This is a genomic window from Shewanella oncorhynchi (genome assembly GCF_030848765.1).
Lineage (GTDB): Bacteria > Pseudomonadota > Gammaproteobacteria > Enterobacterales > Shewanellaceae > Shewanella > Shewanella oncorhynchi.
This window is the reverse complement of the sequence record NZ_CP132914.1, coordinates 3,344,942-3,460,284: the sequence shown is the minus strand read 5'-3', so window position 1 is coordinate 3,460,284 and position 115,343 is coordinate 3,344,942. Positions and strand designations below refer to the sequence as shown.

The 115,343-nt window shown below is 46.1% G+C and carries 93 protein-coding genes (2 of these 93 running past the window's edge); 56 read left to right on the top strand and 37 right to left on the bottom strand.

The window, feature by feature from the left end; all coding sequences use genetic code 11:
* Together RA178_RS15535 and RA178_RS15530 are read left to right on the top strand one after the other, a co-directional pair.
* A protein-coding gene (locus RA178_RS15535) for a PstS family phosphate ABC transporter substrate-binding protein (RefSeq protein WP_113941039.1) crosses the window boundary here: on the top strand, positions 1-291 show its final stretch. The gene continues 681 nt to the left of window position 1, outside the view; 291 of the gene's 972 nt are visible here — the last part of the coding sequence; the start codon falls outside the window, past its left edge; it ends in the stop codon at positions 289-291.
* Positions 292-904: 613 nt separating this feature from the next.
* Positions 905-2,758, top strand: a complete 1,854-nt coding sequence (locus RA178_RS15530; protein WP_306682655.1) for a M1 family metallopeptidase — start codon at positions 905-907, stop codon at positions 2,756-2,758.
* A gap of 1,016 nt (positions 2,759-3,774) precedes the next feature.
* Here the strand turns inward: RA178_RS15530 and RA178_RS15525 are convergent.
* Positions 3,775-4,260 carry a glutathione peroxidase gene (locus RA178_RS15525; protein ID WP_012588182.1) on the bottom strand — a complete coding sequence of 162 codons (486 nt, stop codon included), beginning with the start codon at positions 4,258-4,260 and terminating at the stop codon, positions 3,775-3,777.
* A gap of 151 nt (positions 4,261-4,411) precedes the next feature.
* Here RA178_RS15525 and RA178_RS15520 point away from each other — a divergent pair, with 151 nt between their 5' ends.
* From RA178_RS15520 to RA178_RS15510, 3 genes are all read left to right on the top strand, one after another.
* A complete protein-coding gene (locus RA178_RS15520; protein ID WP_028760672.1) occupies positions 4,412-5,782 on the top strand; it encodes a magnesium transporter in 1,371 nt (456 codons plus the stop codon).
* Positions 5,783-5,873: 91 nt separating this feature from the next.
* On the top strand, positions 5,874-6,407 hold the full coding sequence (locus RA178_RS15515; RefSeq protein WP_306682652.1) for a GNAT family N-acetyltransferase: 534 nt from the start codon (positions 5,874-5,876) through the stop codon (positions 6,405-6,407).
* 166 nt (positions 6,408-6,573) lie between these two features.
* Positions 6,574-7,113: a YfaZ family outer membrane protein gene (locus RA178_RS15510; RefSeq protein ID WP_028760670.1), complete on the top strand. Its 540-nt coding sequence runs from the start codon at positions 6,574-6,576 to the stop codon at positions 7,111-7,113.
* A gap of 62 nt (positions 7,114-7,175) precedes the next feature.
* On the opposite strand, the gene RA178_RS15505 is transcribed toward RA178_RS15510, so the two are convergent.
* Complete coding sequence (locus tag RA178_RS15505) at positions 7,176-8,027, bottom strand: DMT family transporter (protein WP_263145046.1); 852 nt, start codon at positions 8,025-8,027, stop codon at positions 7,176-7,178.
* A gap of 245 nt (positions 8,028-8,272) precedes the next feature.
* Here RA178_RS15505 and RA178_RS15500 point away from each other — a divergent pair, with 245 nt between their 5' ends.
* Both RA178_RS15500 and RA178_RS15495 read left to right on the top strand, forming a co-directional pair.
* Complete coding sequence (locus RA178_RS15500) at positions 8,273-9,946, top strand: diguanylate cyclase (protein WP_131525348.1); 1,674 nt, start codon at positions 8,273-8,275, stop codon at positions 9,944-9,946.
* A gap of 182 nt (positions 9,947-10,128) precedes the next feature.
* A complete protein-coding gene (locus tag RA178_RS15495) occupies positions 10,129-10,347 on the top strand; it encodes a hypothetical protein (protein ID WP_251068800.1) in 219 nt (72 codons plus the stop codon).
* 42 nt (positions 10,348-10,389) lie between these two features.
* On the opposite strand, the gene RA178_RS15490 is transcribed toward RA178_RS15495, so the two are convergent.
* The 5 genes from RA178_RS15490 to RA178_RS15470 form a co-directional block, all read right to left on the bottom strand.
* Positions 10,390-13,512: an NAD(P)-binding protein gene (locus RA178_RS15490; RefSeq protein ID WP_306682648.1), complete on the bottom strand. Its 3,123-nt coding sequence runs from the start codon at positions 13,510-13,512 to the stop codon at positions 10,390-10,392.
* Between the two features lie 238 nt (positions 13,513-13,750).
* Entirely contained in the window at positions 13,751-13,912 is a 162-nt protein-coding gene (locus RA178_RS15485) for a hypothetical protein (protein WP_006080915.1), read from the bottom strand.
* A gap of 288 nt (positions 13,913-14,200) precedes the next feature.
* On the bottom strand, positions 14,201-15,592 hold the full coding sequence (locus RA178_RS15480) for an RsmB/NOP family class I SAM-dependent RNA methyltransferase (RefSeq protein ID WP_306682646.1): 1,392 nt from the start codon (positions 15,590-15,592) through the stop codon (positions 14,201-14,203).
* A gap of 239 nt (positions 15,593-15,831) precedes the next feature.
* A complete protein-coding gene (locus RA178_RS15475) occupies positions 15,832-16,500 on the bottom strand; it encodes a glutathione S-transferase family protein (protein ID WP_306682644.1) in 669 nt (222 codons plus the stop codon).
* 78 nt (positions 16,501-16,578) lie between these two features.
* A complete protein-coding gene (locus RA178_RS15470) occupies positions 16,579-17,205 on the bottom strand; it encodes a glutathione S-transferase (protein WP_306682643.1) in 627 nt (208 codons plus the stop codon).
* 196 nt (positions 17,206-17,401) lie between these two features.
* Between RA178_RS15470 and RA178_RS15465 the strand changes: the two genes are divergently transcribed.
* The gene (locus RA178_RS15465; protein ID WP_306682642.1) at positions 17,402-17,998 is read left to right on the top strand and encodes a TetR/AcrR family transcriptional regulator; all 597 of its coding nucleotides are present in this window, start codon (positions 17,402-17,404) and stop codon (positions 17,996-17,998) included.
* A gap of 78 nt (positions 17,999-18,076) precedes the next feature.
* Here the strand turns inward: RA178_RS15465 and RA178_RS15460 are convergent, their stop codons facing one another.
* The gene (locus RA178_RS15460; protein ID WP_306682641.1) at positions 18,077-18,790 is read right to left on the bottom strand and encodes a DUF2461 domain-containing protein; all 714 of its coding nucleotides are present in this window, start codon (positions 18,788-18,790) and stop codon (positions 18,077-18,079) included.
* Positions 18,791-19,126: 336 nt separating this feature from the next.
* On the opposite strand from RA178_RS15460, the gene RA178_RS15455 reads away from it, so the two are divergent.
* Positions 19,127-21,346, top strand: coding sequence for a TonB-dependent receptor domain-containing protein (locus tag RA178_RS15455; RefSeq protein ID WP_306682640.1), 2,220 nt, complete (start codon positions 19,127-19,129; stop codon positions 21,344-21,346).
* Between the two features lie 134 nt (positions 21,347-21,480).
* Positions 21,481-22,044: a PhnA domain-containing protein gene (locus tag RA178_RS15450; RefSeq protein WP_006080922.1), complete on the top strand. Its 564-nt coding sequence runs from the start codon at positions 21,481-21,483 to the stop codon at positions 22,042-22,044.
* A 99-nt stretch (positions 22,045-22,143) separates the two neighbouring features.
* Here the strand turns inward: RA178_RS15450 and RA178_RS15445 are convergent, their stop codons facing one another.
* Positions 22,144-23,349, bottom strand: a complete 1,206-nt coding sequence (locus RA178_RS15445) for an MFS transporter (protein ID WP_306682639.1) — start codon at positions 23,347-23,349, stop codon at positions 22,144-22,146.
* Positions 23,350-23,579: 230 nt separating this feature from the next.
* On the opposite strand from RA178_RS15445, the gene RA178_RS15440 reads away from it, so the two are divergent.
* Both RA178_RS15440 and RA178_RS15435 read left to right on the top strand, forming a co-directional pair.
* Positions 23,580-24,158 carry a MarR family winged helix-turn-helix transcriptional regulator gene (locus RA178_RS15440; protein WP_306682638.1) on the top strand — a complete coding sequence of 193 codons (579 nt, stop codon included), beginning with the start codon at positions 23,580-23,582 and terminating at the stop codon, positions 24,156-24,158.
* A 127-nt stretch (positions 24,159-24,285) separates the two neighbouring features.
* Positions 24,286-25,299: a succinylglutamate desuccinylase/aspartoacylase family protein gene (locus tag RA178_RS15435; protein ID WP_006080925.1), complete on the top strand. Its 1,014-nt coding sequence runs from the start codon at positions 24,286-24,288 to the stop codon at positions 25,297-25,299.
* A 156-nt stretch (positions 25,300-25,455) separates the two neighbouring features.
* Here RA178_RS15435 and RA178_RS15430 read toward each other — a convergent pair whose 3' ends face one another.
* The gene (locus RA178_RS15430) at positions 25,456-27,483 is read right to left on the bottom strand and encodes a methyl-accepting chemotaxis protein (protein WP_261272190.1); all 2,028 of its coding nucleotides are present in this window, start codon (positions 27,481-27,483) and stop codon (positions 25,456-25,458) included.
* Between the two features lie 207 nt (positions 27,484-27,690).
* Between RA178_RS15430 and RA178_RS15425 the strand changes: the two genes are divergently transcribed.
* The 3 genes from RA178_RS15425 (at position 27,691) to RA178_RS15415 (ending at position 29,601) form a co-directional block, all read left to right on the top strand.
* The gene (locus RA178_RS15425; RefSeq protein WP_261272189.1) at positions 27,691-28,317 is read left to right on the top strand and encodes a fumarylacetoacetate hydrolase family protein; all 627 of its coding nucleotides are present in this window, start codon (positions 27,691-27,693) and stop codon (positions 28,315-28,317) included.
* A gap of 23 nt (positions 28,318-28,340) precedes the next feature.
* A complete protein-coding gene (locus tag RA178_RS15420) occupies positions 28,341-28,952 on the top strand; it encodes a Crp/Fnr family transcriptional regulator (RefSeq protein ID WP_259563934.1) in 612 nt (203 codons plus the stop codon).
* A 139-nt stretch (positions 28,953-29,091) separates the two neighbouring features.
* Entirely contained in the window at positions 29,092-29,601 is a 510-nt protein-coding gene (locus RA178_RS15415; RefSeq protein WP_220592436.1) for a YgjV family protein, read from the top strand.
* 110 nt (positions 29,602-29,711) lie between these two features.
* On the opposite strand, the gene RA178_RS15410 is transcribed toward RA178_RS15415, so the two are convergent.
* Entirely contained in the window at positions 29,712-29,954 is a 243-nt protein-coding gene (locus RA178_RS15410; RefSeq protein ID WP_261272188.1) for a hypothetical protein, read from the bottom strand.
* A gap of 255 nt (positions 29,955-30,209) precedes the next feature.
* On the opposite strand from RA178_RS15410, the gene RA178_RS15405 reads away from it, so the two are divergent.
* From RA178_RS15405 to RA178_RS15390, 4 genes are all read left to right on the top strand, one after another.
* The gene (locus RA178_RS15405; protein ID WP_006085187.1) at positions 30,210-30,491 is read left to right on the top strand and encodes a DUF134 domain-containing protein; all 282 of its coding nucleotides are present in this window, start codon (positions 30,210-30,212) and stop codon (positions 30,489-30,491) included.
* Positions 30,492-30,536: 45 nt separating this feature from the next.
* On the top strand, positions 30,537-30,968 hold the full coding sequence (locus RA178_RS15400) for a transcriptional repressor (protein ID WP_306682630.1): 432 nt from the start codon (positions 30,537-30,539) through the stop codon (positions 30,966-30,968).
* A gap of 36 nt (positions 30,969-31,004) precedes the next feature.
* Complete coding sequence (locus RA178_RS15395) at positions 31,005-32,714, top strand: FAD-dependent oxidoreductase (RefSeq protein WP_006085189.1); 1,710 nt, start codon at positions 31,005-31,007, stop codon at positions 32,712-32,714.
* A gap of 62 nt (positions 32,715-32,776) precedes the next feature.
* Entirely contained in the window at positions 32,777-33,205 is a 429-nt protein-coding gene (locus RA178_RS15390; RefSeq protein ID WP_306682627.1) for a PaaI family thioesterase, read from the top strand.
* Between the two features lie 187 nt (positions 33,206-33,392).
* Here RA178_RS15390 and RA178_RS15385 read toward each other — a convergent pair whose 3' ends face one another.
* Genes RA178_RS15385 through RA178_RS15375 form a run of 3 tightly spaced genes read right to left on the bottom strand, consistent with a single transcriptional unit; the run spans position 33,393 to position 38,268 of the window.
* Positions 33,393-36,134 carry a family 20 glycosylhydrolase gene (locus RA178_RS15385; RefSeq protein WP_306682626.1) on the bottom strand — a complete coding sequence of 914 codons (2,742 nt, stop codon included), beginning with the start codon at positions 36,132-36,134 and terminating at the stop codon, positions 33,393-33,395.
* A complete protein-coding gene (locus RA178_RS15380) occupies positions 36,131-36,973 on the bottom strand; it encodes an ROK family protein (RefSeq protein ID WP_306682624.1) in 843 nt (280 codons plus the stop codon). Before RA178_RS15380 ends, RA178_RS15385 begins: the two co-directional genes overlap by 4 nt.
* Positions 36,970-38,268 carry an MFS transporter gene (locus RA178_RS15375; RefSeq protein ID WP_306682622.1) on the bottom strand — a complete coding sequence of 433 codons (1,299 nt, stop codon included), beginning with the start codon at positions 38,266-38,268 and terminating at the stop codon, positions 36,970-36,972. Before RA178_RS15375 ends, RA178_RS15380 begins: the two co-directional genes overlap by 4 nt.
* A gap of 526 nt (positions 38,269-38,794) precedes the next feature.
* Between RA178_RS15375 and RA178_RS15370 the strand changes: the two genes are divergently transcribed.
* Positions 38,795-39,769: an AraC family transcriptional regulator gene (locus RA178_RS15370; RefSeq protein ID WP_306682620.1), complete on the top strand. Its 975-nt coding sequence runs from the start codon at positions 38,795-38,797 to the stop codon at positions 39,767-39,769.
* A gap of 9 nt (positions 39,770-39,778) precedes the next feature.
* On the opposite strand, the gene RA178_RS15365 is transcribed toward RA178_RS15370, so the two are convergent.
* Together RA178_RS15365 and RA178_RS15360 are read right to left on the bottom strand one after the other, a co-directional pair.
* The gene (locus RA178_RS15365) at positions 39,779-41,341 is read right to left on the bottom strand and encodes a tryptophan halogenase family protein (RefSeq protein ID WP_306682619.1); all 1,563 of its coding nucleotides are present in this window, start codon (positions 41,339-41,341) and stop codon (positions 39,779-39,781) included.
* A gap of 66 nt (positions 41,342-41,407) precedes the next feature.
* A complete protein-coding gene (locus RA178_RS15360; protein ID WP_306682617.1) occupies positions 41,408-44,044 on the bottom strand; it encodes a TonB-dependent receptor in 2,637 nt (878 codons plus the stop codon).
* Positions 44,045-44,375: 331 nt separating this feature from the next.
* On the opposite strand from RA178_RS15360, the gene RA178_RS15355 reads away from it, so the two are divergent.
* From RA178_RS15355 to RA178_RS15340, 4 genes are all read left to right on the top strand, one after another.
* Positions 44,376-45,515 (top strand): polysaccharide deacetylase family protein, encoded by a 1,140-nt coding sequence (locus tag RA178_RS15355; protein ID WP_113941063.1) that lies wholly within the window; start codon positions 44,376-44,378, stop codon positions 45,513-45,515.
* A gap of 213 nt (positions 45,516-45,728) precedes the next feature.
* Entirely contained in the window at positions 45,729-46,505 is a 777-nt protein-coding gene (locus RA178_RS15350) for a hypothetical protein (protein WP_105249748.1), read from the top strand.
* 129 nt (positions 46,506-46,634) lie between these two features.
* On the top strand, positions 46,635-47,039 hold the full coding sequence (locus tag RA178_RS15345) for a DUF3224 domain-containing protein (RefSeq protein WP_131525327.1): 405 nt from the start codon (positions 46,635-46,637) through the stop codon (positions 47,037-47,039).
* Between the two features lie 263 nt (positions 47,040-47,302).
* On the top strand, positions 47,303-48,625 hold the full coding sequence (locus tag RA178_RS15340) for an IS4-like element ISSba6 family transposase (protein ID WP_306682614.1): 1,323 nt from the start codon (positions 47,303-47,305) through the stop codon (positions 48,623-48,625).
* Positions 48,626-48,754: 129 nt separating this feature from the next.
* On the opposite strand, the gene RA178_RS15335 is transcribed toward RA178_RS15340, so the two are convergent.
* Together RA178_RS15335 and RA178_RS15330 are read right to left on the bottom strand one after the other, a co-directional pair.
* On the bottom strand, positions 48,755-49,309 hold the full coding sequence (locus RA178_RS15335; RefSeq protein WP_306682613.1) for a BON domain-containing protein: 555 nt from the start codon (positions 49,307-49,309) through the stop codon (positions 48,755-48,757).
* Between the two features lie 274 nt (positions 49,310-49,583).
* Entirely contained in the window at positions 49,584-50,039 is a 456-nt protein-coding gene (locus RA178_RS15330; RefSeq protein WP_306682612.1) for a glutamyl-tRNA reductase, read from the bottom strand.
* 246 nt (positions 50,040-50,285) lie between these two features.
* On the opposite strand from RA178_RS15330, the gene RA178_RS15325 reads away from it, so the two are divergent.
* From RA178_RS15325 to RA178_RS15315, 3 genes are all read left to right on the top strand, one after another.
* Positions 50,286-51,656, top strand: coding sequence for a sigma-54 interaction domain-containing protein (locus RA178_RS15325; protein ID WP_219234235.1), 1,371 nt, complete (start codon positions 50,286-50,288; stop codon positions 51,654-51,656).
* 109 nt (positions 51,657-51,765) lie between these two features.
* Entirely contained in the window at positions 51,766-52,842 is a 1,077-nt protein-coding gene (locus RA178_RS15320) for an L-dopachrome tautomerase-related protein (RefSeq protein ID WP_173245901.1), read from the top strand.
* Between the two features lie 212 nt (positions 52,843-53,054).
* Positions 53,055-53,714 (top strand): hypothetical protein, encoded by a 660-nt coding sequence (locus RA178_RS15315; protein WP_306682610.1) that lies wholly within the window; start codon positions 53,055-53,057, stop codon positions 53,712-53,714.
* 50 nt (positions 53,715-53,764) lie between these two features.
* On the opposite strand, the gene RA178_RS15310 is transcribed toward RA178_RS15315, so the two are convergent.
* From RA178_RS15310 to RA178_RS15275, 8 genes are all read right to left on the bottom strand, one after another.
* Positions 53,765-55,444 (bottom strand): diacylglycerol kinase family protein, encoded by a 1,680-nt coding sequence (locus RA178_RS15310; RefSeq protein WP_306682608.1) that lies wholly within the window; start codon positions 55,442-55,444, stop codon positions 53,765-53,767.
* A gap of 144 nt (positions 55,445-55,588) precedes the next feature.
* The gene (locus tag RA178_RS15305; protein ID WP_028760637.1) at positions 55,589-55,783 is read right to left on the bottom strand and encodes a hypothetical protein; all 195 of its coding nucleotides are present in this window, start codon (positions 55,781-55,783) and stop codon (positions 55,589-55,591) included.
* A gap of 24 nt (positions 55,784-55,807) precedes the next feature.
* Entirely contained in the window at positions 55,808-55,984 is a 177-nt protein-coding gene (locus RA178_RS15300) for a DUF1328 family protein (protein WP_028760636.1), read from the bottom strand.
* Between the two features lie 355 nt (positions 55,985-56,339).
* Complete coding sequence (gene pfaD, locus RA178_RS15295) at positions 56,340-57,986, bottom strand: eicosapentaenoate synthase subunit PfaD (RefSeq protein WP_306682605.1); 1,647 nt, start codon at positions 57,984-57,986, stop codon at positions 56,340-56,342.
* Positions 57,987-58,104: 118 nt separating this feature from the next.
* Complete coding sequence (locus RA178_RS15290; RefSeq protein WP_306682604.1) at positions 58,105-64,080, bottom strand: hotdog fold thioesterase; 5,976 nt, start codon at positions 64,078-64,080, stop codon at positions 58,105-58,107.
* Positions 64,077-66,362 carry a PfaB family protein gene (locus tag RA178_RS15285; RefSeq protein WP_306682602.1) on the bottom strand — a complete coding sequence of 762 codons (2,286 nt, stop codon included), beginning with the start codon at positions 66,360-66,362 and terminating at the stop codon, positions 64,077-64,079. Before RA178_RS15285 ends, RA178_RS15290 begins: the two co-directional genes overlap by 4 nt.
* Complete coding sequence (locus RA178_RS15280; protein ID WP_306682601.1) at positions 66,359-74,506, bottom strand: beta-ketoacyl synthase N-terminal-like domain-containing protein; 8,148 nt, start codon at positions 74,504-74,506, stop codon at positions 66,359-66,361. Before RA178_RS15280 ends, RA178_RS15285 begins: the two co-directional genes overlap by 4 nt.
* Positions 74,503-75,372 carry a transcriptional regulator gene (locus tag RA178_RS15275; protein WP_306682600.1) on the bottom strand — a complete coding sequence of 290 codons (870 nt, stop codon included), beginning with the start codon at positions 75,370-75,372 and terminating at the stop codon, positions 74,503-74,505. Before RA178_RS15275 ends, RA178_RS15280 begins: the two co-directional genes overlap by 4 nt.
* 663 nt (positions 75,373-76,035) lie before the next feature.
* Between RA178_RS15275 and RA178_RS15270 the strand changes: the two genes are divergently transcribed.
* Together RA178_RS15270 and RA178_RS15265 are read left to right on the top strand one after the other, a co-directional pair.
* Complete coding sequence (locus RA178_RS15270) at positions 76,036-76,905, top strand: 4'-phosphopantetheinyl transferase family protein (protein ID WP_306682598.1); 870 nt, start codon at positions 76,036-76,038, stop codon at positions 76,903-76,905.
* An 88-nt stretch (positions 76,906-76,993) separates the two neighbouring features.
* Positions 76,994-77,539 (top strand): hypothetical protein, encoded by a 546-nt coding sequence (locus tag RA178_RS15265; protein WP_306682596.1) that lies wholly within the window; start codon positions 76,994-76,996, stop codon positions 77,537-77,539.
* 173 nt (positions 77,540-77,712) lie between these two features.
* Here the strand turns inward: RA178_RS15265 and RA178_RS15260 are convergent, their stop codons facing one another.
* Positions 77,713-79,701 (bottom strand): alkyl/aryl-sulfatase, encoded by a 1,989-nt coding sequence (locus tag RA178_RS15260; protein ID WP_306682594.1) that lies wholly within the window; start codon positions 79,699-79,701, stop codon positions 77,713-77,715.
* 123 nt (positions 79,702-79,824) lie between these two features.
* Here RA178_RS15260 and RA178_RS15255 point away from each other — a divergent pair, with 123 nt between their 5' ends.
* Positions 79,825-80,766: a LysR family transcriptional regulator gene (locus RA178_RS15255; RefSeq protein WP_306682593.1), complete on the top strand. Its 942-nt coding sequence runs from the start codon at positions 79,825-79,827 to the stop codon at positions 80,764-80,766.
* Between the two features lie 82 nt (positions 80,767-80,848).
* On the opposite strand, the gene queF is transcribed toward RA178_RS15255, so the two are convergent.
* A complete protein-coding gene (queF, locus tag RA178_RS15250) occupies positions 80,849-81,706 on the bottom strand; it encodes an NADPH-dependent 7-cyano-7-deazaguanine reductase QueF (protein WP_105249734.1) in 858 nt (285 codons plus the stop codon).
* Between the two features lie 59 nt (positions 81,707-81,765).
* On the opposite strand from queF, the gene syd reads away from it, so the two are divergent.
* A complete protein-coding gene (gene syd / locus RA178_RS15245; RefSeq protein WP_028760624.1) occupies positions 81,766-82,416 on the top strand; it encodes a SecY-interacting protein in 651 nt (216 codons plus the stop codon).
* Between the two features lie 95 nt (positions 82,417-82,511).
* On the opposite strand, the gene RA178_RS15240 is transcribed toward syd, so the two are convergent.
* Both RA178_RS15240 and RA178_RS15235 read right to left on the bottom strand, forming a co-directional pair.
* Positions 82,512-83,285, bottom strand: a complete 774-nt coding sequence (locus RA178_RS15240; RefSeq protein ID WP_131523815.1) for a Zn-ribbon-containing protein — start codon at positions 83,283-83,285, stop codon at positions 82,512-82,514.
* Positions 83,285-83,668 carry a hypothetical protein gene (locus RA178_RS15235; RefSeq protein ID WP_131523814.1) on the bottom strand — a complete coding sequence of 128 codons (384 nt, stop codon included), beginning with the start codon at positions 83,666-83,668 and terminating at the stop codon, positions 83,285-83,287. The genes RA178_RS15240 and RA178_RS15235 overlap by 1 nt, the downstream gene beginning before the upstream one ends.
* 164 nt (positions 83,669-83,832) lie before the next feature.
* Between RA178_RS15235 and RA178_RS15230 the strand changes: the two genes are divergently transcribed.
* Complete coding sequence (locus RA178_RS15230) at positions 83,833-84,240, top strand: DUF3192 domain-containing protein (RefSeq protein ID WP_028760621.1); 408 nt, start codon at positions 83,833-83,835, stop codon at positions 84,238-84,240.
* Between the two features lie 11 nt (positions 84,241-84,251).
* Here RA178_RS15230 and RA178_RS15225 read toward each other — a convergent pair whose 3' ends face one another.
* Positions 84,252-84,485 carry a DUF2789 domain-containing protein gene (locus RA178_RS15225; protein WP_028760620.1) on the bottom strand — a complete coding sequence of 78 codons (234 nt, stop codon included), beginning with the start codon at positions 84,483-84,485 and terminating at the stop codon, positions 84,252-84,254.
* A 150-nt stretch (positions 84,486-84,635) separates the two neighbouring features.
* On the opposite strand from RA178_RS15225, the gene RA178_RS15220 reads away from it, so the two are divergent.
* Both RA178_RS15220 and RA178_RS15215 read left to right on the top strand, forming a co-directional pair.
* Entirely contained in the window at positions 84,636-85,274 is a 639-nt protein-coding gene (locus RA178_RS15220) for a GNAT family N-acetyltransferase (protein ID WP_131523813.1), read from the top strand.
* The gene (locus RA178_RS15215; protein ID WP_263180964.1) at positions 85,267-85,572 is read left to right on the top strand and encodes an Mpo1-like protein; all 306 of its coding nucleotides are present in this window, start codon (positions 85,267-85,269) and stop codon (positions 85,570-85,572) included. Before RA178_RS15220 ends, RA178_RS15215 begins: the two co-directional genes overlap by 8 nt.
* Positions 85,573-87,314: 1,742 nt before the next feature.
* Here the strand turns inward: RA178_RS15215 and RA178_RS15210 are convergent.
* Both RA178_RS15210 and RA178_RS15205 read right to left on the bottom strand, forming a co-directional pair.
* On the bottom strand, positions 87,315-87,701 hold the full coding sequence (locus RA178_RS15210; RefSeq protein ID WP_263175358.1) for a DUF3301 domain-containing protein: 387 nt from the start codon (positions 87,699-87,701) through the stop codon (positions 87,315-87,317).
* Complete coding sequence (locus RA178_RS15205; RefSeq protein WP_306682587.1) at positions 87,698-88,711, bottom strand: DUF3549 family protein; 1,014 nt, start codon at positions 88,709-88,711, stop codon at positions 87,698-87,700. Before RA178_RS15205 ends, RA178_RS15210 begins: the two co-directional genes overlap by 4 nt.
* A gap of 163 nt (positions 88,712-88,874) precedes the next feature.
* Here RA178_RS15205 and RA178_RS15200 point away from each other — a divergent pair, with 163 nt between their 5' ends.
* Positions 88,875-89,195 (top strand): YqcC family protein, encoded by a 321-nt coding sequence (locus RA178_RS15200; RefSeq protein ID WP_198572040.1) that lies wholly within the window; start codon positions 88,875-88,877, stop codon positions 89,193-89,195.
* Positions 89,182-90,027 (top strand): tRNA pseudouridine(65) synthase TruC, encoded by an 846-nt coding sequence (gene truC / locus RA178_RS15195; RefSeq protein WP_306682585.1) that lies wholly within the window; start codon positions 89,182-89,184, stop codon positions 90,025-90,027. The genes RA178_RS15200 and truC overlap by 14 nt, the downstream gene beginning before the upstream one ends.
* A 121-nt stretch (positions 90,028-90,148) precedes the next feature.
* On the opposite strand, the gene RA178_RS15190 is transcribed toward truC, so the two are convergent.
* Positions 90,149-90,343, bottom strand: a complete 195-nt coding sequence (locus RA178_RS15190) for a hypothetical protein (RefSeq protein ID WP_105249725.1) — start codon at positions 90,341-90,343, stop codon at positions 90,149-90,151.
* Between the two features lie 121 nt (positions 90,344-90,464).
* Here RA178_RS15190 and RA178_RS15185 point away from each other — a divergent pair, with 121 nt between their 5' ends.
* The 4 genes from RA178_RS15185 to RA178_RS15170 all read left to right on the top strand — a co-directional run bounded on the left by RA178_RS15185 (position 90,465) and on the right by RA178_RS15170 (position 95,498).
* Entirely contained in the window at positions 90,465-90,929 is a 465-nt protein-coding gene (locus RA178_RS15185) for a flavodoxin (RefSeq protein ID WP_113938961.1), read from the top strand.
* The gene (locus RA178_RS15180) at positions 90,881-92,362 is read left to right on the top strand and encodes a PTS transporter subunit EIIC (protein WP_306682584.1); all 1,482 of its coding nucleotides are present in this window, start codon (positions 90,881-90,883) and stop codon (positions 92,360-92,362) included. The genes RA178_RS15185 and RA178_RS15180 overlap by 49 nt, the downstream gene beginning before the upstream one ends.
* A gap of 165 nt (positions 92,363-92,527) precedes the next feature.
* Complete coding sequence (purU, locus tag RA178_RS15175) at positions 92,528-93,394, top strand: formyltetrahydrofolate deformylase (protein WP_105252965.1); 867 nt, start codon at positions 92,528-92,530, stop codon at positions 93,392-93,394.
* A 172-nt stretch (positions 93,395-93,566) separates the two neighbouring features.
* A complete protein-coding gene (locus RA178_RS15170; protein WP_168823188.1) occupies positions 93,567-95,498 on the top strand; it encodes an HD domain-containing phosphohydrolase in 1,932 nt (643 codons plus the stop codon).
* Between the two features lie 133 nt (positions 95,499-95,631).
* Here the strand turns inward: RA178_RS15170 and dapD are convergent, their stop codons facing one another.
* From dapD to map, 3 genes are read right to left on the bottom strand one after another with little or no spacing between them, the layout of a single operon-like run.
* Positions 95,632-96,456 (bottom strand): 2,3,4,5-tetrahydropyridine-2,6-dicarboxylate N-succinyltransferase, encoded by an 825-nt coding sequence (dapD, locus tag RA178_RS15165; protein ID WP_028760609.1) that lies wholly within the window; start codon positions 96,454-96,456, stop codon positions 95,632-95,634.
* Between the two features lie 21 nt (positions 96,457-96,477).
* On the bottom strand, positions 96,478-99,063 hold the full coding sequence (glnD, locus tag RA178_RS15160; protein WP_306682582.1) for a bifunctional uridylyltransferase/uridylyl-removing protein GlnD: 2,586 nt from the start codon (positions 99,061-99,063) through the stop codon (positions 96,478-96,480).
* A gap of 33 nt (positions 99,064-99,096) precedes the next feature.
* Complete coding sequence (gene map, locus RA178_RS15155; RefSeq protein ID WP_226058787.1) at positions 99,097-99,927, bottom strand: type I methionyl aminopeptidase; 831 nt, start codon at positions 99,925-99,927, stop codon at positions 99,097-99,099.
* A gap of 283 nt (positions 99,928-100,210) precedes the next feature.
* Here map and rpsB point away from each other — a divergent pair, with 283 nt between their 5' ends.
* The 16 genes from rpsB to dnaE form a co-directional block, all read left to right on the top strand.
* Positions 100,211-100,939: a 30S ribosomal protein S2 gene (gene rpsB / locus RA178_RS15150; protein ID WP_028760607.1), complete on the top strand. Its 729-nt coding sequence runs from the start codon at positions 100,211-100,213 to the stop codon at positions 100,937-100,939.
* A gap of 120 nt (positions 100,940-101,059) precedes the next feature.
* Positions 101,060-101,911: a translation elongation factor Ts gene (tsf, locus tag RA178_RS15145; protein ID WP_028760606.1), complete on the top strand. Its 852-nt coding sequence runs from the start codon at positions 101,060-101,062 to the stop codon at positions 101,909-101,911.
* 68 nt (positions 101,912-101,979) lie between these two features.
* Entirely contained in the window at positions 101,980-102,717 is a 738-nt protein-coding gene (gene pyrH, locus RA178_RS15140; RefSeq protein WP_006080981.1) for a UMP kinase, read from the top strand.
* A 21-nt stretch (positions 102,718-102,738) separates the two neighbouring features.
* Positions 102,739-103,296, top strand: a complete 558-nt coding sequence (frr, locus tag RA178_RS15135) for a ribosome recycling factor (RefSeq protein ID WP_012088724.1) — start codon at positions 102,739-102,741, stop codon at positions 103,294-103,296.
* An 81-nt stretch (positions 103,297-103,377) separates the two neighbouring features.
* The gene (gene uppS, locus RA178_RS15130; protein ID WP_212600030.1) at positions 103,378-104,205 is read left to right on the top strand and encodes an undecaprenyl pyrophosphate synthase; all 828 of its coding nucleotides are present in this window, start codon (positions 103,378-103,380) and stop codon (positions 104,203-104,205) included.
* Positions 104,206-104,225: 20 nt separating this feature from the next.
* Positions 104,226-105,083 carry a phosphatidate cytidylyltransferase gene (locus RA178_RS15125; protein WP_131523803.1) on the top strand — a complete coding sequence of 286 codons (858 nt, stop codon included), beginning with the start codon at positions 104,226-104,228 and terminating at the stop codon, positions 105,081-105,083.
* Between the two features lie 4 nt (positions 105,084-105,087).
* The gene (ispC, locus tag RA178_RS15120; protein ID WP_131523802.1) at positions 105,088-106,278 is read left to right on the top strand and encodes a 1-deoxy-D-xylulose-5-phosphate reductoisomerase; all 1,191 of its coding nucleotides are present in this window, start codon (positions 105,088-105,090) and stop codon (positions 106,276-106,278) included.
* A gap of 39 nt (positions 106,279-106,317) precedes the next feature.
* The gene (gene rseP, locus RA178_RS15115; protein ID WP_168823182.1) at positions 106,318-107,688 is read left to right on the top strand and encodes a sigma E protease regulator RseP; all 1,371 of its coding nucleotides are present in this window, start codon (positions 106,318-106,320) and stop codon (positions 107,686-107,688) included.
* A 31-nt stretch (positions 107,689-107,719) separates the two neighbouring features.
* Positions 107,720-110,200 carry an outer membrane protein assembly factor BamA gene (bamA, locus tag RA178_RS15110; RefSeq protein WP_028760601.1) on the top strand — a complete coding sequence of 827 codons (2,481 nt, stop codon included), beginning with the start codon at positions 107,720-107,722 and terminating at the stop codon, positions 110,198-110,200.
* A gap of 64 nt (positions 110,201-110,264) precedes the next feature.
* A complete protein-coding gene (locus tag RA178_RS15105; protein ID WP_028760600.1) occupies positions 110,265-110,762 on the top strand; it encodes an OmpH/Skp family outer membrane protein in 498 nt (165 codons plus the stop codon).
* A gap of 3 nt (positions 110,763-110,765) precedes the next feature.
* Complete coding sequence (gene lpxD / locus RA178_RS15100; protein ID WP_105249717.1) at positions 110,766-111,791, top strand: UDP-3-O-(3-hydroxymyristoyl)glucosamine N-acyltransferase; 1,026 nt, start codon at positions 110,766-110,768, stop codon at positions 111,789-111,791.
* 31 nt (positions 111,792-111,822) lie between these two features.
* Positions 111,823-112,287 (top strand): 3-hydroxyacyl-ACP dehydratase FabZ, encoded by a 465-nt coding sequence (gene fabZ / locus RA178_RS15095; RefSeq protein WP_006080990.1) that lies wholly within the window; start codon positions 111,823-111,825, stop codon positions 112,285-112,287.
* A complete protein-coding gene (gene lpxA / locus RA178_RS15090) occupies positions 112,284-113,054 on the top strand; it encodes an acyl-ACP--UDP-N-acetylglucosamine O-acyltransferase (RefSeq protein ID WP_028760598.1) in 771 nt (256 codons plus the stop codon). Before fabZ ends, lpxA begins: the two co-directional genes overlap by 4 nt.
* 241 nt (positions 113,055-113,295) lie before the next feature.
* Positions 113,296-114,474, top strand: coding sequence for a lipid-A-disaccharide synthase (gene lpxB / locus RA178_RS15085; protein WP_113938987.1), 1,179 nt, complete (start codon positions 113,296-113,298; stop codon positions 114,472-114,474).
* A complete protein-coding gene (gene rnhB, locus RA178_RS15080; protein WP_306682575.1) occupies positions 114,474-115,106 on the top strand; it encodes a ribonuclease HII in 633 nt (210 codons plus the stop codon). The genes lpxB and rnhB overlap by 1 nt, the downstream gene beginning before the upstream one ends.
* A 150-nt stretch (positions 115,107-115,256) precedes the next feature.
* On the top strand, positions 115,257-115,343 hold the beginning of the coding sequence (dnaE, locus tag RA178_RS15075) for a DNA polymerase III subunit alpha (protein WP_263254753.1). It continues 3,387 nt past the right edge of the window; only the first 87 of its 3,474 coding nucleotides appear in the window; it begins with the start codon at positions 115,257-115,259; its stop codon lies beyond the right edge, outside the window.

Here is a 115,343-nt window from a genome sequence, read left to right as displayed (position 1 = left end):
GGTATCGGTTACAAAACTGCAGGTGTTAAAGCTGTTGCCATCGCTAAGAAAGGCAATGAGTTTATCGAAGCTACAGCTGAAAACGCGGCTAATGGTACTTACCCACTATCACGTTACTTATACGTTTACGTGAACAAGCAACCAAACAAAGACTTAGCACCAATGGAAAAAGAATTCCTGCGTTATGTGTTGTCTAAGCAAGGTCAGCAAGTGGTAGAGAAAGATGGCTATGTGCCAGTGCCTAATAGCGTAGTTGCTAAAGATTTAGAGCAAGTAGGTATTCGCTTGTAAGCCAAACGGCTTGTTAATCAAGGACCTCTTAGGAGGTCCTTTTTGTTTTTGTGGTTTTAAATGTGTGATGATGTCAGGTTTAGACCAAATTAAAGACATAAAAAAAGCAACCTAAGTAGGTTGCTGTAAATTCCAATTCGGAATCTTGGGACGGTCGCGCTAGAAACCATCTAAAGGAGAATGATGATGAACGAAGAAACTCATTACAAAGATTCGGTTCATAATATCTGACTCAGCATCATCAAATTAGTTCAGGGAAAGTGCGAAATATTTTAAATAATTTTGCATTTTGTTTCTATAAAAAGAGGCTGACTCGATTTTTGCCAAGTTTGCACGTCTCAATTTTAGCTGCTTCTACTGTGACTACCGATAAATCCAGCAAGCTAGAGATAGCTTATTGCAAACTCGGTACCTACACCCAAAGATGAACTGTTACAAAAAACTTGTTCCTAAGGAGCTCTAGAGCTCAGTTACGATTTGCCTCTGAGTAAATTTGCAGTCGATAATACCTTCTAATGATTAGTGATAAGTTATCAAGCCCGTCAACACAGCAAGGTAACTCATAACTCACTATTTAGAACATACCGCTCAAAACTTGAATATCGAGGCGACAGTGTTGCAACCAACTAAGAGTACATTAGCTGATGTAGCCCCTTGGGATTTAACCCGAGATTACCATTCTTTTGCGAATACCGAACAAGTGCAAGTGACCCATGTCTCTTTAGATGTCATGGTGGATTTTGACGCGCAGCGTCTTTTCGCTAAAGCGACGCTGTCCTTGGATTTTCTTGAGTGTGATGTAACAGAGCTTTGGCTTGATAGTCGAGATCTAACCATACTTGCTGTGACTTGCTTTAATGCTACAGAGGGGGTGAATGTATTAACAGAAATGGATGAAGAACCGCTCGACTTTGTGCTTAATGAAGCTGACCCCATACTCGGGCAAAAATTGTGTATCACTTTACCTGCATTTCTTTGCAAGCAGGTTTGTATTCACTATCAAACCTCTCCGTCCGCCCAAGGATTACAGTGGCTAGCGCCTGAGCAAACCGCGGGTAAACAGTTACCTTACCTCTTTAGTCAATCGCAACCGATCAATGCCCGCAGTTGGATCCCATTACAAGATACGCCTAAAGCGCGGATCACTTTTGATGCTAAGGTACAAGTGCCCAAAGGCATGCGCGCCGTAATGAGCGCGATGAATCATCCCGATACGCCACTTAATGGTGTGTTTCACTTTGAGATGGAACAGCCTATTCCGACTCATTTAATGGCGTTGGCTGTGGGTGATATTGCCTTTCAAGCGATAGGTCCAAGATGCGGCGTGTATACCGAGCCGAGCATGTTAGTGGCCGCCACAAAAGAGTTTGAAGATACTGAGCACATGCTCGACGTTGCCGAGTCATTGTTAGGTCCTTACGTATGGGGCCGCTATGACATGATTATCTTGCCGCCGAGTTTCCCATTCGGTGGAATGGAAAATCCGCGTTTAGCCTTTTTAACGCCCACGCTCATTGCTGGTGATAAAAGTTTAGTGTCAACCGTTGCCCATGAGTTAGCGCATTCTTGGACAGGCAATTTGGTCAGTAATGCGACTTGGCGTGATCTCTGGTTAAACGAAGGTTTCACGACCTATTTTACTAACCGTATTGTCGAGGTTGTCTACGGTAAAGAACAGGCAGAATTAGAATGGGTAATAGAGTTTGGTCGCTTAAAAGAAGAAATAGCGTCTTTGCCTACGGGTAAGCAAACTTTACCCGCTAATGTGCAGCAGGACGATCCTAATCTTGCCTTTAATCGTTTTACTTATGATAAGGCTTCGATGTTTGTCCATGATTTAGAGCGCAGGCTAGGGCGAGTAGAATTTGATAAATTTTTACTCACTTATGTGAATCATTTTGCGTTTAAAGCCATTACCACCGAAGTGTTTGTCGAGTACGCAAAACAAACTTTACTGCAATTACATGCAGATAAAATCACTGAAGCTGAACTATTAACGTGGATTTATGGTGAAGGCTTACCTGAGGGCTATTGCGGACCAACATCCATGAGTTTAGATAAAGTCGATGATGCGCTGGCGTGTTTTTTACAGGGAACAGCAGCGGGCCGATTAAGCGTTAAAGATTGGCGAGTGCACCATTGGCAATATTTTCTGACCCAATTACCTGAAGTCGTTAGTCAAGTTCAATTGATGGATCTGGATGAGACCTTCCAATTAACCCAATCGACTAATGCAGAAATTGCCTGTGATTGGTTTCGAGTCGCGATTCGTAATCATTATGATCCTGTGTTGCCGGCATTAAGTGCCTATTTAGTGCGTATTGGACGCGGTAAATTTGTACGGCCACTCTATGCTGAGTTACAAATTGCGGGATATCACTCTGAATTAAAAGACATCTATACAAAGGCGCGTGCAGGCTATCATCCTTCGATTCAAGTTCAATTGGACAAATCACTCAGCTTATAGAAATTTAGGTAAAAAAAATGGCAACCTATGGGTTGCCACAAAGAAATCAGTGTGAGATACAAATAGAATTCAATGCGCTAGCGTGTTTTCTATTGTGTCCCAAAAGGGAGATGATGATGAACGACCAACCAATTCGACTCAATGCGATAAAACAGAAACTGTGTCATTTGAGTGCATGAAACTGCGACTTCACATATTTCATTCTCAAGGTGCATTTAATCTTATCCGTTAATCCTTACCTATACTCAGAGTCGCCATTTTTAATTAAGTTCACTGATATCAGAAAAAATTCCAAAAAGTTTCAAAAAGATTTTCTAGGACATTTTTCTGGGGAATACTGAGTGCTTACACTTAAGTGTTACATTTGTTTTACATTAAAAGCATAGGGATAAAAATTAAACGCGTGCCAGATTTATTAATCTATAAGCTAGCGTTAGCGCTTGTTGAAATTTGAGTAAAAAAAATGGCAACCTAAGGTTGCCGCAAGGAAATCAGTGCGGGATACAAATAGAATTCAGTGCGCTAGCGTGTTTTCTATTGTGTCCCAAAAGGGAGATGATGATGAACGACCAACCAATTCGACTCAATGCGATAAAACAGAAACTGTGTCATTTGAGTGCATGAAACTGCGACTTCACATATTTCATTCTCAAGGTGCATTTAATCTTATCCGTTAATCCTTACCTATACTCAGAGTCGTCATTTTTAATTAAGTTCACCGATATCAGAAAAAAGACAAAAAAAGTTTTTGAGAGATATTGCGTGCCCATACTTAGTTGTTACATTTGTTTTACATATAAAATGATGGGATAAAAAAAGGCAACCTAATGGTTGCCTAATGACCTATTTCTAGGTCAAGGGGACTGCGCTAGAAGCCCCAGGGAGATGATGAACATGAAAAAGACATTCACTGTTCAATACATTTGAGGGGCCTTGTACGGTTAAAGTTCCATAAAAAAATTAAAATAAATCTAAATTTTTATAAACTGCAAGATTTCAAATAGATAGTGATTAAATTATTTTAGTAAAGCAGCAATTTTACTTTCTAATGCTTCGGGTTTGGTCGTTGATGCAAATCTTTCGATTGCTTCGCCTTGGCGATTAACTAAAAATTTAGTGAAATTCCATTTAATACCTTGAGTGCCTAATACGCCGGGAGCGGCTTTCTTAAGGTATTGATAAAGTGGATGGGTATGTTCGCCATTCACTTCTATTTTAGAAAATAGCGGAAACGTCACGCCAAAATTCAATTCACAAAAGGCTTGAATGCCTTGTTCATCGGCTTTTTCTTGGGCGCCAAATTGATTGCAAGGAAAGCCCAAAATCACTAAGCCTTGATCTTTGTATTCTTGATATAGCGCTTCTAATCCTTTGTATTGCGGTGTAAATCCACATTCACTGGCGGTGTTGACGATTAAGAGTACTTTGCCCCGATACTGCTCTAAGCTTACCGCGTTGCCTTGAATGTCTGTTGCTGATTGGCTGTATATATTCGTAGTCATGTTCACCTCCGTAGGATCTTAGCCAAACAGCATAAACTTTAAAATAATTTTCAGCAATATAATTGCGCGCAATTTATTTTGTGAGTTTGCTAATTTACTTAATTATCAATATAGTTACAGCAATTTTGTGGCTAAAGAAAAGGGCATCTGTGTGATAGAAAATGACGCAGAATACGAAACAAACATGCAAGCGGATGTGGGGCAAGTAGTTCAACAACTCACTGAAGTTGAAGGCGAAGAACAGGCTGAAGTGTTTAGTGAAATTCTGAATGACTCAGAACCTGGAACCATAGCCTTAGCGCTTGAATCCTTGCCCTTGGATGAGCGTTACGAGCGTTGGCAGCAAGTTGAATTTGCTGACCGAGTGACAGTGTTGAGCTTAATGCGTGCCGATCCGCGCATGGGGATCCTGAAGCGGATGCCTGACAATGAAGTGGATCTGTTATTTGCGCAATTAAGCCCTGAAGATTTAATTGAGTGGAGTGATTATCTTCCTGAAAGTTTTACCGATCGTGCCTTGGCTCAGATGGGGGAGCGTCAGCGACAACGATTCGAACTTTATGATCAATATTCTGAGAATGAAATCGGCCGTTATACCGATCATCAAATGTTGGTGCTCAGTGATAAGGCGACAGTTGCTCAAGCGCAGCGCTTCTTTCGCCGTATAGAGCTCGATTGTAACGACAATTTGTTTATCGTTGATGATCTGGATAAGTATCAAGGTACTGTTCGTCGTTATGATATTTTTAAACATAATCCCGATGAATTATTGATTTCACTTTTGTCTGAGGACTGCCGTGCGTTATCCGCCGATACGAGTCTTTTAGAAGCGGCCGAAGCGATAGAGCACAGCCGCGAAATTGAATTGCCTGTGATTGATGAGTCCGGAGAGTTAATCGGCCGAGTGACGCTACGAACCGCAACGGCATTAGTGCGTGAGCATTATGAGGCGCAGTTGATGGCAACAGCGGGTATGGATGAATCCGACGACTTGTTCGCCCCGATTATGAAAGGTGCTCAGCGCCGTGCTGTATGGCTTGGGATCAATTTACTGACGGCTTTCCTTGCCTCAGCGACTATTGGTTTATTTGAAAATGTCCTATCGCAAGTGGTTGCATTAGCTGTGTTGATGCCGATTGTCGCTTCTATGGGCGGTATCGCGGGGAGCCAATCTCTAACGCTAATGATCCGCGGTATGGCCATGGGACAGATTTCGGCGGGTAACTTGTTTTCGCTAATGAAAAACGAACTCGGCATTGGCATAGTTAACGGATTTTTGTGGGCGATAGTGATAGGTTTAGTCTCTGGCTGGTGGTTCGGTGAAGCGACGATAGGTATAGTGATTGGCTGTGCGATATTGATTAATATGGCCGTTGCCGCTATTGCTGGGGTGATAGTGCCTATGGTGTTGCAGAAGTTTAATCAAGATGCGGCGTTATCGGGTTCAGTGATCTTAACGACAGTGACCGATGTGGTGGGTTTCTTTACTTTCTTAGGTATGGCGACGTTGTTATATCTGTAGCGTGGGTTCTTGGGTGAGTTTGGAAGATGAATGCACGGCAATTTGGTGTGCATTCACCGTATGTTGGGAACATTAACGGTTTAATCTGGATATGAATAACATTCAGTTTGTTATAGGTAAAAAGCCGGAAGAATTAGCGCTGGCGGCACAATTAATTGATGGGCGTGATGATAATGCTCATCCGTTGGATCATCAGGTCTTTTTCCATTCCCGTGCGGTGATCTTAGCGAAAACTATCGAGGGTGAGATAGTCGGTTGCGCCGCGATAAAAGCTGGTAAAGGCACTGTCGGTAAAGGCACTGTCGATAAAGGCACTGTCGGTGAACTGGGTTATCTGGTGGTGTCGCCCCATTATCGGCGTCAAGGCATAGCACAAGGGTTAACTCATAAACGGATTGAGGTGGCAAAGGCCCTAGGTATGTCGATTTTGTATGCGACTATTCGCGCCGAGAATACGTCGAGTCAAGCTAATTTATTGAAGGCAGGTTTTCAGTTTTGGCGTAATTATTTGAGTATCCGTGGCACGGGAAATACTGTGGGTTGGTATTACTTAGCTTTAAGCGTTAATGTCGATGCTGAAGCGATAATGCAGTCTTTAGTTGGCGATCGTACCCCTGCGGTCTAATTGTGTTGTAAGTGAAAAGACTTAGATCTTAATGTGTTTTCATCTTGTTTTACATTTGTATATTCCTCGCAAATAATCCCTCTTTATACGCAAATAGGCTGATTTTCTTTATTTATTCGGTATGATCCGCGGCTATTACCCACAGTCATTATTGAGGTGTTTTTTTATGGCTAAGTTCAGAGTAGCAAGTGTCTTATTATTGAGTGCAGCAGCGCTGCAAGTGAATGCGTCAGAATTTAATCTTGGGTTGAACAACGATGTGGTTTCAACTGAGTTAGAACTGCAATTGAACAAAGATACTAACGCGGTTTTGGGTTATATCTATGCGGATGAAGGCGGCCATATCGCTCAAGGTGCAATGCACATGACCCATGATGCGGGTGTGCATCACTTTGAGGTCGGTGCTCAGTTAAGCCAGCTTTGGTCTGACTATTCACCCAATGGCAGTGCTGTTTCTGTTGGTGGTCGTTATGCACTATCAATGGGGCCCAATATTTCACTGCACGCCGCGGCTTACTATGCACCGTCTGTATTGTCATTTGGCAATGTTGATGGTCATTATGAATTAGACTCAAAAGTGCAATACCGTATAACGCCAAACATGGCACTTTATGTTGGTTACCGCAAGATTGCCTTCGAATACGATGATGCTCGCAATTTTACTTTCGAAGATGGTGTGTATATTGGCGGTAAATTCCGTTTCTAAGCACAAGGCTTATTGATTTAGCTATATTGCGATCGTGATGTCGAATTAAAGAGCCGGCGAGGTTAACTTCGCCGGCTTTTCCATTTCGCCTTTAGCTCACAGTAGCTTGGCAATATGGATGAGAAAATGACCAATCCAATACCGATTAAAATCACTAGGCTGAGTTCTTCATCGAGTATCCACCAGCCTAACAAGGCTGCAAAAATCAATCCTGTATATTCTACTGGTGCCATTTGGCTCGCATCGGCACGTCGATAGGCATGGATGATGAGATAGGTCATGGCAATGTAAAATAGTCCCAAAGTCAGCCCCACTTGCGCCACTGGTAAACTAAATTCGGCGCCTTCGTATAAGGTCGCAGGTATCAGAAATATCATCGCAAAGGCATTAGACCAAAAGAGCATGGAAAAAGGATGTTCATGGGTCGAATAGGCCTTTAAAATCAAACTATTCAATGCTGATGTCATGGCACCGAAAAAGGCTAAACCTATATACAGGTTAAATTCTGTTGGTTGGCTGATAAGCAAAATGCCGCTAAAGCCGATAAGACCTGCGACCGTGCGTCGATAACCAATACGTTCATTTAAAAAAATGGCCGATAGTACTAGCAGTAACAAGGGTGAGGTATAAATCACGGCTGTTACTGTTGCGAGCGGAAGATGCAAAATAGCGAGCATAAAAATGGCGTTGCCCAGTCCAATCAATAGCGCGCGGGCGAGATGCACTTTGTAAAAAGGACTGAGTTTAAGATTACCCTGTAAGTGCCACACAAAAGGCAGTACAAGCAGGGTGGCAAATAATTGCCTGTAGAGCACCAGTTGAAAAACAGGTGCATTGGTTTCAAGCAACTTAACCAATAGGTTACCGCTGGCAATCAGTAGTTGTGCGGCTAAAATCATCAATAGAGGCTGCATAGGATCCCAGCAAAAATAAGTCAGTATTAAGGTGTATCTTGAATTTCATGCCGCAGTTTGGACTTTGAGACTAAAATAGCATCATAAGGCATGGTATATCCGACTAATTTAGCCTAACTGATTGTAAAAAACTAAATGTAGCCATAAAGTTAACCTACAAATCCAACTATCGACTAAGATTGACAGCATTAGCATTTTCTTCATAGCTGTAAAAATGATCTATGGCCCTTTAACTAAATAAGCCGATGAACAAACTTAAACAAACTCTATTTGGGTGTTTTTTACTTTTCTTGTGGACATTAAGTCCCTCTGTATTAAGCGCTGAAATTGCGTTGGACTCCCCGTATTTGTTCCATGTTAAAGCGGATCAACAGCCTCCTGAGCGGTTTGAAACCGTGCCCCATTGGATGGGACAACTCGACGAAGCTAGTTCGGTCAGCTTAACCGGTGGCGATTATTGGATGATTACACCTGTGATGGTCAATCAACGTCAATCAAACTGGGTAGTGGATGCAAGTAATTCGATTATTGAATCCGTAGATTATTGGATACTCGGCAGTGACGGCAGCGTACAACATGCCCACAGTGGCTACAGTGCTCCATACCAGTTTTTATTCGATTATGGCCGTAAGGTCACCTTGAATATGGGCACGGATTATTGGCTGGTGGTGAAGCTGAGTAGCCGTTATTACTCCTCTCCCCCTGAGATAGCATTGCAAAGTGTGGCGGATCATCAGTTGATGTCTGACCGTCTCGCAATGGCAGTGCTGCTGTGTTTAGGCGGATTATTGTTTATCGCCTTATATAATATTTTGATTTATATCTCTATTCTTGATAAAGCCTTTCTCTACTATGGCCTTTATGTATTTGCTTATTTTGGTGGCTGGGCACTGACTTTCCATTTGCCCGCACACTTATTTAATTTTCATTACCTTGAGTTGCATCATCTGTTTTTCATCAGTTTGCCCATTTTTAATATCATGTTTTACAAGCACTTCCTGCAGTTGCCTAGTTACTCACCGCGGCTGTGGCGTCTTAGTCAGTATTTAATGTTTGCCTGTATTGTGGCTCTGCCGACCAGTATTTGGTTGTTGTCCTATACGGCAATTATTGCCTCTGTACTGATCATGCTATGGATTGCTTTAGCGATTACCTGCGGTAATGTGTGCTTGATGAAAGGCTTTGCTCCTGCGCGTTATTTTATTCTTGCCTTTACTTGCTTGCTGTTGCCTGCGGTGATTATTTTACCCGGAAATATGGGGCTCACTCCTGATTTCATTGAACATGCAGAGCTTGCGACTCTGATGGGCGGTACGGCTGATGCGTTATTACTGTCCTTAGCGTTAGCGAATAAGCTGAAATTACTTGCTGAGGAACGTAAGGCGCATATTGAAGAGTTAGCGATTGCATGGGAAAAGGCACGTTTAGATGGATTAACGCGAGTCGGTAATCGTTATGCCTTTGACGAATATATGAACTCACAGTTAGGATTTGCCGATAAAGTCGTGCAACCGATGGCGTTAGCACTATTGAATATCGATAGTCTGAAAAGTGTCAATGAAACACTTGGCCATCAAGAAGGCGATAGATTATTGCTGTTGATAGTGCAGTTATTGCAAGCAACAGACTTAGCGCACATGAAGGTTTATCGGATTAGTGGTGACGAGTTTGTGATTGTGACGCCTTCTGCTGGTATCCAGTTATTACAGAGTGCTTTGAGTGGCTTAGGTGAAGAATTAGCAAGCCATGGTTTTAAAGATTGCCAGTGTAGTTTTGGGATGTCGTTAAACACTGAGGTCGCAGATCCCCATGAGTGGTTGCGTTCCGCTGACACTCACTTATATCAATCGCGTATGGATAAGCGTCGTCAAGAGTATGCAGATACTCGCGGTGTCGATGTGAGGCTACATTTAAGCTAGTTATTGAAAAATTTAAAATAATCGTTTTATACCAATCACATTAAATAGCTAATCAGTTCAGAGCCTCACAGGTATTTCAATCCAAGGCGCATTGACGCAGAAATGGTTATTCCCTTTTAAGTCAATGCAACACGGGAGTGGGATGCCTGTGTGGCTCCCGAAGGGCGGCTGATGTTTACTACATGGCAACGCCCTTTATACTGCGTTTAAGGCTTTCGACAGAGCACCACTATGCCTTCAAGCCTTCGCCTTGTCTAAAGCGCGTTGAACTCCCGCTGAATGAACAGATATTTAATACGATTGGTATTATTAGAACATTAGAAAACATAAACGGCGCAGAATTTATCTGCGCCGTTTATGTTTTTATCTTAGATTTATTAGCTTCATCTTGCTTGGACTGAGCAGTGTCCAAGTTTGCGACTTAGCTAGATTTAAGGACGAGCTTAGAAGTCTTTTTCGCCCTTAATCACCGCAGGATGACCCGATATCGCTTTTGAAGTGTGCATTCCTGCCATCGTCGCCGCTTCGACGCAGCCCGCATTAAGGCCTGTCTTTATCCAATCGCCCGTTATATACAGGTTATCTATCCCTGTGCCATCTGTCGTGATGCGATACTGCGAGCTGTCTTTTACCGATAAGACATAACGCTCGGATGGGTCTACATTTGCGCGCCAATATTGGCTATCGAAGCGGGCAACTCCTTGACGGCCTTGTTCATCGTGTAACCATTTCCAAGGGAAGCTATCACCGACATTTTGCCAAAGTTTATGGATTTCGGTATTGAGTTGATGGATAGCGCCCGCTTTTGCTTCTAAGGTTTTCCGTTGTTGGAAATCTACATCCGAGCTTGGTGGATAGGCCTCGACAGGCAATGCCGAGCAAAAGTAACTGGCATTTTTAGGTTCTAAGCCGCGCCAATCTTCTTTGTCTAGCAGTTGGTTCATTGATGCCCAAGTATCGAAGGGTTCGGTGAAGCCCGATAATACGGGTTCCTCGCCATCTTCAGAGTAATTAGGCCAGCCTATCCCATTCAGATCTTGGTTCATCCACAGTTGATAGGCTTGAGTGGCGACAGTTTGCACCTTATCAACGCAAAGCTTGAGGGCTGGGCTTTGTGCCATGACTTCACTCGCCACGTGGGGCACAGAACCTATGGATAGACCGAAGATCACTTTGTCGAAATCTACGCCTTTGACTAAACGCTTTTTCGGCAGGGCTTTGCCAAAGTGAGTTTCATACACGCTGTCCCAATCGTTCCAGAAGTGTTCAAGATTGATATTATGGGCTTTAAGCAATGCCGCTTGTTCAGGCTCAAGTTGCTCATAATTGGGCGTACTCGGCCAGCAAGCGAGCCCTTTAACATCGACCAAGGGATCGTAGTTTGTGACAGTCGGCGCCAGAGCTACTTGCTCAGTGATCTCAATCGCTTGAACGCTTTGATTACGGCATTCGAGATTATCGATGCGATTGAAGTAGTGGAAGTTGACTCCGCGGTGTTTGAGCACTTCGTAAAAAGGTGTAAACACAACATCACCCATACCCGCCTGCATTTTCCACATCACGCCACCTTGATAGCACAGGGCAATACGCAGCATAGCGCGGATAATTGTGCCCGCTTCGACATTAGGTTTGTCGAAGTTCCCTTTCTCATAGGCAAACACTAAGTCGTAAAAACCGCGCACTGGGGCGCTGTCGACTGTGTACTTAAGGCTGGCGCCGTGTTTGGTTAACCATTCGCGATAATCATAGCCATTGATGGCATCAAAGCCTTTTTCAAATACATCGTCGGCAAACATGCCCTTGAGGATCGTGAGCCCCAGATCGGCGGCTATATATAAGTGGCGCAGTTCGTCATTATTATCTAAATGTCCGCTAAAACGTTTCACGAGTCTTTGATGCAGGGCATCGACGGCCGATTCTACAAAACCATCGTCACTTTCACTGTGTACATGCTCATCGCACTCGCGGCCAATCATTTGATTAAAATGGCATTCAAGCTTATCACCGAGCGCGTCGAGTGATTCTTTGGCATCTTCGACCGAATCCTCTAACTTATCTTTTAAGCGTTCAAACCAGCTGCTATCGAGCCAGTTTTTAGGTGTTCCCATGGCTTTTTCATCTGCATCGAGCAGGTCATCCATGTCTTTGAGCCATTCTTTGATCCACGCAAAGGCGACTTTAACGACTTTCCAGAAGGTGAGGGTTTCGGTGCCATCACCTGGGATGCCTGGTAACATTGGGAAAGTGATTGGCCAACTTACAGAACGGCCATCAACTTCTTCCTGTAAGACGATGAAGTTATGGGGTTTAAAGGCATCAAAAAAAGTCGCAAGCGGCGCGTTTGCTGGCCTATCCAATTCCTCATACGCTTTGCGCATTAAGGCAAACGCGTTTTGATAGAAACCAAACCAGATGTGTAAACCATGTTCTTCGATGCGTTGCCCCATAGCGGCATTGCGGCCACTTGCCCCTTTACCACCGATACGCCAGCCGAGTTGATAGACATCAATCTCATATTGATTCTGCCAGCCGGGTTTATCGGTTAGATAACAGGCTGCTGTCATTGCCGCGACACCGCCACCGAGAATGGCTATTTTCTGTTTTTTGATTTCGGAGTTATCGACTAATACCTCGCCGGGCGGCACTTCAAAATCGAAGTTCACATGGTAAGGGAGTAAAACGTGCTGCTCACCAATCTCGACCCCGAGCGTATCTTTTAACGGGAAGCTGGCATTATCAAAAATGGTCGCGACAAAATCATTTTTTAGCAGGGCAACACTGTGCACTTTATTCACTTGGGCTGGCGCGGCAACGATGGCTTGATAAATGGCTTTTTGCCCTGACGAGTCGGGGAACTGTTTTAGAAATACTTGATCGATAGCGGGTTTAAATAACAGATGAAATAGCTGTTCTTCGCCAAGCTGGTCAAGTTCTGGAATAAAATCGGTTTGTTCTTTAAAGAGTTGCCAAGTTTGAGCTATCGCTTCAAGGGTTGAAAGCTGTGCCTCGGGTTTGGCATCGCAATTCACTTCAATTAATGGATGCAGGGCAAGTTCGGTTTCGGGTGAGAAATGTAAAAAACTTTTGGTCTCAAGGGATAATCGCGTCAGAGGCTCGCCAACCGCTGGCATAGTGTATTCACATAAATACTTAGGATAACCAAAGAGTTCTCTGCCATTAATTAAGGCCATGGCATCGTTCACCCAAATGTGTAGCGGCTGAAAATACACTTGGCTGATTTGTTTACTGTCGCTGCTATCTTGGCGCCCGACCATGACCCAAGTGATGATGTCCGTTTCTTGGATCCAGCCCTTAGCTCTGTCCTCTGGATAAGCGGAGTAGGCTTTTTCAATTTGAGTGAAGGTTGTCAGTACGTAGGGAGACAGCACCTTAAAATACATTGCGCTACCGGCAACTTGATTCAGGGTTTTATCGATAGAGCATTGCAGGTTTTCCTGTTTCCCCTTAAGAAAAAAACCGTACATATTGGCTTTATTTAGCACTAAGGGCGAGTGCATCAACATACTGCCTTGGGGATAAATAAAGTCGGGGCGCTGTTTTTCCATGGCGTTCATCCTTAAATTTCAGTGTAAGTCCAATGATTTGGGAGTTATAGCCCAAAAAGCATAGGGCAAATAAGCAATTAAGCCCATTGATTTTACACTGGAATGATTAAGTATTTGAGAGGTGATAACGGGGGTTGAGTAGCAAGTTGGATATTATCCAACTTGCTCAGATTTGGCAGGTTTAGCACAGAACGAATTTGTAAAACAAACCCGTGAGAGCAAGGGTACTTAGATTTAGTTACTTCGATTTATTTTGGTAGAAATCCACCTCTGTATTATCGTCCGAGTAACGTCGCTTAGTATCTCTGCGGCGCTGTTTCACGCGTTTATTCTTTTGCTTACCTTTGACGTTATCGCCCCATGGCGCATCATCGTCGTCAAATTCATAGGAGTGTGACATGGTCAAAATTCCAAAAATACCTGTGCCATTCGCAGCACCCGATCTTTTTACCCAAAGGTGAGATGAAGCTAAAGCGAAATATTTCATCACTGATGGTGAAAAGTTTTGTCCAAAGGCTATATCTTGCCACTGAAATGGCCGTATCTGAGATTTTAATGGGGAGTGCGTTGGTTATCTTTATGATAATTAAAGGATAAGTGTAATTATCATCAGAAATTATATTATATGATTGAAACTGGCGCCCAGAATGAAAGGCGCCAAGTTTTGATACAAAATAATGAGTTAGTGTTACTTGACGCGCAGCATACGCGCGACAAACATACCATCACTATTAGCTTCAAAGGGCCAAACGGTCAACATTTCTGTTTGTTCACCCGTAAAAGGATGGCGTATCGGCGTGAGCGTGAACTCTGGATGTTGCTTTAAAAACGCCGTCACCACGTCTTGGTTCTCGAGCGGCGACAAGGAACACGTGGCGTAAACGAGTACGCCGCCCGCTTTAACTGCGCGGCTACTGCGGCTTAAAATATCGAGCTGTAACGCGGCTTTATCGGCCACGGCCTCAACACTATCCAACCAACGCATATCGGGATTACGTCGCCAAGTCCCAGTGCAACTGCACGGGGCATCGACTAACACACCGTCGAAATGATCCGCAGGTACCGGCAGGGCATCGCTCTTCCAACGGGCAACGCTAATACCGTTAAAGTGAGCTCTTTGGGCGCGTTTAGTGAGTTCTTCTAGGGCATTGGAGCGAATATCTGACGATATAATGCTGCCCGTAGAGGGTGTTTGAGTATCAGCAGCCTTGGTCAGCATCAAAGAGCGCAGTTGCAGGGTTTTTCCGCCAGCACCACTGCAAGCATCCCACCAATGGGCATCGGGTTCTGGCGCGCAAATTTGCCCTATGACCTGTGAAGCCAAATCTTGGATCTCAATGTTACCGTCTTTATACAGGGCGATTTCATTAAGATTCATACTCTTACTGCCAAGGTTAATCGCATCGTTAAAGTAATGACCATAACTAGCATCGATGCCAAGCGCTTGCAGTTGTGTCGCCGCATCTTGGCTAGTGATCCCCTGTGCGCGGCCCCAAATTGGTGGGCGACTAGACATAGCAGCAATTAATTGGGTTTGCTGCGCCGTATCTACAGGGCACACTTGCCAGAACCAGTCGGGTAATAAATCCTGTGATTTAAACTCAGTCGCGGGAAATAAATACTGTATCAGTGCCAATTTGTCGTCGAGACTTTCAACGGTAAGTGCTTGAGCTTGCTGATAATCGATGGGCGATTGTGATAACTCATGCCAAGCGCTAGCAATATCTTGCCATGCGTGAGCTTCCAATAGGGCACTGGCGCTTAGGCTGGCAAAATAAGTCGCTGATTCTTGTTGATCGCCTATTCGCTGAAACCAACCCCACCAACGAAATAGACTAAATAAGGATTCACGGATGACTTTACGATCCTTCGAGCCGTGTTTTTTATGTTCTCTAAAGTAGTTGGCCAGAATACGGTCGGCGGGCATTTTACTGCTTTGAATTTCATCGAATAATTGCTTAATTGTACTGGCGTAACTGAGCGCACGTTTTTGCGCTGGGGTGCTCGCCTCTGCATTTAATGCTGACGATGTGTTTGAGTTGGATGCTTTACCGGAAGAGAAGCTGCTTGGATTACCCATAAATTTAGCCTGAATTATGCTCTCTGTGGCTGCGCCTTATGTAGGAGGCATAACTGTAACAGAGGGGAAAAATAAGTGGCGCAGAGTGTAGCAGTTTTGCCCGATAACAGGCAGAAAAAAAGCCCCAAAGTAGCATCAACTTGCGGGGCTTTTTGTGGTTGAGTCACTGAGACTCATGGTGCATTCAGTACCAAAGGGTTATTTGCAGGCTATTCGCTCAATTACCGCTTGGAAGGTGACTATTTCGTCACCATTTTTTGGATTTGCTTAGCCCGTTCTTCATCGCTCATTTCCACCGGTGGCGGCGTAACTATGCCTTTTTGGCAAGCAGGTCTGAGTGCTAACTCATCTAACCAACGTTGCAAATGGGTCAAACCTTCCATATTGATGCCGCTCCACTCGTGGATCCGCACCCAAGGCCAAGTTGCGATGTCGGCAATCGTGTATTCGTCACCAGCAAGGTATTGATTTGTAGCTAGTTGAGTATTCATAACCTCGAATAAACGTCGACCTTCTTTTTGATACCTGTCAATTGCTGCGGGGATTTTTTCAGGGAAGTACCTAAAGAATACGTTGGCTTGTCCCATCATGGGACCGACGCCGCTCATTTGGAACATTAACCATTGGATCACCTGTGAGCGCTTTTTAGGATCGGCTGGCAGGAATTTACCTGTTTTTTCGGCGAGATACAGCAGAATAGCACCGGATTCGAATACCACAAAATCCTCGTTATCGCGGTCGATAACGGCGGGAATGCGACCATTGGGATTGATGGCGATAAACTCGGGCTGTTTTTGCTCACTGGTGCTGAAATCTAATTTATGGACGCGATATTCAAGTCCCATTTCTTCCAGTGCGATGGAAATTTTAAAACCGTTAGGGGTCGCGGCTGTGTATAAATCTATCATGATGATTCCTTTAGGTTATAACGCTTATAGCTACTCACTTTAGTGCCCATGAATATTCATTATCAGGCATTAGCGCCGCTATTTTTTAGGGGTTAACGATACTATGGCAGGACGCTGCGCCATAGTGATGAACCAAGCCTTGAGATGCGGCAAGCTGTCAGTGACTTCAATATCTAAATTCTTAATAAAGCTGATAAAAACGTAAGCCGAAATATCGGCAATGCTGAATTCATCGCTTGCCACAAAGGCTGACTTGCTCAATTGTTGGTCTAAGGTTGGTAGGAAGTCAATGACCCTTTGGCGTGATTCTACGCCCCAAGACTCGACACAATTTTCCCTGTCTTTATAGACACCGCTTAAATTACGAAAGGCTTGAAACCCGACCATTAATCCTTGTAACTCTATGATACGTTGCCACATTTCTACTTTGGCGCGCTCAAGCGGTGTATTACCAAACAGTGAACGCTCACTCGGGTGGATTTCGTCTAAATAGCGGCAAATGGCAACAGATTCACACAGGTAGCTGCCATCATCGAGTTCGAGCAGCGGAATGCGGCCATTTACACTTTTGGCTTTAAACTCGGCGCTTAAATTCTCGCCTCCACGGATATCGACGTTCACTCTTGGCACTTCTATGCCTTTTTCCGCAAGAAAAATACTGACGCGGCGTGCGCTGGGAGTCGGAGCTAATTCGTAGAGTTTCATCTAAAGTCCTGTAGTTTTTATCAGTGCTTTATGCTCGATTCGGGCACATAAGGCTTTTTCTGAACGTTCGGTTAGGTTAGAATTTACGCCATATCTAAACGAACAGTCAAGAATGATTTACCCCTCAACTTTCTGTAGTAAAGAGGAATGGTGAAGCTGATCGTGAACGCGTATTCAAGAGATTAGGTCGCAGGCTATGGCACGGAGTTGTAATTTTGATCGGCAAGAAAAACTCATATTGGCGATGGAGCTTTTTTGGCAAAAGGGCTTTGCCGAAACCTCGATTTCCGATCTCGTCGGCCATTTAGGCATTAATCGATTTAGTCTCTATAACAGTTTTGGCGACAAGCAGAATCTTTACCGCGAGTGCCTCCGTTTTTACCTTGATTATTACTCCTTTGGCGCTTCAGATACTTTGCTGCATGAAAAAGCGGGCTTGGCTGAAATAGAAGCTTATTTAGCGCGCTTTGTTGCTTTGCAGCGGGAGCAAAAGTATGGCTGTTTTATGCAAAATGCCGTGCTCGAAAAGAGCCTTAACGATGAAAGTGTGCTGCAGGAATGTCAGCGATTATTTTGTCGATTACAGACCTCATTCACCCAAGTGTTACAAGTTTGCCAAGCGCGTGGAGAGCTATTAGCCCATGTGCAACCACATCAAGTTGCTGCTTTTTTAGTGCTGCAATTACAAGGGATTAGAGTGTTAGGCAAGGCGGGCGAATATGAGTTGTTAGACAATGCGTTTGTTGTATTGCAAGACTATTTACGTAGTTTGAGTGCTAATCAGACTGCATAACTGCAAATGACATAGTTTGATTGGCCTAGGTTTTGCCTAGGCCATGTTTTTAGAAATCTATTTTTTAAAAGTCTATTTCTAAAAGTCCAAGTCCAGCGCAAAACACAGATAGGCCATCAGTTGAGTGCAGTGTGCAAACTGCTCGGCACAAAAACTGGCTGCATCTGGACGGCAGAGTTCCTCAAAGGCGATATTTTTAACTGCGATAAAATCTTTTCGTTTTAGCTCTATCAGCATAGGGTGGTTTTTATCAAATCCCTTTGGTGGTCTAGTTAAGCTGTCGCCATCCATATTAAATCCATGACCTTGTAAGGTCTGTAGCGCCTTTTTATAGCCGTTAGGATTCTCATCAATACAAGTGCGAATGGCATTTAAGGCTTTTGATTCTGGGTGCCAAATCCCTGCTGCAATAAAACAGCCATCTTCGGCAATATGTAGATACAGTCCCGGGGCATGTACGTCTTTACCTTGAAAATGGCGAAATTGAATGCCGACATTGGTTTTATAGGGCGTTTTATCTTTGCTAAAACGGCTGTCTCGCTGGGGACGCATCAAGCTGCCGCCGACTTTTTTTGGTACGACAGTGAGCCTAGGCGAGAGGGCGAGGATACTGGGCTGCATTTGCTCGATAAACTGCAGTGCAGGCGTTCGCACTGTTTCTTCGTATTCCGCCTGATGGGCTTTAAACCAGTCGCGGGAGTTGTTTTGTGCCAGTTGATTTAAAAATTGCAGGCTCGCAGCGCTGAACGTTACACCAGTCGCGATGGGGATTTTAGTTGTTAGAGTGGCCATTATCAGGGAACCTTATTAATGCAGATAAACCGAGCACAAGCAGTATTAATGTCGATTGAGGAGCAAGGTGAGTTGCTGACATATCCTTCCGTATCGCCTGCCCGTTCTTACTCACGATAGTTAAAACACGATAGTTAAGACTGCCAAATAGGGTGCCAATACTGCCATCCTTCGGCAAGATCTTCACTTAAATTTTTGCATTGTGCCGCTTCTACCTTGTTTTCAATAAGTCGGTTATTTACACGTAAAGCTAAGTGAGAACTATTCTTATCTTTCTCGTTAGTGCCTATAATGCCGCCCTATTTTTAGATTGGTTTGTTAATAGGATGACGTTGAATGGGTTGCCTGCCTAAGTGTGATAAGTGGAAAGCGAATAGAAATCTGTCGCTTATGGGATTATGTATATTGCCCTCAATGCCGTTGTACGCCGCTGAGGTATTGGGCGAGCCTAAGGTTGAGCCGATTGAGATCCTGCAGGTTCATGGGCAGCAATATCGCAGGGCTATCACAGTCGCTAAACCCGGTGAAGCGATTATTTCCATGGATCAAATCGAGGAGATGCAGGCGACAACTTTCGCCGAAGTGATCGATGATATGGCGGGGGCGCATATCGATGGTGGTACCCGCAGCGGCGGTGAGCGGATTAATATCTGGGGCTTTGGCGAGACTGAAGATTTTAACGTTTATGTGGATAATGCTCCGGTGGGATTTGAGCAGTATCGCTACGGCTCATTTTTCCTCGATCCTGACCTCATCAAACGAGTGGAAGTGATCAAAGGCGCCCATGACGTGCGCTCGGGCAATGGCGGTTTTGGTGGTGCCATGTATGTGGTCACTAAATCGGCTGATGATTTTCTTAAATATGATCAATCCCTTGGCGCGCGAGTCAAAACCAGCTACGCCAGCAATAATGACGCTATGGGTTATACGGGGACAGTTTATGGCCGCGTGAATTCACATCTATCTGGCTTGCTGCATCTTACGCGTCGCGATGCGGGGGATGTCACTTTAGCCAATGGTGAAGAGTTTGAATATTCGGGCTATGAGCAAGATAACTACCTAGGTAAGATGGATTATGCGCAGGGCGATCACCAATTAGCCTTGAGCGTGACCCATTATCTTGATGAGGGCCGCAAACCTTGGGCTAACCGCCGTGGCCCTATGCCTGCAATTTCGGACTACAACATCAAAAAGTACGGTTCCTACGAGCAGGCTCTGTATGCCACAACCGCCTACAACACCTATGAAGACAACACTTGGTCGGCAAATTATCGCTATTCGCCGAGTAATCCCCTGATCGATACCCAAGTGGTGATTTCCCATTCGGCGAATGCACGCCACTGGGTAAGACCCGATATCGCGTGGGAGAAAATGACGGTTTCCGTAGGCAACTTCGGTCACGAATCTTGGCTAGACTATAAACGTGACTACATTGATATTAACAACTTGAGCTTGATTGGTGACCATGAGATCACCACAGGATTGCAGTACCGCAGTCTCGACCGTACTTCGCTTGTGTTTAACAAGAGTTATGAGAAGAATCCTGAGAAAAACTTTGGCTGGTACACACCTTATTATCAACCCGAAGGTCGCCAAGACACATATGCCGTGTATGTTCGCGATGCGATTCATCTCACCAACGACTTAACCGTCACTCCCTCGCTGCGATATGATTTTATCTACAGCATAGGTCGGCCAAATATTGCGCCAGATTATAACGACATCAACGCGGGTCACGATTATAGCTCGACTCACCACTCGGGATTCTCACCAAGATTAGGCATAGATTACCAACTGACAAACTATGCTCGGTTAAACTTTGATTACGCCTATAGTCTGCAAGCCCCTGTGGTGGATGAGATTTATGCCGTGCAATACGCCAAAGCCAGCATTACCGGTACGAGTCGCGACATCGATGTCGAACGCTTACATGCCTTCAAATTAGGCCTAATGACGCAGCATCAGCATGTACTTGCCAATGAGGATGCCTTGTCGACGCAAATCACCCTGTTTGCCAATTTAGGTCGTGATGATATTGCCCAGCGCCGCGGAGCTAAGTCTGATAAAACCCAGTTAATTCAAAGTGGTTATACAAATCTTGATGGTTACCATATTTACGGTGCCGATTTTGAAGCCCAATATCGCTATCAAGATGTGTTCAGTGATCTTGCGGTTTCATGGCTGCAAGGACAGCACAATGGGTCACTCAGAGACAGCCAAGATGACGATGAATATTTAGCTAACATAGCCCCGCTCGATATTCGTTTGCGTTTAGGCATGTATATCACAGATGACATTTCTATCGCTTGGCAGGGCGCTTGGTATAATGCGCAAACCAATGTTCCCCACGGCGATATCTTTAATGCCGAATCGCCGAGCGAGAATTACTTCCTGCAGAATGTGTATCTCGCCTATGAACCTCAAGCCAGTTTAAAGGGCTTAAGCGTGCGTTTGATGGTGAAAAACCTCACCAATCTGCAAGTGGTGCCGTTTCTCTCCGATGGGATACCCGCTGCGGGGCGCGATGTTCGCTTGAGTTTAGCCTATGAATTTTAAAGATTAATCACCAAGTCAGTGTGGGCGCGGTTTATAAAACTTATAAAAAATAGGGTTATATTGCTTAAGCCCCCTGCCGAAAAAAGCCAGTTTATGGCATAATCCGCGTTTTACTAGGCATATAGAACAGAAAAATGACTGAAAATGAATTGCTAAGTCGCTGTGGCGGCAAGTGTGAACTGTGTGGCAGCGAGATCGAACTCTCTATTTATGATCTGCCAGCCTCCGATGGCCGTGACAATGAGATCATGATTTGTGAAACCTGCAGTGGCCAAATTGCGGCACCGGATACCATGGACATGAACCACTGGCGTTGTCTGAACGACAGCATGTGGAGCCCTGTACCGGCAGTTCAAGTGATGTCATATCGTATGCTTAAGCGCTTAAATGGCGAAAGCTGGGCGCAAGATTTACTGGATATGCTTTACCTTGAAGACGATGTAAAAGCGTGGGGCGATGCTGAAGTTGCCGCCGCAGGTGACGACACTACCCCAACGTTAGACAGTAATGGTGCCGTGATTAACGCTGGCGATACGGTCGTGATCATCAAAGATTTAAACGTGAAAGGCACTAGCTTTGTGGCTAAGCGCGGCACAGCTGTGCGTAACATTGCTTTGACCAACAACCCAGAGCACATTGAAGGCCGTGTTAACGGTACTCGCATTGTGATCCTGACGTGCTTCGTTAAAAAGTCTTAAGTTGAACCTAGTGTGGGCTCGATTTATCGAGCCGCACACCATAAAAAACCGCCATGCTCGTTAATCGACATGGCGGTTTTTTTATTTTGAATTAGAGAGTTAAGATACGCAGCGGGTGACTTGATATTGGCGTGCATAGCCCTGCGGATTAAATTGCCAAGATAGTATCCACGCCATCAGACTTATGCCACCGAGCAATAACCACGCACTGTTAAAGCTATTGAAATTATCGCGAATTAATCCAGCAATCCAAGGCGAAATGGCGGCAATGGTATAACCCACACCTTGTACAAAGGCGGTTAATTTACCCGCTAACATCGGATTTTGTTGATGATCCATAGTCACAATTAATCCGAGTGGAAAAATCCCGCCTATGCCTAATCCCGCAAGTCCTGCCCATAAAAATAGCGACACTTGAGGGGCGAGTGCAAGTCCCATAAAGCCGATGAGTTGCAGTAAGCACAGTAGGGCAATAATAGCGCGTCTGTCCGTTGACTTGCTGGCAAGCCAAGGAAACACTAAGCCCGCGATCACTTCCATGCTGGTTAAGAAACCTAACACTAATCCCGATTGAGTTTGGCTATAACCTAGCTCGACTGCGTAGGGGGCTAACCATGCAAGTACGCAGACATAACAACTTGTGCCTAATGCAAAAAATATCGCCAATAGCCAACTGCGACGAAAACGCCAAAAGTTAAGTTGCAAAGCTTGCTCTTTTGCTTGGCTCGGTAATGCGGCTTTATGTTTAATCAGGAGCCACAGCACGAGTGCGAATATGCCTAACCAAGTCCAATGACCTAGACCCGCGCGCCAACCTAAGTTCATCCCGATAAAAGGTGCGCTACTCGCCGCTAATGCCGCGCCACCCATAATGGCGGTGACGTAAAGCCCCATCATTAAGGGCACCCGTTCACCGAAATTAAGCTTAATCATGGCGGGCATTATGGTTTGAATGAGGGCGATTGCGACCCCTGCCAGTAATGCCGAGCAGATAAGCCAATTGGCATCTATCGCCCAGAAGCGCATTGCAGTGGCGCCGATCAGCAGTAGCAATGATCCTGTCATTACGGTATTGAATCCTAAACGTTTGGCGATACTAAAGCCTGCAAAACAACCCAGTCCCATGGCGAGCACGGGCAGCAATGTCAGCATAGATGCTAAGGTAAAGCTTAAGCTGATATCCTTTTGTATGCTGGGCAGTAAAGGCCCAACGGAGGCGAGAATGGGACGTAGATTTAGACCAATAAGGATGAACGCGAGTCCGAGCAGCAATAAATTCGCTTTCTCTGTCTGGGGGGATCGCATGGATTGTCTCCAAAAATAAGCTGAGTTTGATTTGCTGAAAAAGTGATTTGTAGCAGCATTTAGCATACTCATGATGATTTCCTTTCAACAACAGTAGGTTGAAACTGCATCACTACAATTCAAAAAGAATCTCTTTCAGATGTATCTTGATATAAAGATATTTTAATTCTGCGAGAAAATGACTAAGATGTAAAGAATGATGTAAAGAATCTTTATATTGAGATAAACCTATGACAGCTAAAATGACGCTAACTAATGCCAGTCCTGCGGATACTAACGCGAGTTCTACGGATAAAAAGAAAGTAGATTCGAATACTAAAGAAGATGGTCTCGATAGAATTGTTGAACAGTGGCAACAGCAAGGGGTGACTGAGGATTTGATCCCTATGGCTGTGCTCGGGCGAATCGCTCGTTTAACGAAATATATCGAAGTGGTACTGCTGCAATGCCACGCCGAATTTGGCTTAGGTCAGGGGGAATTCGATGTGCTCGCGACGTTAAGGCGCTCGGGAGAGCCGTTTACACTCTCGCCTTCGCAACTTTATCAGAGCATGATGCTAAGTTCAGGCGCTATGACGAGCCGTTTAGACAGACTCGAGAATAAGGGGCTGATAGCGCGAACGCACAGTAAGGAAGACCGCCGCGCCGTCCATGTTTCGTTAACTGCCGAGGGAAAGGCGCTCATTGATAAGGCATTGCCGCAGCATATTCAATGTCAGAGTGCCTTGTTAGCGGGCGTGAGCGCTGAAGATAGGCCTATGTTGTTGCAGGTTTTAAAATCTTGGCTGAACCAATTTGAGCCGCAATAAATCGTTTAAACTTCACGTGAGTTTTAGTTTCTAGTGTTAGACATCTGGCGATAAGCGATAGCCGAGCGCTATTAGCCAATATGAGTCAGCCGCGCGGGACAACATTCGATAGTACAAGGGAGTTGCCATGGTAAAAAGACGTGAAGCATTTGAATTAGCAGGTAAACGAGTCACAGCAGGGACTCAATTGGGGATCAAGCTGGCCGCCGCTAAGTTGTATACCGATACGCAACTCGATATTCATGTTGAAGTGTTTCACGGGGCCAAACCCGGCCCAACTTTACTGGTTTGCGCCGCCATTCATGGGGATGAACTCAATGGTATCGAGATTTGTCGGCGACTATTAGCCAGAGTCAATCCCAAGAATCTGACGGGCACCTTGATTGTGGTGCCGATTGTGAATGTGTTTGGTTTTATTCAGCAATCCCGTTATTTACCCGATAGGCGGGATCTCAACCGCTGCTTCCCAGGCTCCAGTAAAGGGGCACTAGCAAGCCGGTTAGCCAACCTCTTTGCCACTCAGTTATTAGTCCATGCAACCCATGTGATTGATTTACATACGGGCGCGATTCACAGAGACAACTTGCCGCAAATTCGCTGTGATACCAGCGATGAGACTATGCTGGCCATGGCGAATGCCTTTGGTGCACCGCTGATTATGCATTCAAAAGCGCGCAGTGTTTCGATGCGGGGTTATGCTAATCAGCAGGGCATTCCGTGCATTTTGTACGAGGCGGGCGAGGCGCTACGTTTCAGTGAATTGTCGATAAAATCCGGCCTCAAGGGCGTGCTCAATGTGATGCGCAGTTTAGGCATGTTGAAGGGACGGGTAAGCAATAAGGGCTCGAGTGTTAGCGCCATTCGCAGTTATTGGGTGCGCAGCGAATCCGACGGCTTAGTGAATATGAAGCTCAAGCTCGGCCAGCGGGTGACTAAGGGTTATATCATTGCCCATATCGTCAGCCCCCACGGCGGTGACAGTGTGGCGATTCGTGCACCAACCGACGGCATCATCATAGGGATCAGCAATATTCCCGTTACTAACGAAGGCGAGGGCATGTTCCATATCGCCCAGTTTGAAGGCGACGAAATTGAAATGGCCAATGAACAGCTCGATGAATTTTTGATGGAATATGCTTAACCGCAGACTTGTTGGCATTGGATATACAGCCACAGAAGTCGCTAAGATGGTTTTGCGACTTCTGTGATCCTTTTTAAGTGCTTATTTTTACTTCGCTAACTTCTGCCTAGTCATCCTACGAATGCCATTTTCGACATTCCCAAATATCTAAACTCACTAGAGTTTAAACCGTTCCACTGAGCTGGTGAGTGAGTGGGCAAGCGTGGTGACTTCGTTGCTACGTTTGGCCATGTCCATGGCTTCATTGGCATTTTGATCCGCTGCTTGCGCCGCCTCGCTCATGCTTGATTCAATACGTTGACTGTAATCTAGCTGCTCATGGGCGGCGTGGGTGATTTCTAGACTCATGTCATTGAGTGTATGCAAAGTGCTTTCTATGTGGGTGATAGCATCCTGCAGATTTTGGCTTTGTCCGACACACTCATTTGCTTGATTTTGCCCCGTAGTAATTGCATCGGCTGCCGTGGACGTTTCTTTTTGCAGGGCCGTGATCATGGTTTGAATTTCGGCGGTGGCGGCTTGGGTGCGTGAGGCAAGTGATCGCACTTCATCGGCCACGACGGCAAAACCACGACCATGTTCCCCCGCTCTGGCGGCTTCAATGGCGGCGTTCAGTGCCAGCAAATTGGTTTGTTCGGCAATGCTGCTAATGGTGGTTAAAATGCTGCCAATATTATCGCTTTGAATGCTCAAGCGAGACATGACTTCAACTGAGCTACTTAAACGGGCGCTCAGTTCGGCAATTTTATTGCGATTATCATCGGCAATTTGCTTCACTTGATTACCGTATTTCGAGGCTTGACTGATTTGTCTCGCCGACTCACTGGCCTGTTCTGTCACTAGATTTGAGCTAGTAAACATCTGTTCTGCCAAGGCTTTCGTTTCATCGACTCGACTGATTTGCGCCGTTGCGGCATTGGCGATGCGCTGGCCTTGCTCATTGGTTTGGGTGGCAGAGCTGTCCAATGAATGGGCATTTTGGCTGATATTGGTTAACAGCTTGGCAAGATCGTCACTCAAGGTATTCATGTTATCGATTAGGGCACCAAATTCATCGTTATGGCGTTTATGAATGCGTTTAGATAAATCCCCTCGGGCGATACTGGCGAGTGCGCCGTTCACTAAGGCCAAGGGATTGAGCATGGCCTTGGAGGTGAAGAAGGAGATAAAACTCACCATGATGATAAATACCAGCGCTAGTACAATCGCTAAGGTTTGACCCTGTTGAATATCATTACTGGCGATGGTTTGCAGGCTGGTAAATCGGCGGTCGGCTAAGTTGATTAACTTATCTAAGGCGAGATTATTCGCATTAAACTCTTTATCGGCATCGAGGTAATGTTGCTCAGCTTGTCGTTGTGCCTCAACTACGGCTTCCTGCACTTTATAAAGTTCGGCAGGCGCTGCGATTAAGGTATTGATAATCACATATTCTTGCTCGAATGTTTGCAGTAGGCCTAAGGTATCAAGCCCATCAGTTTGTTGTTTTAAAAAGGTAAAGTTAGTGGTGAGGTTCCCCAGTAAAATACCGACATCCTGTTGGTGCGATTGAATAACATCCAAACTTTGAGTGTGGATCAGTTCCCCCATAGTGTTGGCTAGCGTATAGAGCATGTCGTCAATGCGAGTACCTGTGCCGACAATTTCTTCGAGTAAAGTGGGATTATCGGGGATGGAAAGAGTTTCGAGATCAATCATCGCATTACTGGCGTTGGTCTTGGCATGGTTAAAGCGCTCAAAGAGTTGCAGGTACTGCCGTTTTGCTTGTTCATTGGCGAGTTTCGCGCTAAACATGGCTTGGCTTTGCTGCAAATAGGCTTGGTATCTTGCCTGTGCTTCATCTAGAGAAGTCTGCATTTTAGGTTGATCTGCAACTCGCTCAATTAACTCATTTTCGATACTTTGATATTTCTTCTGCAGCGCGGTAAATGCTTGCTGACTTTTGGTTAAGGCGGCAGTGTCTTGCTGACTATGGGCTAAGGTGGCAAGGCGTGACATTTTTAATAGCACTAGTTGTAAGCTATTACTCTGCTTTTGCACGGGTACGGCTAAGGTTTCAATATTTTGATAGGCGGTTTGTACTTGGGAGAGTGAATAGTAGAAAAAGCTACTACCAGCGATGAGCAGCGCGCCAATTGCACTAAAACTAAAGATGATTTTTTGTTTTATGGTAAGCGTTAACATAGTGCGAAAACCTCTTCTATGACTGTCCCTGTAAAATGGGTTTATTAATGGTTAGATCGCTGTTTTCGTTGAAATATTGATTTAAGTGTAGCAGAGTTCGTCATAAGTACAGTGATTAGTTCAATTGAATGTTTAGATTTAATTTAGGTTAACTAGTTGGTTTTATTATTTAAAATTATTTCAACCCTATCTTGAAAAGGATTAAAGATGAAATCAGTCGTGTTAGGTGAAAACCTTATCGTACCGACAAAAATTCTCTGCATTGGGCGTAACTATGTTGAGCATATCCATGAATTAGGTAACGAAATCCCCGAGGATATGGTGGTATTTTTAAAGCCCAACTCGGCCATTTCGACTGTGCTTCATTCTGAGCATCAAGGGGAAACCTTGCATTATGAAACCGAGCTGTGTTTTATGTTTCAAAATGGCCGTTTCAGTAGCGTCGCCGTCGGTTTAGATCTCACAAAACGTGATTTGCAAACTAAGTTAAAAGCTAAGGGATTGCCTTGGGAGCGAGCAAAAGCCTTTGATGGTGCAGCGTTATTCAGTCCGTTTGTGGCGATTGATTATGCAGAGGCGCCGCTGCATTTTACCTTGAGTATCAACGACAACTTGGTGCAAGAGGGGCATATCGATTTAATGATCTACAAACCTCAGACCATATTGTCCGAACTACAAGCGTTTATCAGTCTAGATGACGGCGATATTGTGATGACAGGCACCCCCAAGGGCGTGGGAAGTATTCCCGCTAAAAGTGTATTCAACGTGACGCTGAGCCGGGGTTTGCAAGCGAGTGCTGAGCCCTTACTCGAATGGCAATGGTTAAGTGTTTAGTGATAAATCGCTGAGTAGCTCGCATGATTGAACCTGATGACGTAAAAAAGACTGCTGTATTGCAGGTGTCAATTTGCCAGCCTCTGCAACAATTTTTGCTTGCGTTAGGGGCGAGTCAAGCTGCTGTTGAACGTTACTTACCACAGTTTAAAGCGTTGAACGTGCCGGCGGGAGAGGTGCTTCTTGGCCAAGGAAATGAGCAGTCACAGGCATATTTTGTTGTGGATGGTATCGTGCGCGCTTGCCATTATACTCAGGAGGGCACAGAGCGCTGTAAGGAGTTTTATTTCGAGGGTGAATTGTGTTTTTTGTATGTCAGTTGGCTTAAGCAAATTCCCGCTCGTTACCAATTAGAAGCTTTAAGCGCCTGTAAACTTATCCAAATGCCGTTATCCGTGTTGGATGATACTTCGCTGCAGCCCGTGCAACTAGGGTTACTTAAACAGCAATTATTGTATAAAGAACAAAAGGAAGCCTTTTTACTGCTGCACACACCTGAGCAACGTTATCTGTATTTACGCGAACATTCACCATTTTGGCTTGAGCGGTTAAGCCAAGGTCAGCTAGCTAATTATATTGGTATTACGGCAATCAGTTTGTCGCGTATGCGTCGACGACTTCAAGACTCTTTTTAACGTTTTTTGCCCCCAGTTAACTTAAGTTAATGCGCTAAAGCGCGATTTCCATGATGCTGAGCCTTAAGTTGCGCTCTCAAGTCTGTAAGGCTTGCAATCTGAGTGCGCATTATTGCTTAAAGCTAAGGGGCTTAATAAGTTGACTGCGTTTACTTTGTCTCAAATTTTGGTGGCGATAGCCATTATCTTCGATCTGATTTCGTTTCAATTTAAGGCGCGGGAGCGGATTGTCGCCTGCCTTTTTGTATCGGGTATTCTGATTTCTATTCATTTTTGTCTGTTGCAGCAATGGACTGCTGCAGGCTTAATGGGCATAGCCACAGTGCGTTATCTCACCAGCATGTTTACGACGTCAAAGGTGGCCATGTGGTGTTTTTCTAGCGCAGCAGTGGCAATGAGTATCGTGACCTTCAATGGCATAACGACAGTGATCAGTTGTATAGGTACCTTGTTTCAAACCCGCGCCGCATTCTGTCAAAGGGATAAAGATCTTAGATTACTGATGATAGTCGGAACCAGTTTTTGGCTTGTTCACAATGCCTTAGTGGGATCGCCCGTGGCGGTATTGATGGAGATATTATTTATTGGCAGTAATTTGCTGGGCTATTATCGGCATTATTTTCGCGGGCGGCTTAAGCAACTTCCGTGATCAGCCAAGGTCATCTCTAGCCTTAACTGAGAGGTTAAATTTTTAGCGCTTGCATAGTCGTTTTGGCGTTGATGTGAAGAGCATCTTTGTGCGTGATTAATCTAGGATAGCTAGAGTCCCGCGACGGCTTCCATATCCAGCTCGATATCAGTACAGCCTTTGGCACAGTAAATTCCTGCCGCTTGTTCGGCTTTTGCCTGCTCAGGCAATATCACTTTAAGTGTCAGTTTACAGCTGGGACATTGCACTGGCTTACCTTTAAATACCCGTTTAATCAGATTTTTCTGTTCATTAAACGAGGTTGCAGTGGTTTGATTTAACACGGCAAAGGGGCTAGTAGACGCTGTTGTCATCGGCAGTGAAATCCTTAAAAATTGAGTGAATGATATGGCTTAAAAATGAGCAACTCACGACGCTGTCAATCGGCATTTTCCTTAGTTGTGGCGATTATAGCCTGAGTTTAGGTGATATTGAAAAGCTCAAATGCAAACAGCGAACGGTGCTTTCATGGCTTAGGCCGCTTTTAGCATTTTCCTCGTCTACTGATATAGGTTGCATATGGGAACTATACCGAATATAAATAGCATATGCTATAAACGAGGTGTAACATGGTCAGACCAAAAATCCCCAGAACTATTTGTGGCCAAAGAGCCAATATCTGTTTTAAGCCTAATGGCATTCCTATGACACAGTTAGAGCAGGTGCCGCTGGCCGAGGACGAAATCGAGGCTATGCGCTTAGTTGATTTACTCGGCATGCAGCAACAGGAAGCGGCTAAATCAATGGGTGTATCACGTCAAACCTTGGCGAATTTAGTTAAAGGGGCAAGGTATAAGGTGGTTGATAGCTTAATCAACGGTAAAGCGCTGATGACAAACAATATCAACTGAGTATTGAACACTGGTAACGCGTATCGACGTGTCTAGGTAAGTGTAATGCAAGCAGTATTGAAAGACTCGGGCCTTAAAGTCACCACTCAAAGATGCAAGTTGCTTAAGTTTTTAACTCAAGTCGATAAGCAACATTTAACCATCGAAAATATCTATCAGGGGTTAAATGCGCAGGGCGAGACCATGGGCCTCAATACTGTGTACCGAATCATGGCGCATTTCGAACAAGCCGGCTTAGTGGTAAGGCGGCTTTTTGAGTCTGAAAATGCGATGTATGAGCTCAATGGGAAACCGCGTCATGAGCATTTAATCTGCTTAACTTGCGGCAAGTTAGTTGAGTTTGCCGATCCTTTGATTGACTTACGTTTATGGTTAGCAGCTGAACGTCACGGTATGAGTATCGATCATCACAGCCTTAATATTTATGGTCACTGTTTTGATTGTAAGCGAAAGCTTGAGAGCAAATCGGGTAGATAGACGAAATATTATTCGTTAATTTTATTGGAGAAGAACATGACTAAAATAGTGATTGTAGGCGGTGTTGCTGGTGGCGCATCTGCAGCAGCAAGAGCAAGACGTGTATCAGAAACTGCTGAAATTATCATGTTAGAGCGAGGCGAGTTTATTTCATTTGCGAACTGTGGCTTGCCTTATCATATTGGCGGTGAGATAGAGTCTAGAGAGGCCTTGTTGCTGCAAACGCCTGAAAGCTTTAAATCACGTTTTAATATTGAAGTGCGCGTGTTTAATGATGTGATTGCAATTAATCGACAAACCAAGCAGTTAAGCATACGTAATCTGCTCACAGATGAAGTCTATCAAGAGTCATATGATAAGTTGTTGCTAAGTCCAGGTGCCTCGCCAATCAAACCTCCAATTAGCGGCATTAATAGTCATTTTGTGCATAGCCTGCGAAATATTCCCGATATGGATAAGGTGTTAGCTAACCTTCTGCTGCATAAACCTAAGCATGCCACTGTCGTCGGTGGTGGCTTTATTGGTTTAGAGATGGCAGAAGCACTACGACATCGAGGATTAGAGGTGAGTTTACTAGAGCTTGCCGACCAAGTGATGGGGCCGGTCGATGTTGAAATGGCCAATATACTACATCAAAAATTAGTCGATAATGGCGTGGATTTACGTTTAAAAACAGGATTGACCGCAGTTCATGAGCGTCCTATTCAACCGGCTGAATCCGACATTACCGATGACTACGATACGCCAGTGTTTCCTCATTACCATCTACATTTAGATTTGAGTGATAACAGCAGCTTAGCTACAGATTTAGTGATCCTTGCCATAGGTGTTAAGCCTGAAACCCGCTTAGCATCTGAATGTGGTTTAACCTTAGGCAAGCTCGGTGGAATTTACGTTGACGCCAGTATGCGCACTTCTGACCCGGACATCTATGCCGTAGGCGATGCGATTGAAACTGATGATTTTGTTACAGGTAATCCAATACTTATTCCACTCGCAGGTCCCGCCAATCGTCAAGGTCGATTAGCCGCAGATAATATGCTTGGCGGCAATAAGCTGTATCGCGCCACCCAAGGTACTGCAATCTGTAAATTGTTTGATATGGCAATCGCCTCAACGGGGTTAAACGAGAAGAGTTTGCTAAGGCAAGTTATTCCGTTTGAAAAGATTTATGTGCACACCGCTAGCCATGCCAGCTATTACCCTAGAGCACATCCCATTACCCTAAAGCTGTTGTTTTGCCCTGATAACGGCCGTATTTTAGGGGCTCAAGCCGCTGGGATTGATGGCGTCGACAAACGCATTGATGTGTTAGCAGTAGCACAACGGGCAGGAATGACAGTTTATGATTTAGCCGATCTTGAACTCACTTATGCACCACCCTTTGGCTCGGCGCGTGATGTAGTGAATCAAGCCGGCATGGTGGCTGCAAACGTCTTATTAGGTGATGAATCCATTTGCCATTCTCAGGAACTAGATCATCTGACGGCTGAACAAGTCATTATCGATGTGCGCAACCCGAGCGAGCTAACGGCAGTGGGTGCCATTGTTGGTGCGATTAATATTCCGTTGCCAGTACTGAGAGACAGGCTCAATGAACTTCCTAAAGACAAAGAACTGCTCGTATTTTGCCAAGTGGGTCTGCGCGGGCATGTCGCTTATCGGATGTTAGTGCAACATGGTTTTAAGGTACGCAACCTCAGTGGTGGCTATAAAACTTATCAAATGGTTAATGCACGTTTTTAGTGAAGAACAGCATTAAAGATGGATTTTAAAACCATTTACATCCATCAATAAATAGGTGCAGCGTGAACAATTATCAAAACTGTAAACAAAGCCACAGCCAATGCCTTGTCTGTGGCGACGCGACTCAAAACCCTTTGTCGTTGCAGTGTAAGTTTTTTGCTGACGGTAAGGATCAGGTTGTGGGTTATCATAAGGTCAATCGCCAGCTTCAGGGCTATAACAACCTACTACATGGAGGCGTTGCCAGTTCCTTAGTGGATGCCGCTATGACCCATTGTTTGTTTATGCAGGGCATAAAAGCATTAACTGCTGAAATGACTGTGCGTTTTGTTGCGCCAATAAAGGTGGGAGATGCCATTAAAATTGTCGGCCGAATCGTGAGCCAGCGTATGGGAATGTACCAATTAGAAGCCTCACTTTATGTGGCTGATATCGCGTGTGTGACTGCTAAGGCAAAATTTATTCAACCTAAGAAAGGTGTAATAAATTAACCATGTTAGGTAGCTGTGTATCAATCTGATTTTAAATAATTAATTAACTTTTTAGAGAGCTTCGAGCATAAAATCGCAATCTCAGATTAATAACGTGAGCGTTTCCAAAAAACAAATATCAGCGGCATCAGTTGGGCGTTAACGCGTCGGTCATCACATGTGATGGCCGACATTGTGCGATGAACGATTAGAGGGAGCTTCGCCAAGTCGATGGGCGAGAATAACGCGTGCCATCTTTGACTCTGGCGCGGATGTGTTTGACATCATTAAGCTTGAAAGCATGGCGGTAGCTTAGCCAAGGTCCTGAGTCGAGTTGGTATTCCAGCTCGGCATTGGGATATAAGCTATTGAGCACTAACTGCTGATGTTCAACACGTATTCCAGGCGGTGCTATGCGATAGAAAACTCCCGCTTTTACTAACTTAGGCTGCACTTTATTGGCGTAAACCGCGGCGAAGGTTTGCCAATCCTGTTTGAGCACTTGCTCGGCTTGGCCATTGAGTTGACTGGCAAAATATTGAGTCTGTTGGCTATAGATTTTACCTTGATAATCATAGGCTAACTCCCATGGCGCCCTATGCCATGCCCGTTCTGCAAGGGCAATCATACGCGGGAATAACATGTACTCGGCTTGCTCATCCGATTGCACCATTTCGCTCCAAAGATGCCCCTGCAAGCCATAAAAACCGCGGCCAGCATGCAATTGGCTTTGAGTATCATCTGAGGTAAAGGGGTGATTAAGCGTGTTGCGCCAGCGCTCGGCGTGGGCGGGCAGGTTGTCGGGCATAAAGCTAAACACCTTAAAACTGTCAATCCCCCTCGAGGCCCAATGATTGCCGCGCTCATCTGGATGGCTAGCGTAGGGGAAATCAAAATAGGTGACTTCTGGCGTTGAAATCACCACCTTCCAGCCTAAATTGGCTTGCTTATGGGCGATTTGATGACCGTTATCCGAAATCAGCGACCAAGCATTAGATTGCACTTGGGCGGGCATGTTTTCGGGGCGAACTTCACCCATGCCATCATTCCAACCTGCGGCAATAATCCCTTTATCTGCCAGCATATTAGCGACGCGCTCGATAAAGTAACCATTGAGCGAATGCAGTCCGGCTAACTCATCGGTTTTTTGTTGCTTCATTGCGATACACGCTGGAGAGTCGACCCAAGCGCCCGCGGTTTCATCGGCACCTATGTGGTAATGCACTAAGGGAACGCCTACGGCTTGGTGCATCTTTTTAACTTCATCAATCACAGTATCGATAAAGTGGTAGGTGCTCGCCAAGCACACATTGAGTGTATTGTCGTGATAATACTGAATCGACGAATATTGGGTTTTATCTGCAAATTCAGTCAGTAAAAACTCCTCCGCCTTAGCTTTATCTCCTTTTGCTAGGTAATGGTGATAACGCGCCTCCATGGATTTTATTGCGGCGCGTGAATGCCCCGGCATGTCCAGTGAAGGGATCACTTCGATATGGTGAGCATCAGCCAGTTGTAATATTGCTTGGTATTGCGCCACGGTTAAGTAGCCATCGACGGGGTTTACGTCCGCTATGCCACTGCCCAGTTGTGGCAATAAACAGCTTTGCTCGGTTAAATCGAAACAACGTTTTGCACCCACATCGGTCAGTTCGGGTAAGCCGGGTATGGCTAAACGCCAGCCTTCATCGTCGGCTAAGTGCAAATGCAGCTTATTGATTTTATAGGCGGCGAGCTGTGGAATAATGCGTTTGATAAAATCGAGCGAGTGGAAGTTACGGGCTAAATCGATGTGCAGGCCGCGAAAGGCGTAGCGAGGCTGGTCTTGGATCTCGATGGCGACCAGTTGATCGTCACTTAAACTGATCAGCCCAGCTAGGCTTTGTAGGCCATAGAAGAGTCCCGCTTCACTGCTCGCTCGAATACTGATTTGCTCGGCCGTTATGGTTAACCGATAGGCTTCGCTGTTTTTAATTTCACTATCATGGGCTTCAGTGCTGGCGACTTTAGGAGCTTGAGTATCGAGTTGCAATAACAGCGGCGTGCCTTTGTCCTTGGCCGAAAAGCCTAAAGAATCGAGGTAATCCAACGCCGCCTGCCGGCCCTTAAAATCGACAGTTGCAGCCGCGAGTCGATAACCTTTAGCAAGGGATAAAGGCGCCGAGTTTAGGCTTTGGCTATGAAGTGGCGTGGGGATAAGTTTGCCGCTAATGTCAGGTGCTTTGTCTGCGGCTAAGGCTTGATATTGCTCGGCTAAATACTGGCCATCGGCAAAGGGGGTTGCATCGTTTTTTGCCAGTAAGAATTGTTTCTCGGCATTAAAAGGCGCCAGGTAGTCTTGCTCGGCTAAACCCGTTTCTGGATCGCGCCTTGTTTGAGTGCTCTTTATTACCTGCGCCTTATAGCCCATAGCGACAAAGAAGTTTGGCATAAACTCGGAACGGGTGATTTGGCTGCCTTTGCTATAAAACTCAATACGATAAACTTGATTGGCGACGAAACCCTTAAAACTGGCTTTAGGAGTGATTTTGTGTAAATCGCCATTGATATGTTCAATGTTAAAGTCACCCGCATCGACAAAATAAACGGGCGATAGTTGGCTGAAATAAATTTGCCAATCGCCATGATTTAGCTCTTCGTTGGATAACTTGTCGTTGGATAGCTGAGTGGGCAGGGTTAGCTCAATGGCAGAGCGATAGCATTGGGTTTCTTTAGCGGGACAGGTTTCAAGATAACTGGCGGTTAACTGATAACTTAGCTGAAGTTTATCGGCCAATTGATTAAGTGCGACATGATTTGCCTCCTGCACGGCGTTGGCGGCCTGTACCGATGGCATAATAAATATTGAAAGCACTGGCCCCAAGGGAAGCACTGCCATTATGCCGCTGACTAAGGCCGTCTTAATCCTCTGCCACTTTATTTTACCTTTCCCTTTCGTTAGTCCTTTCACTTAACTGAGTCCTTTTGTTGTAAAAACCACTGCGCCGCGCCTATGAGTGCTGCATTGTGATGTTGACTGGCTGAAATCGTCAAGTCCGCCAGTTGCGGGCCATAGACTAAGCTCTGCAATTTTTGTTTAAGCGCCTCAATAAAAAAGGGAAAGCTTTGACTGACTGAGCCGCCAAGGATGATATCTTTGGGATCGTATACCAGTAAGGTTTGGGCGATCATGTGCGCCAAGTGTTCACCAAAATGGACGAAGGCTTGCAGCGCTTGGCTGTCACCTTCACAGGCTTTTTGGTACAAATGCTCGCCACTCATCTGGTGATGAACGGTGAAGTATTGCCCCGAGCAGTAGTGCTCAATAATGCCATCGCGATAACTCAAACTGCCGATTTCACCTGCGGCGCAATGTTTACCCGAATACAGCTGACCATTAAAAATCACCCCAGCGCCCACGCCTGTGCCTAAGGTAATCCCGAGCATGTCTTGATTGTGATTGAGCACAGCTTCACCAAGGGCAAAGAGGTTCGCATCGTTATTTACAACCACATCCATCTCAAAGGTATTTTTAAGCTGCTGGGCTAACTGCGTTGCTGTCAGCGCAGGGATGTTGAGCACTTCGAGTAAAGTGCCGCTCTGCATATCCACCATGCCGGGTATCCCGATGGAAATACCACAGGTTTCAGGCGTGAGGTGGCTGTGGATACAGGTCACGAGGAAATCGAATAATTGTTCGAAATTGCCATCGGCGGGAACGGGATACCGCCAAGTGTCGAGTAAGGTTTTACCTTCCACCTGTGCCAACATCAGTTTAGTTCCCCCAAGATCTAAACATAGGACGCTCATAATAGCTTGTTGCCTCTCGTGTTGGTTGTTGCCATCTGCTTAGAACCGTCATCCTTTGATGCCGTTTTATCAGAAAATAGGGTGGTGTTTTTAATCAAGGGGCGAGCCGTTAGCGCGACATAACCTATGTAAGCCATAGGGATTAACAGCACTAACATCCCGAACCGTAACTCGCCGGATAGCTCGCTGATAACACCAATGATCGGCGAGATAAACGCGCCGCCGATAATGCCAGTGCAGAGAATGCCAGCGAATGATCCATGATCTTGGGCGCGAGAATTAAGCGCCAGCGAGAAGATCACCGACCACATGATAGAAATGAAAAAGCCAACCAATGGGAAACAAATTAATGTTAGTTGGCTCGGTCCCCAAATCGCCGCCAGAAAACAAACCAGTGAACTAAGGGAAAAACTGAGCAGCAAGATCTGACTGTCGATAAGTTTAAGTAGCAGCAAACCGAGTAGGCAGCCGAGCGTCATGTAAAACCAAAAATCGCTAACCACATTGGCGCCGACACTTAAGGTATCAAGACCATGATATTGCAGCAAAAAGACTGAGATACTGTTAGCAAGCCCTTGCTCAAGCGCAACATAGGCGGCGATAGCGAAGAAGAATTTCAAAACGGTTTTATCTTTGAAAAGGCGTAAATGGGTCTCGAGGGCACCCGCCGACTCATCTGCCAGTTTATTCACTTTGGGCATCTTCACTAAGCTGGCAAAGAGCACCATGGCGAGTGCGACCACGGCAAATAACCAGTACATGGCGAGCCAACTCATGTTCTCGGGCAATAGCTGTTGCACATAGTTGGCTGATGCAACACTGGCTTGATCTAAGGCGACAAAATGCTGATACACCAGCGGCGCTAAGGTCGCGGCGCCGCCAAAGGCAAGTTGGGCCAGTACGGAGAAAAAGGCAAAATGCTCAGGCCCCGCGGCTTGGCGCAGTAAGGGATTCACTGCTACCTGCAATAAACTCATGCCAGTGCCGATGCAAAACAGGCTAAACATGGCGATGCTAAAGGTAGGGAGACACACAAAAGTGACGGCGCCGATAAACGCGAGGCTAAAGGCTAAGATGATCACCCGTTTTTCACCGTACTTGTCCACCAAAATTCCCGCAGGAATCGATGTCACTCCGTAGGCGATAAAAAACGCAAAGGGAAATAACCCCGCCAACGTCAGGCCGATAGCATAACTGTCAATTAACGCAGGGAAAATCGGCCCCATACTGTTAGTCATCAAGGAAATAACAAAGAAAGTGCAGAGGACAAACAGAATGATGAGTTTGTGTTTCATGTGCTTAGCCAATTGAATTAAGTGAAATTCATTGTGGACTGACGCTCGCTATGGCGGTGATACGAATAGTGCCTCTGTCGATACTTTTCTCACATATGCAAATCGTGTTCGCGCTGATTTGGCTGATTTACATCAGGTGCAGTTAATACGGGCTGTAGATATTTGTAGATACTGGCGATAGATACGAGTTGCAGATAGCTGCTGCGGATAGGCATAGGTAAAACCGTGTTTTAGTATCTGCTGATAAAGTGTTTACTTGTAAAATAGTTACCTTTAATTAACATTGGATAGAATAGTATTGGAGTGGCGGAGTTTGGTATCACTTCAGGGCTGACTTGCTATAGACAATAGTGCGCGAGGCACAGCGATTTCGCCGAGCTGATAGGTTAAGGCTGGCATTAAAAATAAGGTCTAAGTAATTGAATAATTTAACAGGATGCAATAACGGCTAGCTTGAGTGAATGGCGTTGATCTGTAAGAGCTGATTGAAGCTAAGATAAAGGAATGAGTAACTGGAGTTTAATGGATGAAACCTCTGTGTGAAAAAGTGATCCCCGATGAAAACAGCTCTTGGCGTTACTTTCGCTATGAATGGGACCACATGGATCTCAACTGGCATTATCACCCCGAGTACGAAATCTGCTTAACCCTCAACAGTTATGGCATGCGTTATGTGGGCGACCATATTGCCCGCTATGGCGATTATGATTTAGTGATCATAGGCCCAGACATGCCCCACGGCTGGCAATCCGAGGCTAACCTTGATGTTTTAACTGACGAGGTTTCAAAGAACGATTGTTTGAAAGGCGGTACTTTAACTGCGGTTGGTTTGAAAGAGCCCGTTTTGATGGGCTCCGCTTCGAAAAATCGAGTGAAGGAAGTCGTCTATGTGGCACAAATCCCCGCAGCCTGGTTACATCAAATTGTGAATGAGCAGCGCGAGTTAGCATCCTTGCATTCTCTTTTGACCCATGCCAAACGAGGTGTGTTGTTTAGTGAGGAAACGGCGCGTAAGGCCCATAGTGTGTTTATCGAAATGGAGACGGCCAATCCTTTTAGACGCTATATTTTGTTATTGGAATTATTAGCGTTATTACAACAGGATAGTCAGCAAGAACTCTTGTCGAGCACCTTGTTTACCCACGGTAGTAAACTCGACTTTACCGTGAAAAAGCTCGATAAAGTGATTGAGCATATTTATGACAATTACACTCAGGCCTTGTCGGCACAGGATTTGGCAAAGTTAGCGCACATGAGCACCAATCATTTCCATCGATTCTTTAAAAAACGCACCGAGAAAACCTTAACTGAGTTTATCAATCAACTCAGGATAGCTAAGGCGTGCAAGTTACTGCTGTCAAATCAAAGCCCGATATCAACCATCAGCGATCAGTGTGGTTTCAACAACTTATCCAATTTTAATCGGCGTTTTATTCAATTTAAAGGTATCACGCCGAGTCGTTTTCGTCAGTGCTTTAGCAGTAAACAAAGGGCAATTTAACCATTCTTATCACGGATGCTTAGGCTGAAAATACTGCTCCACTAAGGTTTGGCTGTAGCGTATCGCTTGCGCCGTGATCTCCGCTGAAATCGGCTCAAATGGGCGCTTCAGTTTTGGGTCGCGGTAATCCATTCCCGCTAACAGCGCATACCAAGAAGGGCGAAAGTAGGCGAGTTGCTGATCGTATTGGTAAAGCAGTAAATCAAAGTCTTCCCCTTGATACCAAGCTTGCAATAGTTGTGTCAGCCTTTGGGAAATGGTGACTTTTCTCGCCGCCAACCAATAGGGTTCACTGCGCTGGCTGGTGACATAATGGGCCTGAATATAATCCTTTATGCCGAGTACTAACTGCATGACCGCCTGATTGAGTGTTTGTCGACTTAAGGTCTCTGCCTGCTTATTCAATTGATAGCGCTCGAATAACGACATAAATTTTTCAAGGGTGAATTGGGTCATCATGATCGACGTGGCTTCGAGCGGTTCGATAAAACTTTGCGCAAGTCCTATCGCCAGCACATTGTTGTGCCAAGCCTTGTCACTGACACCGACCCGCATTTTGAGAAACCGTACTTGGGTTGATTCAGGCAGATTAACACTGTGCAATAATTCTTTGGCCGCGGCATTGGCACTGAGGTGGCGACTGCTATAAACATAGCCATTGCCAAGCCTGTGGGTGAGGGGAATTTGCCATAGCCAGCCCGCACTGAGCGCCGTTGCGCGGGTATGGTACTTGGCTTGCTGTGCTTGTGCTTGTGTTTGCAATGCTTGGGCTTGCAGCATTTGGTTTTGCTGTGTTTGAGTGGAGTCCATTAATGCAGGTACAGGAACAGGTACAGTAACGGCGCTGTCGTTGAGCAGTTCATTGGCGAAGGATTGAAAGGGTACGCCTAGGGTTTTATGAATTAACTTAGCGCTAAAGCCACTGGCATCGATAAAAAAGTCGGCGTTAAGTCGTTCGCCATTGGCCAGGATCAGTGTCTCAATCTGCTGGTGTTGGGAGGTTGACACCTCGACCACATCAGCAATGATCTGCCGTACGCCGCGTTGGCAGGCATAATCTTTTAAGTAGTTGGCCAGCTCAGTCGCATCGAAGTGATAGCCGTATTCGTTAGCGTAGGGCAACGCTTTATTCGGCCTTGGGCTGAGATTGCGTTTCGCCAGTACGCCGCTGGAGAAAAACGCATCGGGTTTTACTGCACTGCCATGACCGCGGCGTCTTGCATTGGCGTTGATAAAGAAAACTTCAGCGGGTTTCACATCCATTTGGCAATAGAAGGGGTGAAAGTATTGCTGCCCGTCGCCATTCCAATTGATGAAATCGATGCCGGTTTTATAGCTGGCGTGGCATTGTTCCATCCAATCTTTTTCGCTAATGCCTAAGTTGTCCATAAAGCGTTTTAAGTGTGGCGTTGAACCTTCACCAACGCCTATGGTGCCTATGTTGTCCGATTCCACTAAACAGAGCTCAATGGCGGCAAATACGGGGTTATTCGCGAGGGCTGCCGCTGCCATCCAACCTGCGGTTCCACCCCCTAAGATAATGATTTTTCTGATTGCTTGCTTCACTTTCATGGTTTATACCTCTGCATTATCAACGCAAAAAGCCGACCCTAAGGTCGGCTATGCTGTGACTCAAGTTTAGAATTTGTAGCTGGCACCGACGAAATAACGTGAACCAAATTCGATGGTGTTTTGGGTTAATCCGTATTTAACATCATAGGATTGCACCACTTCATTGGTTAAGTTAACCCCTTCGAGTGAGATATCTAAGTTCTCCATTGCATGCCAAATAATCGAGGCATCCACTTGTTGATAGCTGTCGTTTAACACGTTTTGAATATTACCTACGCCTAAGTATTCTGAACGCCAGTTATAGGCGATACGGGCGCTGAACAGATCATCTTCGTAGAAGAGTGAACCGTTGAAAGAGTTCTCTGACACGCCTTCAATCATCTGCTCTGTGCCATCGGGGCGAGTGCTTTTACTGTCAACATAGGTGTAGTTGGTTAAGAAGCCAAAACCGCTTTCAAAGTTATGTTGTAGCTGGATTTCAAGCCCAGTCACTGAGCCGCTACCGCCGTTGGCTGGGGCTGTGACACGGCATTTATCCCACTCGGATTCTGACGCGCCACAACCTTCAATGTACTGAGTCGACTCAGTGACAAACACTACGTTATCAATATCTTTGTAGAACAATGCTGCCGACAGCATAGAAGATTCAGTGAAGTACCATTCGATGCCAAGGTCAGCTTGATTCGCCTTATAGGGTTTTAAATTGGGATTACCGCCGGTCGCAGTACCAAAGTTTTTCGCTATGGCTAAACCGGGTTTGAGGTCGCTGTAATTGTTACGCGCCATCACGGCAGAGGCCGAGGCACGTAGGATTAGATCTTCTTGTAGATCGAAGGCGACGTTGATACTCGGTAACCAATTATCGTAATTAACGGATTCATTGTAGGGCTTGCCATCGGCAAAACCGGTTGAGGTTTGGTTTGTGTTAACGTAACGCAAACCAAAGTTACCACGATAGAATTCGCCGCTGAAATCCGCTTGGGCGTACAGGGCCAACATATCCTCTTCGACAGTGAAGGTGTTACCGAGATCGGCGACTTCCACTAACTCGCCATTGGCGTATTTCTCGCTGATAAACGCCCACCATTTGTCTTCATCTAACTTGGCATAGGAGTCGAGTACATTGCCGCCACTCTGGGAATGCAGGCCAGACAGTACGCCATCGCTCCAGTTGGCTAGGTTGCCATTGGGCACAAAACCTAGGATTTCTGAGGGGTTACGGTTGAAGGCATTACGCTCGAAATCACTGGTGTTGTACTTAATCCCGACCGCAATTTTATTAATAAAATCATGATCGAGTTGATATTCGAAGTCAGACTGTGCGTAGGTGACTTTATGATCTTGCACTGTGGTTTCGTAGTTGGCTTCCTGCGCATGCTTGAACTGGCTAGCATCGTTGGCATCTAGGCTCGTGAGCACCACTTGATAGGGACCTGTGGCATCGTAACTAAAGCCACCATCGACACTGCCTTGACCATTAGGGAAGGCGGGATCGCCAATTTTGCCGCCTTGGTCCGTCGCAGGGATCCACCAAGAAGATGAGCCGCCTTGGGTGCCGCCATCTGAGGTCGATTGGCCAATGACGCCGCTAAGGGTGAAACTGTCCCCGACGTATTTTCCGGTTAAGTTGAGTACGTCAGATTTCATATTGACCGCGTGGCGTACCACAGGGTTATAAATAATCGACGCATACGCTGGCAGAATTGTTGCCGATGCTGTGCCGCCTTGGGCGTTATTTACTACGTTGGTTGAGCCCGAACCGCGGGCGCCAACGGTTAAGAAGTTATGGTTTACGTGGGGGATATCGAGTTCAAAATTAAAGTAATCTAAGGTGAACTCTGTTTTTTCAGTCGGTGCAAATTGCAGTGTGACTTGGGCACTGGTCCGTTCACGTTCGGCCCTAAATGCTTGTGAGCCAATCCCCCATGCTCCTACAGTTGATTCTTGGTTTTGTGCAGGATCAGCGGCAAAGTACTCATAGTAACCGCTGAGCGATTCTAATACATGCCGACCACTGGTGAGTTTTTCTACTGAGTAAGCGCCTAAAATACCAAATTTTTCATCATCATTTTTCCAGCTTCCGACGAAAGATCCACTCGGATCTGTTTCATCGTACAGGCTGCTTTGGCTCAACTCACCCGCCACTTGATAAGTGTGAGCATCGAGATCTAAGGGCTTACGGGTTTTGAGATCGACAGTGCCGCCCAGCGCACCTTCTTCAAGGCTAGCGGTTGGCGTTTTGTGGACTTCAACCGCACTGACTTGCTCGGCTGACAATAATTCCATGTTGAAGGTTCGAGTGGCAGGACCAAGATCATACCAAGAGGTGCTCGCAACGGTTTGACCGTTCAGCAAAATACGACTCTGTTCTGGCGCTGTACCACGAATGGTGACCCCACTCACTTCACCGTATTGCCTATCGACCGTCACCCCAGAAATGCGCTGCAGCGCATCACCGATATTTTTATCGGGAAACTTACCGATATCTTCCGAGGTGATAGCATCGACCGTGGAGTCGGCGAAGCGTTTGGTATTCATTGAGGCTTCAATCGAGCGACGTATGCCGCGTACTTGGATTACCTCAATATTTTCTGCTGTTGCCTCTTGTTGCTCCGCCGCGACTGCGGTTGAGCTCATCCCGAACAAGGCGTTAGCGATACATAATGCGAGCAAAGAGCTCTTAAATAGTTGACCTTCTGACATGTTATTGCATCCCTGTAGTGCTTTTATGTTGTTTTTTTCTCCAGTTAACTTACCTGTTATCGAATTGTTGATGCGGTACTTTTCACACTAGGATTGGTATTTTTCTATTGTCTTTGAAGGGGATGGTTAACTGGGTGCAAAGGCAGGATTTATCGACTTAGCGTAGAAAAGTATGGCTTGTTGCTAGGATGGTATAACTAATGCCGGCGGGATTACTCACTATAGATAAGCTAAACGGATGAGTGAACTCGCTGTCTACAGGTTATGAATTAACCAGTGCGTAAAGAGAACTAACTTATTCATCTTTAAACATTATTTATAGGATGAAATCATGAAACTGAAATCGATAGCCGTTGCAGTTGGGCTTTGTGTTGCGAGCTTGAGTACTGGCTTAAGTGCGGCCTACGCCAGCGATAAAACCATTTACCTTACCTTTGATGATGGTCCAATTGACGCGACCTTAGGGCTGTTAGATGCGTTAAAGGATGCCAATATCAAGGCGACGTTCTTTATTAATGCGTTTCATATGTATGGCGAAGGGGATGAAAACGAGGCGTTAGCGGCTGTCGCTCTACAACGCTTGCTAGATGATGGTCATATTCTGGCAAACCACAGTTACGATCATATGCTGCATAACTGCACTGATGGCGTGCAATCTGGCGCGGCATATTGTAATCAAGTTGGACTCTGGCCCGTAAAATCCTATCAAGATGCGGCCACCGATTTCACCTATTTTGTGACGAACACGGCCAAAGTGGTTGAGCTTATTCCTAATGCCGCCAGTTATCCCAATAACAAGATGACTAAGTTGGCACGTTTGCCTTACACCAATGGTTGGCGAGTGACCAGTAAACTCAAAGGCGATGGCTTGTGTGCGACATCCGATACTGTGCCGCCTTGGGACCCCGCTTTTGCTTGTACCGCAGAAACCTCGACCAACAGTTCGCAAGTTGCGGTGCAAATTCAAAACATGCTCGCCGAGAGTGACTATAAAATATTTGGCTGGGATCTAGACTGGGGACCAGAGGATTGGGGGGTTGCCTTTCCTGCTGAATCCATGGCTGATGGGGTTGAGCTGGTGGCAAAAGTCAATCAAGTGATCAACACCTGCGCTGGAACGACGATGAATCCGCTTAACAGTCGTACGCAGAACTTAGATTGTAGTGATGGTTTACATAACGGGAAAGTGGTTATCTTGACCCACGATTTCCTGTTTGAGAATGCTCACCGCGGACAAGGTGCAACCATCAACTTGCCTAAAATTAAGCGTTTTGTTGAAGAAGCTCAACGTCAAGGATATCGTTTTGATACGCTAGATAACTATGCCCCTGCTTGGCAGGATCAGCATAATTATCAACTACCTGAGTTTGTGTCCTATCAAGATAAAATCTATTCCTTAGTGCAAGCGCATTTCTCCCAAAGCAATTGGCAACCAAGCCAAACCCCAGCCTTGTGGAAAAACGAAAAGTAGTGATGTATTGGGCTGAGTATTTACTCAGCCCATCATATTGGTCGAGTAAAAGGCATGTTGCTGAACTTAGCCTGACAAAATTCAAAATAGCGGCATTTTTTACACTTTACCCACTTCGCTTTAACTCAGTATCTGTAATACTGCTCCGACATTGATTTGAAGTTTATCGGTGTTAGAAAAGTAGCGCATAACGAGCGCGATTGGGGAGAGAAGATGAGTACGTTTGTAAAATTAACCATAGCGGCAACCTTAGTGGTATTAGCCTTACTTGCTGCGGGTATTTACCGTTTCAACATGACCAATGATGATATTTATATGGTGATGGAAGATGGACAGGTGATGCAATACGATGAGGCCATGGCGCATGAAAAAACTCAGGCTCAGGCGAATGAGATCGAAACTGTGACACCTTTTGAGGTAAAGCCTGTGGCGAATGCATCGGAAGTGATGCTCAAACTCTTTAGCTTAAATACCGCCAATCCTGTTGAAATAACGCTGCCTGAGGGCGGCAAGTCCGTTGCATTGACTCATTTTATTAAGATCAAACAAACAGAGTTTGCTATGGGCGACTACCAAGATGGTGAGGTAAAAGGTCGAGCATTACTTGATTACTTACGCATTACACCGTTAAATTTCGATCCAGCTCTAGAGCCGGACACCCAAAGTGACGCACCGATTCAAGATGATCCTAAAATGCAAACTATGCCCTTTGTGGCGCCCTTTATTGTGACGACTCAAGGTTCAGGCGTATTTTGGTATCTTGGATTGTTTAATCTGGATTTTAAACACAATAGCTTGAAACACTTAGGCAGTGTCATGCTTGGCGATCGAATCGAAGTTGATAGTATTGAACCTGTTTATCCTTTTGAAGCCCCATTCAAAATTGCTGTGACTTATCGCGATAGAGCGTCTGACCAACCCATGTCTGAAAGCCCTGAAATAGTCAAAACCATAGAGATGGTAGTGAGTGAGACCAGCATACATAAGTAGCGTGTAAATGCCATTATGGATCTACGCAGGCTTATGCTAAGTTGTTTTTCGGTCAGTGGGTGATGTTTGCTTCAATAGCAAGCGTTAGCAGGTAATAGGTCAGCATAAGATTTCGACAAGGAGAGTGTCATGCAAGTTAGCAAAATCACTGGAAAATTTGATGTTAAGCTCACTCCTGATAGCCCCTATGCTACTGGCATTGGTGGTGTGACGTTAGGGCGTATGGGCTTAGATAAAACCTTTTATGGTGAGCTTGAGGGGCGCAGCAAAGGGGAAATGCTCAGTGCTATGACGTCAGTCAAGGGCTCAGCTGGTTATGTGGCCATTGAACAAGTGGTTGGTAACTTGTGCGGTAAGCAGGGCAGTTTTGTGTTACAACATTTTGGCATTATGACCGATGGACAAAATCGTCTGATCTTAGAAGTGGTACCCCATTCTGGGGCGGGGGAGTTGCAGGGGTTAACTGGCACTATGACCATCAATATTGAGAATGGCCAACATTTTTATGCATTCCAGTTTGGCTTTGAAGCTTAGTTTGACTTTGAAGCTTAGTTTGGCTTTGAAGCTTGAGTAACGCCTGCGTTTTAGCTCAGTTTTCTGTAATTATTCTCCTTTATGATCATTCGAGTCATCTGAATTCACCCTTCTTAATTTAAGCGAGTAAGTCTTTTCGATTGAGTCTGAAAATGGGCATAAAAAAACCAGCTGAGGCTTAATGCCGATCAGTTAAGACAGATCGCTTGACGATCTCGCTGAAAAGATCAAAATCCGATGACCTCATGTCATCGGATTTTTTTATGCAACTCTCAGAAGCACTCGCCCGTACTCATATTACCCGCCTAACCGAATTCACCTGCTTAGCAGATGTGTTAGAACCTGAGTTAATTCAATCTTGCCTAGACTCTCAGGGCGTTGCGACGTTAAGACGGCGTAAATTGCCGATGGACGCGATGATTTGGGCCGTTATCGGAATGGCTTTGTTCCGAGGGGAATCTGTTCGGTCACTCATCAACAAACTCGACATTGTTTTGCCGCAAGAGATTGATTATGTTGCACGCAGCGCCGTGACTCAGGCGCGTAAACGATTGGGCAGTGAGGTTATTAGAGAAGTATTTAGTCGCAGCGCCAATACCTGGCACGCGAGAGCTGAACATCCTCATTGGTGCGGCCTTAACTTGTATGGTGTTGACGGTGTAGTGTGGCGGACACCCGATAGTGTCCAAAATCAAGCCGCCTTTGCGCGTACCGCAAACGCTTCAGGCGAAGCTGCTTATCCGCAAATTCGCATGGTTTGCTTGATGGAATTAAGCAGCCATTTGTTGGTCAACAGCGCCTTTGATTCGGTTGCCGAAAATGAAATGAACTTAGCATCCCAGCTCATTCCTAGCATTCCCAATTACAGCCTAACCCTATTTGACCGAGGATTTTACTCGCTCGGCCTGTTACACGCTTGGCAGCAAGCGCAACCTGATAGCCACTGGTTGTTGCCATTGAAGAAAGGCACTCAATATGAGGTGGTGCGAACGCTAGGAAAGCATGATCAGTGGGTGAAACTCACCACTACACCTCAGGCCAGAAAGAAATGGCCGCAGCTGCCTGAAACTCTTGAAGCGCGTTTATTGACTAAGACAGTGAAAGGTAAGCCAGTCGCCATTTTGACCTCGTTGACAGACCCGATGCGTTACCCCAGCGAAGACATCGTCGACTTATATGCCCATCGATGGGAAATAGAACTGGGCTACAGAGAGATGAAGCAACATCTACTGGAGAGCCGTTTTACGCTCCGTAGTCAACTACCGGAGCTGGTGACTCAAGAGTTATGGGGCGTGCTACTGGCCTATAATCTCATTAGATATAAGATGTTGCTGATGGCTAAAAGCTTGCCATCGGTCCACCCCAATCAACTGAGTTTTCGAGATGCGGCGAGTTATATCATCTTCAAGTTGACACAACTGTCATCACAAACACCGGGGAATATCCCGAGAGACGTATTGGATATAGAACGAAATGCACGGCAATTTAAGCTGGATGGTAAACGGGAAAGGGCATATCCACGAGTTCTTAAAATGAGCAAAAACAAGTTCCCGGTTAGACCAAAGAAAAATGCCGTTCACTCTTAAGTGAACGGCATTAAGCTGAGGCTGGTTTTTTTGATTCTTTTTTCATAAAGCACTATCGAACCTTGAGTCTAGATCGGCGTGCTGTTACTTAAAATACGTTTAATTTAAAAAATGCCGTTGTCGCGAGAGTTAAGACACTTTTTTAACAACTTTAATTTTATCAACGACCTTTTTCACATCGTCGGTATTTTCGGCAATTTTCAGTGCTAACTGACGTTCTGCATCGCTGGTAACTTCACCTTTCAATGTGACTATGCCATTGGCAACATCCACATTAATTTGGGTGCCGGATACGTCAGTTGAAAACAGTAAACGCGTTTTGATGACTGTGGCAACTTTAGAGTCAGTTAAGGTGGCAACAACTTCACTGGTGCCTTCTTTTTCATTCATCACAGTGAGTTGGTTATCGACATCTTTCACCCCATCTAAGCTCTTGATGAGCTCTGTGGCGAGGGCTTTATCCACACTGCTTTCCACTTTACCTGTTAACGTCACTTTACCATCTTTGACATCTGTAATGATGTCGAAGGAATTGAGATTCGTGTTGAGCAGTAAAGTGGTTTCTGCTTTTCCATCGATCCACGCATCCTTGGTTCCGTCTTTCCAATCTTGGGCGGCGGCCACATTTAAACTGATTGAACCGACAAGTAAAGCCACTAGTACTGATGCTGTTGTAGTTTTCATAATCATATCCTCCGTTGTTTTCTCGAAGCTAGATAATGCGCCAATCGTGCCAATGTTTTTAAGGTAATGATTTTTAATGTTTTAATTGTTTTGTCTGGCGTTTTTATACCTTGGCATTTTCCTTTAGGTCGGTCTTTTTTACCGACAAAATGTAATTTTTTCTGGCATGCTGAGCCATCATTCGAACATAAAAAACCGCACTCATCAGTGCGGTATTATGTCTGTAGTAAAAGTGGGGGAGTCGGTTAAATATGGCTCACTTAGCGACAGGGAATTAATGGTAATTGAGCGATCCCGTACCGTCGTAACTCATTTGCAGCCAAGCGGCACCCTCTGCAAGTTGGTTTGCAAGTTGTGGCTGATGTGCTTGCCTTACTGCTTGTTTTATTTGGATTAGCACTTGCTGCTCTATGTCGACAAGGGCGGTCATAGCCTGCGAAATTTGGCACTGTTGCAGCAATTCTGTTGCTTGAGTATAAGTGACGGGCACGGTGTGACTTAGGCCATTAATTGGCTCGTCAGCCAAACGTCTCAGCTGTTCAAACCGAGTTAACATTCGTTGGTGGATGTTAGCTTTGGCGGAAAAAACACGCTTAAGATTATAGTCTTCGACATACCTCCTCGCTTGGTTGTAAAATGTGAGTCCTTCTTGATTCAGCTTGATGATTTCATCGATCAACATGATATCGGCGCGGATATCAGTCTGATGTTGCACAACATTAGACTTCATTATGGGCCTCCTAATGCCAGTGTTCGACATAGATTGTTTAACTGCTTGGGTAAACTGATTTCGTTTCGTTCAGCTACCATGCATATTCTGTTCTCGTTTTTAATGATATTTTAACAGGCTGATTTTTAGACTGATATTCTCAGTTCATCGAGATATCATCTTAGAACATCGGCAACTATTACCGTTGCTGTTGTTAAAATTTCATGGCTGACATACAGTAGTTTTTCATACAGGGAGTAGATACGCATGGCTCGACTGACACTTTTTTATCACTTGCAGGATGTTGGCGCCGAGCAAGCAATCATCGAACTTGCTGGCGCTGCTGACTTTAATAAGCTACGCAGTGTCGATGACTTGCCTTGGATAGAGCAGCTAGGGGCAAATCACGTCGATGTTGCCATTATTGAGTTATCCAGTCTTAGTCGAGAAGATTACCTTGTGCTGCTGGATAATACGGCCATGTCAAATATTGAGTTTATTTTTCTCTCCGATGGTCAGCCAAACCCTAATCTTGATCAGTTAATGTCTCATTTTGCGGGTTACCACTTTCGCAAACCTTACGATATGCCGCTAATCAGCGAAATTTTTGCTGATTTTGCACAGTATTTAGCATCATCGCCTAATCGACTGCATCCTTTTGCTAGCGAGCTAGACCAATACGGTTTGCTTGTTGGTTCATCAGCTCCTATGCACAAGCTATATCGTACAATTCGTCGCGTCTCTGCGACAGGCAGTAATGTGCTGATTATTGGGGAAAGTGGGGTCGGGAAAGAACTGGTTGCTAATACCATACATCTTGCCAGCCCTAGGGTGAACGAGCCTTTTATTGCGATTAACTGTGGTGCATTAAGCCCTGAATTGGTCGACAGTGAGCTGTTTGGTCATGTCAAAGGCGCATTTACGGGGGCGAATCGCGATCACAAAGGCGTATTTGAACAGGCTGAAGGCGGGACCTTGTTTCTCGATGAAGTCACCGAAATGCCGATTGATCATCAAGTGAAGTTACTCAGAGTGTTGGAAAATAGCGAGTATCGTCCTGTGGGTGGCGACAAAGTGCAACGTGCAAACGTACGTATTGTGGCAGCGACTAACCGTGATCCCATAGTGGCGATAGAGGCTGGGCTATTTCGAGAAGATTTGTACTTTCGTTTGGCTCAGTTTCCCATTCGCGTTCCGCCCTTACGGGAACGTGGCGAGGATATTATTGGGCTTGCGCAGCATTTTCTTGCCTATCGTAACGTGGCCGAAAAGCAGAATAAGAGCTTAGCTGAAGACTGTATTCAGATGATTGCTAAGTACCCTTGGTCTGGTAATGTGCGCGAATTAAAACATGCAATTGAGCGAGCCTATATTCTGGCCGATCAGGATATTTTACCCAGCCATTTACAGCTACCTCAGACGAATGAAGTGGGTTTATGTGGTGGTGAGCAAGTTGTTATCCCCCAAGGCATGCGCTTAGATGATTTAGAGAGAATCGCTATTTATCAAGCACTAGAAACCACTCAAGGTAATAAAACGGATACCGCCGAACAACTGGGGATCAGCGTTAAAACCCTCTACAACAAGCTCAGCAAGTACGAGCAGCAAGTCGAGACCGGTGAAACGACTGCTGAATAAACATTAATTATCAAATTAATATTGAAACAGAGCTAAACTTTATACTCTTTTTTTTGTAAATAATAACTCCTATTCTACAGCCCTTAAACAGAAAAAGCGGAGATAGAATATGAAACACTTATTAACAACAGCATTATGGCTTTCTTTGACAGCCAGTAGTTTTGTGAACGCCACCCCAGCAGTAGGAAGTCTTGAAACAGTCGCTGAATTGCCAATACGACCTGGCAATGTCAGCGTCACTGCACAAGGTCGGATTTTTGCCACAGTACATCCATTTGATACACCATCAGGTTTGCAATTGATTGAAGTTAATCGTGAGACCAACGCTTATAAAGCTTGGCCTTCAATGGATTTGCAAAAAACATCGACAGCCAATACTGCTCAATTTGATACCTTATTAGGTATTGCTCAGGACAAGGCTGGACACCTCTGGACCGCAGATATGGGGTTAGAATTAGGCCAGACAAGGATTTGGGGATTCAACATTAAGGACGGCAGTCTATATAAACAAATCGTCCTACCACAAGCTCTCGCGCCTAAAGGCAGCTTTATGCAGGATCTGGTTGTCGACTCTCAAAAAGGCTGGATTTATTTAGCCGATATCGCCAACCCTGGCCTCTTAGCGGTGCGTATCGACGATGGCCATACAATACGTTTTTCAGGTCATAGCTCGCTGCAGGCCGAAGCGGATGCAGTAATGAACATAGATAACAAAACAACATTGTTTAATGGCAAAGTCGCTAGTGTAGCGGTCAATCCAATCAGTTTATCTGCCGATGGAAGTACACTCTATTATGGTGCAATGAATGGTACTCACTGGTATCAGTTATCGACTGCAGCTTTACAAACAGGCAATAATGATAAAATTATCGCCACGGTAAAATTAGTCGGAGCCAAGCCTGTATCAGATGGCGCTGCAACGTCCAAACAAGGTAATCATTACTTTACCAATTTGAACCACAATGCCATTTCCATGCTAGATAACAAAGGCACACTAACAACAGCGGTCAGTTCTCCACTACTGGATTTTCCTGATAGTGTGCAATTTGGTGAAACAGGCTGGTTATATATTTCAGTGAACCAATTGCATAAAGCAAAAGCCTTTAATGGAAAAGCCGAAACAGCCAAACCGCCTTATCGTATTATGCGACTCTGGACCGGTGAGGATACTGCTGCGGGTCAATAACACCTTAGCTGCAACTGCAAAGTTGCAGCTTATATTTGCAGTATGAGTTATATCGCAACTGGTATTTACGTTGATGTGAGTCTTTGGTTTAACTCGAAAGCGTCTAGAAATGAGTTAGGTGTTGATTGTGCAAACTATCAATGCCTCTTATTGTGACTGGCACAGGTCAATATTGAATGGTGAGATAATTTTTGGAACAAGGAACAAGTTCAGTGAAACTCAATCAACCTTCTAAAAATGCATTTTATATTCAAACTCTGAGTACTCAGTACCGACCTCTATTATTGCTGTTTGCTGCTGGGTTATTACTGCTTGGTTTACTCTGCGCCAGAGCAACCTATTTACAACCCGATCCGATACTACAGCTCGTTCTCGGCTGGGTAACACTGTTTCTATTGTTACCCGTGTTACCGACTGCGTTTGTTCAGCAACAGTGTTGGTTAGACGCTGAGCAACAGCAATTGTGGCTCGGTAAAGGTTTATTCAATGGGAGGTATATGGGATTGTGGCGGTGGCGTTCCTATGCCTTTTCGGATATTCACTCCGTGCAACTCTATCTGCTGCAAACAACCCATTGGCACCAGTTCGAGCGTAATCGCCAAGCAGAAGATATCGTTGAGCATTATCTCGCCTATCTACAATTGCAGCAGCCTAAGGGCGCGCAACTAAAATTGGCTAACAGCACTGATAGAAAGGAATTACAACAAGTTCTACAGCAATGTGCGCAGGCGATAGATTGTAAATTTCAGGATTTTAGTAACACCACTCAAAAATCACTTCCCAAAGGTAGTGAATTTAATTTCATGCGGGTACTGGTTCTGCTGGTTATATTTATTTTGTTGAATATTTTATATTTTTTGTTCGTCCTATAAATTCTCAGTCATCCAGCCTAAAAAGTTAGGCTGGATGTCCTCCACAACGATCACTCATCTTGCTCAGTGGTTTCCTGATAAGGAACAAACACTTTAAGAGATGCTGGCTGGACTTCAATAGTGAGATCCGCTGGCTCAAATACTTCACCATCAATCACATATTTACACTTAGGCTGGCTGCTGATAGTGACCTTTTTAGCATGGGCATGATGGACTTTACTTGCACTCGCTTGTTGATCTCGCACACTCTTATTGCCTTCTTTTACCCATCCCGCAATCGCTAATTCAGCGAGGCTAAGCAACTGCTCTTTGGGTTCATCGCCAGCATCCAACCAAGTAATGTCGAGCAAACCGTCGGTCATGTTTGGCTCGCCATCGCCCTGCGCCAACACGCTGGTAAACGGTGCGGCATTGGCAACGATTAGGCTATGGGTCGTCAATGTTGTGGGTTTTGCATCATCTAAGCTGAGCTGGATGGTTAAAGTGATATCGGCATTCACTGCGCGCCATAAGCCATCGAGGTAGGCAAACTGGCCGAGGGCATTTTTACGCTCACGGTTCGCGGATTCAATCATTTGTTGCTCAAACCCTATGCCTACGAGTAACAACACTAACTCCTCATTACAACGCGCGGTATCAATGGCTTGGCAATGCCCTTGAATAATATTATCCAGCGCCTGAGAGATAGGAATAAGCTTACTGCCTAAACCAAAGAGGGCATGGCTGAGGGCATTAGTTGTGCCAAGAGGAATGATGCCTAAGACGATATCCGTATCGACGATTTGAGAGGCCACTTCAGTCACAGTACCATCGCCACCACAGGCGATAATGATATCTGCGCCTGCATTACGGGCTTGCTCGGCGAAGACATTTGCGGTTTCGTCTGCTGTTGTGAGTTTTAAAGTCAGGTCAAAATAGGCTTTAAGTTCATCTTGGATTTGCTCGCTGTATTCTTGCCATTTCCCGCCACCAGAAACTGGGTTGGCGATAATCCACGCCACTTTGTGGATGTTAATTTTCCCTTGACTAAGCATGCGATCGAGCGCGCGTAATTGCCATTTGTTTAAGCCAGCGGTTTTGCGGATTTGCTTTATCTGTTGCAGTACTTCGGCGAAGTGCTGTTGTTTATCTTTACAAACCAAATAAGCGGCGAGTACCAGCACTGAGCGGCCACGACCCATAGCACAGTGGATGAGTACCTGTTTATTGGCGCGTACTTGGCGGTGCAGCCAGTTAACGGCTTGATTGAGTTGGGCACTGGTCGGTACGCTATGGTCGAGGATGGGAATATTTAAATACTCGATATGATCTTCAAATTGCGACCAATCTAAGCCATCAAATTCAGCGGTGACATCCAGAATGGCAGTGATCTTATTGGCTTTAATCTTTTCCAGATCTGCGGAAAAGAGTCTACAGCCGAGATACAGATGTTCATCAATCCTTTGCATGGGCGGTACTGAATCGTATTTTCTGGCCCAGTGGTTATAGAGTCGACAGCCTAATAAAAAGGGAATAAAACCCCAACGAATATACCAAGGAATAGTGCCATCTTGGCGTTTTCTAAAAATACTGGCGAGATTAAACCAATAGGCGGAACCGACTAAAAACAGTGACAGACTTGTCCATGCACAAATGAAAGTGAGCAGGGGAGAAGTGTCTGTTACTGCAAAATAGGCTAACAATACTGCACCTGCAGTGTACAAATATTTGATGTGGATCTTCGTTAGCATGCAAGTCCTCCAATGCCATTGTTCTTGGTTAAAATCGTTGCACTTGAATGGATAGATGTCGAGATGAGAGATGCAGAAATGAGCGAGTCTAAACCAAAAGGGTGGCAGTAGACGAGTCTATTGCCACCCTAAAGTCAGGTTTGTTTAGCACTTAGTATCTTTAGCTTTAACACCTTCTTTGACTTCTTCACAGGCATCTTCGATGGCGTTACCTGTATCAGTCATTACTTCATCGATTTTTTCGCCCGCGTCTTCGGCTTTGTTATCACTACAGGCCGTTAAACCTAGGGCGAGTAATAATGCGAATGCTGCACTTGTCATCAGGGTAAATGGTTTCATATCTATCTCCTTTTCTAAAAAAAATTATAGTCGCGGTGATTTACCCTTAAGGGCATTGATCAGCAGAGAAATCACTAATAACACAATAAATATGAAGAAAATGATTTTCGCTATTCCCGCTGCTGCGCCAGCAATCCCAGCAAATCCTAACAACCCGGCAATCACGGCAACAACTAGAAATACTAATGTCCAACCTAGCATAATAACCTCCTGCCCTTGTATTAATCCTTCTCATGACCGTTTGTGTCACTTGTAAGGTAACGGCTAATGGCTCTTACTTGATTGCGATCTTAATGCCAACTTTAAAAATTTTAAGTAGTTAATTGATTTTAAATATAATTTAAATCATTTTATTTAAAATGGTGTGAGTGAATTAAAAGAGGGGTAGGCAATTTTTACCTAAGCTTCGGTAAGAGTTTCAGCCTAATACGTTGCATCAAAGACTGTGAGCTGATGTCGTTCATAAGTAAAGACAAATAAAGGCCGACACTGTGAGTTTGTGTCGGCTTGAAGATATTATGATCTTATAATACAAGACGATAGGAGCTAAATACGTTTAAAAACGATTTAATGGTTTCCAGCGCTGCAGGCTAACTGGAATGCTCGCGCCTTGGGATAATAGCAGGTTAATGCGGGATTGATATGCTGCGCCCACCATTAAATGTTTGGCTAAATCCACCGCATTACGGGCCTTATAGTCATCTAAATAACTGCCTTTCGCCCACGCATTAAATGCGCCAAGGGCAGGGCCTGCCCAGATTTGGTAATCCATTTCGCGGCCGACTTCACCTGTGTTCGACCAGCGGCTAGATAGACCCAAATACCAGCGGAAAATCAGTGCCATCTTACGTTTGGGGTTATCCAGCGCGCGCTCGATTTGCTTAGGATCGCGCTCGTTAAAGTGGGCGACTGTGCCCGCCCAAATATCATCGAGTGATGAGCGGAACACTTGCTCTTCGAGCTTTTTACGCTCGTCCGCAGGGATGGCATCAATCGAATCGTAACGGGTGTAGATTTCATACAGCTTATTGGCGCGCATCGGGAACAGAGTGCCGCGCTTAACCACTTGTAATTTCACGCCCATTTCGAACATATCTGCGGCAGGCGCCATAGTCACATCGGCCATTTCTGTGGTGGCGAGTAACTTACGAGTGTGTTCGCTCGCGCCCGCTTCGACGCAGGCTTGGTTGATTGAACCTGTGACGATAAAGGCCGCGCCCATGTTGAAGGTGGCTAATGCTGCATCGGGTGTGCCGACGCCGCCGCCAGCACCCACGCGGATGGGTGTCTTGTATTGATACTTAGCTTGGATTTCATCTTTGAGCGCCAAAATCGTCGGCAAAAGCGTGACTAACGGACGATTGTCGGTATGGCCGCCAGAGTCGGCTTCGGCTGTGATGTCATCCGCCATCGGCACAAGCAATGCCATCGCCATTTGGTCTTGGCTGATAAGACCGTCACTCACTAGTTGCTGGAGGATTTTGGCAGGCGCCGGTTCCATAAACTTAGTCGCGACTTCGGTGCGGCTGATTTTGGCGATGACTTTGTTGCCAATGACTATTTCGCCATGTTCGTCGCGGCTCAAACCCGCTGCGCGGTAATAGACGATTTGCGGCGTTAACCCTAAAAATGCCGAAGCTTCGACCGTGCGCACTTTATGTTTTAAGAACAGCTCAACACTGCCGCGCTCTAATGCGGGCTCGCTTGGGCTATGAATTAAGTTAAAGGCGTAGGGGCCATTAGGCAGCGCCGCTTGAATGCGAGTAATGGCCGCTTCAACGCGGGATGGAATTAACCCCGCCGCGCCAAATGAGCACAAAATGCCCGCTTGACCTAGCGCAATAACCAGTTCTTCCGAGGCAATACCGTTGGCCATAGCGCCGGCGTAGTAAGCGTATTTAACCCCGTGTACGCGGCGAAAATTACTATCGCCTAAACTTTGGGTGCCAAGGGCAGGGGCAAAGGCGCTGACAGGGTGCGAGCCCAATGGCGCTTGGCTGTCACTTGTGGTCACTTCAGCCGTTTGCGCTATGCCTAAGCCTTTTTCACTGTGATTGACTAAGTAGCAGGCTTGACTTAAATCTTTGAGTTTTTTGCCTAATGAGTCGATATCAAAGCTCAGCGCGGCATCGTTGACTTGCCACGGCCAAGGGCTGAGTTTTTCGTTATTGCTATTGAATTGATCTAGAGTATGGCTAGTCATCTTGGGTCTCGTTTTTATTGCTGCTGCGTTGCTATTACCTGGGTAAAAAGTTCGGGTATAAAAGCCAACGCAGCGGCAGGATTATTTTTAAGTTATTCAATAAACAGAATTTAGCGTATTAAGCTTCTTCAATACAGATGGCGATATCTTTAACTTCATAAATTCGCAGGCCATCTTTACTCAAGTTGGCATCGCCCATAATGATGCGTTTGCCATTGTCGTCTGTCACGCTGGTAATGTGCACATCCAGCGACATCTGCTTGTTTAATGGGTTAATTTGGCCGCGATATTTCCATTTGATATCCGATAAAATCTGCCCAAATTTTGGATTTTTAAAGCCAGCGCCAAGGTCTTGGTCAATCGCATAGGTTTGCATCAGCTCGATAATCGCTTCAACCCCTAATGAGCCTGGCATTACCGGATCTTGATGGAAGTGGAATTGGAAGAACCAATCACTTGGGTCAATCGTGCGCTCGGCGTATAAATAGCCAAGGCCCGCCTTACCGCCGGCTTTCACGATTTCAGCCTTGTCGATAAAGTTAAGTTGACCGCCCGCTAAACGGTAATGTGGCTGACCTTGTGGTGCATTAAAGCTGCGATGTTGTTTATCTAACAGATTGATTTGGCTATCGGCTACTATGCCATTTTGCACATGCCAAGGCTGAGTGATCTTGCCGTTGTCTATGCCTAACTGGTTTTTCAGCGCATCGCCCTTGAAGTAACCAAATACCGCTTTTCCTTGGTAGAAAGGCTCGCCATCGCAGCTTAATTCAAAACTGAAATTCTGAATGATGTTGCTGCCAGCGATCACAGTCGATAACAAACGTGAGTCGTTTACGATTGTCTTGCCGCGTAAATCCACATGGCGCAGCAGCTTACCGCTACCGTCCAAGTTGCGGAAAAATAGCTCTTGGCCGGGGAAGCCCAAGGTGGTGCCCATATAACCTGAGATAAAACCGTTTGGCTGCAGTGATATTTCCATCAGCACAGAATAGGGCATCACGGCGTGATGGCTGTTTTTATCGTAATACCAAGCATTTGCAGGCACTTCGTATTCGGCGATACACGAAGAAGGCTTTTTCAGCTCGCCGCGTTTGCCTTCAATCGCAATGACGCGAGTCGTGAGCTGTAAATCACCGCAAGGCGTGCGCGGTGGAATAAGGCCGCGATAGATGCTGAAATCAGGGCCGAAGCAGTTTTCGATGTCGCCAGTGGCAAATTCGAACATGTGGTATGGCGTGAACGGCAGGGTATCGGGCACGCGGTTGGCGTACTTTGAATCCGCTGGCGCAATCGGCGCAGGTACATGCTTAAGCGGCACTACGCCTTTATTGGTTGGCGCAGTTAAATCTGGCAGCTGCGCCATCAGCGGCGCGGCTAACGATGCGGGTGTTGTCGAAACCAGCGGCGCAGCCGAAGCAGCATTTTTAGCTACATTTGTAGTCGTATTGTCAGCTGTGCTGGCATCATTATCCGCAAGGTAGCGGGTGCATTCGGCTTCTTCTTTGATCATCACCCCAAGGTTTTGGAAATCCACCACCACTTTGCCATTGAGCAAAATATCGATATTCGCCTTAGCATACGGGCGCGGGCTCATGCCGATTTCGGTGATTTCCATGCGATAGGTGAGCAGGCCAGATTGTGGCAACACTTGACCGCGACAGCGCACTTTTTGTGACGCATTTTCGAGCGGTTGGAAACGACCATCTTTAACGCCGAGGTGCATACCAATATGCAGCATAAAGAATTGCAGTAATTGACCACAACCTTCGGCCATTAATGACCCCGCCATCACTTGGTCACCCTTGAAATGACACGGGAAATACCAATGATCAGCTTCGAGCTGCTTATGGCCTTGAACTGAGCCTAAGCCCCACGCGCCGCCATGCACCTCAAGATTGCTGACTTGTTCAATCATCAGGAATTTTTCGGATGCAAAACATAAAGAGGGCTGCAAACCATATTGGGCTTGATGCGCCGCATGGGCGCCGCCAAAACAGCCACCGATATCGGCGCCGAGCAATTTATGGATTTGACTGTAATCAAATTGGTTTTGCGCGCAATCAAGCAGCGGATTAAAGCGCGGTTTATTCGGATTATTCAAGGCGAGGTTGCGCGCTTTGATTTCAGCTTCGGTGTGAATAACACCTTTGCCGTCGGCCAGTTCTTTATCGGTGAAGAAGCCGGCACAGCCGCCATCCATTTTCAGGATCAGCTTGTCGCCCACGAAACATTCGTAGGAGAAGAAGAACAACAAGGTATCGCCATTGCGGGCAAAGTGATTGATGGAAATATCGTAGCGCAGGGTGTCGCCACCGCGCGGTAAGTCGCCAAGGAAGGTCAGGGTGCAATCGAGCAGGCGATACACGCGCTCGCCTTTATTTTCAAAATCGATACCTAAGTAGCTGATCAGCATCAAGTCGCATTGACCCGATTCGACCGCCACGGCCCAAGGGATTTGGCCATCGACCAAATACGGCGCGTCCACAGGAATGTCGTATTCCGTGGTCATAGTGCAAGGCTGATATTGGTTCATCTGGGCGTTTAATTTCGTTACCCGAGATACCAGCAAATAGTCAGTCGTTGGCAGGCGTACACGACGCGAATAGCTGTCGATAATGGCGTAATCTGGGCCAAATACTTTAGCAATATTACCTTCGGCGTACTCGACTAAATCTGCATAATCCCAAATGCAAGGCTTGCTTATCGGTGTTGGCGGCGTGTACTCAGGCACTTTTGCATGATTGGGAAAAAGCACAGGAGGTGGAAGAACCGCTGTCGCAGATGCCTGAACAATGGCTTGCTGTTGTACTGGCGCAGCTTGGCCATTGACGGCTAACTCGCTGGCAAGCTGGGCTTTCATCAAGGCCTCGGCTAGTTTCAAGCCTTCAGCACGGCTTTGTAAAAAGGCTAAATGGGCTTCACGGGCGAGTTGCTGATTGCTTAAAAATGCCGCGTCTTTTAGCTCTGCTTGAGTGGCGTTTTTATTGGGCGTGCTTAGGGCATTCATTGGCATGCTGCTTAATGTCTCTTTTTGTTGAGCCGTGGTTGGGCTGCTTGTTGCAAAGCGACTCGTGTCTTTGCTCGCTATTTGGGCCAAATGTTTGCGTTGGCTGCGCGCTGGCAGTGCTGTCATGGCTTGGGCTTTTTGTTGTATAGCATCAAGACCTGCGAGCGGCGTATCCAGGATATGCTGATAGATATCGCGGCCACCGAGCGTTACTTGTTTTATTAAGTGTTTTTGCTCTGAAAGCGTTAAGTCTTGATCTAGCCTTTGCTGCAAATTGTATGCTTGCGTGGCACTTTGGCTGAGCAGTAACTGCGAGCATTTACCTTGGCTAAACGTGGCAACGAGCGCGTGCTGCTGAGCTTGAGAAGAATGCTTGTTAAGTTGCGCTTGATTTTTAAGCTGCAACAGCGCGCTCAAAATACTCGCCATTCCCGCAGCAGCAAAATTGTGGCCTAGGGTATCAGCGGCTTGGCTGCGCTGGTTCACACTCGGCAACAGGGTATTGAGTACCAACTCTGAATCGGCAAGTTGCTCAACAGAAATACTGTTTTCAATCAAGCTAATCTGGCTGCTATTCACCTTGGCTTGGGTTAACAGGTCATCGCAAATGCGCGCTGTGTTGCTATTACCTTGTATGTCACAAATCGCGCCAAATACTTGGCCGCTGATGTGACCATAACTGTCGCCATAGCTGCTATTGGCATTAGCATTGTCAGCGGCATTACTTGGCTGGGCTGTACTTGATTGCGCTGTCGTGAGCACTAATGCGCCTGCACCTTCACCGACTTTCCAGCCAGTGTCAGTCGCATTAAATGCCACTGGCGATACGGCATTTTTGAGGATCACTTGCTCTAGACTGCCACTTAAATCGACTGCGGCGATCACTACGGCATCTAAGGATTCTTGGGACAAGAGGTTCTCGGCCACATCGATACAGCGGGCGACCGATTGCTCCGCCGCTGAAATGGTAAAGGCAGGGCCGTTAAAGTCCCAAAGGGATGCGATACGTGACGCCATGATGTTGCCAATAAAACTGGTGTATTGGTTCAGTTTGGCGGCATCGAGCACACTGTCCATGGCGATTTTTTCAAGGGCGAGATACTCGGCTTGTGTGAGTGTTATCCCTTGTTTTTTAAGACTGTCTGCCAGTTGAGTGTGCAGATTTACGCGGCCACGGAACTGGTGTAATTCCAGTTCGGTTTCCATCGCTACTAATACAGCAACCTTGCCACCGGGCTTTAAGTTGGCATCACGAATCGCTTCATCGGCCACTTTGATCAGCAGCAGTTGCTGGGAGATCAGGCGGTCGTCTTCATTGGGCGGCACTTTAAAGCGCAGGAAGTCAAAATCGAACTGGTCGATATACGCGCCCTGCGGGACAGAAGGCAAACCAAAGTTAGCTAAGATCTCAGGATGTTTATCTAAGCCTTTCCAGCGTTTAGCGGGCAGCGGGATAAAGGCATCTTGCCGAGCATGAATCGTGTTATCCAGTGCATTTATGGAGGATAAAGGCCCGAAGTGTGATGCTAAGCCAATGATATTTAATGGTGTATGTTGGTAGCTTACTGTGGCAGCACTCTGCTGACGCTTACTACTGGTATTTGCCGCTGCATAGGATTCCAGCAATAAATGCGCGTTACAGCCGCCAAAACCAAACACGGAAACACCCGCGTGGCGGCGGTCATTGCCGGCTTTATCTGGCCAAGCATGCAATTCTGTTGGCAGATTTTTAGCGCTAAACAAGCCCTTAGGCGAAGATATCGGCGCTGATAAGTTAATACTTGGCGGCAGTCGACCCGAGCGCATGGCAAAAATCATCTTCATGATCCCCGGCATGCCCGCGGCTGTGAGTAAATGGCCTAAGTTGGATTTTGCCGAACCGATCAGCGGTACCGCAGAGCCCGAGAGTTTGTCCTCAAAAAAGCGTTCCATCGAAGCGAGTTCGACCTTATCCCCAAGCGGCGTGCCTGTGGCATGGCATTCAATCACTTCGATATTGGCAGGCAGTGTGTTTGCGGCACTATAGGCGCGCTCGAAGGCCTGCACTTGGCCCTTGCTGTTGGGGCTTAATACAAACTGGCCTTTACCGTCGTTCGACAAACCAATGCCGCTGACGACGGCATAGATGTTATCGCCATTGCGCTCGGCATCCTCCAAGCGTTTTAAGACTAACACCCCTGCGCCTTCTCCGGCGAATAAGCCCTTGCTGTTACTATCAAAGGGCGCTGAAATACCGTGATCTGGATAGGCGTGGAAAATCGAGAATCCCATGTTGATAAAGAAGGGATCGGCGCCTGATACTGCGCCCGCAAGCATCATATCTGCCTTGCCTGTGGTCAGGTAATCGCAGGCGAGTTTGAGCGCATAAACCGAGCTGGCGCAGGCGGCGTCCAGACTCAACTGGGTGCCACCCAAACCGAGTGCATCGCTGACCAGTTTTGAGGCTGTGTGAGCAACGGCGCCATTGGCGATGTTTAAGGTTTGGCTATTGGCATTGAGATCGTTAACTGAGTTGCCAAAATCAGCCAGCTGAAATGCGCTTTGATTAAGTTTGTTTTGCAGCGCCTTTTCAACGGTCTGATGATACAGAGGCAAAAATAATTCATTGGATCGGGCCGTGGGGAACGACAAGGTTCCCATTACGATACCAGTGCGCGCCAGTACGGCATCGCTTGGGGCAATCCCTGCGTCTTGCAGGGCTTTACGACTGCAATCGAGTGCCCATAAAAAGCTTTCATCTAAACCGTCAAAGGCGGACTCAGGCAGTTGATAGCCCCTAGCATCAAACTTAAAGTGTTGAATGTAGCCGCCCTTATCACAGTAAAAACGGTCAGATTGTCCCTGCACACCTTGGTAATCGGCGGGATTGGCATTGAGCTTCTCGCGGCTGATTTGGGTGCGTGAGTCTTTTTTATCCAGCAGGTTTTGCCAAAAGGTTTGAGGATTATCGGCATCAGGATATTGAGTCGCGAGGCCGACAATCGCAATTTTTGACGCACTTTTTGATGCGCTGTTTGACGCACTTTTTGACAAAATCATAGGCACGGTAGTTTTATCAATAGTAGGGGAATGCTGAGAACTCACAGGGGTTCTCCTTTTGGTGATACTGCTGATGATAAAGGGGCTGCGTTAGTGCTTAATGGCTGAATAAGCGGCGCGAGCGACAACGGTACTCTGTGGCTTATCAGCTGAGCTAAACACTTGAGTAAGCTGGTAATCGCATCGGCACCCTTGGCATTGCAGGCAATGGCTGCTGTAGTTGCGTTCTCGGTGCTTTGGCCTGCATGGGCATGGCTGATTTTATCTATGAGTGTGCTGGTTTGCCTATCGGCACCCACTTCGACAAATAGTCTTGCGCCTTGCTCAGTGGCATTTTGAATGAGCGCACTAAAGTCGAGCTGCGAACAAAAGGTATCGGCAATCGCGCGGCCAATGCTTGTGCTATCAAGGGTGACTGGCGCAGTTTGCGCTGCACTGATAAAGCGGATCGGCGAGTCTTGCGCCGCCGCTTTTAGCGCCTCAGGTTTTAATGCCTCGGGATTTAGCGCCTCGGGTTTTAGCGCTTGAGTATAGAAATCTTGTACTTGCCCGTGGACTAACATGGCAGGCGCAGTATGCATTGCCGTGACGCGATTGGCAGCAATGCCGCGTTTGCCTAACTTGGCAAGTAGGGCTTTACAGCTCGCTTCGCAGCCTGCAATGACACAGGTATCACCTTGAATGATGGCTAAATAAGCGCGAGGGAACTCTGGCAGTAATGCTTTGATTTCATTGCTACCTGAGCGTACCACAAAGCTGTTCCACACTATGGATTCATTATCCTTAAGTTGCCACGCTCGGCGGACTGCGGTTAGCTCGCCAGAAATGGCATGGTTGAAAATATCGCTATTTTCTGTGGCGTTGATCATAGCATGGGGCGTTTGCCACACATCTAGGCTGGCCCACATGGCTGCTTCGCCCATTGAGTAACCGAGCGCCATTTTTGGCTTAATATTAAAGACTTGGGTCAACAGTTTAGTGAATAGATAACTGGCGCCCACGCCACTAATCGCTTGCTGGCTTAAGCTCATGCCCGCTGCAGTTTTTACATCTGCGGCATAAATCTGCGGTGATTGCAGCATGGCGCTTAAATCGCCTTCACGTTCTAGCTGGTGATACAGCGCGGGGAAATACTCATGCAAGTTATTGAACATATTGGCGTAAACAGTGCCAACGCCGGGGTATACAAAGGTAAGTCCTGCATCCCCTAGCGGCTTAGCGGTGAAACAGCTACCCGCTGGCGTTTTAAAGTGTTGACCATGATGACGAACAGCATCACTTTCAAGGGCCGAAAGCATAGCTTTGGCTTCAAGTTTGAGGTCATCAATCGATGCCGCCATCAAGACTAATGCCAGTGGTGCGTTGGCATCATAGCGTTCAAACCAAGGTTTGAGTTGCTCAGCGCGAAAGTCAGCGTGCAAGCCTACGCTATTTTCCAGAGTGTTAACTAGTTGCAATACTTGCGCGATGAGTGAATCAATATTGTCAGCACTTATCGGCACAAACAGCCGGTTTTCATCAACAAGAGCTTTGGGCGCGATAACTTGTGTGCCTTGGGTCAGTACTAGGCTTTGGCTTAGATTTCGAGACTCATCCGTTTTACTTGACGTTTTTGCTACAAGATTTAGACATAAAACCCGCGCTTGATGTTGGTCGCTAAACCAATAGCCAGTTTGATGATTTGTGTCGTTTGTCTGTTTTATATCAGTAGTGCCTTTAAGCGGCGCTTGTGTTCGCGCCGCGAGGGCGGTTACGCCTTGGCGCAGCGCAACAAATGCCTCGTTGAGAGTGTTGGCGACGAGCTGATGCTGAACGGTTTGTGCAGGGCTGCGCTTTGCCGCCACTAACGCCGCATTTGCAACAGCCGCTGCATTAGCAACACCTGCATTTACAACACCTGTAGTCTCATTGCCAGCGGCAAAACCAGCAATAAACGCGTGGGCGTGAAGACGCAGTTTGGCGGCGCGTAAACCATCAAGCAAATACAGAGACTGGGGCAGATTGCCATCATTGAATTTAAGTTCAACGAGCTTGCCTTGCTCAATGGCTGTTGTTGCTTGGCTTAATAACGCAGTGAGCGAGCTTTGCTCATGCACTGACGGTTCATGAGCTGTCGATTGGTTGGCGTCGGCAGCGCAAATCTGAACTCTTTCACGTTCCGCAAACGTCCCTAATACTTGGGCTGAGTGAGAGTCAAGATTGACCGCATCGCCAAGCAACACTGCAATACGCAGTGGCTTGGCAAGCTTTTCGGTCATAGCTGTGTCAGCTATCGACGTTTCAGTTTGGCTGCTATGTAGCGTTGCTAAAGTGTGTGCTAAGTTCACTCGACTTTGGCCTCCACGCTTTCAATGGCTTTATTAGCAACTTTATTGGTTAAGAATGCACCGTTAAGGTTTTTGCTGATGGTGACTTTGGCGTTGTTCATCTCGCAGCTTAAGCGGCCATCTTGATGATACAGCGTGATATTGGCTTCAAGGGCACGGCCAGAGTGTTTCACCACCTCGAGCACTAAATGACCTTTATCGCCAAAGGCAAACGGCGCATGGGAGATAAACTCACCAATGCTTGATGGCAAACTCGCCGCGCCATATTTGAGTCTCGCCCACACCAGCATCGCCTGTAGCAACAAATCTTCTGCAAAAGCTTGTGAGCCTTTAGGCGTGAGATTAGGCACAAAATCCCCGCAGTCTGCTAACGCAACATGGGGAAGACTCACCTTGGCGACTAAGCTCGCATCGTCAAACTTCACCACAGACTCAATACCTTGCAGTCTCGGGCCGTGGAAAAGCGTGCCGTCGCTGTAAAGGCTGCTCGCGGTTGTGATGGCAGAAAGCCCTGCCAAGCTATGCGCGTCAAAGGCAGTTGCTTTGCTGTTAGTGGCTAAGTTATCAATCGCCGCGTCATCTATCACTAAGATGGCTTGATATTGCGGACGACCTTCAAAGCTGATTAAGGCACTGAATTGTTCACTCAAGCACTCGTCAGTATCTTTCGCGGCTTTATCCGTTAACGCAATCGGTGCAAGTTCAAGTTCCAGCGTGATGGGGGCTGCACTTTCTAACACTCCATTTTGTAACACGGCAGTGTCGAAAATAATGCCCTTCAACAGCTTGTAGCTTTGCACTTTGACAGGCTGCTTGAGCACATCAAAGGCGGCTTCACGCATCCACTGAATCGCGCACACAGTCGGTAATACGGGATTACCATTAATGCAGTGATCTTCAATAAAGATCATTGCCTTAGGGTCCAGTGTGCGCTGCAGTTTTACAGCGCTTATATTTACTGCGCTTGGATTTAAAGCGTTAAGCAAAGCATGCGGACCCGACGCGTCAGTGGTCAGATCCGCTTCAGGCTTTTTTAGATTGCTACCTTGAGTTGCTTGCTCGTCACTTGGAACTGTGCCTTGCATGTCAGTACCGACCAGCAATTGTGCGCCTGTGTTGCTCAGTAATTGGCTAGCAAATAACTCAGCGCCTGCCTTTAGCGGGATCACATAAACACCGCGATCCATAAACATCTTTTTCAGCGCAGGATTCACCATGCCGCCGTCCCACGGACCCCAATCGAAGCTCATCACTTTGGCATTTGGCAGTTGCTGCGCCAGTTGCAGTGCGGCTTTGTTGAGTATGTCGTTGGACATGGCGTAATCGCTTTGGCCAGTATTGCCGTAAAAACCCGCTGCCGAAGAGAATAGGGCAATCAGTTTTAATTTATCTAAATCCAGTGCGGCAAGTAGATTGCTTATACCTGTGACCTTAGTGCCATACACCCGTGCTAACTCATCTAAGGTTTTGTCTTGGATGTGTTTATCGGCAAGTACGCCCGCACCATGGATGATGCCAGTAATAGGCGACAACTCGGTGATCGGCACTATCGTGCTGGCGATCGCATCTGGATTGTTAACATCGAGACTTAAGTACTCGGCGCTCGCGCCCACAGCGGTAAAGGCTTGCAGTGCGGCTGCAATTTCTAGGCTGCTTTGAACAGGCCATACTAAGGCATCCACTTGTTTTGGCGTGGGTTTCTCGCCCAAGCTTTGAATGTGGGTAATAGCTGCGGCTTTAAGTTCACTGTTATTTTTACCCTGTGCCCAAGCGGGAATGGCTTGTTGGCTGCTTCTGCCAGCAAGGATAAAGTGCGCCTTGCTGCGTTTGGCTAAACTTAGCGCACATTCAAAGGTCACGCCTTTTGCGCCGCCAGTCACCAGTATTTTATCTGCACTCGTCAAGTTTGCTGCGCCGTGGCGGGTATCAGCCTTGCCAGCAACTAGGGTTACGCGCTCAAGTGCTTGGGCTGCGCCTTGGCTAACACCGACTTCCAATACGTTATCGGTTGCAAAGAGCTCTGCGATCACCGCATGGGCCAGTTGCTTGGCATCAAGTACTGGCGCGATATCTAAGGCGCGGCAATGCACGCTTGGCCACTCGTGACTCAAGGTTTTAGTCAGACCTGCCAATGCCGCTTGGTTTAACTCGCTGCGGGCAATTTGGCTGTGGTTAAGATAACCAAAGCCACCGTCGATACGACTGACGCTGATAAAACTACTACCAGTATTGGCGGTTGCTGCTGTTGTTAGCAGGGGTTGTAAGTACTTGGCGAACAAGAATGCTTGCTCAACCGACGCTTTGGCGGCACTGGACAACACTAAACCTTTCGCATCGGCTGAGGTTTTATGTTGTGGTTGCAGATGAATAAAGCCTGCAACTGTACCTAAGCTTTTGATCTCATTAATCACTGCGCTGATGCTGGTATCGTCAATCGCCGCCAATGTGAAGCTGGCAATGTGGCTATTGAGCGGTGATGCACTGGCTACAAGGCTTTCTGGCGAGCGCACAACCGCAACCGTTAGACCTTGAGCATGCAATTTCTCGGCAAGTACACCAGCATTGTGACCATCATCGCTAATGATAATGCAGGCATCTTTAGCAAAAACACGTGGCAGAGCTTTTTGTGCTGATTGCTGCGTTAGCTCAGCCGCCGCTGGCAACTTTTTTAGCACCACCTCACTGTGTGGTGGTAAATCATGGGGTGGCAAATCGATAGTAGGTTCAGGCTGAACGACAGCGCTAACTGGCGCAGCATTCTGGCTTACCGCGTTTTGGCCTAGCTTGCTTTGCCCTATTTCTTTCGAAAAGAGTGCAACGATTTCACCTAAGGTGTGACACTCGGCCAGATCTTCAGGATTGAGTTCAGGCAAACCCGGTAGCTCGTCTTGCACTGTGCCTAAAATTTCAACGCGCTTGATGGAATCGATACCTAGATCGGCTTCCATATCCATGCTGAGTTCCAGCATTTCAGTCGGATAGCCCGTCTTGTCAGCCACCACAGCCATCATGGTTTGTTGCACTAAAGCAGCGCTTAAACCGTTATTCGCTGGAACTTGTGCAGGTGTTGCTTCAACCTTTGCCGGTGGTGCAACTGCTACCGCGCTAATTACTGGCAATTTGCTGTTCATGTAGTCAACGATTTCGCCTAAGGTGCGACACTCGGCCAGATCTTCAGGATTCAGCTCAGGTAAGCCCGGTAGCTCATCTTGCACTGTGCCTAAGATTTCAACGCGCTTGATAGAATCGATACCTAGATCGGCTTCCATATCCATGCTGAGTTCCAGCATTTCAGTGGGGTAGCCTGTCTTGTCGGCGACCACAGCCATCATGGTTTGTTGAACAAGAGCAGCACTTAAGCCGTTGGCGGCAGGCGCGGCAGTTGTCACATGAGTTGCTACGATAACTGCGCCCGCTGCAGGCAGCTTGTCATTTTGTGTAAGCTTACTTTGCATGTAGTTAACGATTTCACCCAAGGTGCGACACTCGGCCAAATCTTCTGGGCTGAGCTCAGGTAAACCTGGCAGTTCGTCTTGCACTGTGCCTAGGATTTCAACGCGCTTAATTGAATCGATACCGAGATCGGCTTCCATATCCATGCTGAGCTCCAGCATTTCAGTGGGGTAGCCCGTCTTGTCGGCTACCACTGCCATCATAGTTTGCAGCACTAACTCAGCACTTAAACCGCTGGCTGCAGGAGTTGTTGGCGTTGTTGTAGAAACGACAACTTGGCCAGCCGCTGGCAATTTGCTGTTCATGTAGTTAACGATTTCACCCAAGGTACGGCACTCAACCAGATCTTCTGGGCTGAGCTCTGGTAAGCCTGGTAGCTCGTCTTGCACTGTGCCTAGGATTTCAACGCGCTTAATCGAATCTATACCTAGATCGGCTTCCATATCCATGCTGAGCTCCAACATTTCAGTCGGATAGCCTGTCTTGTCAGCCACCACAGCCATCATGGTTTGTTGTACTAACGCAGCGCTTAAACCGTTAACGGCAGGAGCTGTTGGCGCTGTTGTAGAAGCTACAACTTGGCCAGCCGCAGGCAGTTTGCTGTTCATGTAGTCAACGATTTCACCTAAGGTACGACACTCGGCCAAATCTTCTGGGCTGAGTTCAGGTAAGCCCGGCAGTTCGTCTTGCACTGTGCCTAAGATTTCAACGCGCTTAATCGAATCGATACCTAAATCGGCTTCCATATCCATGCTGAGCTCCAGCATTTCAGTCGGATAGCCAGTCTTGTCAGCCACCACTGCCATCATGGTTTGTTGCACTAATGCAGCGCTTAAACCGCTCGTTGCTGTTGCCACAGGTGTCACTTCTTGCATCACTACAGCAGGCATGACTAATGCAGGAGCTGCTGGCGCAACTTGTACAGTCACAGCAGGTGAATAAGCAACGGGAGCGGTTTGCACAACAGGCGCAACAGGTGTGCTAACCGCGGGTCTCGTCGCAACAGCTTGAGCCGCTACTGGTGCAGCATTGTGTGCCACTGTCGTTGCCGCAACAGGTGCAGGAGCCGACGCAGTTGCTCGTGGCTGACTTGCAACTGCTGGAGTAAAGTTAATCGGTGCATTGTTTAACATCGCCAAGGCCGCTTGGCTGCTACTGCTTTGTAGCTGCATAAATTCGGTGTGGCTTTGCAGGGTTTGCGCTTGATGCTGGTGGAACATTTCCATCGAGCGTTGCAGGCTTTCAGGGATTGCAATGCCAAGGCTTGCCATCTTGGCTTGTTCAGTCATCAGTGTCGTGAAGGTATCGCCGTATTGCTGCGGGATGGCTAAAAACTGTTGATGCAACTGCGCCGCTTGAGATTGTGCGCTGAAAAATGCCGTTAACGCATCGCCGCTGACGCTTGCTGTGCTTGGATTCAACGGCGCCGTCGCTTGTTGCTGGTGATGGCTTAAGCCTTGTGTAACGCTTGGGGATGTTTGTTTCATTTCAACAGCTGCCACTTGATTTGCTTCCACTTCTATTATTTTTTCAACCACTTTTTCGACGATGACTTCTTTCTCAACGATTTTTTCGACTTCTTTTTCGACAACGGTTTCAACGATGCGATCCACATATTGCACTTGGCTAGACACGCTGCCAGTGGCGAGGGATTTGGCCATCTTAGCTTTGGTCGCTGCACTAATATGGTTAGTGGCGGTGAGTTTGATGTTCATTGCCGATGGTGCTTCACGCTCGGCAATCTCTTGTGACGTGACGGCTTGATAGGGGTCAACCTCAGTTAACGCCACACCGGCTACCGCGAGTTGTACTGCGGCTAAGCGTAATTGACTGTCACTGTCGCCTTTAGGATTCGGGTTCATGCTGACAAGGCAAAGCTCATTTAAGTGTTCACCTAAGGTATTTTCAACTAACTTTTGCAGTATGTTCTTAGGGCCAAACTCAACAAACACACGGGCGCCAGCGTCATACATGGCCTGCAGTTGTTCGCTAAAGCGAACCGATTGCAGCATGTGTTGTTTGAATTCTGCTTTAATCGCTTTGCCATCGGTTGGGTGTAATTGACCCGTACCGTTGGCATAAAGTGCGACTGAAGGTGCGCTGAATTTAGCTTTATCAATGGCTTTGGCAAATGGCTTTTGTGCGTGTCCAACCAAGGGAGTATGGAACGCGCCTGAGACAGGCAGGGAAATCGCTTTAAAGCCCAGTTCGCTAATGGCTTTCGCGGCCAGCTGAGTTTGTTCTGTGCCACCTGCGATGACTAATTGCGTCGGCGCATTGTAGTTGGCAATTTTAACGCCATCAAACTGGGCTAAACAGCTATTGAGCGCATCGATATCATTCTTTTGTTTAAGAATGATGGCGAACATTGTCCCTAAGTCAGTTTGAGTTCCAGTGTCTGCGGCTTTACTCGCGGTATCGCTCGGCACTTGCGCCATGGCGTGCCCACGGGCGAAGGCCAGTTCGACGTAATCTTCATTGGAAATCACGCCTGCCGCGCAAAGGGCTGACAGTTCACCAAAGCTGTGACCTGCCACCATATCGGGGGCAAACCCCGCTTGAGTTAATAGCGAATATTGCGCCATTGAAACCGCGCCTATGGCGCTTTGGGCGAACAGGGTATTGGTCAGCGCCGCTTCTTGGGCTTTAACTGCATCGGCATCGAATGCCGGAATAGGATAAAGGATGTTCGATAACGGCGTTTGGCCGTGGTGAGCAAATACCTTATCGCTGGCCGTAATTTGTTGGCGCATTTCCGGGAAATGGCAGGCGAGTTCGCGGCCCATGTTCAGGTACTGTGAACCTTGACCAGCAAACAGGGCAGCTACTTTCTTTGATTCATTTTTAGCGACCAAGGCATGGGAGCGGTAGCTGATACCAGAAGGTAATTGCCACGCTTCAATTGCATTGGTTTCTAGGTGCCCGCTTTCTAAATGCGCACTGCTTTCTAGATGAGAGATGGCTTGATTTAACTGAGCTTGCAGCTGTGCGATATCCTTAGCCACAAAACCTAAACGGGCATCTGTGCTTGCCAGCGCGCGCAGCGGATATTGCTGAGCGATAGCGTTTAGGTTCGCAGCGCTGCTCTTATTCGCGTTTGCGCTTGTGTTCACGCTTTGGCTCAGCGCAGCTTTTAACTCGCTAAGCAGCGCGGCTTTATTGGCTGCGGCAAACAATAGCGTTTGCGGCACACTGCGCTGACGATATTGCTCGTCACGGCTGTGCTCAGGTTTGTATTCTTCTAATACAAGATGGAAGTTCGTACCGCCAAAACCAAAGGAGCTTACACCTGCACGGCGCGGCGTTGCATCGGCGCGCTGGAACCATGGGCGAGTTTCGGTATTTAAATAGAATGGTGAGCTTTCGATATTCAGTTTTGGATTAGGCTTACTAACGTTAATGGTCGCAGGCAATACCTTGTGGTGTAGCGCTAGCGCGGCTTTGATCACCCCTGCAGTACCTGCGGTTGATTTAGTGTGGCCCACTTGGGATTTTACTGAACCTAACGCGATATGTTGATTTGTGTCGTTGCCTTGGGCAAATACTGATTTTAAACCATTAAATTCAGCCACATCACCTGCGGCTGTGCCTGTGCCATGGGCTTCAACTAAGCCAATGCTGTGCGGGGCAAAACCCGCGTCATCGTAGGCGCGCTCCAATGCTTTAGCTTGGCCTTCGGGGCGCGGTGCATAAATACTCTTAAACTTACCGTCCGATGAGGCGCCAACGCCTTTGATGACGGCATAAATCCGGTCGCCATCGCGCTCGGCATCTTCAAGGCGCTTAAGCGCGACCATGCCGATTCCTTCGCCGATCATCATGCCTTTTGAATCGATATCAAAGGGTTGAATGGTTTCGTTAGTGGTGAAGGCTGGCGTTTTTGAGAAGCTCATGTACATGGATGGCGAGTTGTCGGTACAGACGCCGCCGGTGATCATCATGTCGCTGCGACCTTCGGTCAGTTCAGTCAACGCCATGCGCATGGCGGCAAGCGAGCCTGCACAGGCTGCATCGACTACGCAGTTCATGCCGCCAAAATCAAAACGGTTGGCGATACGGCCTGCAATCACGTTGCCTAATGACCCTGGGAAAGAGTTTTCTTCCCAGTGGATATATTGGTCTTGGAACTTTTTGATCAGCATTTCGCTGTCTTCATCGCTCAGGCCGCTGCTTTTAAATACTTTTTTTAGCACTGGATATTGCAGGCGCGAGTTCAAGCTCTGACTGATTTTTTGACCACCGCCCACGCCTAGGGTGATGCCGATACGGTCACGGTCGTAATCGGCGGGCAGATTAGCATCGGCGAGCACTTCTTTGGCGACAATCAGCGACAGCAACTGCGAGGTATCCGTCAGCTCAAGAATATTGGGCGGCAGACCAAATTCCATCGGATTGAAGTCAACTTCAGGCATAAAACCGCCGCGTTTACAGTAGCTTTTATCGGCTTTGCTTTTGTCGGCATCGTAGTAATCTTCGGTGCGCCAATGGGTATCAGGGATATCCGTAATGGCATCGATTTTTTCGCTGATCAAATCCCAAAATTTATTTAAATAGCGTGAGTTGGCGAAGATGCTGGCCATGCCGACGATGGCAACGGGCATATCTTTTAAGCGTTTGTTGAGTCGTTTATCTTTTTTTGACTCAGCTTTTGAGTCAGTGGTTGAATGAGGTACAGAAGGGGTATGGCTCATAAAGAGTCTCCACGGGTCGACCTAGATTCGGTGACCTTGTTTTGGGATTTAGCCGCGTTTGTCTTTGGCGTGCCATGGGCACCGGGAAAACGGGCTAAGAAGGTGTGATAGTTGCGAACGAGCAACTTTCGTAAATGAAACGGCCCATGTCTGAGGACATAGGCGATATATCTATTGGTCGCTTGGGTATTACTGTCTTGATAAATATCGAGGTAAATCCAATCACTTGCTGTGTCTACGCCTAATAGTACTGAGCTTGGTGCTTGCTCAGTGAGTTGCGGCGGTATGGTGAGTGACACCACTTGCACCACAGTATTACCGTCGGTACTCGGCAATGCGAGGGCTTTGGCCAAGGTTTCTGGATTGACCGTATAGGTTTGGATATCGCTGCCTTGCGTCACAGGCAATTGATTAAAATAGCGTTCGGGGACTTGCGGTGCTTCAAATTCATCGAGGCGCGATATGCCGTAACGCTTTAAACAACGGGCAAGGCCGGAGCGCGACACATTGGGATTAATAAAGGTTTGGGTAACCTGCAGTAATCTATCTAGGGTGAGTTTTAGCTGGTAGCGTAATCCTACCACCACATATTCTTCCATCGGTGTGAGCGTGGTATTGAGGTGGTGTGGGGTGTTCGGACTGTTACTAATGGACTCACGCTTCCGCCATTTGCGGACTGTTGCCTCAGTAATATTTAAAATTTTTGCCAGCTGGCTGACGCTCAGATCCGATTGCTGGATAAAGAGTCGCATTTCAGGCGTGGTGGTGGCGTTGCGATGCCGAGGTGCGCTGTCTTTTTTCGCCGCTTGAGTCGTGCTCTTGGGGGCGTAAGACGGCGCTTTAGATTGAGAGTCGCGAGCTGCCATTAATAATAATTATCATCCGACATAATCTATTGGGACTGAGAAGCCATTTTGGCTGAGTCAGCTGTGGCACTCTTGAAGAACATAGTGACACTCATCGTAAAACCTGTGCTTATCATCTGTGTCACTTAATGGGGATGCAGATTACCTGAGGTTTCGGGTCGATACAATCATCTGGGACTGGAATTTATTGGCTTTCGTTGAGTAATGGTATTTTCTGTGCGTTATGTTGGGTTTTCGTTGACCGCTTGGGCTTTTTAATACTTTGATAGTGGAAGAATTAAATTTTTAGGGGCGATAAAGACCGCTTTTTTGAGTTAGCGGGGTAAAATAGCCCAATATTGGCTTACTGCCCTTTCGTCATGAATGAGACTGTGCTGCTAAACCTGTTAATTTGGGCGCAAAATCTTGGCGCAATTGCAGCAAAAATTTGCGCTTAGGATGGCGTTCAGAGTCGTTCTAAGAATTGCTCTAATTAGAGAGTTGCTAAGAATTGCTCTTATTAGAGTGTGGCTAAGAATTGAAATAGGGCTTAGTTGAAACTATTTAAGATGCATAATGAACTCAAATAATGATTAACCCAGATAAGAATGTTGCTAAGTGCTCTCCAAAAAGCCAGACAATGATAACCATCAGCCGCAAGGCTTTGTCCTGCAAGGCTCTCAAATGACCGACTCCAGAACATCTAGCAAAAACGGCGTGAATGTGGATCTATTTTTTATTCCACTGAGCGATATTTCATTGCCGCAAACATCACTCGCTCAGTCTTGGTTAAGTGATGATGAACTCGCTAAGGTCGCGCGTTATCGCGATCCCAAGGCGCAAATAAAGGGATTACAGGTCAGGGCAGCGTTGCGGGCCGTGTTATCTCGCTATGCGGATTTATTGCCACACGAGTGGTGTTTTGAATATGGCGCTAAGGGTAAGCCGAGTTTAACGGCAAAATTGCAACAGCAAACGGGGCTTGAGTTTAACTTAAGCCATAGCGGCGATTGGTTATTGATTGGTGTGACACAGTTTCATGGTGTTGAGTCTGGTTTATTTGGGGTCGATATTGAAAGATCGCGGCCGAAGACGGATATCTATCCAATCCTAAATCATTATTTTTCTCCCCAAGAAACGTCAGCCTTGCTCGCTCTCGCCGATGAAGCGAGTCAGCGGCAGCGCTTTTTCGATTTATGGGCGTTAAAGGAATCCTATATTAAGGCGACTGGCCTAGGTTTAGCGCAGTCGCTTAAATCCTTCGGCTTTGATCTAAAGCCATTCGAGCAATTGGTGGCCGGATCGGTTGAGCTTAGATGCCAAGATGCAGCGTTGATGCCGTTCTATGGTGTGGCGCCTTTGCTGAGTGTCTATCCTAATATCCCGCTGCAAACCATTGATGCAAGTTCATTGTATTGGCAAACCTATTTTGGGCGTTTGACCGAGGAGTACCGTTTTGCCGTGAGCTTAGGGCATGCTGGTAACACCGAGATTTCCATAATGCTAACGTCGCAACTGAGCAACATAGAAGCCTTACTTGCCGATTATGGTTAACTTGTCTTATTCATCTTCGGTTAAACATTGCTGGGTATAGTCACGCCCATAATATTTTGAATTTGAATGAAATAAATGAGGTTTAACAATGAAACGGATTAAGTGCCTAATACCTACCACTATGATGGTGTTGCTATCTGGTTGTGGTTATTTTGGTGGCGATGAAAAGCAGCAATTGGAGCAGGCTTGGTTAGCCCAAGATCCACAGTTGCAGCAAGTGGTTGAGCAAATTCGTGCCAATGGCTTAGATGTTGTGGCTCAAAGCGCGGCAGCAGGCACAGTTTCGGCCTGTGTGGCTGGAAAACTCAGCCAAGATCCGTTGGGTAAGTTAGTCAATGTTGAAGGTTCGCTGGTGGAGTCGGCTAAAGTGGCAGAACTGCTGGGTGACTTACAGAAAGTAATGGAGCAAGACATCAGTTTTGATCAGGTCGCGAGCTTGCTACAAAAGGGCGCCGATGCGGCGGCTTATGCTAAAAGTCTTATCGAGCAACAAGGTTTAGATCAAGCCTTACAAAGCCTTAAGCAAATGGTGACCGCGAGCAAGCAATTTGCCCAGCAAGACTTAGGCGCGCATTTTCAGCAGTTATTGCTTGAGTGCAAAACCGCAGCGCCAACCCTAGGCTCTGCGAACTAATTCTCTTACTTTAATCTGGCCTTTAAGGAGTGTGCGAGAGAGAACATGTCGTGCAAATGGCTATCCGTACTTCACTCTTTTGCTTACAGAACACGACTCGCCAAGTGTCAGAATGGTTAGTGCTAGTGTAATTTTTCCATAAAACGCCCTGAAGATTCAGGGCGTTGATTTGGTTATTTCGCGCTTGGTAGTGGGACGATTTCAAAGCTTTCATCGAACCTTACTAAGGTCGACGCTATCTTACCGAAGGCATCTTTATCACCCTCTAACTTGGCAGTACCCTTAGCCAGTAACTCTTTAAGTGTGACTTTTCCGAGTAAAATCCCCGTAATATAGCGTTTATCAATATAAAGATTGGCATCGGCCTCCATCGGTTTATCAACCTTAATATTGCTTAAATTACCGTTACTTAGTTCAACATAGAGCGTTTCTTTGGTGTCGGGGTTAATCACATTAAGCCTGATGAGTCCAAGTTCAGCAGCTTTGAGGCTATCGACTTTTACGGCGAGGAAGTCAAATAGGGTCGATATGTCCATTTCTCCTAAAATATCTGCAGAGGCTGATTTAGGCGCGCCGGGTTGAATGCCTACGCGTAACTCTTGGGCGCCAGTGAGGTAAATGTTGCGCCAGCCAGCACCTTCGGCTTGATAACCCAGTTGCTCATAGGTATCGGCAAGTAATTGTCTTGCCTCTTTGTTATTAGGTTCTGCCATCACGACTTTATTGAGTGCGGTGGCCACAAAACGGTACTCGCCTTGGGCATAGTCGGCTTTGGCGTGTTTCACTACGGCTTTGGCACCGCCCATATACTCCACAAATTTCGTCGCTTCATCTTTTGTCGGTAGTGGGTTTAAGTTGGCGGGATTCATATCGAAATAACCAAGGTACATGTTGTACACGGCTTTGGCATTATGGCTGTAGGTGCCATGGTAACCATTGGTGTACCAAGTATCACGCACAGCCTTAGGGATAGTGGTTTGAATCGCATCGCCAATATCTTGAATACCCACGCCATTATTGGCTAAGCGCAGGGTTTGATTATGCACTAGGCCATAGTTATCCCTTTGCATTCTTAAGTATTGGTTTATATCAGTATTGCCAAATACGGGGGCTGAGTGGGCAGTGAATATAACCTGTGCATCATTACCAAAATGGGTCAGTAATTCGTTGATATCCTTAGACCATTTTATCGCATCTCGAACTTTTGCCCCGCGTAAGGTATAAATGTTGTGCATGCCGTGGTAGGTGAGCTCTGCGGTCCACAATGCTTTCATTGAGGGAATATAGGTGGCCATTTCCGAGGCGGCTTCCGTGCCTGAGGCATCCATAAACACCATGTCGATACCATCAATGGAGAGTGTTTCCCACTTATCTTTGGCATTTAAGGTGACATCGGGTTTAACGTAGGTCACTTCGCCTTTGGATAATCCCTTAGCAAGTGCGGCATCGACAATGCCTTGATCGTTTCGCTCTAATGTTGCGCCGTATTGATAGGCGGCGCGGCGGCTCATGGCATTACCGGCAAGCACGTTTTCGTCGACAATTTCTTTGGTGATGTTATTGGAACCATAGACTTTGACGTTTGGGAACATGTCTTTGATGGCGCGGGAACCGCCAAAATGATCTCCATGACTGTGGGAATAAATCATCGCGACTATGGGTAAGTTATTGCCCTCTGGCAAGTGTTTTAGCGCAAATTCGAGGGATAATTTTGCCGCTTCTTTGGTCAGCAGCACGTCATAAAGGATCCAACCCGTTTTACCGCGGATAAGGGTTAAGTTCGATAAGTCTGTGCCACGCACTTGATAAATGCCATCTGTGACCTTGTATAAGCCGTTAGACACCATATTCAATTGAGCTTGGCGATAAAGTGAAGGGTTTACTGTGTCTGGGGTTTTGTCGCCAATAAAGCTGAAATCGGCACGTAAAATGGCTGCTGTTGGTTCATCGAGTTCAGCAATAAGATTTTTAGAAAACTCTTCAAAGGCTTTTTTGTCAGCAAAATTAAGGCTTGCTGCTGAGGCTTTATTTACCGCAATGGTTTGCTCGGTGGCAGGCTTTCCCTGATAGTGCAGGCTAATATGTTCATGCTCGTGTTCAGCGGCCACGGCGCTTAAAGAGAAGCTGGCGATAATACTCATTGTCATCAAAGATTTTTGCATTATTTTACCTACCGAAAAGTGGGATAGTGTCGTCGATGGTTTGAGTATAGCCAGCTTGTGTATTTAGATAACTCGAGTTAGCTTGGGTTGTAATATTCATATAGTGAATGAGTGCACTCTTTTATGCCGACACGAAAGCCATTAGATTTAAATTTATTACGCGTGTTTATGGTGGTTTACCGTACTCGTTCATTCACCCAAGCGGCACAGGAGTTAGATTTAACTCAGTCTTCCGTGAGTAATGCGATAAGCCGGTTCAGGGCTTGGGTCGGGGAGTCGCTGTTTAATCGGGTTGGACGGGGAATTGAGCCTACATCGGTGGCACGGGAGATGTACCGTAAATTTGAGCAGCCCATGGCGGATATTGAAACCGTATTACTGGGGTTTGAGCATTTTGATCCCAACTCGAGCCAGCGGCGCTTTTATGTATATGCTAATGAGTCGGTTATCGAAGCGCTGCAATCAGGCGTGCAGGCTTTGTTACAGAATGCGGATATTGAAGTCATTTTCCGCGAGTCGCCGCCGCAGGAGGATGATCTATATCGCGATATTTTGCTTGAGCGGGTCGCCGTTGCCATAGACATTAAGCCCGCGCAGCAAAGTTTGCTCTCGAGTAAATTACTCTTCACCGAAACCCTCGTTTGTATCGTCAGTTTGCAGCATCCTCGTATTCAAGGTGTCATTAGCCATGAACAGTATTTTGAGGAGAAACACGTCTTTTTGAATCTAAGGCGTTTTAATTTGACTGCGGGGGATTTGTTTACCGAAGGTGTGTTACCAAGGCGCAAAATGTACAGTGAGCAGTCATCCCTATTGAGTATGTTTGCAACCGTTGGCAAAAGTGAGGCGATAGGCATAGCGCCTTTGCGGTACGCCAGTCAGTATGCTGAGATGTTCGGCTTACAGATTTTACCTATGCCCCTGAAAACAAGGCCAATTGATTTGTATATGGTGTGGAGCAGTAAATATACCCAAAACCCGAGCCATCAATGGCTACGGCGTTTATTGCTTAATGAGAGTGCAAACACTGTGAATAAAAAAGCTCTGAATCTAGCGAGCAGCTAGGGCTAGCGATTCAGAGCTTTGTTGCAGTTTTTAAATTTTATTTTCTATCTCAGATTGTTAATCTAATAGCCTAAGAAGGTTATTACTGTCTTGCGAGTCTGTGGCTTTCACCAGGTTGCTCGAAGTCACTGCGATAAGGGTTGATATCTAAACCACCGCGACGCGTGTAGCGGGCGTAAACTGTCAATTTAGTGCAATGGCAAAAACGTTTTAAATCGACGAAAATTCGCTCGACACATTGCTCGTGGAATTCGTTATGTTGGCGGAAAGAAATCAAATAGCGCAGCAGTTTCTCGCGATCGATTTTAGGGCCTTGATAACGGATCATCACGCTGCCCCAATCGGGTTGCGAAGTGATCAAACAGTTGGATTTCAGCAGGTTTGAATTAAGTGTTTCCGCGACCGTTTGCTTATCGTCTGTACTGTTAACTAAGTAATCAGGATTAAAACTATAATCGCTGACTTCAATATCGAGATCGTCAATACAAGTGCCAGGTAACTCAATAATACGCTGAATACCAAAGCTTTTTGGCTCGATAATCTTAACGCTAACATCACCTTGAGCACACTGACTTAAGTCTTGCACTAAGGTTTTTTGCAGTGAATCTAGGCTATCAAACTTGGTTTGATTAAAGCTATTGAGATACAGTTTGAACGATTTCGACTCAATCAGATTCAGGCTTTCATAGCTTAAATGAAATTCAGCTATGGCCACCATAGGCTTACCTTTGGCATTTAACCAAGACAGCTCATAACCCGTCCAGATATCGGCACCATGAAACGGTAACGTCCCAGTGAGTGCAATAGCATTACGGTTTAGTGAGCGTGGAACCCCTTGCAGCAGCGACGCATCATACTCGGCTTGGTAATCGGTGGCTTTACCTAAAGTCAGGCCAACGAGCGCTTGCGCATCACTATAGGGATCGTGATTCTGTGTCATCAATACTGTTTCCATGTCAAAATAGGCGCACATTATACCTGAAATTGGATTGTGCTTAAGTGTCTTGTCTGCCCGCACTCGATAAATTTTTGCAAAACTATCATCAAGCTTACTTAACGAGTTTAGGTGAACTACCGCGTTATTACCCACAGGGTGAGCCTTCTGTGTGTATTCAAGGCGAATTTCAACCGGATCTTGAACAGGCCGTTTCTTGGCAGCCAGTGAAACGCAAAGTTGAAGGCAGTTTCGCCAATGTAGAGCATGCACTGGAGTTAACTTTATGGCCAGAGATCAATGATTTTTACGGTCATTATTTCTCCGCCCCAGTATTATTTGACTCTAAGTGGGGCACTGGGGAGTTACTGCAAGTCTGGAATGATGACGATTTTAACTGCCTGCAACAAAACTTGATTGGTCATCTGATGATGAAGAAAAAACTGAAGCAGTCACCGACTTGGTTTATCGGTCTGTTAGATGAGGGAGATAAAATGCTCACCATCAATAACAGTGATGGTAGCGTATGGATTGAAATCCCTGGTGAAGTGCAATCTGAGCAATTGTCCTCGAGTTTGACTGCGTTTATCGAAGCATTATCGCCACGGATAGCACCACCCGTTAAACATGAAGAATTACCTATGCCAGCATTAGAACATCCTGGTATTTTCGCCAGTTTTAAACGTATGTGGCAAAACCTTTTCGGTAAACGTTAACTTCTGTGAGCGACATTTTTATTATCAACCTAAGTATTAACTCAACCTAAGCGTGGCTTATCTTAGGTTGAGTTCTGCAAGGGGATAAACAGATGTTATTGATGATCCCAAGACAGATTCGACACTATGCGGCAAGGCTCGCAGCGAAAATGGAACATATCCAATAAAGGTTCATCGAGTTTCCAATCATGACTGCCACAACGTGGGCAAGGTCGCGTTTTTTCTGTGGCTAAATCTTGGCCGCCAACGCGATATAAGTAGTAATAGGTCGGGATCTGAGTGAGATATTCGATACGACCGCGCAAATCCCAACCTCTACGAAATAAATCACTGTCCGGACTCGATAATTCCTCAAGTGCGGCAAATTCTGCCTTGGTGGCCGCCGCCATTTGTAACTCATCACAGGCTTGCCATTCGCTCTGCCAACGGATAATGCGCTTATGATCGCCATTAAAGGTTGCGGGTAAACGGTACAGGGGAATGGGCAATAAATTGTCGCCGCTGCGTAGGGGCGAGCACATATGCACAAAACTGGTGTATAGCAGTTGCCAGCTGGGTGTTTCGGTATTACTTACTTCAGAATTGATATCCTGACCAATAAACTTTTCCCGCGGCGCGAGTAGTTTAGCGTCGGTTAATTCTACTAAGGCTTTTTTGACCCAAGGGCTGTGATATTTGTGCGCTAAACTGCTTTTCTCTGGCATCAATAAACGCACTCTAAACTCACCATCATTAAAGGCGACCGCAAATTCTCGCCCTAAGATTTGACCATTAGCTCGATAGGCTTCAAGGAGCTGATTAATTGCCTTCTCGGCGGCAGATATCGTGGTGTCGGCGAAGCATTCGAAGCGCAGTTCAGTGACAAACATTAAGCTGTTTTTCCTTGGATTTCTAATAAGTTGATGCGTTGTTTAAGTTCAAGCAGTTCGTTTTTTAATTGCATTATTTCTGTTTTTTGCTGCTCAGCATGACGTTCAAAATACGCCTGTTGCATCTGCAGGCGCTCGGCGAGCACTGCAAGGGTTAAGGTATCGTTAGTTGCGGGAGTGTCAGTTGTAGGGCTGATAGTTTGCAACTCAGCTAAACGCTCGCGATCCGCCTTAGGCATAGATTTAAATTGCTGTAAGCCTTGGATCAATATAGGTAAAGGTAGGCTACTACCTAAACGGGTTTTAATTAAGGCAAGGCTCGGTACTTTACCGCAGGCTTCGAGCGAACGTGCGGCCGCTAATACTTGGTCAAGGGGACTCATAATTAGCAAAATTCCTTAATTTGTTGAATTGTTTAAACCAATTTTAAAATAATAATTAATTTTTTCATTTAAAAACAGTGTGTTGTCTTGTGGCATTTATTTTGCTTATTGTCCAGCCGAAATACCATTTTTTAAGCTTCAATAATAATTACACAGGATGTCACATGATGAACCATAAATTGAATAACAAACTTATCGCCATCACTTTTTTAGGGCTCGCAAGCTTAGGTCTTAGCGGCTGCGTGGTCAATGTCGGTGATGGAGAATCGGGCTGGGATAGCAGCGAATCTTGGGAGAAAGTGCAGGATAAAAATCGCACTAACTTAACCAAGCTGAGCTTAGGTATGCCTAAAGACCAAGTGATGATCTTAATGGGCACCGCTGATTTTAGTGAAGCCTATATTCAACAAAGTGCTCAACAAGGTGAAGCCAATAAAGAAGTCTTAGTGTTGTTTTATCGTACCCAGCGTAATAATGGCGATGGAAAAACCACTAAGGATGAATGCACGCCTATCGTGCTGAGCAACAATGCCTTAGTGGGTTGGGGTGAAACGGCTTACGGTAAAATCTGAACCAACGAGTCTTATCGTTTACGTAGCTGAGTGTCTAATTGCTCAATGGGCTCAGTCCAGAGGGCATCGGCTTCTAAACCTTCAATGATAAAGCTCTTTTGGGCTGGGGTCCAAAAGGGCGCTTGGCTTAAATGGATGTGATGGTCGATATCATGGGTTGCAATAAACTGCGCTATGGCCTCGTCGCTACTGTCTAAACCGAGTTGCTCAAACAAGTGGCTTAAGTCTACTGGAGTTGTATCCATCATTATTTCCTTTTCAGTATAGTGCCTTCGTTTAGAGTAAGCGCCTGATTGAAAAATGCAATCTATGATTAAAATTTGCACTTTTTAGTTTCCTTGGTAGATTAACAGTTACGCATAAAAAAGTGTGAGCTAAGTCAAGGAATGCTAACGATGGACAATGAAATTCTGGAGGACTGCCGCGCAGTCTATTTGACCGCGGAAGACTTACGCATTGCCGCTTCTATTCTCTATAACGCTTACCATGATGATCCTTTTTTTGTCGATTCACTCTTTACCTCAGACAAAGCCGCTTATGAGCAAAAATTGCGCGCCGCAATCAGGGAAGAACTAAATACGTTATGGCAACAAAAACAAGCCCTCATTGGTTTATTCGACCATGAAAGACTCTTTGGGTTAGCCTGTGTAGTTACTCAAGAAGTGCCTTTAGGGGAAGGGCGTTATTGGCATTGGCGCTTAAAGATGTTGTTAGGTACAGGTTGGCAATCGACTCAAGCGCTAATGAACAAAGAGTCCAGTATTATTGAACTTTTACCCAGTAAGCACTGCGGTATTTTGCAGTTTATTGCTCTTGCACCAAATGAACAGCACAAAGGACTTGGACATAAGTTAGTACAAGCTGTGGTGAGTTGGTGTGATGAGCAGCCTGATTTGGATGGCATTGGTGTGTTTATCGCTCAGGAGAACCACTTGCAACTGTTTACTCAGCATGACTTTGTATCCATAGGCGAGCTGAGTATTGGCAGTATTCATGGCCAACTTTTATTCTATTCGGTTCAACAAGATGACTAACTCTTATAAACGTTTCGCCGATTTTTATCCTTTCTATTTATCCCAACACCAGCACCCGATTTGTCGGCAATTACACTTTGTTGGCAGTTGTTTAGTTCTGCTGCTGATTGGCATTGCCTTGGTTTCACAAGCCTGGTGGCTATGTTGGTTCATTCCTATTGTTGGTTATGGTTTTGCGTGGGTGGGACACTTCGTATTTGAGAAGAATCGACCCGCGACATTTCAGTATCCTTTTTACAGTTTGATGGCAGATTGGGTGATGTTTGCGCAGATGATCTGCCGCTTTTTTAAACGTTAAAAAAATTGCCAGAGTGAGATGCCCATGCCCGTGTGAGAGATCGCTTACAAACGTTGTAGGACATAATGTTTTCTTTTTGATTGTTTTTTGTTCTGCGACATTTAATTTTAAATAGAATCATTGGGTTGTATTTATTTTCCTTTGGTTGGTCCGTAATTAATTTTGTAGTCCGTTCTTTGAGCCGAACAAAAAAGTTAGGGTTAACGTAGAATTCACTCATGGCCAAAGCAAATGGATAGCAAGGAAAGCGAAACAGGCCAAAGGGACGCAAGAAGCAACGAATTAAGATTTCAAGGTTGAAATCGCTGACGGTAGGAAAACTGTCATTCGCCTCGGATAGGCTAAGGAAAAGCAGGATTGCTTTTCAAGGATGATTAGGGACAGTGAGTTGTATCGTCAGGATGATGAATTTCAGGAAGAATACAGGACACGCTTAAGGATTAAGCATGAACTCGAAACAGGATGTGTCGAGATAAGGATAAAGTATAAGGGTGAACAGCTTGTACTAATCTATGGAAAATAAATTTTGCAGGATGCAATAGGAATACGTCATAGGAAGTGACAGGCTCTGTAAAAAGGATTTACAGGTCAAGGGACTGAGTGTTATCTCACGTAAGTTTGATACACAGGGACAAAAAGGGATTACAGGGACGATGCAGGACGCAAGCAGACGCATGGATGGTGCAGGGAGCACAAATCGAGCAGGACGGCTTACAAAGGATAAATGGGGCGCACTTTAGTTGCGCCCTTTTCTTTGGTTCATTTTCAGCATTAATCTGGCTTTGCCAAGCTATAACGCTATTCACATAGACTTTATCTTAACTCTGCTTAAAGACATCTTGCCGTAAAGCATGTTTACCAGTCTTACTTCTCTTATTGCCCAATGATTTACTCTGTGTTGTCTGTGTTCTGGTCATGCGCCGAATGCTTGTCGAATTTTGAGCGATAGCGGTTTATGCATAAGTCCTTCAGGGGAGAACATCTAGCGCTTTGCTTACTTTTGATTCGAATTGCCATCCTCCGTGTAAGAGATCTCTCACAAGTATGTAAGTAATTTGTAAGTCCAAAGGGTGGTTATGTCTTGGGGCTGGTTATTATTTTTATTTACATCAGTAAGTTAGTATATTTGCCATCAATTGAGCCCTCTATTTTCGTTAACATTTTAAATAATCCACAATGAGTACTTTCGTTGGTTGGCGTAGAATTCATCTTGTAGAAGGAATTGCGGGCAACAGGATGTTGGCGATCAGGATGATCGAACAGTGACTAAGGAATGTGACTTAAGGAAAGATAGGGATATAGGCCTTTCAGGATGAAAGAGAGCCAATACTAAGGAAGGGAGACTATCAAGGATTGATAGACTCATTGCATAGGATGGCAATGGCACAGGGAGTGCAATTGAATGGATGCAATATCCGTTTCATGGATGATGATGGAACCGCTCAGGAAAGAGCAAGCTTGGGACTGGATGACCAAGAGATAGGGAAGTACATGAGTACAAGGACCTCAAGGATTGAGCAGGGATGAAGCAGGACGCAGATTGACGCATGGATGGTGCAGGGAGCACAAAAATAGCTGGATAGCTTAACAGAGAATAGGAGGGCGTGGCTTTAGGGCCGCGCCCTTTCTTTTTTAACTTTTACAGTGAGTTATTTTTTAGCCGTATTTACGATAAAAAAGAATGATGTCTTGCTCTCTATGTTGGCTCACATTTTATTTGAACCAACATTGTCGATAAAAGCTTAATGGCATTTGCCTGAGCTACAACCACTTTGCGTACCACACCCGCCAAACTTACCCTGTGACGTTGGGGCTTCATGCCATTCAGGCTCAGGGAAGATAGGCCATTCAATCTTTTGAATTTTCTTGCCTTGCATCCAAATATGGCCACGGTATTGGTTAATGCCGTCGGTGCTGAATTCAAATAAATATTTCGCTTTCCAACAAATCCCCGTGGTGCCGCCAATACTTGGGCGGGCAGTTTCCATGGCAATGGCTAACAGTTGAACTTTTTGTCGCCAACATTCTTTTTCGGCAAAAATACGGCTCAACTCTGCCATTTGGCGTAGTTGCCAAAAGAATGCGGCAATCACGACGAGGCCAATAATTAACAGTAAATCTGACATCATTTGCTAGCTGCCTTAAACAAACCACCTATGGCTTGTGATAGTTGAACACTTCGATTGGGATTTCTTAATTCGCCTAGTAGTTGATTGCGCAAACTAGGAATAGCCACAATATCAGCAAAGACCTGATTAAAAAAGGCTTGGGGCTGCAGTGCTAAAGCTTCTAAGTAAAGACTGCGACTTGAATCTTGTTTTAATACCGACCAGTTACGTCCGGCAATGCTGATGAGGGCATTGGTATCTAAAGAGGATTGGCCGTGTAGATGCGCAAACGCTTTTTGGCTGTGTTTGGCGCTAGAAGCCAAAGCGCGAAGGAAATAGGCTTGGTGCTCTGGCGCTGCGTCTTGAAGTTTCGCGAGAATCTTATCGGCGAGTGTGTCGCTAAGCAGTAAGTGTTCAAGACATTGACATAGGGCGATTTGCACTTCGATGGCGGCTGTATCAAAGCTCGATACTAACTGCTGCTCATGATCAAATTCTTTTGTGCGTACACACACATCGGCTATGCCTTGCATTCCAATATGTTGCCACTGTGATGGGGCTACTTGGCCTGACAGATATTGCACGGCAAACTCGTATTGTGATGAAGCGCGTTGGCCAAGTTGTTTACGAACGAGTGCGTTAAATACGGCCAGTTTTTCCTGGCTTGGCTTGAAGTTAAACGGATTATTTGCGAGTCGTTCTTGCTGCTCATCACTAAGTGGCTGAGTGGGATCTTGCCCTAATGCCGCTAATATCATTTCGATAAATTGTGAGCGCGGTGCAGGCGACAGTAATCCTTGCTCATCTAACGCCAGTTTTAGAAACCAAATAAAGTGTTGCTGACTCGCATCCCAAAAGACGATAGCAAATTGTGCATGCCCTTGAATGGGATAAGGATAAGGGGCTAACAGAGATTCGATTTGGTGAAATGCGAGCATATCAATATGTTGCACCCTACGGCCAAGATCATACACTTGGAACTGGGTTTTGGCTGTGGTTAAAAACTGGCTTAAAGTTGTAATTTCAGTCATTTGGCTGCCATATCAATCAAAGAGGCTCAATAAATTGGCGCCATTATAGGGGGAAGTGCGTCTGGATGGTATGATTGCGGCACTTTAATCGACCTATTCGGCCAGTGAATTGTGGGGAGTTCTTGAATCACACAGGGCTAATATGAGAATGGATCTGAAAGCTATGTTATACAGTCAAACCCAAGCTAAATTGGCTCAGATTACCCACGCGCTGCAAGCGGCCGAGTTGTGGTCTGAGCAAGCACCTTCTGCCGCTGCAATGGCAAGCACAGCACCTTTTGCCTGTGATCTTATGCCCCTTGAGCAGTGGCTGCAGTTTATTTTGCTGCCTAGAATGCAGACTTTAATCGAAACGAGGGCGCCATTGCCGACTCAAATTGCGATTGCCCCTATGGCTGAACATGTTTGGCTGGATATGCCCCCGCGCCAAACTTTAATTAGCCTATTGAATGAATTGGATATGTTGTTAAATGAATCAAGATGATATCTGGCTTGAAACGCCTGAAAATGCAGTGAATGTATCCCAAGAGGATGATTCAGAAGAGCAGGCGCCTGAGATTGAAATTCTTTATGAAGATGAGCACTTAGTGGCAATTCATAAACCTGCAGGCTTATTGGTCCACCGCAGTTATTTAGCGCGTCGGGAGCGATTTTTTGCCATGCAGTTAACCCGTGACTTAGTCGGCTGTCATGTGTTTCCTGTACATCGTCTCGACAGGCCGACATCCGGCGTGCTCTTGTTTGCCAAGAGTAGTGAAGTGGCCAATGCTCTGTGTGAGCAATTTGCCTCCCATACGGTTGAAAAACAATATTTGGCTTTAGTGCGCGGTAATATGCATGAGAGCGGTATTTTAGATTATGCACTTAAGGTTGAGTTGGATGAATTAGGCGATAAGAATGCCGATCCTAATAAAGCGGCGCAGGAGGCTGTGACGGCGTATGAGCCGTTACTCAATACTGAAATTCCGTATCCTTCGGGTCGATATTCCACTAGCCGTTTCGCACTGGTGCGTTTGAGTCCTAAAACGGGGCGTAAGCATCAGCTCAGAAGGCATATGGCACATTTACGACACCCCATCGTCGGTGATACCACCCATGGCGACGGTAAGCAAAATGCGTTTTTTCGTGAGCATTTCGGTATTAATCGCCTGTGGCTTATCGCAAAAAAACTCACCTTTACACACCCAATAACTCAAACTCGGCTCAGCATAGAAACCGAGCTCGAGCCTGAGTGGGAAACCGTGTTTGCCGAGCTAGGTTGGGATGAGGCGACCTTGAGTCAGCAAGCTGAGTTATTCATCGCCCAAGAGGTATGAACAGCAAGCGGCCAATGCTTGATATGGTGATATCAACTTAGCCGCGTGAGTAAAATTAAGTGCATTCACTTTGCTTTGTTATTGAAACTAAAGTCATCGAATTTAAAACGAGGTGGATTGCTTAATCGAGGAGTTGTGGCGTTTGTGCTGTTTGTGGCCGCAGCTCTTGCATCATGACGGCTAAGGTTGAGAATCCAGACGTGAGTGCAAGTGGCGATATGAGATTTTGCTGGGCGGAGTGGAAATAGTTTTTACGTCGAATATGGGTTGTTTTGTGGTGCTGCTTGAGGTGTTTTTGGCGGGTGGACTGTCGCATTAGATATTTTCTCACGCTCAATGGCTTGATTTATAAAAAATTTGCGCCTTAGCTTGCTCATACGCTGAACAATAAAGTAAGGTCAGCCTAATAAGGTTTGCAACGCGATGTGGAGTGTATCATGAAAAAGGTGAATCTGGTGTTTGGCACTGTATATGGTAGTGCACAATTTGCCGCTGAAACCCTAGAGAAAGAAATGCAAGTTTTAGGTTATGATGTCACATTGTGGCAACCTAATGAGGTAGCAAGCTTTATTCCTCCTCAGGATGAATTGTTAGTGGTGGTGACTTCGACGACCGGACAAGGGGATTTACCCGATGATATTCAGTCTTGGTATCATAATCTTAAACATTTAGCACCCTACTTACCTGAGCTTAGATACAGTGTGATAGCTCTAGGTGATTCAAGTTATGAGACTTTCTGCGGTGCAGGTAAGTCTGTAGATGCACTCTTGAGTGAACTTGGCGCTAAGCCGCTAGTGGAATTACTCGAAATTGATGCCTGTGAAACCATGGAACCTGAGGTTGAAGCGATAAAATGGCTAGAACGCTGGAATCAAGTCGTCAAAACCGAGCTCGTCGCTTAGGTAGTTTCGTCAATCTACAGTGGTTTAAATTTGCCCAGCGCTTAAGCCAAGCGCTGCTTATTCCTATTGCCATTTTACCCGCCGCTGGGGTTATGCTCGGCTTAACTGTTAGTCCGATTCCTTTTATGCCCGAAGAGCTGACAGTGCTGATGCTGGCGGTAGGCAAACTCATTTTCGCCATTATGCCGATGTTATTTGCCGTGGCTGTCGCTATTGGTTTTTGTCGCGATCAAGGCATTGCCGCCTTTTCGGCAGTGTTTGGTTATGGGGTGATGACGGCGACGTTAGCCGCACTGGCCGATTTGTATCGACTTCCAACCCAACCTTTATTAGGAATGGATACCTTAGATACTGGAATTGCAGGTGGCATGATGCTCGGTGGTATCACTTGCCTCGCAGTCCGTTGGAGTCAATATATTCGCTTGCCTGCGATTTTCTCTTTCTTCGAGGGACGTCGCAGTGCATCTTTACTTATTATTCCCCTAGCGATGAGCCTAGGTTATGTACTCGCCCATGTGTGGCCACCCTTAGCTTTATTGATTGAGCGCGTATCTGACTGGGCGGTTTATCAAAAACCGGCCATCGCCTTTGGCGTTTATGGCGCATTAGAGCGGTTACTTATTCCCCTTGGCTTACATCATATTTGGAATGCGCCTTTTTACTTAGAGGTGGGCCAATATCAGTTATTGGGGCATGAAGTCGTTCGTGGTGAGGTGGTGCGCTATTTAGCGGGCGATCCGCAGGCGGGAAACCTTGCCGGTGGTTATCTGATTAAAATGTGGGGATTACCGGCGGCTGCACTGGCAATGTGGCGCTGTGCAGATCCCTCAGAGCGGAATCGCGTGGCGGGCATTATGCTCTCGGCGGGGGCGGCCAGTTGGTTAACTGGGGTGACTGAACCTATCGAATTTGCTTTTATGTTTGTGGCGCCGATTCTTTTTATTATTCATGCCTTACTCACTGGGCTCGCTTATTTTGTTTGTATTATGCTGGATATTCACCACAGCATAGTATTCTCCCAAGGGCTGGTGGACTTTACGCTGCTATTTCCATTGTCCCGTAATGCCAGCTGGTTTATTTTCCTTGGGCCTTTAACCGCCATAATATATTACCTGTTGTTTAGGCTGAGTATTTTAGCCTTTAATTTGAAAACTCCCGGTAGGCTTGAGCATAACGACAGTAAAGGACCCAAAGAAAGTTTACGGGCGATTATTGCGGCGCTCGGCGGACGTGAAAATATCGTTGAACTTAATGCTTGTTTGACACGGTTACGCTTGAGCGTGCACAAGCCTGAGTTAGTCAATAAGGTGCGTTTGAGTCAGTTGGGTGCTAAGGGCGTGATTGTTATGGGCAAAGGTGTGCAGGTGGTTTATGGCACTAAGGCCGAAACCCTGCGTAAAGTATTGCAGCGTTACTTAGATACTCGGCGCTAGGATTGTGTTTTTACAAAATTAACTGCTTAATTTTTACATTTTATTGATTCAAGCCTCTGAAATATCATTTTTATTTTCGCATTATAGGGTTTTCATACTGTTCAGCATGATTTGCTATGGCAAACTCGATGTAGGGACAATATAGGAGAGCCAACTTTGCAACAAATGACTGAAACTCGCGGTAATACTTCGCCATCCATAGAACGTAAAATCTTACTGACGGATTGCGCTGATGCCCAAGGCCTCATCGCTAAAATCACCAGTGTTTGTTTTACTCATAAACTGAATATCATCAAAAACAGTGAGTTCGTGGATAATGCCCAAGGGCGTTTCTTTATGCGAACTGAGTTAGAGGGCATTTTTAACAGCGAACAGTTATTGCAGGATCTGCGTGACGTACTGCCTACACAAAATCATATGACGTTAGTTAGCGCAGGTAAAAAACGCATTGTGGTGTTAGTCACAAAGGAAGCGCACTGTTTAGGCGATTTGTTAATGAAAGCCTATTACGGTGGTTTAAGTGTCGAGATTGCCGCTGTGGTGGGCAATCATGATGCACTACGTGAATTGGCAGAGAAGTTTAACATCCCCTTTCATCTGGTGAGCCACGAAGGCTTAGACCGAATTCAACACGAGCAAGCACTGTTGGCCGCGGTATCGCAATATGAGCCAGATTATCTGGTGTTGGCTAAGTACATGCGGGTGCTAACTCCAGATTTTGTGGCGCAATATCCTAATCGTATCATCAACATTCATCATTCTTTTTTACCTGCTTTTATCGGCGCAGCACCCTATCGTCAGGCTTGGGAGCGCGGGGTGAAAATTATCGGTGCGACGGCGCATTTTGTGAATAATTGCCTCGATGAAGGGCCGATCATCAAGCAAGACGTAATTCCCGTCGACCACAGTTATAGTGCCTTAGAAATGGCGCGTGCTGGGCGCGATGTTGAAAAGAGTGTATTGAGTAAAGCGCTGCAATTAGTGCTCAACGAACAAGTGGTCGTGTACGGCAATAAAACGATCGTTTTCTAAGATGTAGGTGAGTCGTGGCAATGGCATGACATTCAGCGGCGTTTATTTTAACCCGCGTCTGTCATGAAATCAGCTATCATTATGTTTATTGGAGATTTTATAGTGCTCACATTGGGGTGAACATAGCGGTATAGTGTATTACCCATGCTCGAATTACAGGTCGGAGTGCTGGATGTCAACTCGTCAAAGCCTTATTGTTGGAATGAAAGACTTGCCCGATAGTTTGAATTTATCTTGGGCACAGCTAGATGAGCAGTTTTGTGTGCTACGGATGAGCCAAGCCTTTTACAGCCGTTGCAAACGCTCTGCGGCGCAAATCATTAATCAACCCATTAGCCAATTGTTTAGTGCTTTTAATGCTGAACTATGCGCCGATATCGTGAGGCGACGCGGCCAAGAAATAGGTTTTCAATTACAAGATCATCGCGGCATACGTGTGCATCTCGCGCTGCATTCTTTACCTGAAATGGGATGGTACTTGATTCTATCCGACATCAATTTTGAAGATCCGCAGATGAAGGAGTTGCACTCGGATTATCGTCGAGCGATTCAAGCCAGCGATGCTTGGTTGCAACACATAGAAGATGTGATTAAATCCTCCCAAGAAGAAGTATTTAAAGTCGCAGTTTCTAAGGCGATGTCGCTCACTGGCAGTCGATATGGCTTTATTCTGTTGCATAACGAAAAGTTAAAAACACTCACACTCGCTGCGCGTTCTGAGTATCCCCACGCAGAGGCTAATCAAGCCGATTTTGTTGAAGATAATACCCAAGTGTCAGAACTTGAAAGCCGCGTATGGCTCGAATGTGTGCGAGATTATAAGCCGATCATCCAAAATCAAACCGACTCTCAAAGGCGCTTAGGGGATTTGCCCTTAGATAAACTGCTACTTGGAGGGCGTTACTTGGCGGTGCCGATTTTATTTCGCAGTCGCTTAGTGGGCATGCTGTGTGTGGTTGACCGTAACGAGCCCTATAGTCGTAATGATGCGAGATCATTACTGACTTTCGCCAGCATTTTATGGCACAGCATTGAACTACCACGCACATTGCGCGCGGTATCCAGGCAGTCCAAAATCATTAAAGCGCAAAAAGAGCAATTATCTCAATCGTTAACCCAGCTTATTAGTGCCATTTCTGAGGCATTAGAACTGAAAGATGCCTATACCGCAGGGCATCAAAAGTCGGTGGCGCAATTAAGTTATTTGATTGGTGAGAAATTAGGCTTAGACCCGCTGCGTTTAGAAGGACTGAAGATTGGTGCCTTAGTCCATGATATCGGCAAGTTAGCGATTCCATCGCAGATCTTGACAAAACCGTCAAAACTTTCAAAAGAAGAATACGCATTAATTCAGACTCACCCATTACATGGTGCTGAAATTATTGAGGATGTGGAGTTTCCTTGGCCCATTAAAGAGATGATTTTACAGCATCATGAGCGGCTTGATGGCTCAGGTTATCCAGCGGGCTTAAAGGATAAGGCTATTTTATATGAGGCGAAAATTATTGCCGTCGCCGATGTTGCCGATTCGATATTGTCCCACAGGCCTTATCGCCCATCGTTAGGGCTGGAGAAAATGACTGAAGTGCTGCGTGCGGGTAAAGGTACACTTTTTGACCCTGAGATAGTCGAAACTTGTTTAGCGATTTTGATTAATCGAGAGTTGAGTATTAGCGATCATATTGGTGCTGCGCCGCTTGAACCTTTAGTCACGATTTCACTCGACCATGAGTTAGTTGATATTAAGCGTTTACTTACGACTGCCCATGCTAAGGTGGCAGTGGTATTGGATGAGCAACATAAGATACTTGGGGTGATCACGAGTCGCTTACTGGAACATTGGTTTAGCCCATTACTTGGCACTGCGGCTGAGCGTGAACTGGATAGGGCATCTTTACATAAAAAAGCCCATCAGATCATGGAGCATTCAGTGCCTATTATCAGTGAGGTGGCCACATCGGAAGATGCATTACTGCAGTTGAATTTACTAGACTCAGAATATCTTGTGGTAGTGAACAAAGCGCAGCAGCCATTGGGGATTATCGGCTGGCGGGCCATTGCAATGACGAGAAATGCATTCCGTGAAGTAGAGCGCTTGATTTAAGTGCCTTATTAAACACTTTATTTTTAAGCCTGATAATGACAGCGCAACTGTAGGCTAAATGGTGCCGACAATAAAAAGATGCCCTTAGGCATCTTTTTATGGAACTCATGTTATCGAACAAATGCTGTGACTGTTAATCAACAATACGCAGTAATTCGTTGATACCCACTTTACTACGGGTTTTTGCATCCACTTTCTTAACGATAATAGCGGCATAGAGGCTGTACTTGCCACAGGCTGATGGTAAGTTGCCAGAAACAACAACAGAGCCTGCTGGTACACGACCGTAATGCACTTCGCCAGTTTCGCGATCGTAAATTCGAGTGCTTTGGCCGATATACACGCCCATGGAAATCACTGAGCCTTCTTCAACCACCACGCCTTCAACAATCTCAGAACGCGCACCGATAAAACAGTTATCTTCGATGATGGTTGGGCCCGCTTGCAATGGCTCAAGTACGCCACCAATGCCCACTCCGCCAGATAAATGCACGTTTTTACCGATTTGTGCACATGAGCCAACCGTTGCCCAAGTGTCAACCATAGTGCCTTCATCAACATAGGCACCTAAGTTCACATAGGATGGCATCAACACGGTATTTTTACCGATAAATGAGCCTTTACGTACTGTCGCCGAAGGCACTACACGAATGGCTTCCGCTTTAAAGCGGGCTTCATCATATTCGGCAAATTTTAACGGCACTTTGTCGAAGTATTTGGTTTCGGCGCCATCGATAACCACGTTATCGAAAATACGGAAGGACAGTAATACCGCCTTTTTCAGCCATTGGTGCACATGCCATTGTCCGTCGATTTTCTCGGCGACACGTACTTCACCTTTATCGAGCATATTGATGACATTTTGCACATCGCTGCGCACACCTGCGTCAACTGTGCTTGGTGTGATGTCGGCGCGTGCTTCAAAAGCCGCCTCAATACGTTGGCGTAAAGCCTCCATTTACTTCTCCCACTGGTCTCGTTAATTAACTGATTCGATATTCTTTGCACTCAGGGCACTGATTAAAGCGTCCCTGAGGGTATTCTCTTGGGTTTCGTTAAGTTGCAAGCCGTCATTGGTCTGCAGCATAAAAAAGTCTTCGGCTCGCTCACCAATGGTGGTGATTTTGGCCGCGAGTAATGTTGTGTTGCAACGGTAAAAGATATCCCCAACTTTTGCCAGTAATCCTGGCGAATCTAAGGCGATAAGCTCCATCATACTTGTACCATGACGACTGCTTTCGAGGAAACTCACTTGTGTCGGCACATTAAAAGGTTTCATCTTGCGCGATAGTTTTCTAAAGCGCGGCAGTTTTGGACTGTCGCTCGACAGGGCTTTCTCAAGCGCTTTACGGATACTTTGGATGCGTGACAGCTGGCTAACGGGCTCACCATCCTGCTCTAAGATCACAAAGGTATCGAGGGCATAATTGTCTTTTGACGTCATTATGTTGGCATCATGGACGTTGATATTTTTATTGTCGAGTACCGCCATCACAGTTGCGAACAATTTAGGTCTGTCTTGGCAATAGACAAATAGCTCAGTACCACCACGGGTGGTGTGTTTGGACACTAAGACTAAAGGCTCATCCTGTTGTTTGTGCTTTAAAATTGCTTCGGCGTGCCACGCGACTTGATTGGGCTGATGGCGTAAAAAGTAATCTGCCTTAAAACGTTGCCACAGGGCATCGAGATCTTTCTCTTTCAATCCGCGGCGCAGCAGCTCTTTTTTCGCCTTGGCTTGGTATTCACGCACTCTGGCACGAATATCGACGGGTTTTTCTTTACCGCGGGCGAGCACCCTTTGGGTCGAAAAGTACAAATCGCGCAGCAGTGAGCCTTTCCAGTTGTTCCAGGTTTTTTCGTTGGTGGCGCAGATATCGGCGACGGTTAAGCAGTACAGATAGCTTAAATGCACGGCATCGCGGACTTTATTGGCAAAGTCGGCCACCACATCGGGATCGGAAATATCGCGGCGCTGGGCGGTGACAGACATCACCAGATGATTTTCAACCAGCCAAGCGACTAGACGGCCATCGTGATCGTTTAACCCGTGCAGCTTACAAAAGGCGAGGGCATCGCTTGAGCCTAGTTTACTGTGATCGCCACCGCGACCTTTGGCGATATCGTGGAAGATAGCGCCCAATACGAGTAAACCTTTTTTAGGCAGTTGGTTGATGAGAATCGAGCCTAAGGGAAATTCTTCCTTTTGTTCGGCTTGGGAAAAACGCTCGATATTGAGCAGTAATCTGTGGGTGTGTTCATCGACCGTATAGGCGTGGAAAAGGTCGAACTGCATCTGGCCTTCAATATTTCGCCATGCGGGTAGATAGGCCGATAACACACCGTGTTTATGCATTAAAGACAAAGCAACAATGCCGCGAGGGTGGCGCAGAATTTCCATAAAGGCTTGGCGACAAAGCGGGTTTTCTTGTAAGGCTTGCGGCTGGGCGCGTCTTGCTCGGCGCAGCGAACGCAGCGTTGGTGCGTAAATGCCTTTGATGTTGGAGTTTTTAGCGACTAACAAAAATAGCCGGACAATTTCTTCGCCGCTATCGAAAAGATCATCGCTTAGCGCTTCAATAAAAGTGCCGCGGCGCTGGTAGTGTTTATCTATCGATTGAATTTCTAAAGCTTTTGTGTGCCCCAGTGTTGCCCGTTTAAACAGTTGCAGCAACATTTCGTTTAGCTCCATCACTCGACGTACCGTGCGATAGTAACGTTTCATCATTTGCTCAACAGCAAGCTGGGTGGCGTCTTCATACCCCATAAGCTCGGCAACTTGGCGCTGCACATCAAACAGTAAGCGGTTTTCATCGCGACCGACCACCATGTGCAGGGCAAAGCGTAGCTTCCACAAAAAGTGTTGACATTCGAGCAGCTCTTCTAGTTCACCAGGCTCTAAAAAGTCGTATTGGACTAATTCTTCGAGGCGAGCGGCACCAAAGTGACGCATGGCTACCCAAGCAATGGTTTGAATATCCCTAAGACCACCTGGACAACTCTTGATATTGGGTTCTAAATCGAAGGCACTGGCTCTGGCATGTCGAGCATTTTGCTCATCCCGTTTTGCGATAAAAAAATCGCTTGAAGTCCAAAAGTCACTCTGACGAATCGCATCATAAAGTTGATCGAATAAGAATTCGGGCCCTTCGAGCAATCGTGCCTCTAACAAATTGGTGGCTATGGTGATGTCTTCACGGCCGAGGATAATCGTGTCGTTTAACGTACGGACACTGTGGCCGATTTCCAGATTGGCATCCCACAGAAAGGCAATAAACTGACTGAGTGCCGCTTCGGCGGCGGGTGACAAGATATCATTAAACAGGAACAGCAAGTCGACATCCGAGTGGGGATGCAGCTCCCCACGGCCATAGCCCCCCACGGCAATCAAGGCAATATCATATTCCCTTAGACCGTGCTGTTTCCAAGCTTGCTTGACAAGGGCATCGACAAATTGACAGCGCTGCGTGACGAGCTCTTCAATCGGTTTTTTAGCCTTAAAACTGGCCAAAAGAATCTGATTCTGTTCGATTAATGATTGTTTAGCGAGCAGAGCTATATTCATCGAGTCCCTTGTTTTTATGCTTGTTAGTATGGCCTATCGCTCGTGATTGATGATGCGTGGGAAATCCTCATCCTCACGCAGGGTAAGTACTTCAACCCCTTTTTCAGTCACCAGTAAGGTATGTTCCCACTGGGCTGAATTTTTACCATCGGAGGTGGTAACCGTCCACTTATCATCGCGATCGAGTATGGTCGTGTGGCGACCGGCATTGATCATAGGTTCAATGGTGAAACACATACCTGGGCGTAATACTGTGTTATCGCCGTTACGGTAATGCATAACCTGAGGTTCTTCATGGAAACCCGAGCCAATACCGTGGCCACAATAATCTTGCACGATGGAATATTTCTCAAGCCCTGTTTTGCTGGCTTTGATGAATTTTTCGATAGTATTGCCAATTTCACCCAGTTTTAAACCTGGACGAACCTTACGAATAGCTAAATACAGGCTTTCTTGCGCGATGCGGCACAGACGTTTGTCCTTCGCGCTCACTTCACCGATTAAAAACATCATCGAGGTATCGCCGTGATAACCGTCTTTAATCACTGTGATGTCGATATTGAGGATATCGCCTTCTTTCAATGGTGGGTTGTCGTTTGGAATGCCGTGGCAAATCACATGGTTTACAGAAGTACAAATGGATTTGGGAAAACCATGGTAGTTAAGCGGCGCCGAAATCGCACCTTGCTCTTCGGTATATTTGGCGCAGAGGTCATTGAGCTCATTGGTGGTCACGCCCGGTTTAACATGCGGCGCGATCATTTCTAATACCTGTGCGGCTAGTTTGCCCGCAGCACGCATTTTTTCAATTTCTTCAGCGGTCTTGATGACTATACTCATTGCGTTTTCTCTTGTGTCTTTAATGTCTGTTGGCCACGCAACCTAATGCAAAAATTTGTGCTTTAGGGCTATTTATGGTATAAAGCGCGCCGTTATGTTTAAGTCTTGATGAATTGTCCAAGCCAGCTTTTGCGCTGCTTTGATACTTGCAAGACTAAAGATGGCGGCCATTATACATGGCTATTTGTCTAAATACTAAATCACACACGTGTCGACACATTCTTCGGGGTGCCCTCAGTTGTTATATAAGGGGTCGAAGACATGGGATACGTGGAGGTCTAACCCCCTAAATTTTAAGGTAATAGAAATGACTACAGTTTCAATGCGCGATATGCTTCAGGCCGGTGTCCACTTCGGTCACCAAACCCGTTACTGGAACCCAAAAATGAAGCCATTCATTTTCGGTGCTCGCAACGGTGTTCACATCATCAACCTTGAGCATACTGTGCCAATGTTCAATGAAGCGCTAGCTTTCATCAGCAACGTAGCTTCAAAGAAAGGTAAAGTATTATTCGTTGGTACTAAACGTGCTGCTGGCGAAGCGATCAAAGAAGCTGCTCTGTCTTGTGACCAGTACTATGTTGATCACCGCTGGTTAGGCGGTATGCTGACTAACTGGAAAACCGTTCGTCAGTCAATCAAACGTCTGAAAGAACTGGAAAGCCAATCAGTAGACGGTACTTTCGACAAGCTGACCAAGAAAGAAGCGCTGATGCGTACTCGTGAGCTTGAAAAGCTGGAAAAATCTTTAGGTGGTATTAAAAACATGGGCGGCCTGCCAGACGTATTATTCGTCATTGGTGCTGACCATGAGCATATCGCTATTAAAGAAGCTAACAACCTGGGTATCCCTGTTGTTGCAGTTGTTGATACTAACTCTGCGCCAGATGGTGTTAACTACATCGTTCCTGGTAACGACGACGCTATGCGTGCTATCCGCCTGTACACTTCTTCTGTTGCTGCTGCTGCAAAAGCTGGCCGTGGTCAAGATTTGGCTGTTCAAGCTGAGCAAGACGGTTTCGTAGAAGCCGAATAATAATAAGGCGGGATGATTATCATCACCCTTATTAACCAAGATTTTTGATTGGTTAACAGGGGCCATTCGGCCCCTGTTTTATATCTGCAAATTAGTCGATTTTTTATAGAGGATTTAACAATGGCAATTACTGCTGCCCAAGTTAAAGAACTGCGCGACCGTACTGGCGCAGGCATGATGGATTGTAAAAACGCTCTGACAGAAGCTAACGGCGACATGGAGTTAGCAATTGACAACATGCGTAAGTCTGGCGCTGCTAAAGCGGCTAAAAAAGCGGGTAACATCGCTGCTGACGGTACAATTCTGATCAAGAATGGCGAAGGTTTCGCTGCGCTATTAGAAGTTAACTGTCAAACTGACTTCGTTGCTAAAGATTCAAACTTCTTAGCATTCGCGAACGCAGTATTAGATGCCGCTGCTGCATCTAAAGTGACTCTTGAAGATTTAAAAGCACAGTTCGAAGATGCACGCGTTGCATTGGTAACTAAAATCGGTGAAAACATCAACATTCGTCGTGTTGAGTACATCGATGGTGCAAACCTATCTTCATACCGTCACGGTGAGCGCATTGGCGTTGTTGTTGCCGGTGAAGCTGACGAAGAAACCTTAAAGCACATCGCAATGCACGTTGCTGCTTCTAAGCCTGAATACGTGAACCCAGAAGATGTTCCTGCAGAAATCGTTGCAAGAGAACAAGCTCTGCAAATCGAAATGTCAATGAACGAAGGCAAATCGGCAGAGATCGCTGAGAAGATGGTTCTTGGTCGTATGAAGAAGTTCACCGGTGAGATTTCTCTGACTGGTCAAGCTTACATCATGGAACCAAAGAAAACTGTTGGCGAAATTCTGAAAGAGAAAGGCGCTAAAGTCACTAACTTCATTCGTTTAGAAGTGGGTGAAGGTATTGAGAAGAAAGAAGAAGATTTCGCGGCTGAAGTTGCTGCTCAAATCGCTGCTTCTAAAAAGGCTTAATCGCCAACGCTAAATACCCCCAAGACCGCGGCAATAGCTGCGGTCTTGTTATGACCAGGATAAAAATTATGAGCACCAATCCAAAACCCGCATTTAGACGCATTCTTCTTAAATTAAGTGGCGAAGCACTGATGGGCGACGAAGGCTTCGGCATCGACCCTAAAGTATTAGATCGCATGGCTCAGGAAGTGAAAGAGCTGGTTGAGCTGGGTATTCAGGTGGGTGTGGTTATTGGTGGTGGTAATCTGTTTCGCGGTGAAGGCCTAGCAAAAGCAGGCATGAACCGTGTGGTGGGCGATCACATGGGTATGCTGGCAACGGTTATGAACGGCTTGGCAATGCGAGACGCCCTGCACCGTGCCTATGTTAATGCTCGTCTGATGTCAGCTATCCCGTTAAAGGGTGTGTGTGATGATTACAATTGGGCTGAAGCGATCAGCTTGCTAAAATCTGGCCGAGTGGTTATTTTTGCTGCCGGTACAGGTAATCCTTTCTGCACGACCGATTCTGCGGCCTGTTTACGCGGCATTGAAATCGAAGCTGAAGTCGTATTGAAAGGCACTAAAGTCGACGGTGTATACTCCGAAGATCCAATGAAGAACCCAGACGCCGTTAAGTATGATGAAGTGACTTATGCGGAAATTCTGGAAAAAGAATTAAAAGTAATGGACTTAGCCGCCTTTACTATGGCGCGTGATCACGACATGCCTATTTTAGTCTTCAACATGAATAAACCTGGCGCTCTACGCCGCGTTATCATGGGTGAAGAAGAAGGCACGCTGATCAGAGCGAAAAAAGTTATTTAATGACCAAGAAGGACATTTAACGTGATTGAGAACATTAAGAAAGATGCGCAAGAGCGTATGGGTAAATGCGTTGACGCGACTAAAAACCAAATGGCAAAAGTGCGTACCGGTCGTGCCCACCCAAGCCTGCTGGATTCCATTCAAGTCTCTTACTACGGCACTATGACGCCACTAAACCAAGTGGCTAACGTGGGCGTTGAAGATTCACGCACTCTGTCTGTGACTGTGTTTGACCGTAGTGCTATCCAAGCCGTTGAAAAGGCTATTATGAGCTCTGATTTAGGTCTGAACCCTATGTCAGCTGGCGCGACATTACGTATTCCATTACCCGCGTTGACTGAAGAACGTCGTAAAGACTTCATCAAAGTGGTGCGTAACGAAGCTGAAAACGGTCGTATTGCTATCCGTAACGTGCGTCGTGATGCGATTTCTGAAGTGAAAAAGCTTGAAAAAGCTAAAGCTTGTACTGAAGATGATGTGCGTCGTAGTGAAGAAGAAGTACAAAAGTTCACTGATGCTCACATTAAAAAGGTCGATGAGATTTTAGCGGCCAAAGAAATTGAGTTGATGGAAGTCTAATCTCAGTTCGATAAGCTAGAGTTGATGCGCCGTGTAGGGGTATACTACACGGCGTTTGTCTATTTTAAAGGGCTGTATTAGATGTCATCCACAGTGGAACTTGATCCGCACCCTAGGACGAGTGAGAGTGATTTATACACTCAAACGACCTTGCCGGGACAATTACCCGAACTCGTGAAACAGTCGTTACCTAAGCATGTTGCTATTATCATGGATGGCAATGGGCGTTGGGCACAAACCCAAGGTAAACCACGAGTGATGGGACATAAGGCTGGTGTTAAGGCAGTTAGAAGAGCCGTAAGCACGGCAAGCCAATTAGGCATTGAATCGCTAACCTTATTCGCATTTTCTAGCGAGAATTGGCGTAGACCCGATAAAGAAGTCAGCTTGCTGATGGAGTTGTTTTTTACCGTATTACAGCGCGAAATTAAATTGCTGGATAAGAATCAGGTTAAGCTCAACATTATTGGCGATATCAGCCGCTTTTCGGCGCGATTACAGAAGCAAATTGCTGCTGCTCAAGAGAAGACATCTCGCAATACTGGCTTGATTCTAAATGTTGCGGCTAACTATGGTGGCCGTTGGGACATACTTCAAGCAGCACAAAAATTAGCGGAAAAGGTCGAAACTGGCGAAATGACCAGCAGTCAGTTCACCGAAGAAGCCTTAAGTGCACATTTGTGCATGCAAAATCAGAGTGAAGTTGATTTAATGATCCGCACGGGCGGGGACTGTCGCATCAGCAATTTTGTGCTGTGGCAGGCGGCCTATGCAGAATTGGTGTTTACCGACACCCTTTGGCCTGATTTCGATGAACAGGCTTTTCATGAAGCGATAGCCATTTTTGCAAGTCGCCAGCGCCGTTTTGGTCTGACTGGAAGTCAGATTGATGAGATGCGTGCATTGTAAAACCTCATGAGGGATTTTTTTTGCTAAAACAACGAATAATAACAGCAACTTGGTTAGTTCCATTAGTTTTAGGGGCGATATTTTTGCTCCCTGCCAGCTACTTCGCCTGGGCCTTAGTTGCCGTCTTCCTTATTGCAGCAAAGGAATGGGGAAGAATTATCGATAATCAGTGTGATGTCACTCAGTGGAGCTTTACCTTCACAGTCGGCATCCTATTGGTGGCAATTAATCTTATTGTGCCAATCGATGCAGTTTGGTTAAGCCATCAGTTACATCCTATCTATTTGGCCATTCTCTATATTGGTGCATTCTGGTGGTTAGCATCACTATTATTAGTGGTAACTTATCCTAAAAGCGCTAAGTTCTGGCAAAAGAATCCTATGTTTAAGTCCATGTTTGGACAGTTAACCTTAGTGCCTTGCTTTGTTGCTCTTATCGCACTCAAATCCATTAGCTCACAAACTTCACCCTATTACGGCCCAGTATTAGTACTGTTAGTGATGTTGATTGTGTGGGCCGCTGATTCTGGGGCTTACTTCGTCGGTAAAGCGATAGGTAAAACGAAACTGATGCCTGCAGTGAGCCCTGCTAAAACCTTGGAAGGCCTACTTGGTGGTTTAGTGACGACTATGCTCGTGGTTGCAGGTGTTATGTATTATTCACCAGAGCAAGAACTGGGTTTAGTTGTGGCAGTGACCTTATTTGTTGCTTTAGTGTCAGCGCTGGGCGATTTATCTGAGAGTATGTTTAAGCGTGCGGCCTGTATTAAAGATTCTGGCACTATTTTGCCCGGTCACGGCGGCGTGCTCGACCGCATCGACAGCCTGACTGCAGCCTTGCCGGTGTTTACCCTGATCTACATTGCATTCTGGATGTAACGCTATGCAAAATATGGTGATTTTGGGTGCTACCGGTTCAATTGGTGCTAGTACCTTAAGCGTGATTTCGGCTAATCCATTGGCTTATAGTATTTATGGATTGGTGGCCAATGCGAGCGTTGATAAGATGCTGGCTTTGTGTGTAGCCCATAAACCGAAAGTCGCGCATATGGTGGATGAAGAGGCTGCGAAACAGTTACGCGCCGTTTTACCCGCTGCGCTCAATATCCAAGTCACTACTGGCATGAACGATTTACTCGGTTTAGTGACGGCTGCCGAAGTGGATACTGTAATGGCAGCGATTGTCGGGGCTGCAGGGCTAGTACCAACCCTTGAAGCCGTGAAGGCAGGAAAGCGAGTATTACTGGCCAATAAAGAAGCTTTAGTCATGTCGGGTGAGTTGTTTATTGAGGCGACTAAGCGCTCTGGTGCTGTGCTCTTGCCCGTGGACAGTGAGCATAATGCTATCTTTCAATGTTTACCCCTAGAAGTACAGGCTAACCTCGGCCGTTGCGATTTAGCTGCGTCGGGTATATCCCATATTTTGTTAACCGGTTCTGGCGGACCTTTCCTGCGGTCGGATCTTGCGACACTTGCGGCCATGACGCCTGCCCAAGCCTGTAAACACCCTAATTGGTCCATGGGACCTAAAATCTCTGTTGACTCCGCCACTATGATGAATAAGGGGTTAGAGTTCATTGAGGCGCGGTGGTTGTTTAACACTCAGGCTGAGCAACTGAAGGTGGTTATTCATCCGCAAAGCGTTATCCACTCTATGGTGCAGTACCGTGATGGTTCGGTTATCGCCCAAATGGGTAACCCAGATATGCGTACGCCTATTGCCCATTGCATGGCTTATCCGCAAAGAATTCATTCTGGCGTTGAACCTTTAGATTTTTTCAAAGTCGGACAGTTAAGCTTTTATGAACCTGATTTTGAACGTTTCCCCTGTTTAGCTCTGGCAATGGACGCGTGTGCCCAAGGCCAAGAGGCGACAACTGTGTTAAATGCTGCCAATGAGGTCGCTGTTGAAGCGTTTTTACAGGGACAAATTGGCTTTACTCAAATTGCAAAAGTGAACGAAGCTTGTTTAGTGACTGTGCCTAAACGCCCTATGGGCAGCATAGAAGATATTTTAGCCTTAGATGCGCAAACTCGCGTCTATGCGCGTGAAACCTTAGCAAGCATCGCTTAGCAATAGCTGAGTGATTAAATTTATAACGTAAGGAGTGGGATGTTAGATTTTTTATGGAACTTAGGTTCTTTCATCGTTGCACTGGGTCTGTTAATTACTGCCCACGAATACGGCCATTTCTATATCGCGCGACGTTGTGGCGTGAAAGTCGAACGTTTCTCCATTGGTTTTGGTAAGGCTATTTGGCGCCGTGTTGGTAAAGACGGCACTGAATATGTGTTAGCCATGATCCCCCTTGGTGGCTATGTCAAAATGCTCGATGAGCGTGTTGAAGACGTTCCCGATGAATTAAAAGATCAAGCGTTCAATCGTAAAACCGTATGGCAACGTATTGCGATTGTGGCCGCAGGTCCAATTGCTAACTTTATTTTTGCCATCGTTGCCCTGTATTTTATGTATCTGATTGGTGTGCCATCACTTAAGCCTGTGATCACCTCGACGACACCCGGGACTGCTGCTGCGCAAATTCAAATTACAGAGCCAATGCAAATAACGGCCATTTCCGGTCAGGCTGTGCGTAACTGGGAAGAAGTGAATTTAGCTTTAGTCGGCCACATAGGTGATGAAAGTCTGAGTGTATCGCTGATGCCATTGAATGGTTTGCAAGGTTTGGATTCTAGTGCGCGGTCTTACACCTTAGATACGCGTAATTGGCGTTTTGATCCTGAAAAAGAATCCCCGATTACGGCATTAGGGTTAGGGATTTATCGTCCCGAAATCGTCCCCACCATTGCTGCGATTAGTCCTGACAGTGCCGCTGCGAATAGTGAGCTAAAAGTCGGTGACACCTTAGTCGCAATAAATGGTAAAAATTATACCGATTGGCAGGCTTTTGTTGACATTATTCAACATTCTGCCAATGTGCCTGTGAGTTTAACTGTGCGTCGCAATGGCGAACAGTTTAATGTGGCAGTGACACCCTTAAGCAGTAAAAATGCCGATGGCCAAGAGATAGGTATGCTCGGGGTGAGCCCAACCCAAGCACAATGGCCAGACAATATGCGTTTACAACTTGAATATGGACCAATCGATTCTTTCGGCATAGCAGCGGATAAAACATGGCAACTTGTTGCTGTGAGCTTTAAGATGATTGGCAAATTATTTACCGGCGATGTGTCGGTGAAAAACCTGAGTGGACCCATTTCGATCGCACAGGGTGCGGGCAGTAGTGCAAACTATGGCTTGGTCTATTTTCTCGGGTTCCTCGCGCTCATCAGCGTCAATTTAGGCATCATTAACTTGCTGCCTTTACCTGTGCTCGATGGGGGACACCTGCTGTATTACTTTATTGAAGTAATAACTGGTAAACCTGTACCTGAAAAGGTGCAGGAAATAGGATTCAGATTTGGGGCAGCAATACTGCTGATGTTGATGAGCGTTGCGCTTTTCAATGATTTTGCCCGACTCTGAGCAAGGACAGACTAATAATTAGAAGTGCTCTATGAGATTGAATAAACTTTTTGCCTCGATGTTATTCGTCGGTGCGTCGTTTTCAGGGACTGTGTTGGCTGATACTTTCCAACCGTTTGAAGTGACCGACATCCAAGTTGAAGGTTTGCAACGAGTTGCACTCGGTGCTGCCTTGTTAAGCTTACCAGTAAAAGTAGGTGACACTGTTGACCAGTTAAGAATCCAGCAAGCGATTAAAAGCTTGTATGCATCGACTAACTTTGAAAATGTCTCCGTGAGCCGAGATGGCGGCGTATTAGTGGTGAAAGTCACTGAGCGTCCGACTATTAGTGCCGTGACATTTGATGGCAACAAAGACATTAAAGACGAACAGTTACAGGAAAGTCTGGACGGTTCTGGCGTTAAAGTCGGTGAGTCCCTCGATCGTACTATGTTGACTGGTATTGAAAAGGGTCTGCAGGATTTCTACTACGGCGTGGGTAAATACGGTGCGAAAGTGGAAGCCCAAGTGATTAACTTACCCCGTAATCGGGTTGAGCTGAAATTTAAGTTTACCGAAGGTTTAGCGGCCGAAATCCGCCAAATTAACGTGGTCGGTAATCATGAGTTCACCGATGCTGAGTTGATTGGCATGCTGGAACTTAAAGATTATGTGGCTTGGTGGGATCTGTTCGGCGAACGCCGTTATCAGAAGCAAAAGCTGCAGGCCGATCTCGAGACCATCAAAACCTATTACCACAATAAAGGTTATATCCGCTTCGAAGTCACTTCGACTCAAGTGGCTATGACGCCTGACCGTAAAGGTTTATATATTACCATCAACGTAGACGAAGGTGAGAAATATAAAGTTAAAGAAGTAAACCTGACGGGTGATTTGATGGGTCGTGAAGAGTTGATGAAATCAATTCTGCCAATCAAAGCGGGTGATATGTACAACGGCGGTGATGTGACTTTCACCGAAGAAATGTACAGCAAGTATTTAGGCCGCTTCGGTTATGCTTACCCTGAAGTGAAAACCTACCCTGAAATTGATGATAAGACTAAAGAAGTCACCTTAAACATCAATGTTAAACCGGGTAAACGTGTTTACGTACGGGCGATTAACTTCACTGGTAACACAGTGACTAAAGATGAAGTGATGCGCCGTGAGCTGCGTCAGATGGAAGGCGCTTGGTTAAACTCAGCGCAAGTTGAGCAATCTAAAGCGCGTCTTAACCGTTTGGGTTTCTTCGAAACCGTTGACACTGAAACCATTCAAGTGCCAGGTACCGATGATTTAGTCGATGTTGCGGTTAAAGTGAAAGAGCAGCCGTCGGGCTCATTCAACGCGGGTGTCGGTTATGGTACTGAATCAGGTCTGAGTTTGCAGTTTGGTGTACAGCAAAACAACTTCTTAGGCACAGGTAATCAAGCGGGTATTAGCTTGAGCACCAACAAGTACTCTAAAAACGTTAACTTATCCTATACCGATCCGTACTGGACAAAAGACGGTGTGAGTTTAGGCGGGAGCGTTTATTGGAGTGAGTTTGACGCCAATGAAGCTAACTTAGAACGCTATAAAAACAGTTCTTATGGTGTGGCGCTTAACTCGGGTTTCCCGATTAACGAATACAACCGTATTAATGGTGGTATTGGCTATCGTCACAACACGATTTCTGAGATCTCAGCTTATGAGCAGGCGCTGCGTTTCTATAACATCTATCGTGATGACGATCCAAACGCGGACTTAAGTTTCGATAACTTTGAACTCAGCCTGGGCTGGTATCGTAGCACCTTGAACCGTGGCACTTTCCCAACAGACGGCTCGTCCCAGCGTCTGAACGGCAAAATGACTTCGCCAGGGTCTGATTTACAGTATTTTAAGACAGACTTTGACACTAACTACTATTTCCCTGTTAACCGCAGTCAGAGCGTTGTGCTCTTGGCCCGTGGTCGATTAGGTTATGGTAACGGTTATGGTCAATTTAATGATAATGACCAAATTTTACCTTTCTGGGAAAACTATTACTCAGGTGGTAGTAGCTCGCTACGTGGCTTTAAGTCGAACTCTGTAGGTCCACGTTCATTCTATCTCTATCGAGGTAGTGAGCCGTGTGCACCGGATCCATCGGGCGATGGCTGTAGCTTGCCTGGCGATCCTAATAGTATCCAAGTCAGTTCTGGCCGCTCTATCGGTGGTAATGCCCTTGCAACGGCAAGTATGGAGTTGATTGTACCAACCCCATTCCTGGATGAGGCTTACACTAACTCAGTTCGTACTAGCTTCTTTGTCGATGCGGGTAACGTCTGGGATACTGAGTTTGATTACGAGTCATATCAAACACTTCCGGCGGACGAGTTTGCTAAGTTACAAGACTATAGTGATCCAGCTCGCCTGCGCGCCTCTTGGGGCTTGAGTGTTCAATGGTTATCACCTATGGGACCTATGGTGTTCAGCTTGGCGTGGCCGCTTAAAGAATATGAAGGTGACCAAACGGAGATCTTCTCTTTCAATATTGGCAAAACTTTTTAAAAGGCATACACTCGGCAAGTTTTGCTGACAATAACAAGGTAACAAGGAGTTTATTTTGAACAAGATGGTAAATTGCGCGCTGATGACGTTAGTTTTGTTAGGCGCGCCGTTAGTGGCACATGCTGAGAAAATTGCCGTAGTGGATATGGGCGCTGTGTTTGAACAGCTCCCACAACGTGAACAGATCTCTCAATCTCTGAAGAAAGAGTTTGGTGATCGCGTAGCTGATGTCCAAAAAATGCAAGAAGAAATGCGTTCTCTGATGGAGAAGCAGCAACGTGATGGTGCATTAATGAACGATGCACAAAAAACTGAGCTGGTTCGTAAAATGGAATCGCTAAAATCTGAATATCAGTTAAAAGGCAAAGCATTGGATGAAGACCTACGTCGTCGCCAAGGTGAAGAGCAAAATAAACTGTTAGTTAAAGTGCAAAAAGCCATCAACACTATCGCTGAAAAAGACCAATATGATTTGGTATTACAACGTGGTGCTGTCATTTATGTTAAGCCTAACGCTGACATCAGTGGCAAAGTGGTTGAAGCCTTAAGCAAAGGCAAGTAATAGATGAATAGTGTGACTTTAAAAGAGCTATGCCTGTTATTAGACGGTGATATCCAAGGCGACGAAACGCTAATTATTAATAGTGTGGCGACCTTAGAAAATGCCAAGGCGGGTCAGATCTCTTTTTTAGCCAACAGTAAATACCGCTCTCAGCTTGAGGCAACTCAAGCGAGTGCGGTGTTATTGTCAGCTAAAGATGCGCAGGATTATCAAGGTACTGCGTTAATTGTAAAAGATCCATATGTCGGTTTTGCTCGTGTTGCTCAGTATTTGGACACTACACCCAAAGCAGCGGTGGGTATCCATCCTTCGGCACAAATTGATCCTTCAGCCCATTTAGGGGAAGGTGTCGCTATTGGCGCGAATGCTGTGATTGGTGCGAACGTCATTTTAGGTGAAAATGTGCAGATCGGTGCCGGTGTTGTGCTGGGACAAGATGTGGTTATTGGCTCAAAAACACGTTTGTGGGCTAATGTCACCGTCTATCACGATGTGCATTTAGGACAGGATTGTATTATCCATTCGGGTGCCGTATTAGGCTCAGATGGTTTTGGTTATGCTAACGAACGTGGTCAGTGGATTAAAATTCCGCAGACAGGTGGCGTGCGTATTGGCGATCGGGTTGAAATTGGTGCTAATTCAACGGTAGATCGTGGGGCATTAGGCCATACAGAGATCCACGACGGTGTGATTATTGATAACCAAGTGCAAATTGCCCATAACGATATAATCGGCGAAAATACTGCTATTGCAGGCAGTACTACTGTTGCTGGCAGTGTCACTATTGGTAAATATTGTATTATTGGCGGTAGCTGTGCCATCGCAGGTCATTTGAGCATTGCCGATGGTGTGCATGTGTCTGGTGCTACCAATATCACCACTAATATGCGTGAGCCTGGTTTATACTCTTCTGCCACCGTGGCAATGGACAATAAACTTTGGCGTAAAAATACAGTTCGTTTCCGTCAGTTAGATGAACTGTTCCAGCGTGTTAAAACGTTGGAAAAAAATTTAAAAACACCAGATTAATTGCCCCAAGGCAATTTGAGGAACTCGGTTCGTGTCTAATCAAATGAACACTATGGATATTAAAGAAATACTTAAATATCTACCCCATAGATATCCATTCCTATTGATCGATCGTGTGCTTGATTACACTCCTGGTGTTAGTCTGCAGGCGATCAAAAACGTTTCAATAAATGAGCCATTTTTTCAGGGACATTTCCCGATACAACCTGTGATGCCAGGTGTGCTTATTTTAGAAGCGATGGCACAGGCAACTGGCCTGTTAGCCTTTAAAACGATGAGTAGTGATGTACCACCACCAGGTGTGTTGTATTACTTTGCTGGTATCGATAATGCGCGTTTTAGACGTGTGGTTGAGCCAGGAGATCAAATTCATTTTGATGTCAAAATGATTAAAGAGCGCCGCGGGATTGGCGTTTTCTACGGTGAGGCCAAAGTGGATGGTGAAGTGGTTTGTTCCGCTGAAATCATGTGTGCCCGCAGAGAGATTAGTCAGTGATAGATACATTAGCGTTTGTGCATCCCGATGCAAAAATTGGCAATAACGTCACTATTGGCCCTTGGACCTATATCGGTGCGGGCGTCGAAATTGGTGATGATTGTTGGTTGAGTTCCCATGTGGTGGTCAAAGGCCCAACGATTATCGGCAAAGGGAATCGTATTTTTCAATTCGCCTCCGTTGGTGAAGAATGCCAAGACAAAAAGTACGCTGGCGAGCCGACACGACTGATCATTGGTGACAATAACGTCATCCGTGAAAACGTGACCATTCACCGCGGTACAGTTCAAGATAACAGTGAAACCCGTATTGGGTCGAATAACCTGTTTATGAACTATGTGCATATCGCCCATGACTGTGTGGTCGGCGATAATGTCATCATGGCGAATAATGCATCTATTGCAGGTCACGTGCACGTCGGTGACTGGGCGATTTTAGGCGGTATGACAGGTGTGCATCAGTTTGTGCATATTGGTGCCCATGCATTTACTGCTGGTTGTTCTTTAGTACTGCAGGATGTGCCTCCCTTTGTGATGGCAGCGGGTCAACCGACGGTGCCTCGCGGCTTAAACAGTGAGGGTATGAAGCGTCGCGGTTTTTCTAAAGAAAGCCAGTTAGCCGTGCGTCGTGCTTATAAAACGTTATACCGTAGCAGTTTAACGGTAGAAGAAGCGATTGAAGCATTAGCTGAAGATGCGCAGAATGATGAGCAAGTCAAATTACTGCTTGAGTTTGTAAAGTCATCGAGTCGCGGCATTATTCGCTAACTTGATGACCACATGACAACAAAAGGGCATTTTTATGCCCTTTTGTATTATTGGTTTAAGCCTTTTTTGTGGTAGACGTAGCCGTTAAAAATGTGTTTATTCATCAATGCATTCGACCATAAATGAGCTTAGTCATTAATTGAATCATTAACTTAACATAAGTGTAGGCTTGGAACGATGCATTTTAGGTGCGGTTTACCTCTTCATCCAATGCCATTAATTCATGAGACGTGATTGGTTTATGAGCAATAAAACTCCATTAGTGTTTGCCATGGTTGCCGGAGAACTCTCAGGCGATATTTTAGGTGCAGGTTTAATGGCTGCGCTGCAAAAGACCCATCCCGATGCGCGCTTTGTCGGTATCGGTGGACCCCGCATGGAAGCCCTAGGCTTCAAATCCCTGTTTGCGATGGAAGAACTCGCAGTGATGGGAATCGTTGAAGTGTTATCTCGTCTACCTCGCTTATTAAAAGTGCGGTCATCCTTGATTAAAGAGATCACCGCGCTTAAGCCCGATTGTTTTATTGGCATAGATGCACCGGATTTTAATATAGGCCTCGAGCTTAAACTCAAAGCGCGCGGTATTAAAACCGTCCATTATGTGAGCCCATCCGTGTGGGCATGGCGCCCAAAACGTATATTCAAAATCGCGAAGGCGACCCATATGGTGTTGTCGTTATTGCCATTTGAGAAAGCTTTTTATGACAAGCATCAAGTACCTTGCACCTTTGTGGGTCATACCTTAGCGGATGATATTCCGTTGCGAAGCGATAAAGCGGCGGCGCGTCAGTTACTTGAACTCGATGCCGATGCAGAATATTTAGCGATTCTACCGGGATCCCGTGGTGGCGAGTTAAAGCAACTGGCTGAGCCTTTCGTGAAGGCGGCTTTACTGATTAAACAGAACTTCCCTGATATACGTTTTGTGACGCCACTGGTAAATCAAAAGCGCCGTGAGCAATTTGAGCAAGCGTTGAAGGATTTTGCACCCGATCTCGAAATTCATATGGTCGAAGGTCAGTCGCGCGAAGTCATGGCGGCTGCCGATGGCATTTTATTAGCTTCTGGCACCGCGACGTTAGAAGCCATGTTGGTTAAGCGTCCAATGGTGGTGGCTTATCGTGTTAGCCCTATGACCTATTGGATTGCTAAGCGCATGATGCAGGTCGAGCGTTTCTCGTTACCGAATCTACTGGCTGGAAAAGATCTCGTCCCTGAGCTCATTCAAGAAGATTGCACGCCAGAGAAAATAGCTGCGGCGGTCACAGTCGAGTTAAATCGAGATTTTACGCCGCTCAAAGCTGAATTTGATGCCCTGCACCAAGTGTTACGCCGTGATGCGAGCTTAAAAGCCGCTGAAGCGGTAATGGCACTGGTTGAGCCTAAACCAAGTCATGCTAAATCGCTGGAGGCTAACTAGTGGCAATTTTTAAAAGTTTAACCGACGCCGATTTGCTGGCCTTTTCGACGGGATTAATTGCTGGTGTGGATGAAGTCGGCCGTGGGCCTTTAGTCGGCGATGTAGTGACTGCGGCTGTGATTTTAGATCCAAACAAGCCCATCAGTGGTCTGAATGATTCCAAGAAACTCAGTGAGAAGCGCCGCGAAGCTTTGTTTTATGAGATTTGTGAAAAAGCCCTGTGTTATCACGTGGGCCGCGCAAGTCCTGCTGAAATCGATACGCTTAATATCTTGCATGCCACTATGTTGGCAATGCAGCGCGCGGTTGCAGGGCTTAAGATTGCGCCTGCGTTGGTGTTAGTCGATGGCAATCGCAGTCCGGCATTTGTTGCCCATAATGGCGTCTCGCTTACCAGTCACAGCATCATTAAAGGTGATGGTTTAATTGCCAGTATTAGTGCCGCATCGATTATCGCCAAAGTGACGCGGGATCGTGAGATGGATGTGCTCGATGCTGCTTATCCGCAATACGGTTTTGCTAAGCATAAGGGCTATCCGACTAAGGCGCATTTTGAGGCCATCGCCGAACATGGGGTATTTGACCAATATCGTAAAAGTTTTAAACCCGTCAAGGCATTACTGGGACTGTAAGTTGTGCTCCCAAGCCACCTGAAGATACGAGTTTCAGGTTGTTTGGGTATAAGTTCCCGTTATCCAGCAAAGTCACTGGCTCTGGCTGCGTGACTTTGTTAGTCTGCTTTCTAGTTATTGTTAACCTGCTATTCAAAGATAATCCTAATTATGTCCGATCCTCGTTTTGTGCATCTTCGTGTCCACAGTGACTTCTCTATGACCGATGGCGTGGCCAAGGTCAAGCCTATTTTGGCG

What these genes read in the sequence shown, in the direction of transcription:
- RA178_RS15525 (WP_012588182.1), bottom strand. Translation starts at nt 4,260, where the DNA reads ATGACTACGAATATATACAGCCAATCAGCAACAGACATTCAAGGCAAC.
- RA178_RS15515 (WP_306682652.1), top strand. Translation starts at nt 5,874, where the DNA reads ATGAATAACATTCAGTTTGTTATAGGTAAAAAGCCGGAAGAATTAGCG.
- RA178_RS15510 (WP_028760670.1), top strand. Translation starts at nt 6,574, where the DNA reads ATGGCTAAGTTCAGAGTAGCAAGTGTCTTATTATTGAGTGCAGCAGCG.
- RA178_RS15505 (WP_263145046.1), bottom strand. Translation starts at nt 8,027, where the DNA reads ATGCAGCCTCTATTGATGATTTTAGCCGCACAACTACTGATTGCCAGC.
- RA178_RS15500 (WP_131525348.1), top strand. Translation starts at nt 8,273, where the DNA reads ATGAACAAACTTAAACAAACTCTATTTGGGTGTTTTTTACTTTTCTTG.
- RA178_RS15495 (WP_251068800.1), top strand. Translation starts at nt 10,129, where the DNA reads ATGGCAACGCCCTTTATACTGCGTTTAAGGCTTTCGACAGAGCACCAC.
- RA178_RS15490 (WP_306682648.1), bottom strand. Translation starts at nt 13,512, where the DNA reads ATGGAAAAACAGCGCCCCGACTTTATTTATCCCCAAGGCAGTATGTTG.
- RA178_RS15485 (WP_006080915.1), bottom strand. Translation starts at nt 13,912, where the DNA reads ATGTCACACTCCTATGAATTTGACGACGATGATGCGCCATGGGGCGAT.
- RA178_RS15480 (WP_306682646.1), bottom strand. Translation starts at nt 15,592, where the DNA reads ATGGGTAATCCAAGCAGCTTCTCTTCCGGTAAAGCATCCAACTCAAAC.
- RA178_RS15475 (WP_306682644.1), bottom strand. Translation starts at nt 16,500, where the DNA reads ATGATAGATTTATACACAGCCGCGACCCCTAACGGTTTTAAAATTTCC.
- RA178_RS15470 (WP_306682643.1), bottom strand. Translation starts at nt 17,205, where the DNA reads ATGAAACTCTACGAATTAGCTCCGACTCCCAGCGCACGCCGCGTCAGT.
- RA178_RS15465 (WP_306682642.1), top strand. Translation starts at nt 17,402, where the DNA reads ATGGCACGGAGTTGTAATTTTGATCGGCAAGAAAAACTCATATTGGCG.
- RA178_RS15460 (WP_306682641.1), bottom strand. Translation starts at nt 18,790, where the DNA reads ATGGCCACTCTAACAACTAAAATCCCCATCGCGACTGGTGTAACGTTC.
- RA178_RS15455 (WP_306682640.1), top strand. Translation starts at nt 19,127, where the DNA reads ATGGGTTGCCTGCCTAAGTGTGATAAGTGGAAAGCGAATAGAAATCTG.
- RA178_RS15450 (WP_006080922.1), top strand. Translation starts at nt 21,481, where the DNA reads ATGACTGAAAATGAATTGCTAAGTCGCTGTGGCGGCAAGTGTGAACTG.
- RA178_RS15445 (WP_306682639.1), bottom strand. Translation starts at nt 23,349, where the DNA reads ATGCGATCCCCCCAGACAGAGAAAGCGAATTTATTGCTGCTCGGACTC.
- RA178_RS15440 (WP_306682638.1), top strand. Translation starts at nt 23,580, where the DNA reads ATGACAGCTAAAATGACGCTAACTAATGCCAGTCCTGCGGATACTAAC.
- RA178_RS15435 (WP_006080925.1), top strand. Translation starts at nt 24,286, where the DNA reads ATGGTAAAAAGACGTGAAGCATTTGAATTAGCAGGTAAACGAGTCACA.
- RA178_RS15430 (WP_261272190.1), bottom strand. Translation starts at nt 27,483, where the DNA reads ATGTTAACGCTTACCATAAAACAAAAAATCATCTTTAGTTTTAGTGCA.
- RA178_RS15425 (WP_261272189.1), top strand. Translation starts at nt 27,691, where the DNA reads ATGAAATCAGTCGTGTTAGGTGAAAACCTTATCGTACCGACAAAAATT.
- RA178_RS15420 (WP_259563934.1), top strand. Translation starts at nt 28,341, where the DNA reads ATGATTGAACCTGATGACGTAAAAAAGACTGCTGTATTGCAGGTGTCA.
- RA178_RS15410 (WP_261272188.1), bottom strand. Translation starts at nt 29,954, where the DNA reads ATGACAACAGCGTCTACTAGCCCCTTTGCCGTGTTAAATCAAACCACT.
- RA178_RS15405 (WP_006085187.1), top strand. Translation starts at nt 30,210, where the DNA reads ATGGTCAGACCAAAAATCCCCAGAACTATTTGTGGCCAAAGAGCCAAT.
- RA178_RS15400 (WP_306682630.1), top strand. Translation starts at nt 30,537, where the DNA reads ATGCAAGCAGTATTGAAAGACTCGGGCCTTAAAGTCACCACTCAAAGA.
- RA178_RS15395 (WP_006085189.1), top strand. Translation starts at nt 31,005, where the DNA reads ATGACTAAAATAGTGATTGTAGGCGGTGTTGCTGGTGGCGCATCTGCA.
- RA178_RS15380 (WP_306682624.1), bottom strand. Translation starts at nt 36,973, where the DNA reads ATGAGCGTCCTATGTTTAGATCTTGGGGGAACTAAACTGATGTTGGCA.
- RA178_RS15375 (WP_306682622.1), bottom strand. Translation starts at nt 38,268, where the DNA reads ATGAAACACAAACTCATCATTCTGTTTGTCCTCTGCACTTTCTTTGTT.
- RA178_RS15370 (WP_306682620.1), top strand. Translation starts at nt 38,795, where the DNA reads ATGAAACCTCTGTGTGAAAAAGTGATCCCCGATGAAAACAGCTCTTGG.
- RA178_RS15365 (WP_306682619.1), bottom strand. Translation starts at nt 41,341, where the DNA reads ATGAAAGTGAAGCAAGCAATCAGAAAAATCATTATCTTAGGGGGTGGA.
- RA178_RS15360 (WP_306682617.1), bottom strand. Translation starts at nt 44,044, where the DNA reads ATGTCAGAAGGTCAACTATTTAAGAGCTCTTTGCTCGCATTATGTATC.
- RA178_RS15355 (WP_113941063.1), top strand. Translation starts at nt 44,376, where the DNA reads ATGAAACTGAAATCGATAGCCGTTGCAGTTGGGCTTTGTGTTGCGAGC.
- RA178_RS15350 (WP_105249748.1), top strand. Translation starts at nt 45,729, where the DNA reads ATGAGTACGTTTGTAAAATTAACCATAGCGGCAACCTTAGTGGTATTA.
- RA178_RS15345 (WP_131525327.1), top strand. Translation starts at nt 46,635, where the DNA reads ATGCAAGTTAGCAAAATCACTGGAAAATTTGATGTTAAGCTCACTCCT.
- RA178_RS15340 (WP_306682614.1), top strand. Translation starts at nt 47,303, where the DNA reads ATGCAACTCTCAGAAGCACTCGCCCGTACTCATATTACCCGCCTAACC.
- RA178_RS15335 (WP_306682613.1), bottom strand. Translation starts at nt 49,309, where the DNA reads ATGAAAACTACAACAGCATCAGTACTAGTGGCTTTACTTGTCGGTTCA.
- RA178_RS15330 (WP_306682612.1), bottom strand. Translation starts at nt 50,039, where the DNA reads ATGAAGTCTAATGTTGTGCAACATCAGACTGATATCCGCGCCGATATC.
- RA178_RS15325 (WP_219234235.1), top strand. Translation starts at nt 50,286, where the DNA reads ATGGCTCGACTGACACTTTTTTATCACTTGCAGGATGTTGGCGCCGAG.
- RA178_RS15320 (WP_173245901.1), top strand. Translation starts at nt 51,766, where the DNA reads ATGAAACACTTATTAACAACAGCATTATGGCTTTCTTTGACAGCCAGT.
- RA178_RS15310 (WP_306682608.1), bottom strand. Translation starts at nt 55,444, where the DNA reads ATGCTAACGAAGATCCACATCAAATATTTGTACACTGCAGGTGCAGTA.
- RA178_RS15305 (WP_028760637.1), bottom strand. Translation starts at nt 55,783, where the DNA reads ATGAAACCATTTACCCTGATGACAAGTGCAGCATTCGCATTATTACTC.
- RA178_RS15300 (WP_028760636.1), bottom strand. Translation starts at nt 55,984, where the DNA reads ATGCTAGGTTGGACATTAGTATTTCTAGTTGTTGCCGTGATTGCCGGG.
- pfaD (WP_306682605.1), bottom strand. Translation starts at nt 57,986, where the DNA reads ATGACTAGCCATACTCTAGATCAATTCAATAGCAATAACGAAAAACTC.
- RA178_RS15280 (WP_306682601.1), bottom strand. Translation starts at nt 74,506, where the DNA reads ATGAGCCATACCCCTTCTGTACCTCATTCAACCACTGACTCAAAAGCT.
- RA178_RS15275 (WP_306682600.1), bottom strand. Translation starts at nt 75,372, where the DNA reads ATGGCAGCTCGCGACTCTCAATCTAAAGCGCCGTCTTACGCCCCCAAG.
- RA178_RS15270 (WP_306682598.1), top strand. Translation starts at nt 76,036, where the DNA reads ATGACCGACTCCAGAACATCTAGCAAAAACGGCGTGAATGTGGATCTA.
- RA178_RS15265 (WP_306682596.1), top strand. Translation starts at nt 76,994, where the DNA reads ATGAAACGGATTAAGTGCCTAATACCTACCACTATGATGGTGTTGCTA.
- RA178_RS15260 (WP_306682594.1), bottom strand. Translation starts at nt 79,701, where the DNA reads ATGCAAAAATCTTTGATGACAATGAGTATTATCGCCAGCTTCTCTTTA.
- RA178_RS15255 (WP_306682593.1), top strand. Translation starts at nt 79,825, where the DNA reads ATGCCGACACGAAAGCCATTAGATTTAAATTTATTACGCGTGTTTATG.
- queF (WP_105249734.1), bottom strand. Translation starts at nt 81,706, where the DNA reads ATGACACAGAATCACGATCCCTATAGTGATGCGCAAGCGCTCGTTGGC.
- RA178_RS15240 (WP_131523815.1), bottom strand. Translation starts at nt 83,285, where the DNA reads ATGTTTGTCACTGAACTGCGCTTCGAATGCTTCGCCGACACCACGATA.
- RA178_RS15235 (WP_131523814.1), bottom strand. Translation starts at nt 83,668, where the DNA reads ATGAGTCCCCTTGACCAAGTATTAGCGGCCGCACGTTCGCTCGAAGCC.
- RA178_RS15230 (WP_028760621.1), top strand. Translation starts at nt 83,833, where the DNA reads ATGATGAACCATAAATTGAATAACAAACTTATCGCCATCACTTTTTTA.
- RA178_RS15225 (WP_028760620.1), bottom strand. Translation starts at nt 84,485, where the DNA reads ATGGATACAACTCCAGTAGACTTAAGCCACTTGTTTGAGCAACTCGGT.
- RA178_RS15220 (WP_131523813.1), top strand. Translation starts at nt 84,636, where the DNA reads ATGGACAATGAAATTCTGGAGGACTGCCGCGCAGTCTATTTGACCGCG.
- RA178_RS15215 (WP_263180964.1), top strand. Translation starts at nt 85,267, where the DNA reads ATGACTAACTCTTATAAACGTTTCGCCGATTTTTATCCTTTCTATTTA.
- RA178_RS15210 (WP_263175358.1), bottom strand. Translation starts at nt 87,701, where the DNA reads ATGATGTCAGATTTACTGTTAATTATTGGCCTCGTCGTGATTGCCGCA.
- RA178_RS15205 (WP_306682587.1), bottom strand. Translation starts at nt 88,711, where the DNA reads ATGACTGAAATTACAACTTTAAGCCAGTTTTTAACCACAGCCAAAACC.
- RA178_RS15200 (WP_198572040.1), top strand. Translation starts at nt 88,875, where the DNA reads ATGTTATACAGTCAAACCCAAGCTAAATTGGCTCAGATTACCCACGCG.
- truC (WP_306682585.1), top strand. Translation starts at nt 89,182, where the DNA reads ATGAATCAAGATGATATCTGGCTTGAAACGCCTGAAAATGCAGTGAAT.
- RA178_RS15190 (WP_105249725.1), bottom strand. Translation starts at nt 90,343, where the DNA reads ATGCGACAGTCCACCCGCCAAAAACACCTCAAGCAGCACCACAAAACA.
- RA178_RS15185 (WP_113938961.1), top strand. Translation starts at nt 90,465, where the DNA reads ATGAAAAAGGTGAATCTGGTGTTTGGCACTGTATATGGTAGTGCACAA.
- RA178_RS15180 (WP_306682584.1), top strand. Translation starts at nt 90,881, where the DNA reads ATGGCTAGAACGCTGGAATCAAGTCGTCAAAACCGAGCTCGTCGCTTA.
- purU (WP_105252965.1), top strand. Translation starts at nt 92,528, where the DNA reads ATGACTGAAACTCGCGGTAATACTTCGCCATCCATAGAACGTAAAATC.
- RA178_RS15170 (WP_168823188.1), top strand. Translation starts at nt 93,567, where the DNA reads ATGTCAACTCGTCAAAGCCTTATTGTTGGAATGAAAGACTTGCCCGAT.
- dapD (WP_028760609.1), bottom strand. Translation starts at nt 96,456, where the DNA reads ATGGAGGCTTTACGCCAACGTATTGAGGCGGCTTTTGAAGCACGCGCC.
- glnD (WP_306682582.1), bottom strand. Translation starts at nt 99,063, where the DNA reads ATGAATATAGCTCTGCTCGCTAAACAATCATTAATCGAACAGAATCAG.
- rpsB (WP_028760607.1), top strand. Translation starts at nt 100,211, where the DNA reads ATGACTACAGTTTCAATGCGCGATATGCTTCAGGCCGGTGTCCACTTC.
- tsf (WP_028760606.1), top strand. Translation starts at nt 101,060, where the DNA reads ATGGCAATTACTGCTGCCCAAGTTAAAGAACTGCGCGACCGTACTGGC.
- pyrH (WP_006080981.1), top strand. Translation starts at nt 101,980, where the DNA reads ATGAGCACCAATCCAAAACCCGCATTTAGACGCATTCTTCTTAAATTA.
- uppS (WP_212600030.1), top strand. Translation starts at nt 103,378, where the DNA reads ATGTCATCCACAGTGGAACTTGATCCGCACCCTAGGACGAGTGAGAGT.
- ispC (WP_131523802.1), top strand. Translation starts at nt 105,088, where the DNA reads ATGCAAAATATGGTGATTTTGGGTGCTACCGGTTCAATTGGTGCTAGT.
- rseP (WP_168823182.1), top strand. Translation starts at nt 106,318, where the DNA reads ATGTTAGATTTTTTATGGAACTTAGGTTCTTTCATCGTTGCACTGGGT.
- bamA (WP_028760601.1), top strand. Translation starts at nt 107,720, where the DNA reads ATGAGATTGAATAAACTTTTTGCCTCGATGTTATTCGTCGGTGCGTCG.
- RA178_RS15105 (WP_028760600.1), top strand. Translation starts at nt 110,265, where the DNA reads ATGGTAAATTGCGCGCTGATGACGTTAGTTTTGTTAGGCGCGCCGTTA.
- lpxD (WP_105249717.1), top strand. Translation starts at nt 110,766, where the DNA reads ATGAATAGTGTGACTTTAAAAGAGCTATGCCTGTTATTAGACGGTGAT.
- lpxB (WP_113938987.1), top strand. Translation starts at nt 113,296, where the DNA reads ATGAGCAATAAAACTCCATTAGTGTTTGCCATGGTTGCCGGAGAACTC.